This is a genomic window from Novosphingobium subterraneum (assembly GCF_000807925.1).
Classification (GTDB): domain Bacteria; phylum Pseudomonadota; class Alphaproteobacteria; order Sphingomonadales; family Sphingomonadaceae; genus Novosphingobium; species Novosphingobium subterraneum.
Genome location: NZ_JRVC01000002.1, coordinates 169,574 through 282,206, shown reverse-complemented (window position 1 = coordinate 282,206; position 112,633 = coordinate 169,574). Strand labels below are relative to the sequence as shown.

Genomic DNA, 112,633 nt, shown 5'->3' with positions numbered 1-112,633 from the left:
CCCTGGGGCGTAGCACCCACGTCTGGTCCATCCGGATCGTCGATGAACTGGACAAGCTCGCCTGTATATCCCGGTTGACACTCGCCGTCATTCCGCTGGAACGAAAATGATGCCCATGAATTTAATGCTTTTTTCCGGAACCAAGCAGTAGGAACTGCATTTTCGGTGGCAGGTAGCCACTGATATGAACCGTAACACTTCAGATAACATCCCTGAGTCCGGCCCGATCGATCAGGCCCACACCGTGTTTGATCCAGCCGTGGCGCGTTTTCGCGCGCAACACCCCGAAGATACGTTCGACGGAGCATCTGGCGTTCTGTTCGAGCAGGCGATGGCGCAGACGCGCATGGCGATCTGCCTGTGCGATCCGCATCAGGATGACATGCCCATCGTCTTTGCCAATCGGGCGTTCCGTCACCTCACCGGATATGAGGAAGACGAAATCGTCGGACGCAATTGCCGCTTCCTGCAGGGCCCGGAAAGCGATCGAGCCTCTCTGGTGCGGATCCGCAACGCGTTGGATCGCGAGGACGTGACGGTTGTCGAACTGCTGAACTACCGGAAGGACGGCAGCTCGTTCTGGAATGCCCTGCATCTGGGGCCGGTCTACGACGCCGAAGGAAAACTGGTCTATTTCTTCGGCAGCCAGTGGGATGTTTCCGACGTGCGCGCGGCGCGGGCCGACGAGTTGCACGCGCGCGAGCTGGCACGCGAACTGTCGCATCGCATGAAGAACATGTTTGCGGTGATCGGCGGCATCGTGAACTTCACCGGCAGGGTTCGCGGCATCGAGGCCGAAGCGCGGGAAATCAATGACAGAATCCAGGCGCTTGGCCGGGCTTACGAAACGACCCTCGATGATTCTCATCGCGGCACGGTCGAGGTTGGGCAGGCCATCCGTGCCGTCCTGGCGCCTTACGATCCGGATGGGACGCGCATCATTTTCGAGGGCAACGGGCTCAGGTCGGATTTTGCATCGGTCTCGGTGCTCGGACTGTCGCTTCACGAACTGGCGGTGAACGCCATCCGTTACGGCGCCCTCAGTCGGGATGACGGGCGGGTGACGGTCGGCTGGCAGCGCAATGGTTCCGCCGAGAGCCCGGCGATACGCATCGACTGGGTGGAACATGGGCGCGGAACCGACGCTTTGCTGCAAGAGGCGGCGGCAGGTTCGGTCGGGGTGGAGGGTATCGTGGATCGCATGCTTGGCATGGCCAGGGGAGGAATTGTGAGAGAACTGAACAGCGAAGGGCTTCACGCCCGGCTCAGCATCCCCTTGCGGGATGCCGGCGAATGAGCGGGATGCATCACGCTTCGTCGGAGCCGTGCCGCGTTCTCGTGCTTGATGATGAACCGCTCATCCTGCTCGATCTGGAATTTGCGGTCGAAGATGCCGGGTGCAAGCCATTGACGGCACTCGATCTGATGGAGGCGCTCTCCATCGTCCAGAACAACGCGATTTCCGCAGCCATTCTCGACGTTTCGCTGGGCCAAGGGCAAACCTGCGAGCAGGTGGCACGGACGCTTGCGGCAATGGGCGTTCCTTACGTCCTTCACACCGGCGACCTTGATCGCATGGATGAAGCCGTCCGGCGGCTGGGCGGAACCCTGGTGCCCAAGCCGACACCGGCCGCAGTAGTTGTGGCGCGCGCGCTCGAACCGCTGGCCGTGCGGCAATAAAGGGCCAAACCCGCTACGGGTCACGAGGCATTGCCACGACGTGAAACGTCAGACGGACCCGCTTGCACGCTTGGGCAAAGCTGCCATTGCTGAGCGCAGGCAAGGACGGTGAAATGAGCGAGCAGGAACAGGCCAGGGTGCTGGCGATGGCCGGAATCCACAATTTCCGGGACTATGGCAACTATGCCGCGCGCGGTGGTCGGTTGCGCAAGGGCGTCCTGTGGCGCTCGGGTCAGCATAGCGAGGCAACGGCTGAGGATCTCGAGAAAGTCCACGCCTTGCAGATCGCCACCGTCATCGACCTGCGCGGTGATAGCGAGCGCGCTGCCAATCGCTGCCTCAGGCACCCCGAGTTCGAGGGCAGCGTGCTTTTCCATCCTGGCGAAACTGCAAGTGCGGCTGGGCGCGCGGTGCACGAAGAGATGGCGCGCGATGTGCGCACTGCCGACGATGCGCGACAGGCCATGCTTGCTCTTTACGAAACGCTGCCATTCCGGCCTGTCCTGGTCGGGACCTACCGTCTGTACATGCACGCCTTGGCCGAACGCGAAACGCCGAGCCTGTTGCACTGTCTGGCCGGCAAGGACCGGACCGGCCTCGCCGCTGCGCTGGTCCACGATATGCTGGGCGTGCACCACGATGATATCGTGGCGGACTATCTGCTCACCAATACTGCGGGCAATGCCGAGGCGCGCATCGAAGCCGGGGCGCGGCATGTGCGCGAGGGTTTCGGCATATCGATGGATGATGCCGCGGTGCGCGTGCTGATGGGCGTCGAGGCGCAATTTCTCGAGCGCGCGTTCGCAGCGATCCGGGAACGCCACGGCAGCGTGGAGGCCTATGCGCGGGAGGTGCTCGGCGTGACACCGCAGGTGCTCGCCGCGATCGAAGCCAACCTCGTCGAATAAAGAAAATCTGTCGTATAGCTGCGGAAAAAGCGGGGGGCGCGGACTGGCTTTTGCGCCCTGCGCTGCTTATCTCGCTGGCGACTGGAGGACTTTTCCCATGGCGACCACGCACAAGACCCGCATGCTCATCATCGGTTCCGGCCCGGCCGGGCTTTCCGCCGCGATCTATGGCGCGCGCGCGGGTATGCAGCCGATCGTGGTGCAGGGGCTGCAGCCCGGCGGCCAGCTGACCATCACCACCGATGTCGAGAACTACCCGGGGTTTCGCGACGTGATCCAGGGCCCGTGGCTGATGCAGGAAATGCAGGCCCAGGCCGAACATGTTGGCACGCGGATGATGTGGGACACGATCCTTGAAGTCAGCCTGGATGGCAGCCCGTTCCGCGCCGTCGGCGACAGCGGCGACATCTATGAGGGCGACGTGCTTGTCATCGCCACGGGCGCGCAGGCCAAGTGGCTCGGCGTTCCGGGCGAGCAGGAATTTTCGGGCAAGGGCGTGTCAGCTTGCGCTACCTGCGACGGGTTCTTCTATCGCGGCAAGAAGGTCGTGGTGATCGGCGGTGGCAACACTGCCGTCGAGGAAGCGCTGTACCTTACCAACCATTCGCCCGACGTGACGTTGATCCACCGCCGCGATTCCCTGCGCGCCGAGAAGATCCTGCAGGACCGTCTGTTCGCTCACCCCAACGTCAAGGTGCTGTGGAACCAGAAGGTCGACAGCTTCATCGGCGAGGCGGGCAAGGGCCTGACCGGCGTGAAGGTGATCGACACCGTGACCGGCGCGGAAAGCGTCGTCGAGACCGACGGCGCTTTCGTGGCAATCGGCCATGCCCCGGCGACCGAACTGTTCAAGGGCAAGCTCGAACTCGATGAGAGCGGCTACATCGTGGTGGAACCCGGCACGCCGAAGACCGCGATCCCCGGCGTTTTCGCCTGCGGCGACGTCATGGACCACACCTATCGCCAGGCCGTGACGGCGGCCGGGACCGGCTGCATGGCCGCGCTCGATTCCGAACGCTTCCTTGCCGAGCTGGACTTCAAGGCCGCTCAGGCGGAAGTCGCAGCAGTTTAGGGCCCAAGCACCTCGATCAGCCGCGCGTGAAGCCATTCGCGCGCGGCTTCGTCTGAAAAGCTGTGGGACGCGCTGTCGATGCGCTGGATGCGCAAGTCGGCGCTGTCCCAGACTTCGCTGAACATTTGCGCCGTCCGGTCGCGGCTGGCGAGCAGGATCGTTGCGGCGCCGCTGAAAGCCGCAAGGCCTGTCCTCATCTCCTCGACAAGGCCCGCTGGAGCAGGCGTCGGCGATGCCGCGCTGCATAGCCCTCTGGCGAGCTTTGCGAGGTTCACCCCGCCGGTCAGCAGCCGCCAGACCTCGCGCGGGTTGGCGAGCTTGGCGAGATAACGGCTGCGGATTGCCGAGGCGGGCATGGCGTTTGGGGCTTCCTCGCCATCTATCGTCCAAGGGTTGGCGAGCACGAGAGCAGCGATCGGCAGCGCAGGCGCGTTCAGCATCAGCGCTGCGGCCGCATCGCAATTGCCGAACGCGACGATGCGGGCAACATGCGGTGCTGCGGCGCGAAATGCGGCCAGGGCTGCTGCAATATCCGGCCCGGAGTGGCGGAACGACTGATTCTCGCCCTCGCTGTCGCCGACGCCGCGTCGGTCGTAGCGGAACACTGGGTAGCCCTCTCTGGCGATGCGCGCGGCCAGTTGCGCCTGTCCGCTCCAGGCGCCCGAGCGCAGCTCATTGCCGCCGGAGACGATCAGCAGACCGGTCGAGTGACTCGCGGCCTCGCGGTCCAGCGTGCCGATAAGCGTCGCCCCCTCGCACGTGAAGGTGAGGTGGCGCCTGGTCATGCGTCGATCTCGGACAGGATCACGCGGACGAGGGCGGCGGACTGTTCGGGCGCCGCCGCTGGTTCTGCCCGCAGCCACAAGCCGCCACCGCCAAGCTGGCCCTGCGCAATGAGGTGGTGCCCCTCGATTTGTGGCAAGGCATTCTCCAGCCCGGCAATCAGCGACGCACCGCAGCGCCATCCGGCAAGTTCCAGCCCTTCGCTGCGGCCAAGTTCGAGCAGCGCCGCACTGTCCTCCTGCACACCGGCTTCGCGTGAGGCAATCACGCGGGCGCGGATCATCTGGCGCAGGATCGCCGCACCCTTTGCAGGTTCGAGCGCCCAGCCCGGCAGTGCGTTGGGAAACACCAGAGCGCCACCACGTACCGCCAGCACGTCGGTCGCCCGGAAGTGGCGTGACGCCAGCTGCATCGCGCTGCGCCAACCGTGGAGGCTCTGCGCCTCGAACTGCTGCAGGCTTTCGTGGCAACCTGGCAGGTCGGGCAGGAAGCTGTCGATTCCTGCGTCATCCAGCAGGCGCATGGCATCGACCAGCATCCGCCGCATGCGGTTGGCTTCGTCGAACAAAGGCGGGACGATCAGCAGGCGTTTTTCACGGCCGCGATCGAAGGCAAGCGCATACTCCTCGCTCTGGCCTTCGGGGCCGGGGCAAGGCCAGCGCGCGATCACGCCGTGACTTTGGCTTCCAGGAACGATCGCAGGTTGCCGAAGGTCTCCAGCAGTTCGCCATCGACCTCGTCGTCCTCGATCACGATGTCGAGCCGGTCCTCGATCTCGGTGAGCAGGCCGGCCACGGCCATCGAATCAAGCTCGGGCAGTTCCCCGAACAGGCCGGTCGAAGCATCGAAAGCGGCCACGCGCTCGGCCGAAAGACCAAGAACGTCCTTTAGGATCGCGCGCAGGGTGCTGTCGGTGTCGCTCATCAGTGTCCAGCTGCCGTTATCAGTTTCATCGGGCCCTTAACCATGGCGGTTCCTGGAGACAAGGGGGCGCAGTGTTCGTGCGGCAATCGCGCGGACCAGGGAAGGCCAGTGACGGATGGCGTTCTTGCGCCATGCCCGCACGCGCCAGCGGATCCGCACATCTTCCATCCAGTCGCGCTTGTAGGGATCATCGCCAGTGCCGAAATCGATAAGCGATGCTCTATCGCAGTCGATCACATGCTCGAACATTGCCGCGCTGAGCAGCGTTCCCGGCGATTGCTTGCGGAAGCGTTCATCATGCGCAAGCTTGTGAATGAAAGCGGTGCCGCCCTCGACAGTCCAGAACTGCGCGGCGACTGGTTGGCCATCCACCTCGGCAATGCCAAGGCGCAAGCGGCCGGCCTTGCCCTCCATTTCGGCCCATGCCCGAAGAAAATCAGGCGACCCTTCGCCGGGCTTCCAGCTCAGCTTGTAGACCGTCTCGTAAGCGTCCCAATCGGCTTGGGAAAACTGCGTTGCGAGCCGCAGCGTGACTTCGCCTTTCCGGCTCTTGCGCCGGAAGGTTTCGCGCAATGCCCCGGGGCGATCTACCCAGTATTGGGCAAAGCTCCGTCCGTTCACGGCAAGCACGTGGTTGCTGTCGCAGGGCTCGGCGAGCGCGATCCAGCCAGCCTTGCGGAATGCGGAAGCAAGGGCTGTGGCGTCGTCCTCCGGCAAAGGAGCAAACATCGCCCGGTTATGGGGAAGGCTTCGCACGATCTCTGAAAGATGTCTTCCATCACCCAGAAAACGCACGAAAAAACTGTACCAGTTGGCAAGCGTTGCAATCTGCCCATGGTCTTCCAGCCAGGGCATGGCGGTGCATCCCTGCTCGTCCGCGGCAATGGTGACCCGCGCTTTCGCCTCGTCGAGGCAATGCGCTGCGAGCAGGGCAAGCCAGTCGAGCCGCTCGAACGGCGAAGCGCCCTGAGCCGCGATAACGCGCGGGTCCCCTTGCGCTTCCTTAAGACTGGCGTGATAGACGTCCAACGCTCTTGCCATTCCCTATCGAGACCCGAGTGCCACAAACGCCCGATCCCACCGTGTATCCGCTCGACCACCTTGCCTTGCGCGGCGAGCGTGATGCCCCTGCACTGGTGCTCAAGGACCGCACGCTTAGCCATGAAGCGTTAAATGCACGTGTAGGAACCCTTGCGAAGTGGTTGAAATCGCGCGTCGGCGAACCCGGTGGCCGGGTGGCGACCTGGCTGCCCAAGACCGAGCTTGCCTGCCTGATGCCACTGGCTGCGGTACGGGCCGGGCTGGTCCACGTACCGATCAACCCGCTGCTCAAGCGCGCACAGGCGGCGCACATCCTGGCTGACAGCGGGGCCGCGCTGCTGATTTCGAACAAGGGCCGCCTCGATACGCTGGAGGAGGGCGACGCACCTTGCCGGGCGATTGAGGAGGCTGCTGTATGGGCCGAAGCGGAGGCCGAAGGTGGCGCACTTCCGCCGTCTGACGCAGAGCCGGACAGCCTTGCCGCCATTCTCTATACCAGTGGCTCTACCGGGCGTCCGAAGGGAGTGATGCTCAGCCAGGCCAATCTTTGGCTGGGGGCCGTCAGCGTTGCGTATTACCTGCGGATCGCGCCACAGGACCGCGTGCTTGCCGTACTCCCGCTCGCATTCGACTATGGTCAGAATCAGCTGCTGTCCACCTGGTACGCCGGGGGCAGCGTGGTACCGCTGGATTATCTCACGCCGCGCGATGTGGTAAAGGCAGTTGCCCGACATGGCATCACTACAATCGCTGCAGTGCCGCCGCTCTGGCTGCAACTGGTGGAACTGGAATGGCCGCAGGACGCCGCGCAATCGCTCAAGCGATTGACAAACAGCGGCGGCGCCTTGACGCCATCGCTGGTCCGCGCGCTGCGGACAAAATTCCCGGTGGCCGACCTCTATGCCATGTACGGGCTGACCGAGGCCTTCCGGTCGACCTACCTCGATCCCGCGCTGGTCGACGAGCATCCCACCTCGATCGGTAGTGCCATTCCCTTTGCAGAAGTTCTTGTCATCAATGACATGGGCGAAGAAGCTCAAGCCGAGGAAGAAGGTGAACTGGTCCACGCAGGGCCGCTGGCTGCGCAAGGATACTGGCAGGACGCAGTGCGCACGGCGGAGCGGTTCAGGCCTGCGCCGGCGTTCTCGAAGCTTGGCGGCATGGCCGTCTGGTCGGGGGACCGGGTGAAGCGCGATGCGCAAGGGTTGCTGCATTTCGTCGGCAGGCGTGACGCCATGATCAAGACCAGCGGCAATCGAGTCAGCCCGCAGGAAGTGGAAGAAGCGGCAGTTGCGACAGGCATCGTTGCCGAGGCGGTAGCGCTGGGATTGCCCGATCCGCAACTGGGGCAAGCGATCCATCTCGTGGCGCGAGCGATGCTCGGTGCCGACAAGGACGGCCTGGTTCCTGCCCTGACCCGCGCCTTGCCGAATTTCATGGTGCCGCGCCACGTCCATTGGCGGGAGATCATGCCCGTGAGTCCGAATGGCAAGCTTGACCGGGTTGCGCTGGCTGCAGAACTGGCCGAGGAGACGCAGGCATGAAGCCGCTCGGCCCTATTCCATCGGGTTACACCGCCATCGACGGTGTCCTGGCAATCGCCGGGCGCAAGGCGACCGAACTTGTTGCGGAAGCGGGCGTAACGCCCCTGTTCGTATATTCGCGCGATCTTCTGACGGCGCGGGTGGCGGCATTGCGCGCCGCGATGCCGGAACGGCTTTCCATCCATTATGCAGTCAAGGCAAACCCTTACGGGCCATTGCTCAAGCATATGCTCGGGCTGGTGGATGGTTTCGATATCGCCTCAGGCGGCGAACTATCCATCGTCCGCGCGGCGGGCGTTGACCCGGCCCGAGTCAGCTTCGCGGGCCCCGGCAAGCGCGACGCGGAGCTTGAAGCAGCGATTGCGGCGGGAGCAACCCTGAACCTCGAATCCGAGGGGGAAGCCAGCCGCGCTCTGGCCATTGCCGAACGAGTGGGCGTTCGTCCCCGGCTTGCCATTCGGGTCAATCCGGATTTCGACCTCAAAGGGTCGGGCATGAAGATGGGCGGCGGGGCCAAGCCCTTCGGCATCGATGCGGAACGCGTACCGGCGCTCGCGCGCAAGTTGCTTGCTGCAGGAGCGGACTGGCAGGGTTTCCATATCTTTGCCGGAAGCCAGGCGCTTTCAGCCGACGCGATCATCGAGACTCAGGGCCAGACCCTGGCACTGGCGGCGCGCCTTGCCGAGGAAACCGGGGTTCCTCTGCCGAAGTGCAATCTCGGCGGCGGGTTCGGCATTCCCTATTTCCCGGGGGATGAACCAGTCGACATCGGCGCGGTCGGCGAGGCCTTGGCCGAGCGCTTTGCCGATCTGCCCGAAGTTTTGCGCGACACGGCGTTCTGCATCGAGCTTGGCCGCTATCTCGTTGGCGAAGCAGGCGTTTATCTTGCGACCGTGGTGGATCGCAAGGAGAGCCATGGCGAGATCTACCTCGTCACCGATGGCGGCCTGCATCACCAGCTAGCCGCCTCGGGCAACTTCGGCACAGTGGTCAGGCGCAATTATCCCAGTGCCATCGCCACGCGCTTCGACGCGCCGGTAGAGGAGGAGGCGAGCATTGTCGGATGCCTGTGCACTCCGCTCGATCGGCTGGCCGACAAGGGTGGTTTCCCGTGGGCTGATGTCGGCGATATCGTCGCCATTTTCTGCGCCGGTGCCTATGGAGCGAGCGCCAGCCCGGCGATGTTCCTTGGCCAGGGGCCGGCCGCGGAAATGCTTGTCTGACAAGAGCATAGGTTCCGGCTGTTAACGGATGACTCCGCGCCAGTCCCGTTACGGGACGGCGGCGAATGGGCGCTTGGCGTCACGCCTTCAAGCAATCAAGGCTAACGCAATCTTCACCCTTTTTGGCGATAGCCAGCGGTGATTTGCGGACCTGCGCATGCGGCTGACGAGGCTTTTGCGCAGGAGCCACCGCAGCAAGAAGGACAGTTCATGCCGTTCAATTCCCGCCTGACCCCTATGCTTGCCGGCACGGCCATGCTGAGCCTTGCCCTGTCTGGCTGTGGCGGAGTTGGGGCAGGTCCGCAGTTGCCACCTGCCTCGTTCGTGGCGCTGCAGGAGGGCCCCGGCGAGGAATATGTGATCGGCCCGCTCGATGAACTGACCATCTTCGTCTGGCGCAATCCTGAACTCGGCGCGAGCGTGCAGGTCCGGCCGGACGGGCGCATCACCACGCCGTTGATCACCGATATGCCTGCGGTCGGAAAGACGCCCTCCATGCTGGCCGAGGACATCAAGCTTCAGCTCTCGCAGTACATCCAGGAGCCCATCGTCTCGGTCATCGTAAACAAGTTTGCCGGGACCTTCAGTCAGCAGGTGCGCATTGTCGGCGCCACCGAGAAACCGGCCTCGATCCCGTTCCGCGCCAACATGACGCTGCTGGACGCGATGATCGCGGTGGGCGGGCTTTCCGAATATGCTGCCGGCAACAAGGCGCGGCTGGTGCGGTTCGACAAGCAGTCGGGCGCGCAGAAGGAATACGCGGTGCGCATCGGCGATCTGCTGCGCAAGGGCGATACCAAGGCCAACGTGCTGCTGATGCCCGGCGACGTGATCATCATCCCCGAGAGCACGTTCTGAGCGCGCGCCGATGACCAGCATTTACGAGGAAGTGCGCATTGCGCTCCATGGCATCTGGCACCGGCGCTGGATTGCGCTGGGCATCACATGGGCCGTCTGCCTGCTCGGTTGGCTGGTGGTGGCGATGGTGCCCAACAGCTATGAATCAAAGGCGCGCATCTTCGTCCAGATCGATGACGTCCTGGCCGACCAGATCGGCATCGGCGGAGACCGCAAGCGCGATATCGAGCGTGTCCGCCAGACCCTGACGAGCGCGGTGAACCTTGAAAAGGTCGTCCGCGCAACCCGGCTGGGCGACAAGGTTACGACCGACAAGCAGATGCAGGCCGCGGTCGAGAGCCTCGGCAAGCAGGTGACGGTGGTCAGCCAGCAGGACAACCTGTTCGAGATTACCGGCACGGCTGGAGGCGGTGGCCGCAACGATGGCGAGAACGCCAAGCTTGCGCAGGACGTGGTCCAGAAGATGATCGACATCTTCCGCGAGGAGAACCTTGCAGGCGGCCGAGGCGAGATGACAGACACGCTGGCCTTTATGGACCAGCAGCTGGCCGACCGGAAGAAGGCCCTCGAAGAAGCAGAACTGAAGCGCACCGAGTTCGAATCGAAGAATGCTGGCTTCATCCCCGGCGCAGGTTCGTTGACCACCCGGCTCGAGGCCGCGCGCAACCAGATGCGCGATGTCGAATCCAACCTGCTCGCGGCACAGAGCGCGCTGGCCTCGATCAACGGCCAGCTTTCGGGCACCCCGCAGACCATTGCCATTCCCGGCGTTTCGGGCGGGGCCAAGGGCGCTCTGGCCCAGGCCATGTCGGATCTGGGATCGATGCGCGCGCGGGGGCTGACCGACAGCCATCCCGACGTGATCTCGGCCAAGGCGCAAATTGCCAACCTGCAGAAGGCTGCGGCAGGCGAGGGCGGTGGCGGCGGTGCGCCCAACCCTGCCTATAGCTCGCTCGTGTCGATCAAGGCCGACCGCGAGGCCAGCCTCGTTTCCTTGCAATCGCGCCGCGCGTCGCTTCAGGCAGAAATTTCGCAACTGACCGCGCAGCAGTACAGCGAGCCGACCGTGGCAGCCGAGGCTGCGCGCATCAATCGCGATTACGACGTGCTCAAGGAGCAATACGACAAGCTCCTGCGCGACCGTGAGCAGCTGCGCCTGCGCGGCCAGGTCGAGACCGAGCGCGATGCGGTGAAGTTCGAGGTGATCGATCCGCCGACGATGCCACGCGGTCCTGCTGCGCCAGACCGGCCGCTGTTGTTGTTCCTTGTGCTGATCGTCGGCATCGGCGCGGGCTGTGGCGGCGCCTTCGCGCTGGGCCAGCTCAAGTCCGCCTATTCCACCACCGGCCAGCTGGAGCGTGCCACCGGCCTGCCCGTGCTCGGCGCTATTTCCGAAGCGATCACGCGCGAAACCCGTGCCCAGCGCGCCAAGCGCCTGAAATATTGGGCGGGCGGCGTGGCGGGCCTGTTCGTCGTCCTCTTCGTCCTGCTCGGCGTCGAGATGCTCAAGCGCGGCATGGTGGCCTGAGGAGACATGCGATGACCGATCAGAGCAAGATTCCTCTCCCGGCAAGCGGTCCTTCGCTGATCGAGCGCGCTTCGGGCACCTTCGATTTCCGCACGTTGACGCGCCCGGTCGTGCCCGACCTTCCGCCCGCGCCGGTGCCGAAGGTCGCGCCAGTGCCAGCGCCCAGGTCTGTGGCCGAGCCCGTCACGCCTGAACCGATCGTCCGGTCCGAGCCGCCGGTGCGTCCGTTCACTGGCGAGCGCCACGCGATCGACCGCGCGCATTTGCGCGAACAGTGCCTGATCGAGCCCGAGGGCGGGGTGACCGGCCTGCTCGAGGAATTTCGCATCGTGAAGCGCCAACTGCTGCGCACGGCGGCAGACGAGCGGGTCGAGCATGGCGAGCGCATTCTTGTCGCTTCGGCCCACCCGGGTGAGGGCAAGACCTTCTGTGCGGTCAACCTCGCGCTGTCGATGGCGGCGGAGAAGGACACCGAAGTCCTGCTGGTCGATGCCGATTTCGCCAAGCCTTCGGTTCTCTCCACGCTCGGCCTGCCGGGCGGGAAGGGCTTGATGGACGCGCTGGCCGATCCGGACATTGCCGTGGAAGACTGCGTGATCGGCACCGACATCGCCGGGCTCTACGTCCTGCCAGCCGGCAATGCGACTGGGTCCGACACCGAATACCTCGCCTCCGCCCGTACCGAGGATGTGCTGGCCCGGCTGACGGCCCATGCTCCTAACCGCGTGGTCATATTCGATTCGCCGCCGGTACTGGCAGCTTCGCCTGCCAGCGTCCTGGCCAATCACGTCGGGCAGACCGTGATGGTGGTGCGCGCCGATATCACCGGCGAAGCCGCGCTGCGCGATGCCGTGAGCCTGCTCTCGGCCTGCGAGGACATCAAGCTCCTGCTCAACGGCACGCGATTCTCGACCACCGGTCGCCGCTTCGGCACTTACTATGGATACAAGGAATGACCCGGATGCGGCTTCCTTCGCGCCTTCCAGTGCGCCTGCTCGCGCTTGCCGGGGCAATGCTCGTGGCAGGTCCGCTTCACGCGCAATCGCTCGATTACGAGAGCGTCGATGGTGATGCGCCGTCGGGCAAGGCCGATGCTCCGCGCAAGGGCGGGGGCCTGACCTCGCGCGGTGCCAGTGGCGGCCCTCGCGCCACGATCACGCCCTACATCGAAGCAACGCAGAACGTGCTGTGGGAGCTTTCGCCCGGCGACGAAGTGCTGACCTACAGCACGATCGCGGCCGGTGTCGACATGACGCTCAACGGTCGTCGCACACAAGGCGCCGTCTCGGTCCGCTATGAGCGGCGGATATCGCAGACGGATCGCGTGCGTGACGGGGATACGCTTTCCGGCCTCGCGCGCGTCAAGCATGACCTGATCCCGCGCACTCTCTCGGTCGAAGCTGGTGCGCTTGCGGCCCGCACACGCGTCGAGGGCAGCGGCGCGTCGACGCTCAATCCGCTCGCCGCCGACGACGCGGTAAGCCAGGTCTATTCGCTCTACGCCGGACCTGCCGTTTCCACCCACGTGGGCGACGTTGCGCTGTCTGGCTCCTACATCCTCGGTTACACCAAGGTGCAGCAGAAGGATGCCCTCCAGCTTTCCCCGGGGCAGGCACTGACCGACATCTTCGACGATTCCGTATCGCAGTCGGCGCAAGTCTCTGCAGGCATTGCGCCTGATACGGTCCTTCCGGTGGGCATCACGGCCAGCGGATCGTACTACCAGGAAGACGTGAGCAACCTCGATCAGCGCGTGCGTGACATGCGCGCAGGCGTGCAGGTCACCTATCCCGTCACGATGGAACTCGCCCTCGTTGCCGCGGTCGGATACGAGGATGTGGAGGTATCTGCCCGTGATGCCGTGCGCGATGCCGCTGGCGTGCCGGTGATCGGCAGCAACGGCCGCTACGTCACCGACAAGTGGCAGGCCCGCAAGCTGGCTTACGATACCGAAGGCTTTACCTGGGACGCAGGCGTGATGTGGCGGCCGAGCCGACGCACTGCACTCTCTGCCTTTGTCGGCCGCCGCTATGACAGCACGACCTACTACGGCAGCTTCTCCTACAACCCGAACGTGCGCAGCTCGCTGACAGTCGCCGTCTACGACAACGTGTCGGGCTTTGGCGGGCAGGTGAACCGCGCGCTGCGGGATCTGCCGACCGATTTCCAGGTCAACCGCGATCCGTTCAACGGCCAGATCAGCGGTTGCGCCATCGGCTCCGAATCCGGCGGCTGCGTCAACAACGCGCTGTCCTCGGTCGCAAGTTCGGTGTTCCGCGCCCGCGGCGTCAACGCCACTTATGCCCACCGCCTCGGCCGCCTGCAGGCCGGGGTTGGCGCAGGCTACATCCGCCGCAAGTACATCGCTCGGGAGGATTCGGTTCTTGGCGCTGCGAATGGCTTGGTGGACGAAAGCTTCTATGTCGACGCCGGGCTCAACGGCCCGATCGACCGGCGGTCGAGCTTCGCCGTTTCGGCTTATGCCGCGTGGTTCGAGTCAGGTGCTTCGAGCCTCGGTGACGTGACCACGGTGGGTGCCAACGCGGCCTACTTCCGCAACCTGACGGACCGCCTCGTGGCGACCGCAGCGGTCGGTTTGGATAGTGTTAACCGTAAAGTGATTGAAGACGAAGTAATCGCATCGGGCCTTGTTGGCCTGCGCTATTCCTTCTGATGCCCGGAGACGGCTTCGATGTACGATGAATTTTATGGACTTACCGGCCGTCCGTTCCAGCTGACGCCCGATCCGCGCTTCTATTTCGAAAGCGGAACGCACCGTAAGGCCTTGTCTTACCTCGGTTATGGCCTTGCTCAGGGTGAGGGCTTCATCGTCATCACCGGCGAAGTCGGCGCGGGCAAGTCGACGCTCGCGGCGCACCTCATGGCGACGGTCGATCGCCAGCGACTCACCGCTGCCCAGATCGTCACCTCGGCGCTCGATGGCGAGGAACTGATTCACGTCGCCGCTCGCGCCTTCGGACTGGAAGTGGCGGGCCACGACAAGGCCACCGCACTCGCCCAGATTGAGGCGTTCCTGCATCATGAAGCGCGCGAAGGCCGCCGCTGCCTGCTGGTGGTCGATGAATCGCAGAACCTTTCGGTCGAAGCGCTCGAAGAGCTGCGCATGCTTTCCAACTTCCAGTTGGGCGCGCACCCGCTGCTGCAGATCCTGTTGCTCGGCCAGCCTGAGTTCCGCACGCTGATCCAGACGTCGCCCGAGCTGGAGCAATTGCGCCAGCGCGTCATCGCATCGCATCACCTTGATGCGATGGAGCCGGCTGAAGTCGGCAGCTATGTCGAGCATCGCCTTGCGCTGGTAGGCTGGCAGGGGCGTCCGCAGTTCGATGCGCGCGTCTATGCCGATCTCGCCAAGGCCAGCGGCGGCGTGCCCCGCCGGATCAACCAGATCGTCAACCGCCTGATGCTGATGGGCGCGGTGGAGCAGCGCGATCATATCGATGCGGCGATGCTGCAGGCCGTGCTGGCGGACCTTGCGGGCGACGGCGCTTTCGGCAAGCCGCAGGTCTCGGTCGCCCCCGCTCCCTTGGCCGATGTGCCCCAGGTTGACCTCCCGGCCGCTCAGGCGCCTGTTGCCGCGCCGGCCCTGGACGAGAGCGCATGGCGTGCCGCTCTGGCTGAACGCGACGAGCAGATTGCCGAACTCCAGCAGGCGATCATCGAACTGGCCGACATGCGCGCCGCGCCAGTCGCGCCGCTGCCGGACTTCGATCTTGCCGCGCAGCTTGAAGAAGCCAATCGCCGCATCGCCGCTCTCGAAGCACGTCCCGGCGATGACGGTGTGCTGGCTGCACTGGCAGAGGCCCAGCGTACGATTGCCGCGCTGGAATCACGGACCAGCGAGCAGGAACAGGCCATTCGCCACACCCTGACCATGCTGATCGAGTGGATCGAGGCCGAAGACTTCCATCGCGCCGCTGCGTGAGCGGCGTCATAAGGGGGGACAGATGTCGTCCGGGGTGCTGAACGGCCAAGTGCTGAATGGCCAGATGCTGAACGGACTCTCTGTCGACGTCGAGGACTGGTTCCAGGTCGGCGCGTTCGAAACCGTGATTGACCGCAAGGACTGGGACGGGCTCGATTGCCGGGTCGAGCGCAATTGCGAGCAGATCCTTTCTCTGTTCGAGGAAGCGGGCGTGAAGGGAACGTTCTTCACGCTTGGCTGGATTGCCGAGCGCTACCCGGCGATGATGCGCCGTATCGCTGGCGCAGGGCACGAGATCGCCAGCCATGGCTGGGATCACGCCCGCGTATTCATGCTGGGCCGCGAAGCCTTTGCTGCCGACATCGCACGCGCGCGCAAGGTGCTGGAAGACGTGACCGGGCAGCGCGTCACCGGTTATCGCGCGCCAAGCTTTTCCATCGATGCCCGCACTCCCTGGGCGCATGAAGTGCTGGCAGAGCAAGGCTACGTCTATTCCTCCTCGGTCGCGCCTGTCGTGCATGACCACTATGGCTGGCGCGAGGCACCGCGGTTTGCGTTCCGCCCCATCGAGGGCGCGGACCTGATCGAGATACCGGTCACGACGGCAGAGGTGGCAGGGAGACGGATGGCGGCAGGCGGTGGCGGCTTCTTCCGGCTGCTGCCCTATGCCGTCTCGCGCTGGGCGATCCGCCAAGTCAACGAACGCGATGACCGGCCGGCGGTGTTCTATTTCCATCCCTGGGAGATCGACCCCGACCAGCCGCGCCCCGCCGTCGCTCCGCTCAAGTCGCGCTTGCGGCACTACACCAATCTTGATGTCATGGCGGCAAAGCTGTCGCGTCTGGTGCGTGAGTTCCGCTGGGGCCGGATGGACGAGGTTGCCGCCACGGAATCTGCGCGAACGCCGTTGAGCCGCGCAGCATGAACGCGCCATTCTTTCTCGCCAGTTCCGTTGTACGCCTCGGCGGTCCCGATGACCGGGGGGCTGTGGCGCGCTTTTTGGCCGATCATCCCATTGCCAGTGCCTTTCACCGGCCAGAATGGCTTGACGCGGTAGAACGCTCGACTGGCCACCGCACGCACATCCTGATTTCGGAGCAGGACGGTGTGATCCGGGCGGTCTTGCCCTTGCACGAAGTCCATTCACCGCTGTTCGGCCGCGCGCTGGTCTCCACCGGCTTTGGCGTGGGCGGCGGCGTTGTCGGTGAGGGCAGCCCGGCGCTGTTCATTGCCGCGCAGGAACTGGCCGTGCGCCTGAACTGTCCGACGATCGAGCTTCGCGGCGGTCCTTTGCCGGAAGGCGAGGGCTGGCATGTGAAGACCGACAGCCACGCCGGGTTCGTCACGGCGCTGGCACCAGATGTTGAAGCGCAATTACTGGCCATCCCGCGCAAGCAGCGCGCCGAGGTGCGGCGTGGCCTGGGGTACGGCATGGAAGTGCGGACCGGCAGCAGCGCCGAGGATCGCGCGATGCACTATGCGGTCTATGCCGAATCCGTCCGCAATCTTGGCACGCCGGTGTTCCCGAAACGCCTGTTCGATGCAGTGCTGGACGGCTTCGGCGATGACGCTGACATCCTGACCGTGGTCAGTGACGGGCAGCCGCTCGCCTCGGTACTGAGCCTCTATCACCGCGGCGCAGTCATGCCCTACTGGGGCGGCGGCACCTTCGCGGCGCGGACGATGCGTGCCAACGATGTGATGTACTATGCGCTGATGAACCATGCGCGCGTGCGGGGCTGCGATCGGTTCGATTTTGGCAGGTCCAAGGTTGATACCGGCGCCTACCACTTCAAGCGCAACTGGGGCTTCACGCCAGAGCCACTGGCTTATGCGACGTGGACCGCCGATGGGCAGGCCCCGCGCGACGTCAATCCGCTCAGCCCGCAGTACAAGGCCAAGATCGCATTGTGGCAGAAGCTGCCGCTTGGCCTCGCCAACCGTGTCGGCCCGCTGATCGCGCAAGGCCTGGCATGAGCGAGGTCCTGTTCCTTGCCCATCGCATCCCGTTTCCGCCCGATCGCGGCGACAAGATCCGGTCGTGCCACGTCCTCCGGCACATTGCAGGCCTTGCACCGGTGCACGTGGCGTGCTTCGCCGACGACGAGGGCGATATGGCGCACGAGCCGGACCTTGCCGCCGTCGCCGCTTCCCATTGCCTTGTCCGGCGGTCGCGCTCGCTCAAGATCGCCGCGCTTGAGGCGCTGGCGTCGGGCAAGCCCGTGAGCCTGACGGCTTTCGCGGACAAGCGCATCTCGGCTTACGTGGCCAAGGTTCTCGCCACCCGTCCGATCTCGGCCATCTACGTTTTCTCCGGCCAGATGGCCCAATACGTGCCGACGGACTTCGCAGGTCGTGTCGTGATGGACTTTGTCGACGTCGATTCGGCAAAGTTCGAATCCTACGCAGGGCAGGCCCGCTTTCCTTTGGCTCATCTCTACGCGCGTGAAGCTCGGCTGCTGTCGCGTTTCGAAAGCGATGTTGCTCGCCGTGTCAATGCAAGCCTGCTGGTGACGCCGGAAGAAGCCGCCCTGTTTCGCCAGCGCCTTCTGCCGGGCGCTGACCCCGCCGTTCTGGCGCTGGGCAATGGCATCGACACCGGCTTCTTTGACCCTGAAGGAATGCCGCTTGCTCCCGAGCTTGAGGGGCAGGGGCCGCACATTACCTTCACGGGCCAGATGGACTATCCCCCGAACATCGCGGCAGTGGAGCTGTTTGCGCAGGCGGTCATGCCGCAGATCCGCGCGGTATTTCCGCAAGCCCGCTTCAACGTCGTGGGCCGGGCGCCGACGCTCGCCGTTCGCGCGCTCGAAGGCGTCCACGGCACTCGCGTGACCGGCGCGGTGATCGATGTCCGACCGTGGCTGGCTGGCGCGGATATGGTGGTTGCTCCGCTGACCATCGCGCGCGGCGTGCAGAACAAGGTGCTCGAAGCCATGGCGATGGCACGCCCGGTGCTGGCCACGCCCGAAGCCGCCACCGGTATCCCCGCGCGCGACGGGCAGGAACTCGTAGTCGCAAACGGCGCCGAAGCCTTGGCGAAAGCCGCGCTGAGCTTGCTTCACGACAAGGTCCGGGCGGGCACGATCGGTCAGTCTGCCCGCTCCTTCGTCGTAGAGAAGTGCGGCTGGGCAGGCGTACTTGCCCCGCTGGCCGGCTTGCTCGGCCTTGCAGGGCCCGAGGGTTCACGTGCCGCAGCCTGATCTGACCCTGAAAGCGCCGCTCCAGCAGCGCTGGGCCAATCTGCCCGCAGCGTGGCGGCGCGCGCTCGCTTGTCTTGCCATCGCCTGGGCCTGCAACGTCGCGCTTTTCGCTACCGACTGGCGCGAGATGTTCCTGCAATGGTGGGACAGCTCGACTTACAATCACGTCCTTCTGATTCCCTTCATCCTGGCTTGGCTGATCTCGCTACGCTGGCGCGAGGTGGTGAAACTCGAGCCGCAGGCCTGGTGGCCCGGCCTGGTGTTCTTTGGCGGGGCGGCGTTCCTTTGGCTTCTTGGAACATTTGCGGGTCTGTCGCTGGCCACGCAGCTTGGCGTTGTCCTGATGGCGCAGGCAAGTGCAGTGGTCCTCCTCGGCCCCAGGGTCTGCGCCGGTCTGCTCTTTCCGATTGCCTACATGCTGTTTCTGGTGCCGGCCGGAGACGAGCTGATCCCGTTCCTGCAGACGATTACCGCACACATGACGATGGCGCTGCTCGATGCGAGCCAGGTGCCGGCGCATATCGAAGGTGTCTTCATCACCACGCCGGGCGGCTATTTCGAAGTGGCCGAGGCCTGTTCTGGCGTCAAGTTCCTCATCGCGATGATCGCGTACGGCGCGTTGGTCGCCAACGTCTGCTTCGCCTCGTGGAGCCGTCGCATCGCGTTCATGGGTTTGAGCATCGCCATGCCGATCCTGGCGAATGGCGTGCGGGCCTGGGGCACCATCTTCATCGCCGAACACCGCGGCATCGAATTCGCCGCCGGGTTCGATCATATCTTCTACGGCTGGATCTTCTTCGCGCTGGTGATGGCACTGGTCATGGTCATGGCCTGGCGCTTTTTCGACCGCGCGATCGATGATCGCATGATCGATGCCGAAGCCATTCAAGCCAACCGTCTGCTGAGCGCACTTTCGCAATATCGGATCGGACCGCCGAGGGCGCTTGCGGCGCTCGCTGCTCTGGCGCTGATCTTCAGCGGGTGGAGCGCCTGGGCCGGTCGCCTCGAGGCACCGATGCCGGCACGGATAGACTTTGCCCCGATCCCTGGCTGGCAGCAGATCGACTTCACGCCTCAGGTGCCATGGAAGCCGCTGCATTCGGGCGCCTCGCACGTCCTTCTCGGCCGTTTCCGCGATGCTTCAGGCCATGTCGTGGACATATCGTTCGCGCTCTACGCGGCGCAGGCCGATGGCCGCGAGGCCGGCGGCTTCGGACAGGGCGCGATCCCGCTCGACAGCGGGTGGGCGTGGGAAAGGTCCGCTGCTCCGCTCGCCGGGGGCCATGCCGAGCGCATCCAGGCAGCAGGTCCGGTCCATCGTCTTGCCGAGAGCTACTATCGCTCCGGCCCGCTCATCACCGGTAGCAACACGCGCCTGAAGCTTGCCAACATCGTTGACCGTCTGCTGCTGCGGACCCGCAGCACGGCCGCGCTGATCCTGTCCGCGGAAGACGGGGTTCCCGGCCAGCCTCCCGCCGAGGCCTCCCTTCGCGCCGCCATTGCCGCGATCGGGCCGGTCGAAGCGTGGATGGACCGCACGGCTGCAGGGCGCTAGGTCACGTTCGCATGTGCGGAATTGCCGGAATCATCCATACCGAAGGTCTCAAGCCTGTCGATCCGGAACGGGTCCGGCGGATGTGCGATGCCATCGCCCATCGCGGGCCTGATGGCGAAGGCGTCTGGACGGCGCCGGGCGTCGGCCTCGGCCATCGCCGCCTGTCCATCATCGACCTCGCTGGATCGCCACAGCCGATGCTTGCGGCTGAAGGCGATGCGGCCATCGTCTTCAACGGCGAGATCTACAACTACAGGGAACTTCGCGGTGACCTGATTGCGCTCGGCGCAACCTTCCGCACCGATGGCGACACCGAGGTCATTCTCCAGGCCTGGCGGCATTGGGGCGTTGACTGCCTGCCGCGCCTTCACGGCATGTTCGCTTTCGCGCTGCACGACCTGCGCCAGCGCACCACCTTGCTGGCGCGAGATCGCTTTGGCGTAAAGCCGCTGTTCACCGCGCGCCTTGCCGACGGCGCCGTCATCTTTGGTTCGGAACTGAAGGCGCTGCTCGCGCACCCGTCGCTGCGGCGTGAAATCGATCCGCTGGCTGTCGAAGATTACCTTGCCTGGGGCTATGTCCCGGATCACCGCTCGATCCTCAAGGGCGTGCAGAAGCTTGCTGCCGGGCACTACCAGTTGCTTCGAGCCGATGCACCGCCATCGCCTCCGGTGCAGTGGTGGGACGTGTCCTTCGCCGATCGTGCCACCGGCAGTCGGCAGGATCTTGAGGCCCATCTGCTCCACCATATGCGCGAGGCTGTCACTTCGCGCATGCTCGCCGACGTGCCCTTGGGGGCGTTCCTTTCGGGCGGGGTTGACAGTTCAAGCGTCGTCGCGCTCATGGCCGAGGCAAGTACGGCACCGGTAAAGACCTGTTCGATCGGTTTCGATGTCGCAGCGCTCGACGAGACCGCTTATGCGGATCGGATCGCCGCGCAATATGGCACCCAGCACTGGAAGCGCACGGTTTCGCCGGAAGACTTCTCGCTGGTTGATCGGCTTGCTGCCATGTTCGACGAGCCTTTCGCCGATGCGTCGGCGCTCCCGACATTCCGGGTCTGCGAGCTGGCGCGCGAGCATGTCACGGTGGCCCTTTCCGGCGACGGGGCGGACGAGGCTTTTGCCGGTTACCGCAGGCAGACATTCCAGCACCGCGAGGAACAGGCGAGGGGCCTGTTGCCTTCTGCGCTGCGAAAGCCGGTGTTCGGGACCATGGGCCGTCTGTGGCCAAAGGCGGACTGGGCACCTCGTCCGCTTCGCGCAAGGACGACGCTGCTCAGCCTCGCCGGCAGCGGTGAGGAAGGATACGCGCGCGCCCTAGCCGTGACGTCGGCGGACTTGCGAGACACGCTCTATACGCCTGATTTCATGTCGCTGCGCGGTGAATACCGGGCCGAACAGCCGTTGATGGAGTTGATGCGCAAGGCTCCCGCCCGCTCTGGCCTGGACCGTGCCCAGTATGCGGACCTCAAGTTCTACATGCCCGGCGATATCCTGACCAAGGTCGACCGGACGAGCATGGCGGTCAGTCTGGAAGCGCGCGAACCGCTGCTTGATCATCGGCTTGTCGAATTCGGCGCGCGACTGCCCGAACGAATGCGTGTGCGAGGCAGTACGGGCAAGTGGCTCATGAAGCAGACAATGCGCCGTTATCTGCCGCAGGACGTGCTGTTTCGCCCGAAGATGGGATTCGTCACGCCGATTGCGCAGTGGCTGCGCGGTCCCTTGGCAGCGGAAGCGCGCGGTCTTGCTGCCAGCGGATCTCTAGCTGCCACCGGCTGGTTCAACAGCACACGCATCGACGCGCTTGCCGAGGCCCACATGACGGGCCGTGCCGACCACAGCCGATTGATCTGGCAGCTTCTCATGCTGCGGAAATCATTGGATCGCCTTGGTTGATTGCCTGTTAAGCGTCCCAAGCCGGTAAGGTGATCTTCACCATTGCGGACTAATCGGGTTCGGAAACAACGCCCGTGGGTCCATGCTGAAGAAACTGCGCACCCCCCTGTTCCTTGCGCTGCTGATCCCGGCGTTGCTGGCGCTTACCGATTTTCTGACACCGATTGATCACGTTTTTTGGAATGTTCGGCACAAGCTGAACCAACACCAAGCCAACGGCTCCACGGTCATCGTCGAACTTGAGAGTGACAGTGACCACCCCGATTCTGACACGGTTGCTGCACCCAGGCTTGCGCGGGTGCTGGAGCAACTGCGTCCCCAGATGCCCTATCGGGTCTATGTAGATGCGCCAGTGAAGTACGGCACAGATGCTGCGGGCGATCGATTGCTGGCTGAAACAATCAGATCCTTTGGATCAGGGGTTTCTCTCGTGGTGCGTGGCCAGACGGTGGGAAGTCTCGGCCATACGTTCACGCTGCGAGATTTCCGAATGCCGCCAAAGGCGCTGTCGGACGTGGCGCCCATTGTTGTCTCTGTGTGGAACGGCAACTTTATCGATTATGCCGTCTCGTCTCCTTATTCAGTGAACATCGCCGGACGCGATTACCCCACGTTTGCTGCGTCCCTTGCAGGGAAGTATTCCGGGCTTCAGGACACCTTTGAACCGGATTTTCTGGTCGAACCTGACACGATCCCCAAGGTCGGCGAGAGGATGCTGCTTAGCGGATCCTATACGCCGGGGTTGCTCACCGGTCGTACGATCGTGGTCACGCAATCCCAGAATGTCCCCACGATCGGATATTATGGCAAGGGACGCATACACCCTCTGGCCGTCGATATCGCGGGGGCATCTGGCCTGGCCAAGCCGATCTCGCTCTCTCTCGGGCAACTGCCGCTGCTGATCATATCGTGGTTGCTGATTCGAGCGGGATCGCGTGCAGACTCTCGAAAGTCGAAGTTCACACTGCACGCCCTTGCAGTGTTCGCTCCCTTCGTCTTTGCTCCAGCTCTTCAGCTTATTGGCGTCACCGTTGATACCGGTGCAGCGCTCCTGTCGCTTATGATCTACGGCGTTGCTCGCGCCTGGCAATTGCGGGTCAGGCGAGTCCAGCATACCAGCACGTCCGGTCTGCCCAACCTTCTGGCTCTCAGTGCGCAGCCTCTTGAAGTTGGTCGTGACGTCATCGTCGCGGTGATCGGTCGCTACGAGGAGATTCTGGCAACCTTGCCGCGCGATCTTCATGGAGAATGCGCTCGCCAGATTGCGAGGAGATTATCCGTCGGCTCGGGTATCGAGACAATCTTCAACGGTGAAGGTGGTCATTTTGCGTGGACCGAAGAAGCACGTCCGCTCGAAATGCAACTCAATCACCTTGAAGGTCTGCGTGCACTGTTTTCTGCGCCTTTGCAGATTGGCACCTATACTTTTGACACCAACATTCATTTCGGACTCGATCGAAATGAAGGGCTGGATGCCCAGACTCGCGTCAATTCGGCGCTCGCGAGTGCGAACGATGCGCTCAGTTCTGGCCGCTCTGTGGAACTGTTCGAAGCGGAGCGGCTTGCCGAAGCGAGTTGGGAGCTATCGCTTCATGCTCGCATAGATGAAGGATTGCGAAACGGCGAAATCTGGCTTGCGTACCAAAGCCAGTGGGACATGCGATTGGGTCACGCTTGCGGTGCTGAAGCTCTCATCAGATGGAATCACCCGACCCGGGGGCCAATCGCACCCGATGCGTTCATACTGCAAGCGGAGCGCGCTGGCCGAATTGATGCACTGACCTACTGGGTGGTAGATGAGGCGATCACCGCTGCCCTCGCTCTGAATGCGGCGGGTCAACGTTTTCAAATGAGCATCAATCTGTCAGCACAGATGGTGGACAAGCCATCTCTCGTCTCCAACTTTGCCGAGATTGTCCGTCGTCGAAACATCGATGCCAGGCTGTTGACGATTGAAATAACAGAAACGTCGAGCGTGCGAAATCGTCCGGCCGCAGTTCAGAATCTCTCCCAACTCCGGGCCATGGGATTCCGCCTTTCCATCGATGATTTCGGTACTGGTGAGGCGAGTCTGGCATACCTTGCTGACCTGCCTAGCGACGAACTCAAACTCGACCGGCGCTTTGTTTCACGCCTGTTAACGCACGATCGCGAGCGCAGCATCATAAGCGCAACCATTGGTCTCGCGCATGCTCTTGGCCAGACTGTCGTCGCGGAGGGAATCGAGGATGACGCGACCTATCGCGCTCTCGTCGAATTGGGCTGTGACGTCGGGCAGGGCTACTACCTCGGCCGGCCGCAAGCTTTTCCAGAGTTCTGTCAGGGGCTTCTCAAAATGGGACAGCGCCGATTTGGTTTCGTTTAGAAGTTGTTAACCATACAGGTCGGTGTTAACCATGTGTCTCCAATCGTGGATGGAGGCACGAATGTCCGCAGTAAACGCCGTTATCGAAATCCTGCGCTGGCTGTTCCAGTAAGGCTATTTCGGCCCTAGTTTTTCATTGAAAAACAGGGGTTTAAACGAAAAGGCGCTGCCCGCTCCATGAGCGGCAGCGCCTGTTTCATTGGATCACCGTGAGGTTTGACGCGATTCGTGGTTAGCCGCGTAGACGGAGTTGGTTAACGCTTCAGAATCTGTCAGTCTTCGCCGTGGCCTAGCGCCAAATAGTCCTGGCTCTGCATTTCGATCAGGCGGCTGACCGTGCGATCGAACATGAAGCGACCTTCGTCGTCGCCTTTTCCGCCCCAGTCGTAAAGTTCTGCCGGTTCGGCGTCAGCGGTGGCGATCAGCTTTACCTTGTGCTCGTAAAGCGCGTCGATGAACGTGATGAAGCGTGCTGTCTCGTTGCGCAATTCCGGGCCAAGACGCGGTATCGCGACGACGATCACGGTGTGGAAATTGCGGGCAATCGCCAGATAGTCCGCCGCTCCGCGAGCTTCGCTGCACAATTTCTTGAAACTGAACACGCCGACGCCCTTCAGGCTCTTCGGGACGTGCAGCTTGCGACCGCCGCCGACGTCAAGATCGCAAGAAGGGACGTGTTCGCTGTCTTCTGGCGGATAGTCCGTCAGCCGGAAGAAGGCATCGCGCACCTTTGCGGTCGATTGTGGTCCAACCGGCACGTGCCAGGTGCCCACGCCCCGCATGCGTTCCAGCCGGTAGTCGGTCGGCCCATTGAGGGTGAGCACGTCGAGCTTGCTTCCGATCAGTTCGATGAAGGGGAGGAAGTGTTCGCGGTTTAGACCGTTCTTGTAGAGATCCTGTGGCGCACGGTTGGAGGTGGTGACGACCGTTACGCCGCCCTCGACCATCAGCGCGGTGAACAGGCGGCTCATGATCATCGCGTCGGCGCTGTTGTTGACCACCATTTCGTCGAAGCACAGCACGCGCGTTTCCGCAGCGATGGCCGCCGCGACGGGGATGATCGGGTCGCCGCTTTCCTTCTTGCGCTCCTCGCGCAGGCGGGCGTGGACATCGAGCATGAACTCGTGGAAGTGCGCGCGGCGCTTGGCGGGTAGAGCGAGGTTGTCGTGGAACAAGTCCATCAGCATGGACTTGCCGCGCCCAACTCCTCCCCACATGTAGACCCCACGCGGCGGCGGCGCTGGCTTCGCGCCGAAGAGCTTGCCGAACAGGCCAGGTGAGGGCGGAGGCGTTTCGAGTTCCTGCTGCAGCGCGTCAAGCCGAGCAGCGGCGGCGGCCTGCTCAGGGTCGGGCCGCAGTTCACCCGCAGCAACCAGCTCGCGATAGCGGGAGAGGACAGATGTCATCGCCTGATCGGCTTTTTCGGACTCGGCTTGCGGATCGTGCCGTTGAATGCGGCGATCATGTCATCGCCCTGAACGACGAGACCGCGAAGGAACACCAGGCGGCCGGTTTCGCGGAGCACTTCCGTTACCGCATCGAGTGGCTCTCCGATGCGGCCTGCACCGATGAACTGGCTGGACAAGTCGAGGGTGACCGAGCCTGCAGCGTCGCCCGCAAGGAGAGTGCGCATCGCCGCGAAGAGCGCGATGTCGATGAGGGCGAGGGTGACGCCGCCGTGGACCGCATCGAGCAGGTTGGAGTGCCGACGCTCCGGGAACATGCGCAGGCGGGCGCGGCGGATGCCATCGGCGCCTTCCTCGATCCGCGTCAGCATCCGGCCCATGGTCTGGGCGTTGAAGCGGGTCTCGTCGGTCAGGTTCCAGGTGAACCAGCCGGGTTGGTCCTCGGCCGGTTCATAACGGAAGGCTTGCTCGCTCACCGGATCAGACGAGACGCTCTGCCTGCATCTTCTTGATTTCGGCGATGGCGCGCGCGGGCGAGAGGCCCTTCGGGCAGACGTTCGCGCAGTTCATGATCGTGTGGCAGCGATAGAGGCGGAAGGGATCTTCCAGCTCGTCCAGACGCTCACCGGTCATCTCGTCGCGGCTGTCGGCCAGCCAGCGATAGGCCTGGAGCAGGATGGCGGGGCCGAGGAACTTGTCGGAGTTCCACCAGTAGCTCGGGCACGAGGTGCTGCAGCAGGCGCACAGGATGCACTCGTAAAGACCGTCGAGCTTTTCACGCTGTTCGGGCGACTGCAGACGCTCCTTGCCCGAAGGCGTGGGGCTGACGGTTTGCAGCCAGGGGCGGATCGAGGCGTACTGCGCGTAGAAGTGGGTGAAATCGGGGACGAGGTCCTTGATCACCTCCATGTGCGGCAGCGGGGTGATGCGGATTTCGCCGGACAGGTCCTCGATCGCGGTGGTGCAGGCGAGGCCGTTGCGACCGTTCATGTTCATCGCGCACGAACCGCAGATCCCTTCGCGGCAGGAGCGGCGGAAGGTGAGGGTGGGGTCCTGTTCACCCTTCATCTTGATCAGCGCATCGAGCACCATCGGGCCGCACTGGTCGAGATCGATCTCGAACGTGTCATAGCGCGGGTTCTCGCCGCTGTCGGGATCGTAACGATAGACCTTGAACTTGCGGATCTTGCCGTTGGTGGCCGACGCATGGTGGCGGGCCTTGCCGGTGATCGTGGAGTTCTTCGGGAGCGAGAAGGTCGCCATCGTTCTGTCCTGTGTTGCGTGCTTTGCGGCTTGCTGAGTCGTCCTTAGCGATTGCAGCGCGGGGGGCAAGAGGCTCTGAACTGCCCGTTGGTAGAGGTGCGGCGCTTCATGGATGTGAAGAGGGGTTTACGGGGTTTACACGGTCCAGGGAAATTCGGGCTGGGCCAGTTCCGGGCGCTTCCGGGGGATTCCTGACGCAGTGTTCAGGTTTTGTTCGCATATGTGAAGTGGAGTTTGGGGCGGTGCCCCCCCCCCGTCAGTCGCCCGGGCGACTGCCACCGCCCCATTTGTCCTTCGGAAGAAAGGGGGGGATCCTTGCGAGAGGTTTCGGGCCGGAAGGCAGGCGAAGAGGGTTGGGCGCTCATATCGTCACCATGCCATTTCGCCGTCGTGTAGGACAGCAAAGAGTGGTCGGCTGTCTCCACTTGCAAAGGCGCCGACCTGTTGTTCGAGGAATGTCCTTGTAGGATTGCAAGGCTCTCCACTATGAAATAGAATTTGCATCCTAATTTCTGGGAGTGGGTCGTGGAATCGCGCAGAACGTTGATAAAGCTTGCCGCAGCAGGTGCCTTGGGATCAATTGCAGGCTTGCCCGGGTCTCGCGCCAGCGCTTCCGCCAAGTCCGCGGGGGCATGTTCCGTTGGCAAATCCAAGCCTGCAGCCACACCCGTATGGCGAACTGGTATCGAAGGCCAGCGCATCGCGGACCTTGGTGACGGGCGCTATCTGAACCCGATCCTTTCAGGTGACTATGCCGATCCGTCCGTGCTCAAGGACGGCGACGACTATTACATGACGCACTCCTCGTTCGATTCTGCGCCCGGGCTGCTGATCTGGCATTCGCGCGATGTGGTGAACTGGCGTCCGGTCGGCCCGGCTCTGGCCAAGCCACTGGGGACGGTGTTCGCGGTCGACATCGCGAAGCATGACGGGCGCTATTTCATCTACATCCCTTTCATGAAAGCGCCATGGTCGCCCGATCTCCCAAGTTTCGCAAACACTTACGTGATTCATGCGCCTTCGATGGCCGGCCCTTGGAGCGATCCGATCGACCTCAAGGTTGGCGGACTGATCGACCCGGGCCACGTCGTCGGCGAGGACGGCCACCGCTACCTATTCTTCAACGATGGCAAGCGCGTTCGCCTCACCGCCGATGGCCTTGCCACGGCCGGCCCGATCGAGACCGTCTACGAGGCCTGGCGATATCCCGATGACTGGATCACCGAGGCGTGGTCTCCTGAAGGCCCGAAGCTGTTCCGCAAGGGCGGCTATTTCTATCTGGTCAATGCGGTCGGCGGCACCAGCGGCCCGGCCACCGGTCACATGATCGTCGCGGCGCGGTCGCGTTCGATCAACGGACCGTGGGAGCATTGCCCGCACAATCCGATCCAGCGCACGCTTTCGAAGGATGAAATGTGGTGGTCACGCGGGCACGCCACGTGCGTCGAAGGGCCGGGCGGCAAGTGGTACATGATCTACCACGGCTATGAGAACGGCTATCACACGCTCGGCCGCCAGACCCTGCTCGAACCGATCGAATGGACTGCCGACGGATGGTTCCGCGCGACGGGCGGGGACCTTTCGAAGCCGCTGCCCAAGCCTGCGGCTGCGGCAGAAGTGCATGGGATGCCGCATTCCGACGCCTTCGAGAGCGACCGTTTCGGCACGCTGTGGAGCCTTTACGGTAGCACGCCTGCCGAGAAAGCCCGCATCGCCGTTGCCGATCGCACACTTTCGCTGAAGGCCAAGGGCACCGGTCCGTCGAACGGCGTGGTCGTCACCCAGCAGGTCGGTGACCGCGCCTACGAGGTGACCGTGGATGCCGAACTTCAAGGCCAGGTCACCGGCGGCCTTCTGCTGTTCTTTGACGACCGGCTTTACCTCGGCATGGGCATCGATGGCACGCGGATGACCAGCTATCGCGGTGGCAAGGCGTCCTATTGGCCGGAGCCTGCACCACCGGCCCGCCGCATGTTCATGCGCATCACCAACCGCGATCAGGTGGTGACATTCTACTATAGTCTCGATGGCAAGAACTGGACCCGCCACGGGGTACGCTCGGAAGTGACCGGTTATAACGCCAACACTGTCGACAACCTGCTGAGCCTGCGGCCTGCGCTTTTCGCTTCGGGCGATGGCCGAGTCCTGTTCCGCAATTTCCAATACCGCGCGTTGGAGTGACGGACGTGCCATCCTGTTGCGAGTTACGGGCTGGCGCGCCCTAGCTGTGCAGGAAATCTTCCGTCTAACAGACGTCGCATGATCCTGCGATAGGCGAAGGATTAGCGGGACGCGACGTGCGGGTGTGTGGTCTTGCGGGTGCCCCTCCACCACCTGCGGTGGTCCCCCTCCCCGGGGCGGGGAGGAATTGAAGCGGGGTTGCCCCTCTACCATCTTCGATGGTCCCTCTTCCTCCCGGCCTCCGCAGGGACAGGCGCACCGGGGAGGAATGGGGTCAGCGCAGTTTGGTGGCGGCGCCCCATTCCATCCACGCGGCCCACTTCGGCATGCCGGGCATGTACTGGTGGCCCGGGTGTTCGAGCTGGAAGCCGGCACCGAGGACCGGGGCGGTGACGGCGCGGGAAAGATGGCAGCCGCCCATCAGGGGTTTCCAGACAGGCTCGATCCGGCGCTGCCATTTCGCCACGTCGGCATCGGGGCTGAGGCCGTGTTCGAGGAACAGCAGGGTGCCGCCGGGCTTAAGGATGCGGCGCAGTTCGGACAGGACCTTGGCCGGATCATCGACCGAACAGAGCGTGTAAGTGCAGACGGCGGTGTCGAAGGTCTCGTCACAGAAGGGAATGTCCTCGCCCACGCCTTTGCGGATGTCGGCCTGCCAGCCCTTGCGGGCGGCGGCCTCGCGCGCATAGTCGAGCAGCTTGCCGGAAGGGTCAATGCCGGCGAACCCGGTGACGCGGGCGGGATCATAGAACTGCTGGTTTAGCCCACCACCGCAGCCGATCTCGAACACGCGGCCCTGCGCGCGGGGCACGACGCCGGCGCGAAGCTCCATGATGTTCGGCGACGCGCAGGCACATTTGATCATGCGCGGAACGACGTGTGCGTCCCAAACGGCTTTCAGTCCCATCCCGTTTCCCCGTCTGTTATCCGGGCAGACTGGCAAAGAGAGCGGCGCGGCGCAATTGGCCGCGCCGTGGGATTTCACTTCGCGGCGCAGCTTTCGGGGCTGAGGCCCATGGCCCAGAGGATGCCCTGATCGAGCAGTTGCAGGCTTTCGGGCTGGCTGTAGTTCTCGGGCCGGTGGCCGATGGCGGTGTAGAAGCTGCGGCCCTTGCCGAGGCAGCGGGTCCACGCGATCGGGTGATCGCCCATCGCCATCTTGCGACCGAAGCCTTCGCCGGGCTTGTAGGTGGTTTCATCGAGCGAAGCGAGGACGCGGGTGCGGGGCAGCGGGCGGACGCTGCGATCGAAGGAGTACCATTCTTCGGTCATGCGCCATTCGCCGGGCAGGCCATGGGTTGCCGGGTGGGCGCGGTCTTCCATCACGACGCGGGCTTCCTGGAACTGCGGGGCCATCGGGTGGCCGATGAAGCGCGCACCGATCAGGGTATCGGCGTACCAGTTCCAGAAGAACTGCGGATCGCCGCCCGAGCCGTGGATGCCGGCATAGCCGCCGCCGCTTTCGACATATTTGCGGAACGCGGCGCGCTGTGGGATCGTCAGCGCATCGCCGCTGACATTGTTCCACACCACAGCGTCGAACCGGGAAAGGTCCGCTGCGTTGAAGACGCCGCCCCTGTCAGTGAAGACGATGCCCCAGCCATGGCGGGCCGCGATGCCCTTGAGCGCGGTTTCGGCGGCATTGACCGAGGGGCTGTCGCGAAAGCCGGTGATCTTGCCGAAGACGAGGATGGCCGGGCGCGGAAGATCGGCGGGGATCGCGGGGCGGTCATTGTCGTAGGTGCGGCAGCGGATGGCGACGTCGGCATTGGTGAGGCGCACCTTGGCCAAGTCCTTGTCGAGCCGGGCGCTGGGGGCGGGGTCGGTCTTGCCGAGCATGGCGAGGACCGAGCGCGGGGTGACGATGCGATCGAAGCCGGGAGGCAGGGCGCCGCCGCCGAAGGGGTGCATCATGGCATCGGCAAGGCCGGGCGAGGCGGCTTCGACCACCGCCTTGCCGGCGGGAACAGAGAGCACGTCGGCCAGGGGGGATTGGGTGGAGAGCGGCTGGCGGCCGAGGGGGCAATCAAGCACCGGCGCGGCAGGGGCCGTCGCAGCATGGGCCATCGCGCCCAAGCCAAGTCCGAGGGCTGCCGCCGTGGTCAGGAATTCTTTGCGCATGTCCATCTCCCAGATGCTGTTTGCGTTACCATGGCGGGGCCGACAGCGCCGGTCAACCAGAGCAGCATGGGTGCTGAGCGGATAGCAAAAGGCCCCGCCATTGCTGGCGGGGCCTTTCTGTCTGGGGCCGGAGCCTGTGGTCAGGCGCCGAAGGTGCGCTGCCACCAGCCGCGACGGGGTGCAGACTGTTCGCCGGCTTCTGCTTCTGCCGCGACGTCTTCGGCGACCGGCGCTTCTGCGCTGACCGTTTCTGCCGGAGCAGCTTCGGAAGCCACGGCATCGGCCTTCTTGCGGCGCGTGCGCTTGGGCTTTTCCGCCGGGGCTTCAGCTTCGGCCGCAGGAGCTTCTACTGGCGCAGCTTCGACGGGCGCAGCTTCGGTTTCAGGTGCAGGCGCTTCAGGAGCGGCTTCCACCTTCTTCTTGCGGGTGCGCTTGGGCTTGGCCGGCGCAGGCGCAGCTTCCTCGACTGCAGGGGCAGAAACCGGAGCTTCCTCGGCTACAGGGGCAGCCTCGGCTTCACCTGCGACATCAGCCTTCTTCTTGCGCGTCCGCTTGGGCTTGGCCGGTGCTGCTTCTGCAAGAGGAGCGGCTTCGGCCTCGACCGGGGCAGGCGCTTCGGCTGCGACCGGTTCGGCGACGAGCGGTTCGGCGACGACGGGTTCGGTCGGGGCGGGCTCTGCCGAGGCTTCGGCAGGTTCACCCTGCTCGGCACCAACTTCGCCCTGATCGCCTTCAGCGTGTTCGCCAGCGCCTTCGCCGTTCTCACGGCCACCGCGCCGACGACGACCGCGACGGCGGCGCTTGCGCGGACCACGGTCGTTGCCGTCATCGCCTTCGTCGGTGTGAGCGCCTTCGGTGCCTTCGGCTTCGCTGCCTTCAGCTTCTTCGCCTTCGGCCTCGTCACCTTCTTCGGCCGAGCTTTCGGTCTCGCCGTTCTCATCGCGGCGATCACGGTTGCGGCCACGGCGGCGCTTGCGGCGCTTGCGGCGACTCTCGCGGTCACCCTCGTCACCGTCGCGCGAGCGCTGCTGACGGGGCTGCTCTTCGGTTTCTTCCTCGTCGTCGAAGTCCTCTTCGACCAGATCGTCCTCTTCGGGCTCGATGATCGGTTCGAAGCGGGGGACGAATTCAGGCTTGGGCCCGCGCGAGGCGACGCGCATCTTGGCGCCTTCGTTCTCACCTTCGGGGATCACTTCGACGGTGACGCCGTAGCGCTCCTCGATCTCGGCCAGATCGCCGCGCTTGGCGTTGAGGACGTAGATTGCGGCTTCCTGCGAGGCGTAGAGCGTGACGACGTTGCCCTTGCCCTTGGCGGCTTCGTCCTCGATCAGGCGCAGCGCGGACAGGCCGGCCGACGAAGCGGTGCGGACGAGGCCCGAGCCGTCGCAGTGCGGGCAGGCGCGGGTGGTGGCTTCGAGCACGCCGGTGCGCAGGCGCTGGCGGCTCATTTCCATCAGGCCGAAGCCGGAAATGCGACCGACCTGGATGCGGGCGCGATCGTTCTTGAGCGCGTCCTTCATCGCCTTTTCGACCTTACGGATGTTCGATCCATATTCCATGTCGATGAAGTCGATCACGACGAGGCCGGCCATGTCGCGCAGGCGGAGCTGGCGGGCAATTTCGCGCGCGGCTTCGAGGTTGGTGGCAACCGCGGTCTGCTCGATGCCGTGCTCCTTGGTGGAGCGGCCCGAGTTGATGTCGATCGAGACCAGGGCCTCGGTCGGGTTGATGACGAGGTAGCCGCCAGACTTGAGCTGCACGACCGGGTCGTACATCGCGGTGAGCTGGTCTTCGGCCCCATAGCGCTGGAACAGCGGCACCGGATCGGCATAGGCCTTCACGCGCTTGGCGTGGCTCGGCATCAGGAGCTTCATGAAGTCCTTGGCGGCGCGATAGCCATGCTCGCCCTCGACCACGACTTCCTCGATCTCGCGATTGTAGATGTCGCGGATGGCGCGCTTGATCAGGTCGGAATCCGAATGGATCAGGGCGGGCGCGACCGACTTCATCGTGCGTTCGCGGATCTCGTCCCACAGGCGGGCGAGGTAGTCGAAGTCGCGCTTGATTTCGGGCTTGGTGCGCTGGAGGCCGGCCGTGCGGACGATGCAGGACATCGAGCGCGGCAGTTCCATTTCGGAGATGATCGTCTTCAAGCGCTTGCGATCGGCCGAGGAGCTGATCTTGCGGCTGATGCCACCGCCATGGCTGCTGTTCGGCATGAGCACGCAGTAGCGGCCGGCGAGGCTGAGGTAGGTAGTGAGGGCGGCGCCCTTGTTGCCACGCTCTTCCTTGACGACCTGGACGAGCAGGACCTGGCGGCGCTGGATCACGTCCTGGATCTTGTAGCGACGGCGCAGCGCCATGCGCTTGGCGCGCAGTTCGTCGGCTTCCTTGCCCTGCGAACGACCGCCCTGACGGCGACGGCCCTGACGGCCGCGACGGCGGTTGCTGTCACCCTCTTCGCCTTCGTCCGAAGCTTGCGAGGTTTCCTCGCCTTCGTCGCCCTCTTCACCTTCGTGGTCGAAGCCGTTCTCGACGACGCCGCCTTCGATGGTGGCGACCTGGTCCTTTTCGGACGTGTCGACCTCGGTCACGCCTTCATCAGAATCGTAGCCTTCGCCATCGGCGTAGTCTTCGTCTTCCGCGTCTTCAGCGGCACGCAGGGCGGCTTCTTCCTCGGCGTGTGCGGCTTCTTCCGCCAGCAGGGCCTCGCGATCCTCCTTGGGGATCTGGTAGTAATCAGGGTGGATTTCGCTGAACGCCAGGAAACCGTGGCGATTGCCGCCGAAATCGACGAACGCCGCCTGAAGCGAGGGTTCTACACGGGTTACCTTGGCGAGGTAGATATTGCCCTTGATCTGCTTGTGATCAGCAGATTCAAAGTCGAATTCTTCAATCCGATTGCCCTTCAGCACCGCCACCCGGGTTTCTTCCTGGTGGCGCGCATCGATCAGCATGCGCGTGGTCATTACAAATACTCCAGCCGCGCTGCCGCTGGATTGCCTCTGGGGCTACCAATGCGTTTCTGGCGCGGTTCGTTTGGGATGCACGAACGGCAATTGCACGGATCACTCCGTTGCGAATGTCATTCGCGAATGCGGGTTTGCCGGATCGGAGCGTTGCGGCGCGCAGCGTATCGACTGCCTTGCCCTGTCGCTCGCCGCCCGGCGGCGGTTGGTTTGTGTCTGCTGTGAAGACAACTCGCGGCGAAGTGCGCGTGCCGGCAAGCGTCCAAGCCGCGACCGCCCCGGTGGGGCAGCTAGGCAGGAACGAAACGCGGCTCATCATCACGGCATCAACCTTGTGGCGTGGAGGAGGGCGCTTGCGCTTCTTTCTCTCCACGTTGGCGGGATCTTCACCAGCGGGCTTTCCCTCGCCCACCGCGGCGCAAGATGTGCGCTTTCCGGCGGTTTCGGCGTGGATGCGCCGGTGCTGGCTTGCCCCGGTAGATGGGTGCTAGCACCCCAATTGCAAACCGGCAATTAAAACAATGCCGGGAACGGCCCGTTAACCATGCCAACGTTTTGGGTCTGGACCGGCAGGGGTGGGGCGGGGCATAGACCGGTTCAGATGGAGAACAAGGGGGTCCTGATCGCGGTCTTTGCCGCGCCGGTTGCGGCGGCGGCACTGATGTGGGCGGCATTTTCATCGGGCCTTGCCGAAATCGAACCGCGATCCGTGCTGCGGCTGGAGATGCCGCCAAGCAGTGGGCGTGTCGGGCTTCCGCCGGTCGAAGGGCCGGCCGATGTCAGCCGGCCACTGGTGGTTATCGACGCCGGGCATGGCGGCCACGATCCCGGTGCGAGCGGTTCGGCGGGGGAGCGCGAAAAGGACCTGACCCTGTTGCTTGCGCAATCCCTGCGCGATGCGCTGCTGGCCGATGGCAAGGTGCGGGTGGCGATGACCCGGAACTCGGACCGGTTTCTGGTGCTGGAAGAGCGTGCCGACATTGCGCACCGCCTTGCCGCAGACTTGTTCATATCGGTCCATGCCGACGCTGCGCAGAATGACCTGGCGCAAGGTGCGACGGTCTACACGCTTTCCGACAAGGCGTCGGACGGTGTTGCCGAGGCGCTGGCGGCGCGGGAGAACAAGGCCGACACTGTCAATGGCGTGAACCTTGAAGGGCAGGGGGCGCAAGTGTCCTCGATCCTTGTCGATCTGGCCCGGCGAGAAATGCGGGAACGGTCGTTGCGGTTCGGGCAACTGGTCGTCCGGGAAGGGCAGGAGACGGTACGCTTTCACCAGACGCCGCAGCGCGAAGCGGCTTTTGTTGTCCTGAAGTCGCTCGATCTGCCTTCTGCGCTGATCGAAGCAGGCTATATCAGCAACGTGGACGATGCGCAGAAGATGCGCGATCCGGCGTGGCGGCGCGCGTTTTCCGGATCGGTGGCGCGGGCGATCGAGATTTTCCTTGCCGAGGGGCAGGTTGGCGCTTCGCCGAATAGTGCGATGCCCTGAGTGCATTGGCTGCAGGTTCGCTCTGGCTTGCCACGGCGCGGGCGTGCTAGAGGCCCTGCAACATGGCCGAAGAGACGTCCCAGCAATCCCGGTTCAAGCTCATCCGCGACGAAGGTCGTGCACGGTGGGGTAACCTTTCCCGGTGGTATCGCACAAAGTGGGGCGAGAGCCGCCGCTTCCGCTTCCTGAACTACGCCATTGGCGCGATTCTGGTAGGCTGGTTCGTGCTGTGGGTGGCGGTGATCCGCACGATGCCTTCGGCTGACACGCTGCTCACCTACCAGCCGCCCTTGCCGACGATGGTGCGGGGCAATGATGGCGAAATCGTTTCCAGCTATGCCCGCGAACGCCGCGTGCAGCTGCGTTTCGTCGATTTCCCCGAGCCGATGATCAATGCGTTCCTTTCGGCCGAGGACAAGACCTTCTGGAGCCATGGCGGGATCGACTACCTCGGCTTTGCCGGGGCGGTGGTCGACTATGTGACCAAGTACGGCTCGGGCGAACGTGCGCGCGGCGGATCGACGATCACCCAGCAGGTGGCCAAGAACATCCTGATCGGCGACGAGTATTCGATCACGCGCAAGCTCAAGGAAATGGTCCTCGCGCGCAGGATCGAGGGCGTGCTGAACAAGCAGCAGATCCTTGAGCTTTATCTCAACGAGATTCCGCTGGGACGGCAGAGCTTCGGCGTGCAGGCTGCAGCGCGCGCCTACTTTGACAAGGACGTGGGTGACCTGCAGCTGCATGAGGCCGCGTTCCTTGCGATCCTGCCCAAGGCCCCGGAACGCTATGGGCGCGCGCAGTATGAAAGCATGGCGATCGAGCGTCGCAACTGGGTGCTCGACCAGATGGTCAAGAACGGCTGGGCGACGCCGCAACAAGCCGCCGCCGCGCAGGCCATGCCGCTGGGCCTCAAGCCGCGTCGGGCGGAGAACTACACGGCCGATGCGGGCTACTTCCTGGAAGAAGTGCGCCGCCAGCTGATCGAGAAATTCGGCGAGAAGGCCGAGGACGGCCCGCACAGCGTCTATGCCGGGGGGCTGTGGGTGCGCACTTCGCTCGATACGCAGTTGCAGACCGCGGCGCAGAATTCGCTGCGGGCGGCGCTGCTGCGCTACTCCGGTGGCCGCGCCTGGCATGGGCCGATCGCACGGCTGGATGTGGATAACGATCGCTGGCAGACCGAGCTGATCACCAGCAACATCTCGATCAACTACCAGAACTGGCGGATCGGCGTGCTGCTTTCGCGCAGCGGCTCTTCGGGCAAGGTGGGTTTTTCGGATGGACAGACTGCCAGTCTGATCGGGCTGCCGGACAGCATCAAGCCGGGTGACGTGACGGCGGTGGCGCCGGTCAATGGCTCGACCTACGCCGTGCGCACGGTACCCGAGGTTTCGGGCGGCATGGTGGTCGAGGACCCGCAGAACGGCCGCGTGCTGGCGATGCAGGGCGGGTTCGACGCGCGGCTGGGCTCGTTCAACCGCGCGACGCAGGCCAACCGCCAGCCGGGCTCGACGATCAAGCCGTTCGTCTATGCCACGGCGCTGGACAACGGGATGACGCCGGCCTCGATGGTCGTCGACGGGACCTTCTGCGTCTATCAGGGCGCCGCACTGGGCGAGAAATGCTTCCGCAACTTCGGCAACGAAGGCGGATCGGGCAGTCACACCATGCGCTGGGGGCTCGAGCAATCGCGCAACCTGATGACGGTGCGGGTGGCCAACGACGTGGGCATGGACAAGGTGGTGCGCACGATCAAGAACGTCGGGATCGGCGAGTACGAGCCTTACCTTTCAATGGCGCTTGGCGCCGGGGACACTACGGTACTCAAGATGGTCAACGCCTATGCGGCGCTGGCCAACCAGGGGCGTCAGCACAACCCGAGCCTGATCGACTACGTGCAGGACCGCAACGGCAAGGTGATCTGGCGCGCCGACAACCGCCGCTGCGACAACTGCTCCATGGCGCAGTGGGACGGCAAGCCGATGCCGCGCTTCAAGCCGACCGGCAAGCAGGTCCTGGACGCGCGCACGGCCTATCAGGTGGTCCACATGCTTGAAGGCGTGGTGGTGCGCGGCACGGCGGTGACGTTGCGCGATCTCAACCTGCCGCTGTTCGGCAAGACCGGGACGACCTCCGGCCCGACCAACGTGTGGTTCGTGGGGGGCTCGCCGGACATCATCGCGGGCGTCTATATCGGTTACGACCAGCCGCGCAGCCTTGGCGGATACGCACAGGGCGGGCGCATCGCGGCGCCGGTCTTCAAGCAGCTGGTACAGGAGACCCGGGCGCGCTGGAAGGACATTCCCTTCGCAGTTCCCGAGGGCGTGCGAATGGTCAAGATCGACCGCGTTTCAGGCAAGCGCGTGTTCGGTGGGACGCCCGAGAACGACGTGGCGAAGGCGTCGGTCATCTGGGAAGCCTTCAAGCCGGACACCGAACCCCGCCGCACGGCCCGCGAAGGTGAAGTCAGTGCCAAGCAGGCGGTGATTGACGCATTGCGCAGAGCGCGTGCCGCGCGCGGCATTCCGGAAGGCGGCGCCGAGGAAGCGCCGGTGGAGCAGGACTTCCTGGAGGAGCAGGGCGGAATCTACTGATCAGCCGAAGAGCGGAGAGCTGCCCCGAAAGGCATTGGCGATGAGGGGTGAGGTCTGTTAGCGTCCCCGCATGACGATCCGCACCCTCTTTGCTGCCGCCGCAGCCTTCGCCGTTTCCGTTTCCGCTCCGGCCCTTGCCGAGCTGCCGACCGGTGCGAGAGCGCCGGATTTCGCAGCGCAAGGGGCGCTGGCTGGCAAGCCGTTCTCGTTCAAGCTGCATCAGGCGCTGAAGAAGGGACCGGTGGTGCTGTACTTCTACCCCAAGGCCTTCACGCAAGGGTGCACGCTGGAAGCGCACGCCTTTGCCGAAGCGACGACACAGTTCAAGGCGGCGGGCGCGACGGTCATCGGCATGTCGAACGACGACGTGGCGACGCTGCAGAAGTTCTCGACCGAGGCCTGCCGCGACAAGTTCGCTGTAGCCAGCGCCAGCCCCGCGCTGATCAAGGCCTATGATGTGGACCTGCGCAAGCCTGATGGTTCCTCGACCGGACTGACCAAGCGCACCAGCTATGTCATCGCCCGCAACGGCAAGATCGTGATGGTTCATTCCGACATGGACTATCGTGACCACGTTAAGATGACGCTTGCTGCGGTGCGCAAGCTCAAGGGCTGACAGCGCGCCCCATTACGCACTCGGCATTTCACGCTTGGGCTTTACATGCCTGCCCGCTTCGCTAAGCGGCGCAGTTCGTTTTGTTTCGAATTGACCGGAGTTCAGCCCCATGCGTGCCGAAGGGCAGGCCCATATCGACCGCATCAATGCCGCGCTGGCGCTGGTGCGCAAGTTCCTCGACTGGGATCGCGCCGTGCGCCGTCTCGACGAGTTGAACGCCCGCGTCGAGGACCCGAAGCTGTGGGATGATCCCAAGAAGGCCGAAGAGGTGATGCGCGAGCGCAGGCGGCTCGAGGCCTCGATCGGGACGGTGAACGAGATCGGTCAGGAAATGGCCGATGCAATAGAATTCATCGAGCTTGGCGAAATGGAAGGCGACGAGGCCACGGTGAACGAAGGCCTTGCCACGCTGGCCGCGCTGGCCGACCGTGCCGACAACGACAAGGTGCAGGCCCTGCTTGCCGGCGAGGCTGACGCCAACAACTGCTTCCTTGAAGTCCATGCCGGCGCCGGCGGGACAGAAAGCCAGGACTGGGCGGAAATGCTGCAGCGCATGTATACGCGCTGGGCGGAGCGCCATGGCTACAAGGTCGATCTGGTCGATTATCACGCGGGCGAAGCCGCAGGCATCAAGTCTGCCACCCTGCTGATCAAGGGCGAGAACGCCTACGGCTATGCCAAGACCGAAAGCGGCGTGCACCGTCTGGTTCGCATCAGCCCCTATGACAGTTCGGCGCGGCGACACACCTCGTTCAGTTCGGTCTGGGTCTATCCCGAGATCGACGACAACATCGAGGTCGAGATCAACCCGGCGGACCTGAAGATAGATACCTATCGCGCTTCGGGTGCGGGCGGGCAGCACGTCAACACCACCGATTCGGCGGTGCGCATCACGCACATTCCGACCGGGATCATCGTTGCCAGCCAGAACGACCGCAGCCAGCACAAGAACCGTGCAACCGCGATGGGCATGCTGAAGGCGCGCATCTACGAAGCAGAACTGGCCAAGCGCGAGGCTGCGGCGAGCGGCGAATATGCCGCCAAGACCGAGATCGGCTGGGGGCACCAGATCCGGTCCTACGTGCTGCAGCCTTATCAGCAGGTGAAGGACCTGCGGACCGGGGTGGTCTCCACCAACCCGACCGAAGTTCTCGATGGCGCGCTTGACCCGTTCATGGCTGCCGCACTTTCGCAGAAGGTGACGGGCGAGAAGGTGACCGTGGAGGATGACGACTGATGCGGCGGGCTTCGGCCCATCGTTCAGTCGCACTCGCCGTGTTGGCGTCGCTGGCCATTGCTGCGTGCAAGCCGCAGGTGGACGACAAGCGTCCTGAAACGTCGCGCGAGTTTCCTACCGCTGACCGCCCCGTTTCCGGCGTGGTCAGCAACGCTTTTTCCAACGAGCAGGAACGTGACCGCCTGGGCGAGGCGGACATGGTGATGAACCTGGCCGGGATACAGCCGGGCATGAGCGTTGCCGACATCGGGGCGGGCGAAGGTTACTACACCGTACGCCTTGCCGAGCGGGTCGGCAGCAAGGGGCGCGTGCTGGCGCAGGACATCGATGGCGACGCCTTGCGGCGGCTTGGGTCACGTGTCGAACATGACCGGCTGGACAACGTCTCGATCAAGCCAGGCGGCGTGGACGATCCGCGCTTGCCCGAACGCAGCTTCGACCGCGTGCTGATGATCCACATGTATCACGAAGTGACTGAGCCTTATGCGTTCCTGTGGCGAATGTGGCCTTCATTGAAGGCGGGGGGCAAGATCGTGGTGGTCGATCTCGATCGTTCGACCGACCGGCACGGCATTCCTCCGGCGTTGCTGATCTGCGAACTGGAAGCCGTGGGCTTTCGCTTGGATGAATTTCACCGTAAACCAGAGATTGCGGGGTATTATGCCCAGTTCGTCGCGGCGAAGAGCCGTCCCGAACCGGGCGAGATAAAGCCGTGCCGTCTGAAGACGGCCAAGGGTGCGAGCGCGACAAGCGCGTTGAAAGGAAATTGATGTCTGCGTTCAAGGGGTTGAAGCCGATTCTCTATGGCGGCCGCGAGGTTTGGCCGCTGGTCGAGGGCGGCAAGGGTGTTGCGGCGACCAATCACATGAGCTCGGGCGCGTGGGCCGCGGCCGGGGGTATCGGCACGGTGAGCGCGGTCAATGCCGACAGCTACGATGCCGAAGGCAAGATCATTCCACAGGTTTATAATGCCCTCACGCGCAAGGAACGCCACGAGGAACTGATCAAGTACGCCATCGATGGCGCGGTCGAGCAGGTCAGGCGTGCCTATGACATTGCCGGTGGCAAGGGCGCGATCAACATCAACGTGCTGTGGGAAATGGGCGGCGCGCAGGCCGTGCTCGAAGGCGTGCTGGAAAAGACCCGCGGGCTGGTGACGGGCGTGACCTGCGGGGCGGGCATGCCTTACAAGCTTTCCGAGATCGCGGCGCGGTTCAACGTGAACTATCTGCCGATCGTGTCCTCGGGCCGTGCATTTCGTGCACTGTGGAAGCGGGCCTATCACAAGGTCTCGCACCTGCTGGCGGCGGTGGTGTACGAAGATCCGTGGCTGGCGGGCGGGCACAACGGCCTTTCCAACGCGGAAGATCCCAGGAAGCCGGAAGATCCCTATCCCCGCGTCAAGGCACTGCGCGACGTGATGCGCGCCGAGGGTGTCTCGGATGACGTGCCGATCGTTATGGCAGGTGGCGTGTGGTTCCTGCGCGAGTGGAACGACTGGATCGACAATCCGGAACTGGGCGCGATTGCCTTCCAGTTTGGCACGCGCCCGTTGCTGACCGAGGAAAGTCCGATCCCGCAGGGGTGGAAGGATCACTTGCGCACGCTTGAGCCGGGCGACGTGCTGCTGCACCGCTTCTCGCCCACGGGCTTCTATTCCTCGGCCGTGCGCAATCCTTTCCTACGCGCCCTGGAAGCACGTTCCGAGCGGCAGATCCCGTACTCGCGCGTCGAGGCCGGTGAGCATACCGCGCAGCTGGACGTTGGTGTGCGGGGCAAGAACTTCTGGGTGACGCCGAACGATCTGGCCCGGGCGCGCGAATGGCATGGCGCGGGGTTTGTGCACGCGTTGCGCACGCCGGACGACACCATGGTGTTCGTGACGCCGGAAGAGCGTGACGAGATCCAGCAGGATCAGAAGGACTGCATGGGTTGCCTGTCGCACTGCGGGTTCTCTTCATGGAAAGACCATGACGATTACACCACCGGGCGCCTCGCGGACCCGCGCAGCTTCTGCATCCAGAAGACCTTGCAGGACATCGCGCACGGCGGCGACATCGACAAGAACCTGATGTTCGCAGGCCACGCGGCCTATCGCTTCAAGCAGGATCCGTTCTATTCGAACAACTTCACCCCGACGGTGAAGCAACTCGTCGACCGGATCCTGACCGGGGACTGACCTTTGCCGGCCAACGGAGCGTCCCGCGCTTTGCCGGCGCGACGCTCCGTTCAGGCCGGAATGCTGGATCTACGTTCGGCTGGCAGGTGACCCTTGTCTGGCTTGCGGAATTCGAGATCCAGAAAGCGTTCGAGCACGAACATCTTGACCGCAAAGCGGGCTTCCATCGGCGAAAGATCGGGCTTCTTTGCGGCAATGCGCGTGAAATGATGCCGCGCTTCGACTATCGGCATGCCTGCAGGCAGCGTAGCCTTGACCTCGGTGACGAGTTGGCGAGCAGCGGCGATCTTTTCCATGGCCTGTTCCTCGGTCAATTCTCCTGCGCGCGTCCTTTGTTGGACCCTGCAGAAGAATTTTGAACAGACCGATGGGCGCCATTGTTCATAGCGGGCGCAACAGGCGCCATCGAGATAACGGCAGGCAAATACGAAAGTGGGATGGCCTTGCGCGTTGCGCGATGTCGTCAAACCGATGCTTTCGACATCGCGGACTTCGTCTTCGCGGATCTTGGCATCTTCGTAGAGCGTGCCGTCACAACACAGGCCGCATGCCAGGCAAAGCCTGCTTTCCAGCGTGAGATCAGGTGCGGGTGCCGACATCCCGGCTATCATACATTTGACAGCGGCGTGCCGCCATTTGTCGGAAGGCAAGCATGGCGGGGAAATTAGTCACCAAGCCCGGATAACTTTAGGCAAGGCCGCGACCGAGGTTCGCTATGCTGCGCCGGTGTCTTGCCGGGAGGGTGCCGGTTGTGCCGCACTGCGCAGATGAGCACGCTTCGCTCCTCTGAACGCGCTATCGAGGAAGCGTTCCAGCACGAACATCTTGACGACGAAGGTGGCTTCATCGGGCGCGATATCCGGGCGCTTCGCTGCGAGATCCTTGAAGAGCCTGCGCGCCTGCGAGATTGGCACCCCCGGTGGCAGCAAGGCCTTGATTTCCTCAGTCATCTGCCGGGCGCGGGCAATGATGCTGAAAGCTTCATCCTCGGCCAGCTCTTGCTTGCCCACGCGCTTCTGGACCTCGCAGAAGTAATCGCCACAGACCGAGGGCCTCCAATCCCGGTATCGGGTGCAGGCCGCACCATCGAGATAGTGGCAGCCAAGCAGAAATGCCGGCTCGTCATTGGTCGTGCGTATGGTCTGCAGGCCGATCCCTGCCGTGTCCTCGACCTCTTCTTCCTCGATGTGGGCAAAGCCGAACACTGTACCATCGCAGCACAGGCCGCAGGCCAGGCAAAGCCTGCTTGCCGTGGAAAGGTCGTCAGCATCGGGCATGGACGCGATGATACTGACGGCAGCGCAGGCTCGCTACTTATCGAAGGTCATGGAATCACAGAAAATTCTACAGGGTGCCGATCATAACTAAAGGAAGGTGGTGTAGAGTGGCGGGTTACGCGGCCTCCTGTCCGGAAGGCTTATGACGGAACATCGCCTTGCGGGGATCGCGAAAATAGCGGTCCAGAAGGAGGTCGAACGCGGTCAGCTTGAGCACGAAAGCCGTTTCTGATGCGGTGCGCTCGGCGCTGGCGGCGATCTGTCCGCGGCGTTCACGTGCAGCGTTGAGCGTCTCGCCTGCGATCAGGAATGGCTGCAACTGTTCGCGCGCCCTCAACATTTCGTCCACGCGTCGGAACGCCTCGGCACTCTCGATCTCGTCGGCGCGCAAGGCTTTCAGCGTCTTGCAACGGAACTTCCGGCAGGTTTCGGGGCGGATCGTATAGATCTGGCAGCTCTGGCAGACCGAATGCGGACAAGGCTGGAAGAAGATTGCATCGGTTTCGCGCGATTGCATCGCGAAACGATCGCCAAGCGCCTGCTCCTCGTCGCGGCTGACTTCGACGTACGTGAAAATCGTGCCGTCGCAGCAGGCTGCGCAGCCTGTGCACAGATCCTGTTCAAGGAGGGACGGGGCTTCGGCCTCGGTTGCGGTCATGGCGACAGACTATGGCCGGGCTTTGGCCGCTGCAAGGCGCGACTTGGGCAAGCCACGCCTTGCCAGCGACCGATCAATCGAATTCCCAGGCGCGTTCGCCATGGCTGGTGATGTCGAGCCCCTCGCGCTCCTCGTCTTCGCTGACGCGCATGGGGATGACCATCGAAACCATGAGCGAACAGACGACGGTCGCTATGCCGCTCCATATCGCCACGATCCCGACGCCGGCAACCTGGGCGACGACCTGGCGGCCGAGTGTCATGCCCTCGGCAAAGCCGGTGCCGCCGAAGGAAGGCGAGATGAACACCGCCAGCAGCAGGGACCCGATCATTCCGCCAACGCCGTGCACGGCGAAGACATCGAGCGAATCGTCGATCTCGAGCCGCTGCTTGACCAGCTGGATCATGGGATAGCAGACAGCCGCAGCCACCACGCCGAACAGCATGGACGAACCGGGGGCAATGAACCCGGCGGCAGGCGTCACGGTGGCGAGGCCGGCGATGGCGCCGGTGGCAAAGCCGACAGAGGTGGCCTTGCCGACGCTGAGCTTTTCGATGCCGATCCAGACCAGCGCCGCGACGCAGGCTGCGAGATGCGTGTTGATGATGGCCGAGGCGGCATCGTCATTGGCGGCGAGGGCCGAGCCCCCGTTGAAGCCGAACCAGCCGACCCAGAGGAGGGCGGCCCCCGCCATGGTGAGGGCAGGGCTGTGCGGCAGCATCAGCGTCTTGGGGAACCCGGAGCGCTTGCCCAGCAGCATCGCGACGACCAGCGCCGAAACGCCGGCAGTGGTGTGGACCACGATCCCGCCCGCGAAATCGAGCGTGCCGAAGCGGCTTGCCAGCCAGCCGCCGCCCCAGACCCAGTGTGCGACCGGTGCATAGACCAGCAGGCTCCAGAGTGCGGAGAAGGCGACGACCCAGCCGAAGCGCGCGCGATCGACCCAGGCACCGACCATCAGCGCGGGCGTGATGAGTGCGAAGCACATCTGGAACAGGGCGAAGGCGCTTTCGGGAATGGCCGTATTGGCGCGGACGTTGCCGAGGTTCAGGAGCATCCAGGCGTTGCCAGCGCCGAGCCATCCGCCCGAGACGTCGCCGAAGGCCAGAGTATAGCCGACCATCACCCAAAGCACAGACGCGACGGCCGCGATTGCACCCACTTGCACGAGCACGGCAAGGAAGCCCTTGGCGCGGACTAGACCGCCGTAGAACAGCGTAAGCCCCGGCATCGCCATCATCAGCACGAAGGCGGAGGAAACCAGAATCCAGGCGGTGTCGCCGGTATCGGCAACGTCTTCGACGCTGACAGCGCCTTGGGCATGGGCCAATGCGGGCAGCAGGATTGCTCCTGCAGCGCAGGCCATCGCCAGTAGTTTACGCATGCGTGACTCTCCCCCTCGCGCAGCGGTGCTGCACCAGATCCTCTCCGCGCGGGGCTTTAGAGCAACATTGCGGCAGCGCACAAGCGCGCCAGCAACCGTTTGTTGTGCGAAACGCGACGAACGGTTCCAGTTTCGGACAATTGCAAGTCGTCAGACGAGACCCTCGAGCACCTGGTCTGGCGGGCGATGACCATCTGCCCAGAAGCGGATGTTGGCGATGACCTTGTCACCCGAAGCGATGCGGCCCTCGAATGTGGCGCTGCCCATGTGTGGCAGGATTGCGACGTTGTGGTGGGCCAGGAGACGCGCATCGACCTGCGGTTCGTGTTCGAACACGTCCAGGCCGGCACCACCGATGCGGCCATCGACCAACGCTGCGATGAGGGCCTCCTCCTCGATCAGCTGGCCCCTTGCCGTGTTCACGATGTAGGCGTGCGGCTTCATCAGGCTGATGCGTCGCGCGTCGATCATGTGATGCGTTTCGGGCGTTGCCGGGCAGTGCAGCGTCAGAATGTCCGCCTCGGCGACCAGTCTGTCGAGGTCGGGCTCGAAACTTGCGCCGAACATCGTCTCGAGCGCTTCGGGCAGACGGTGGCGGCTGTTGTAGAGGACATTGAGGCCGAAGGCCCGGGCGCGATGCGCCACGGCCTGGCCTATGCGCCCCATGCCGATGATGCCCAGCGTCTTTCCGGCGAGCCGGTGGCCAAGCATGGTGGAAGGAGCCCAGCCTTCCCACTTGCCGGCGCGCAGCGTGCGGCCACCATAGTTCAAGCGGCGGGCGACCGAGATGATCAGGGCGATCGTCATGTCCGCGGTGTCGTCGGTAAATACGCCGGGCGTGTTCGTGACGATGATCTTGCGCGCTCGGGCGGCGGCAAGGTCGATATGTTCGGTGCCCGCACCGAAGTTGGCGATCAGGCCGAGCTGCGGACCCGCTTCGGCGATCATTGCCGCGTCGATGCGATCCGTTACGGTGGGGACGAGGACATGGGCCGATTGCATCGCCGCGACAAGCTGGTGGCGCGACATGGCGCGGTCTTCGGCATTCAGGGATACGTCGAAAAGTTCGTTCATCCGCGCTTCCGTTTCCGGGAGCAGACGGCGGGTGACGGCGACGCACGGGGTGCCATCGACGCGGCGGGTCGGGCGATAGTCGGCGGAACTCGGCATGGATGCAAAGCTAGGCCCGGGGTGGGGCAGCGGTCAAGCATGGTGACGGCCCGCCATCGTGGACAGAGCACGCTGTGGTGTTGCTCTTGCCGGTCATTTTTGCGACGGCTGGTACATGATCAATCGCTACAGTCGTGCCCCTGCTGCCGTTATCGCATCAGTCGCCTGCGCCCTGCTTGCGCCGACGGCTCTTGCGCAGGACGCAGAAGACGGCGTGCCGTATTGGGTATCGACCCGCAAGGACACCGCGAACATGCGCGTGGGACCGGGTCGGGAATATCGGATCAACTGGACCTACACGCGCAAGGGCGTCCCCATGAAAGTGCTGCGCGTGATGGGGGGCTGGCGCCTGGTCGAAGATCCCGATGGCGCGCGCGGCTGGATGCTCGCGCAATTCCTGAGCAGGGACCAGACCGGAATCGTCAAGGGCGCCATCACCGGCCTGCGCGAGAACAAGGACGGATCCGGGCGTCTGCTCTGGCGCGTGGCCCCGGGGGTCATGGGCAAGATCGGCGACTGCAAGGCTGGCTGGTGCAGCTTCGACGTTGACGGTCGCAAAGGCTATATCAAGGCGACCGCCGTGTGGGGCGCGGGAAAGCCCTGACGCTGCCTTGTTCCTGATGCGAAAAGACCCCGGCCTTGCGGTCGGGGTCTTTCGTTGTTCTAGGCTGGACCAAAAACCGCCATTTCGGCGTCGGCTCGTCGCGCAATATTCCCGATATTGCGCTTCCTCGCCTCCTTGAACTGGCGGTTTTTGCCTCCAGCCGTGGCGCTGTGGAATTTGTCCACGCCGCCTAGGCTCTTGCCGATCAGACGAGTTCGATGGCCAGGGCCGTTGCCTCACCACCGCCGATGCAGAGGCTGGCGACACCCTTGGTCTTGCCATGCTTCCTGAGGGCGGCGATCAGCGTGGTGACGATGCGGGTGCCCGACGCACCGATGGGATGGCCGAGCGCCGTTGCGCCGCCATGGACGTTGATCTTTTCGTGCGGGATGCCGAGGTCGTGCATCGCGAACATGGCAACGCAGGCGAAGGCTTCGTTGACTTCGTACAGGTCGACATCGGCGATCGACCATCCGGCCTTGTCGAGAACCTTCTGGATCGCACCGACGGGGGCGGTGGTGAAGTCCTTGGGTTCCTGGGCGTGGGCGGCAAGCGCGACGACCTTTGCGACCGGGGCGAGGCCCGCTGCCTTGGCAGTGCTTTCACGGGCCAGCACGACAGCGGCGGCACCGTCTGAAATCGACGAGGACGTGGCTGCAGTGATCGTGCCGTCCTTGGCAAAGGCAGGCTTCAGCGACGGAATCTTGTCCGGGCGGCCCTTGCCGGGTGCCTCGTCGGTGTCGACAGTGACTTCGCCGGCGCGCGTCTTGACGGTGACGGGGGCGATCTCGTCCTTGAAGGTGCCATCGGCAACAGCAGTCTGGGCGCGGCGCAGCGATTCGACGGTGTAGGTGTCCTGCTGTTCGCGGGTCAGCTGATAGGCGTTGGCGGTGTCCTGCGCGAAAGTGCCCATGGCGCGGCCGGCTTCATAGGCATCTTCGAGGCCATCGAGGAACATGTGGTCGTAGGCGGTGTCATGGCCGATGCGCGCGCCCGAGCGGTGCTTCTTGAGCAGGTACGGCGCGTTGGTCATCGATTCCATCCCGCCGGCAACAACGACATCGACACTGCCCGAGGCGAGGGCTTCGGCGCCCATGATGATCGTCTGCATGCCCGAGCCGCAAACCTTGTTGACCGTGGTCGCCTGAACCGACTTGGGCAGGCCAGCCTTGATAGCCGCCTGGCGAGCAGGGGCCTGACCGAGGCCTGCAGGAAGCACGCAGCCCATGTAAATGCGGTCGATGCCATCGGGCGATACGCCTGCGCGCTCGACCGCGGCCTTGACTGCGGTGGCGCCGAGATCTGTGGCAGAAACATCTGCCAAGGCTCCCTGCATCGCGCCCATGGGGGTGCGGGCATAGGACAGGATGACGACGGGATCGGCTGACGAGAACTGTGCCATGTCTTGACTGACCTTTGCATTTGGCCCTTGTGTCTGGGCGCTGATGCGCGGGCTTGTGTGCTCCCGCGTTCATCCGCGTACATAGTGCTGCACTGCAGCGAACGCAAATGGGGCATTGGTCGAACAGATGCTGGGTCCTGCATTTTCGAGCCTGCCTGCAGGCGTTCCGCTGGTCGGTTCGGCCATTCTGGGCGCAATTGTCGGGAGTTTTCTAGGCGCTGCTCTGGAGCGTTTGCCCTCGGGACGTTCGGTCGTGACCGGTCGGTCCGCCTGCGACGGGTGCGGCAAGGCTCTGACGGTGGTCGAACTGGTGCCTGTTCTGTCGTGGATGATGCAAAGGGGGAAGTGCCGCTCCTGCGGTGCGCGCATCGGCGGATGGCAGCTTGCCTGCGAACTGGGCGGCGCCGCCATTGGCGTGGCATCGCTGTTGCTGGCGCGTGAAGGCCTGGCGCTCGCCGCCATGCTGCTGGGGTGGCAGTTGCTGCTGCTGGCGTTGCTCGATCTGCGACACTTGTGGTTGCCGCGGTTGCTTGTGGGCTGGCTGGCCGCAAGCGGGCTGCTTGTGTCAATCGCCCGCGCCAGAGTGATCGATGACGCAGGAGTGATCGGTATAGCCGTTGCCGGGGGCGTGGTGGGTTATGCTCTGCTGTGGCTGATCGCGAGGTTCTATCTCAAGGCTCGCGGGCGCGAGGGGATGGGCTCGGGCGATCCTCCGCTGCTCGGCGCGATCGGGCTCTGGCTGGGGCCGCTGGGTGTCGTCGAGACGATGCTTGGTGCAAGCATCATCGGCATTGCAGCGGCTATTGTCATGCTTGTCAGCAAGCGTAAGATCGACGCTGACACGGCACTGCCGCTGGGGACCTGTCTTGCCGCTACGGCATGGCTGCTCTTCCTTTTGCAGGGGCCGGGCTGAAAGCGATTCGGGGAGCGGGGCGACATGTTCAAGGAAACGGCGCGCGACGAAATGATGACTGCGCTCGGCAAGCAGCGCGAGGCCTTTATGGCAGCCCGGCCCGAGCCTCTGTCGACGCGCAACGACCGTCTGGAGCGCTGCGCCAGGATGCTGCTGGCGCATGGCGAGGATTTCGCCAGAGCGATGAGCGCCGACTTCGGCCACCGCAGCCACGAGCAGTCGATGCTGACCGATATCATGCCCTCGATCAGCCTGATCCGCTATTCGCAGAAGCGGATGAAGGCATGGAGCAAGCCCGAGAAGCGCCACGTCAACTTCCCGCTGAACCTGCTCGGGGCGCGGGCCGAGGTGCGGTACGAGCCCAAGGGCGTGATCGGCATCGTCGCGCCGTGGAACTTCCCGGTCGGGTTGACGATGGGGCCGCTGGCGCAGGCCTTTGCGGCAGGGAACCGGGCGATGCTGAAGCCCAGCGAGTTTACCGAGCGGACCTCGGAACTGATGGCCGAACTGTTCCCCAAGTTCTTCGGTGAAGAGGAGGTGGCCGTCATTCTGGGCGGGCCTCAGACGGGCCAGGACTTCTGCTCGCTGCCGTTCGATCACCTCCTGTTCACCGGGGCGACCTCGATCGGCAAGCACGTGCTTCACGCGGCAGCGGACAATCTGGTGCCGGTGACGCTGGAACTGGGCGGCAAGTCGCCCACCATTCTCGGACGCAGCGCCGACGTTGCCAAGGCGGCGGAGCGGATCGCGCTGGGCAAGATGATGAACGCAGGCCAGATCTGCCTGGCGCCGGATTACATGCTGGTGCCCGAGGAACTCGAGCACAAGGCCATCGGGGCGGTGCAGGCGAGCGTGGCGCAGATGTACCCGACGCTGCTGGCGAACGACGATTACACCTCCGTGATCAACCGGCGTCACCGTGATCGACTGGCGGGGCTGGTCGACGATGCCGTGGCAAAGGGCGCCGAGGCGATTGTCGTAAATCCGGGCAACGAGAACTTCGAAGGGTCGAACGGCAACAAGCTGCCCCTGACGATCCTGCGCAACGTCAGTGACGACATGAAGGTCATGCAGGACGAGATCTTCGGGCCGGTCCTGCCGGTGAAGACCTATTCGCGGATCGATGAAGCCATCGATTACGTCAATGCCCACGACCGGCCGCTGGGGCTCTATTACTTTGGCGAGGATCGGGCCGAGCGTGAGTCAGTGCTCAGCCGGACGATCTCGGGCGGGGTGACCGTCAATGATGTTATTTTTCATGTCTCGGCCGACGACTTGCCGTTCGGCGGAGTGGGGCCTTCCGGCATGGGGAGCTATCATGGCGTGGAAGGCTTCCGTTCGTTCAGCCATGCCCGCGCCGTCTTCAGCCAACCGAAGATCGACCTCGCCAGGATCGCGGGCCTCAAGCCGCCATATGGTGCCGCCACGGCGCGCACGCTGAAGATGCAGCTGAAGTAAGCAAGGCATACGAATGGCAGGGCGGCGGCCGTACGTCGCCCAATCACGCTGCACTGGGAAAAGGGCAGGCAATTCCGCCCTTAGTGCAATGCACCCCACTTGCGTACAGGCGCGGTCGGGACTAGGGCGCAGGCGAACCTGCAGCTTCGCGAGTCAGCCCTTTGGTCGATCTGTCTCAATACCTGCCGATCCTGATCTTTCTCGGGATCGCCTTGGCGCTTTCTTCCGCATTCGTGTTCCTGCCAATGGGCGTGTCGCGCCTGACCGGCGCACACAATCCCACCGCGGAAAAGCTCAGCGAGTATGAATGCGGCTTCCCCGCGTTCGAAGACCCGCGCAGCCAGTTCGACGTGCGGTTCTATCTCGTCGCGATCCTGTTCATCATCTTCGATCTCGAAGCCGCGTTCCTGTTTCCCTGGGCGGTCAGCCTGAAGGAAACCGGTTGGGCCGGGTGGACGACCATGATGGTCTTCCTCGGCGAACTGGTGATCGGCTTCATCTATGCCTGGAAGAAGGGCGCGCTGGACTGGGAATGAGCAACATGGCCACTAACCCGCTCGTTACTGCCAATGCCGGTGCCGTTACGGCGCCGGACCAGGCGTTTTTCGACAGCCTCAATGCCGAGGTGAACGACAAGGGCTTCCTCGTCACCAGCACCGAAGAATTGTTCCAGTGGGCCCGCACCGGCTCGCTGTGGTGGATGACCTTCGGCCTTGCCTGCTGCGCGGTCGAGATGATCCACGTCAACATGCCCCGCTATGACATGGAACGCTTTGGCGTTGCCCCGCGCGCCTCGCCGCGCCAGTCGGACGTGATGATCGTGGCCGGCACGCTGTGCAACAAGATGGCCCCGGCACTGCGCAAGGTCTACGACCAGATGTCGGACCCCAAGTACGTGATCTCGATGGGTTCGTGCGCCAATGGCGGTGGTTACTATCACTACAGCTATTCGGTGGTACGCGGCTGTGATCGCATCGTGCCCGTGGACATCTACGTACCCGGCTGCCCGCCGACTGCCGAGGCGCTGCTCTATGGCGTGATGCAGTTGCAGCGGAAGATCCGCCGCGCCGGCACGATCGAGCGCTGAGGAGCAAGGAACAATGACCGTTCTCCACTCCGCGCCGCGCTGGTCCTCGAACGAGGGCGTGAAGGATACGCTGGTGGCCGCGCTCGGCGCGATGCTGGTTTCGGCAGACGAGGAGCATGGCGAAATCCTGCTCACCGTCGCGCGTGACAGCGTCGAGGATGCCCTGCGCCGCTTGCGTGACGATCACGAATACCAGCAGCTGATGGACATCGCGGGCGTCGACTATCCGCAGCGGGCCGAGCGCTTCGACGTCTGCTACTGCCTGCTCTCGGTGACGAAGAACCATCGCGTGATCGTCAAGGTCTCGACCGACGAGGCGACGCCGGTGCCGACCGTGACGACGCTGTGGCCGAACGCCGGCTGGTACGAGCGCGAAGTCTACGACATGTTCGGCGTGCTGTTCTCAGGCAATTCGGACCTGCGCCGCATCCTGACAGACTATGGCTTCCAGGGGCACCCGTTCCGCAAGGACTTCCCGCTGACCGGCTACGTCGAGCTGCGCTATTCGGAAGAAGACAAGCGCGTGGTCTATGAGCCGGTGCAGCTGGCACAGGACCTGCGCCAGTTCGATTTCATGAGCCCGTGGGAAGGTGCCGACTACGTGCTGCCGGGCGATGAGAAGGCGGCAACGCCGCCGCCGGCGCCCGCTCCGGTGGCGACCAAGCCCGACACCAAGGGTGATCCCAAGGCCGACGTGCCCAAGACGACTGACAGCAAGGCCGATACCGGTGCTGGCGAGAAGGCCAATGCCGAAGCGGCCAAGCCGGTTTCTGATGCGAAGGCCACCGGCGGCACTGTCGCGGGTCAGGGCCAGGGCGAGCCGGTTGCGGTGAAGACTGAAATTGACGCTCCCGATGCGCCCGAGCCGACCGAGGCTCGCCCGGCGAAGAAGCCGCGCGCAACGAAGACTGCCGATACCGAGGGCGCGACCGAAGCGGCCGACAAGCCCAAGCGGACGCGCGCGAAGAAGACCGATGGAGAAGGCGCATGAGCCTGAGCCTCGAACAGTCGCCGACCACCGGCGACGAGGTCATTTCCAACTACACGATCAACTTCGGGCCCCAGCACCCGGCGGCGCACGGCGTGCTGCGCATGGTCATGGAGCTTGACGGCGAGATCATCGAACGCATCGACCCGCACGTCGGCCTGCTCCATCGCGGCACCGAGAAGCTGATCGAGCACAAGACCTACCTGCAGGCGCTGCCCTACTTCGACCGGCTCGACTACTGCTCGCCGCTGGCCATGGAGCACTCCTATGTGCTCGCGGTCGAAAAGCTGCTGAACATCGAGGTTCCGCTGCGCGCCCAGTACCTGCGCGTGCTGTTCGCGGAACTGACCCGAATCTGCAACCACATGCTTAACCTCGGCAGCCATGTCATGGACGTTGGCGCGATGACGCCGAACCTGTGGCTGTTCGAGATCCGCGAGGACTGCCTCAACTTCTTCGAGCGCGCTAGCGGAGCGCGCATGCACTCGGCATGGTTCCGCCCTGGCGGCGTGCACCAGGACGTGCCGCTCAAGCTGCTGACCGACATGGCGGACTGGATTGACGACCGCCTGTTCCCGCTGTTCGAGGACGCGATGAGCCTCGTGGTCGACAACCGCATCTTCAAGCAGCGCAACGTCGACATCGCCGTGGTTTCCAAGGAAGACGCGCTGCGCTGGGGCTTCTCCGGCCCGATGATCCGTGGTTCGGGCATTCCGTGGGACCTGCGCAAGAGCCAGCCCTACGACGTCTATGACCGCATGGAGTTCGACATTCCCGTCGGCACCAGCGGTGACTGCTATGACCGCTTCATGGTCCGCGTCGAGGAAGTGCGCCAGTCGGCCCGCATCATGCGCCAGTGCATCGCGCAGATGCCCGAAGGCCCGATTGCCAGCACCGACCGCAAGGTGGTGCCGCCCAAGCGCGCCGAGATGAAGCAGTCGATGGAAGCGCTGATCCATCACTTCAAGCTCTACACCGAAGGCTTCCACGTTCCGGCGGGCGAAGTCTATGTGGCGACCGAAAGCCCCAAGGGCGAATTCGGCGTCTATCTGGTCTCGGACGGTTCGAACAAGCCGTACCGCTGCAAGATCCGCCCGACGGCGTTCAGCCACCTCCAGGCGATGGACTTCATGTGCAAGGGCCACATGCTGCCCGACGCGACCGCCATCCTCGGCGCGATCGACGTGGTGTTCGGGGAGTGCGACCGGTGAGCAATCTCGAGACAGCCAAGGCGATGATCGCCGCCTACAACGCGCAGGACGTGGACAGCTACGTCTCGTACATGACCGACGACGCCTGCGAGGCGAACTATCGCGGGGATGTGGTGCGCGAGGGCAAGGAGGGCACGCGCTCCGGCCTTGCCGCCGCGTTTGCGCGCTGGCCGCAGAACCATGCCGAAATCGTCGAGGCCCAAGCCATCGGCAACTACGTGCTGATGCGCGAGCATGTGACGCGCGGGCCCGCCACCGATGGTTCGGCACTGGTCGAGCCGTTCGACGTGATCGCAGTCTATTCTTTCGAGGGCGACAAGTGCTCTCGGGTGGAGTTTATCCGGTGAAGTCCACGTTTGACCTCATGCGCCTGTGGGCCATGCTGACGGGCCTCGCGCTCGCCGCGTGGTACTTCGGCGAACTGTACCTCGGCGCGCAGGCGACCGAAACGCTGCCGATGCTGATCGCCGCGATCGGCGGCTTCGAGCTGTTCCACTATGCGCAGGACATCCTGATCAAGCGGAGGCAGAGCCGTGGCTGATCGCTTCATCGAACCCGACACTCCCGAACTCCGCGCCCGCTGGGGCGGCTTTGCATGGACGGCCGAGAACGCCGAGAAGGCCAAGCAGATCGTCGCGCGCTATCCGGCGGGGCGTCAGCGCTCGGCAGTGATGCCGCTGCTCGATCTGGCACAGCGCCAGGTGGGAGCGGAGCTGAACACGCAAGGCTGGCTGCCGATCCCGGTGATGGAATACGTGGCCAAGTATCTCGACATGCCGGTGATCCGCGTGGTCGAGGTGGCGACGTTCTACACCATGTACAACATCGCCCCGATCGGGCGTTTCCACGTGCAGGTCTGCGGCACCACGCCCTGCATGCTGCGCGGGTCGGACGACATTATGGCCGCCTGCAAGGGCAAGGGCCTGAAGAAGGGCCACACCACCTCAGACGGCATGTTCACGCTGACCGAAGTCGAGTGCATGGGCAACTGTGCGTCTGCTCCCATGGTCCAGATCAACGACGACAACTACGAAGACCTGACCGCCGCCGACATGGAGCGCATCCTTGACGAGCTGGCCGCAGGCAAGCAGCCGAAGACCGGCACGCAGCTGCCGGGCCGTCATACGGTGGAACCGGCAGGTGCCTTGAGCAACCTGACGGCGATGGTTGACGCCAACCACGATTACCGAGGGGAGTGGTAAGATGGCCCTTCAGGACAAGGACCGCATCTTCACCAACGTCTACGGTTTCCAGCCGTGGAACCTTGCCGCTGCGAGGGCGCGCGGGGACTGGGACAATACCAAGGCCCTGATGGAGCGCGGGCAGGACGCGATCATCGAGGAAATCAAGGCCTCGGGCCTGCGCGGTCGTGGCGGTGCGGGCTTCCCGACTGGGATGAAGTGGTCGTTCATGCCCAAAGAAAGCAAGGACGGCCGTCCGAGCTTCCTGGTCATCAACGCCGACGAGTCCGAGCCGGGTTCGTGCAAGGACCGCGAGATCATCCGCCACGATCCGCACAAACTGATCGAAGGCGCGCTGATCGCGGGCTATGCGATGCGTGCGCGCGCCGCCTACATCTACATTCGCGGCGAATATATCCGCGAGGCCGAGACGCTGTTTGCCGCCGTGCAGGAGGCTTATGACGCCGGCCTGATCGGCAAGAACGCCTCTGGGTCGGGCTACGATTTCGACGTCTTCGTCCATCGCGGCGCGGGTGCCTATATCTGCGGCGAAGAGACCGCGATGATCGAGAGCCTGGAAGGCAAGAAGGGGCAGCCGCGCCTCAAACCGCCGTTCCCGGCAGGCGCGGGCCTCTATGGCTGCCCGACAACGGTCAACAACGTGGAATCGATCGCGGTTGCGCCGACCATCCTGCGTCGCGGGGCTGCGTGGTTCTCCTCGTTCGGGCGCGAGAACAACAAGGGCACCAAGCTCTTCCAGATCAGTGGCCACGTGAACCGGCCCTGCGTGGTCGAGGAAGAGATGAGCATCCCGTTCAGCGAGCTGATCGAGAAGCACTGCGGCGGCATCCGTGGCGGCAAGGACAACCTCCTCGCCGTGATCCCCGGCGGCTCATCGGTTCCGCTGGTTCCGGCGGCCGAAATCTGGGACGCGCCGATGGACTTTGATGGTCTGCGCGCGCTGGGTTCGGGCCTTGGCACCGCCGCCGTCATTGTCATGGACAAGTCCACCGACATCGTCCGCGCGATCAGCCGCCTGTCGTACTTCTACAAGCACGAGAGCTGCGGCCAGTGCACGCCGTGCCGCGAAGGCACCGGCTGGATGTGGCGCGTGATGGAGCGCCTGCGCACGGGAGATGCAGACGTCGAGGAAATCGACATGCTGTTCAACGTGACCAAGCAGGTCGAAGGCCACACCATCTGCGCACTGGGTGACGCCGCCGCATGGCCGATCCAGGGCCTGATCAAGCACTTCCGCCCTGAGATCGAGCGCCGGATTGCCGAGAACGCTCGGCCAGAACTGTCAGAGGCAGCAGAATAATGCCTAAAGTCAAAGTCGACGGCGTAGAGCTCGAAGTCCCGGCAGGCGCTACTGTCCTGCAGGCGTGCGAGCTGGCCGGCAAGGAAATCCCGCGCTTCTGCTATCACGAGCGGCTGAGCATTGCCGGCAATTGCCGCATGTGCCTGGTCGAAGTGAAGCCCGGACCGCCAAAGCCGCAGGCGTCCTGCGCGCTGCCCGCCACGGAAGGCCAGGAAATCCGCACGGATTCCGAGATGGTCAAGAAGGCGCGGGAAGGGGTGATGGAATTTCTCCTGATCAACCACCCGCTCGATTGCCCGATCTGCGATCAGGGTGGCGAGTGCGATCTGCAGGACCAGTCGGTCGCCTATGGTCGTGGTGCCTCGCGCTATCACGAGAACAAGCGCGCGGTGACCGAGAAGTACATGGGCCCGCTCATCAAGACGACGATGACGCGCTGCATCCACTGCACCCGCTGCGTGCGCTTCAGTGAAGAAGTGGCGGGCGTGGACGAGATCGGCGCGCTCTATCGCGGCGAGACGATGCAGATTTCCACCTATCTGGAAAAGGCTGCGGCGCACGAGCTTTCCGCCAACGTGATCGACCTCTGTCCGGTCGGTGCTCTGACGAGCCGCCCCTATGCGTTCGAAGCGCGTCCCTGGGAGCTGAAGAAGACGCTGTCCATCGACGTTTCGGACGCGCTGGGCTCTAACATCCGGCTCGACAGCCGTGGCCGCGAAGTGCTGCGCATCCTGCCGCGCGTCAACGACGACGTGAATGAGGAATGGCTGTCCGACCGTGGCCGCTACATGGTCGACGGACTGACCCGCCGCCGTCTCGACAAGCCATGGCTGCGCCGTGATGGCAAGCTGGTCGCGGCGACCTGGGCAGAAGCGTTCGAGGCTGTTGCAAAGATCAATCCGGGCTCGTCGGTGGCGGTGATCGCGGGCGATCTGGTTGATTGCGAGACGATGTTTGCGGCCAAGAAGCTGGCAGGAGCCTTGGGTTCCACGCTGCTCGAGGGCCGTCAGACGGGTCTGGCCTATGACACGTCGAACCTTGCGGCGGTGAACTTCAACTCAGGCCTGGCTGGCATCGAGGATGCCGACGCGGTGCTGATCCTCGGCTCGATGATCCGCGACGAGGCGCCGCTGCTCAACACCCGCCTGCGCAAGGCGGTGAAGAAGGGCGCGAAGGTCTTCGTGGTCGGCCCGCAGTGGGACCCGACCTATCCGGCGACGTTCCTGGGTGATGATCTAGCGGTGCTGGGCAACCTGCCAGCCGAAGTCAGCGATGCCTTCGGTGCGGCGCAGAAGCCCGCGATCATCATTGGCGGCGCGGCTCTGGGCAAGGGCGCGCTTGCTGCTGGTCTGGCCTTTGCCGAACAGTTCAATCTGGTGCGTGAGGGCTGGAACGGCTTCAACGTCGTGCACATGGCAGCAAGCCGCATGGGTGGCTTGATGCTCGGCTACGCGCAGACGGGCGGCCTTGCCGATCTGGTTGCGGCCAAGCCGAAGATGGTCATCTCGCTGGGTGCGGATGAGGTGGACTTTACAAAGTTTGCCGACAGCATGATCGTGCATATCGGCCATCATGGTGACAAGGCGGCGCACGCTGCCGATGTGATCCTGCCTGCCGCCGCGTTCAGCGAGAAGGACGGCACTTACGTCAACACCGAAGGCCGCGTGCAGTATGCCGAAAAGGCCGTGTTCGCGCCGGGCGATGCCCGCGAGGACTGGACGATCCTGCGGGCCATGGCCGACGCGCTTGGCGTTTCGGTAGGCTTCGACAGCTTCGAGCAGCTTCGCGCCGCGATGGTGGCCGAAGTTCCGGCGCTGGGCTTGGAAGGTCTGGCCGATTACGGTGCTCTGCCCTCGGCTCCCGCTGGTGCCAGGGCTGAGGGTGTGATCGCGGGTTACCCGATCAAGGATCGCTACCTGACCAACGCCATCGCCCGTTCCAGCCCGACGCTGCAGCGCTGTTCGGCGGAACTGCTCCACGGGACAAGCTTCGCGGAGGCCGCGGAATGACCGAGTTCTTCATGGGTCTTGGCCTCTCGTACGAGTGGGCCTGGGGCATTGCCACCATCTGCGGGATCCTGCTTATCGCATTCCCGCTGATGCTCGGCGTTGCCATGATCATCTATGCCGACCGCAAGATCTGGGCGGCGATGGCGCTGCGCAAAGGGCCGAACGTGGTGGGGCCGCTGGGCCTGCTGCAGTCGTTCGCCGACGGCCTGAAGGTGTTCCTTCAGGAAACCATCATTCCTTCGGCGGCGAACAAGGGCCTGTTCCTGATTGCGCCGATCATCACCTTCACCGTTGCGCTGATGGCTTGGGCGGTGATCCCGTTCAATTCGGGCGCGGTGCTGGCCAACATCAATGTCGGCCTGCTCTACGTGCTCGCGATTTCGTCGCTGGGCGTTTACGGCGTGGTGATCGCGGGCTGGTCGTCGAACTCGAAGTACCCGTTCTTCTCGGCCATGCGCGCTTCGGCGCAGATGATCTCCTATGAAGTCTCGATCGGTTTCATCCTGATCTGCGTGGTGCTGTGGGCGGGGACGTTCAACCTCAACGACATCGTGAAGGCGCAGCAAAGCCACGTGTGGATCATCAACGGCTTCGTCGCGAACCCGCTGCTGTTCCCGATGTGGGTGATGTTCCTGATCTCGGGCATGGCCGAAACCGCACGCGCGCCATTCGACCTGACCGAGGCGGAATCGGAACTCGTCGCCGGTTACCAGACCGAATACTCGTCGATGGCCTTCGCGCTCTACTGGCTCGGCGAATATGCCAACGTGCTGCTGATGTGCGCGCTGAACGCCGTGCTGTTCTGGGGCGGATACCTGCCGCCGCTCGACATTCCGGTGCTCTACCTCGTGCCGGGCTTCGTTTGGCTGCTTCTCAAGATCCTGTTCTTCTTCTTCATCTTCAGCTGGGTGAAGGCGACCGTCCCGCGCTATCGCTATGACCAGCTGATGCGCCTGGGCTGGAAGATCTTCCTGCCCGTATCGCTGCTGTTCGTGTTCCTCGTCAGCGGCTACCTCATGGCTACCGGACACTTCGCATGACCGTCGGACAGCTCATCAAGAGCTTCACCCTTTGGGAGTTCGTGAAGGCGCACTGGCTGACCTTGAAGTATTTCTTCAAGCCCAAGGCGACGATCAACTACCCGTTCGAGAAGAACCCGCTTTCCCCGCGCTTCCGTGGTGAACATGCCCTGCGCCGTTATCCCAACGGCGAGGAGCGCTGCATCGCGTGCAAGCTGTGCGAGGCGGTGTGCCCGGCGCAGGCGATCACGATCGAAGCCGAACCGCGCGAGGACGGCAGCCGCCGCACCACGCGTTACGACATCGACATGACGAAGTGCATCTTCTGCGGCTTCTGCCAGGAAGCCTGCCCGGTCGATGCCATCGTCGAGGGGCCGAACTTCGAATACGCGACGGAAACGCGCGAGGAGCTGCTCTACGACAAGGCAAAGCTGCTCGCGAACGGGGACAAGTGGGAGCGGGCGATAGCCGCGAACCTTGAAGCCGATGCGCCGTATCGCTAGGGGGCCGCGCTGATGATCCAGGTATTCGCCTTCTATCTCTTCGCCACGCTCTGCATCTTCAGCGGTGCGGTGACGATTCTTGCGCGCAATCCGGTGCATTCGGTGCTCTGGCTGATCCTCGCGTTCTTCAATGCCGCCGGCCTGATGGTGCTGGTGGGCGCCGAGTTCATCGCGATGCTGCTGGTCATCGTCTATGTCGGTGCGGTTGCGGTGCTGTTCCTGTTTGTGGTGATGATGCTCGACATCGACTTTGCCGAACTGCGCGCCGGATTCATCAAGAACTTCCCGCTCGGGCTGGCGCTGGCCGTCGTGCTTTTCGTCGAGCTGTTCGTCGGCCTGATCGTGCGCGGTGCAGGGTCGGTTGCGCTGGGCAAGGCCGATGGCTCGGCCGCGCCGCTGGCCGAAGCCTCGAACATCGAGGCAATCGGTGCACTGCTCTACAGCCGCTACCTGTTCCTGTTCGAAGCGGCGGGCATTGTCCTGCTGGTTGCGATGATCGGCGCAATCGTGCTGACGCATCGCCAGCGCACCGACACGCGTGGCCAGAACGTCTCGAAGCAGAACGCGCGTCGTCCGGAAGAGGCGACCGTCAATCTCCAGCCGGAAGTGGGCAAGGGGGTCCAGATCTGATGATCGGCATCGAACACTACCTCGTCGTCAGCTCGATCCTGTTCGTGCTGGGCGTGCTTGGCATCTTCCTCAACCGGAAGAACGTCATCATCATCCTGATGGCGATCGAACTGATCCTGCTTTCGGTGAACCTCAACCTCGTCGCGTTCAGCGCGTTCCTGCACGACCTTGTCGGCCAGGTCTTCGCGATGTTCGTGCTGACGGTGGCTGCGGGCGAGGCAGCAATCGGGCTTGCCATTCTCGTCATCTACTTCCGTGGCCGCGGCACCATTGCCGTCGACGATGTCAACCGGATGAAGGGCTGAACCAATGTCTTCCATCCTGATCATTGTATTCCTGCCGCTTCTGGCAGCGATCGTCGCAGGCCTCGGCAACAAGAAGCTGGGCGCAGTTCCGGCCAAGGTGGTTACCACTGGCGCGCTGTTCATCTCGTGCGCGCTGTCCTGGCCGATCTTTATCTCTTTCCTGGGCGGAACGGCCGAGGCAAGCGTCACGCCGGTGCTGCACTGGGTCAAGTCGGGCGCGCTCGACTTCGCATGGGCGCTCCGGGTCGACACGCTTACGGCGGTCATGCTGGTGGTCATCACCAGCGTCTCGGCGCTCGTCCACCTGTACTCGTGGGGCTACATGAGCGAGGAGCCGGATCAGCCGCGCTTCTTCGCCTACCTGTCGCTGTTCACCTTCGCCATGCTCATGCTGGTGACGGCGGACAACCTCGTGCAGATGTTCTTCGGTTGGGAAGGCGTAGGCCTCGCCTCCTACCTTCTGATCGGCTTCTGGTTCCGCAAGCCTTCCGCCAACGCTGCCGCTATGAAGGCCTTCGTGGTCAACCGCGTCGGCGACCTCGGCTTCATGATGGGCATCTTCGGGACGTTCCTGGTGTTCGGCACAGTGTCGATCCCGGCGATCCTTGAAGCCGCGCCCGGCATGGCCGGCTCGACCATCGGTTTCCTTGGCTACCGCTTCGACACGATGACCGTGCTGTGCCTGCTGCTGTTCATCGGCGCGATGGGCAAGTCGGCGCAGCTTGGTCTGCACACGTGGTTGCCTGACGCTATGGAAGGCCCGACTCCGGTATCGGCGCTGATCCACGCTGCCACCATGGTGACAGCGGGCGTGTTCATGGTCTGCCGTCTGTCGCCAATGTTCGAAGTCAGCCCAACGGCGCTGTCGTTCGTGACCTTCATCGGCGCGATGACGTGCATCTTTGCGGCGACCGTGGGCACGACGCAGACCGACATCAAGCGCGTGATCGCCTATTCGACCTGCTCGCAGTTGGGCTACATGTTCTTTGCGGCAGGTGTCTCGGCCTATGGCGCGGCGATGTTCCACCTGTTCACCCACGCCTTCTTCAAGGCGTTGCTGTTCCTGGGTGCCGGTTCGGTGATCCACGCGATGCACCACGAGCAGGACATGCGGTACTATGGCGGCCTGCGTAAGAGCATTCCGCTTACCTACTGGGCGATGATGATGGGCACGCTGGCGATCACCGGCGTCGGCATTGTCGATGTGTTCGGTTTTGCAGGTTTTTACTCGAAGGACGCGATCCTTGAGGCGGCCTATGCCAAGGGCACCGAACTGGGGCACTTTGCCTTCTTCATCGGTATCTTTGCAGCGCTGCTGACCAGCTTCTATTCGTGGCGTCTGGTGTTCCTGACCTTCTTCGGCAAGCCGCGATGGGAGCAATCCGAGCATATCCAGCACGCGGTACACGATGCTCATGGGCATGACGATCATGCTCACGGGCACGATGACCACGCTCATGCGCATCATCATGACGAGCACAGTGACGGCACGGCAGGCTATCACCCGCATGAAAGCCCTCTGAACATGCTTGTGCCGCTCGGCGTCCTGTCGCTTGGCGCGGTGCTGGCAGGCTTTGTCTTCCATCACAGCTTCGTGAGCGAAGGCACCGGACATTTCTGGAAGGGCTCGCTCGTGTTCGCGGAACACACGATCCATGCAATGCACGCAGTGCCGACATGGGTTAAGTGGGCGCCGTTCGCGGTCATGGCCACCGGCCTATTGATCGCCTGGTATGCTTACATCAAGAACACGAAGTTCCCGGCCGCGTTCGTCGAACAGTTCGGGTTCCTCTACAAGTTCCTGCTCAACAAGTGGTACTTCGACGAGCTTTACCACTACGTTTTCGTCGTTCCTGCGATGTGGCTTGGCCGCGTGTTCTGGAAGGTTGTCGACCAGGGCGTGATCGATCGCTTCGGCCCGAACGGTGCCGCTTGGGTCGTCGCTCAAGGCAGCCGCGCCGCCGCCAAGCTCCAGTCGGGGTATCTCTATAGCTATGCGCTGGTCATGCTCGTCGGCCTTGTCGGCGCGATCAGCTGGGTGATCGCACAATGACCGGTTTTCCGATCCTCTCGCTGATGCTGCTGGTGCCGCTGGTTGCGGCAGTGGCCTGCCTTGTCGTTCCTCGTGAACAGGCGCGTTCCGTTGCGCTTGTCGCCACTTTGATCAACTTCGTTCTGGGGGTGATCCTCTGGGCGCAGTTCGACATCGGCGGCGCGCAGTGGCAATTCACGGAAAGCGCCGCGATCTTCTCGGGCTTCTCGTGGAAGCTCGGCATCGATGGCATCGCGCTGCTGCTGATCGCGCTGACCGTGTTCCTGATGCCGATCTGCATCGGCGCTAGCTGGACCTCGATCGACAAGCGCCAGGGCGAGTATTACGCGGCGTTCCTGCTCATGGAAACGCTGATGATCGGCGTGTTCGCGGCGCAGGACCTGTTTCTGTTCTACATCATGTTCGAGGCCGGCCTGATCCCGATGTACCTGATCATCGGCGTGTGGGGCGGGGCGGAGCGCATCTACGCCAGCTACAAATTCTTCCTCTACACGCTGCTCGGCTCGGTGCTGATGCTGATCGCGATGTTCTGGATGGTGAACGAAGCCGGCACGACCGACATCCCGACGCTGATGGCCTACAACTTCCCGGTGCAGGCGCAGACCTGGCTGTGGCTGGCCTTCTTCGCGAGCTTTGCCGTGAAGATGCCGATGTGGCCGGTCCACACCTGGCTGCCTGACGCGCACGTGCAGGCGCCCACCGGCGGTTCGGTGATTCTTGCGGGTGTCCTGCTGAAGATGGGTGGCTATGGCTTCATCCGCTTTTCGCTGCCGATGTTCCCCGAAGCCTCGGCGCAGTTCGCGCCGCTGATCTTCGGCATGTCGATGGCGGCCGTGGTCATCACCTCGCTGATCGCGTTGGTGCAGCACGACATGAAGAAGCTGATCGCCTATTCCTCGGTCGCGCACATGGCGATCGTGACGATTGGCCTGTTTGCCTTCAATCAACAGGGTCTCGAAGGTTCGATGCTGATCATGCTGAGCCACGGCCTGGTTGCAGGCGCGCTCTTCCTCAGCGTCGGCGTGATCTATGACCGTCTGCACACGCGCGAGATTGCTCGCTATGGCGGCTTGTCGATCAACATGCCGTATTACGCGGTGTTCCTGCTGCTGTTCACGATGGCTTCGATCGGGCTTCCGGGTACGAGCGGTTTCGTTGGCGAGTTCCTGTCGCTGATGGGCGTCTACCAGATCTCGAGCTGGGTTGCCCTGATTTGCACCACCGGGATCATCCTTGGTGCGGCATACATGCTCTACCTTTATCGTCGCATTGCCTATGGCGAACAGAAGAACGCCGATGCCGCCGCGATGCTCGATCTCGACAAGCGCGAGTGGGCGATGATGGTGCCGCTTGCTGCCGTGGTGCTGTGGATGGGCGTGTACCCTGAAAGCTTCATCGCGCCGATGCGCAAGGATATTGCCGCGCTCAATGCGCGCCTCGCGCAAGCCAAGCCCAAGGGCGATGCGCAAGTAACTGCTGGAAAGCCGATGGCTGCTGCCCATTCTGAACATGAAGCCGCGCACGGGGAGGCACACTGATGGACTTCGCCCGTTCGCTCGCGCTCACCACGCCCGAAATTCTGCTTTCGGTTTCGGGTCTGGTGCTGCTGCTGATCGCCGCCTGGGGCGGTGACAAGGCCTCGCGCCTGATCTCGATCCTTGCCGTTGCTGTCCTGACGGTTTGCGCCATTCTTACTGCGCCTGCACTGTGGGGGCAGGCGATGGGACCGGACGTGATCGCATTCGGTGGGCAGCATCGCGCCGATGCCTTCGCCGCGTTCGCCAAGTTGCTGATCTACGCCAGTGCTGGCGTGACGCTGATCGTTGCGCAATCGTTCTTCGACAAGGCTCGCGCAATGCGCGCAGAATTCCCGCTGCTCGTGCTGTTCGCCTCGCTCGGCATGGGCATGATGGTGTCTGCAGGTGATCTGCTGGCGCTTTACATCGGCCTCGAGCTGAACAGCCTTGCGTCCTATGTGTTGGCTTCGTTCCTGCGCACCGACGAGCGGTCGGCGGAATCTGGCCTCAAGTACTTTGTGCTTGGCTCGCTGGCTTCAGGTATACTGCTGTTCGGCATGAGCCTGACCTACGGCTTCACCGGCACGACCAGCTTTGGCGGGATCAATGCTGCGCTTGCGGGCGGCCTGTCGACCGGTGCGACGTTCGGCCTGATCTTCGTGCTGGCAGGTCTTGCCTTCAAGATCAGCGCGGCGCCGTTCCACATGTGGACGCCCGACGTTTACGAAGGCGCGCCGACGCCGGTAACGACGTTCTTCGCCACCGCGTCGAAGGTCTCGGCGCTAGGCCTGCTGGTGCGCGTCAGCTTCGAGGCTTTCGGTAGCCAGCCGCACGCCTGGCAGCAGGTCGTGATCTTTGCCTCGCTGCTGTCGATCGTGATCGGCGCGCTGGGTGCGATCGGCCAGAACAACATCAAGCGCCTGATGGCCTATTCGTCGATCAACAATGTCGGCTTCATCCTGATCGGGCTTGCGACGGCAACGCGCGCCGGCGCTTCGGCGATGCTTGTCTACATCGCGATCTATGTGGCGATGTCGATTGCCGGTTTCGTGGCGGTGCTGCTGCTGCGAGACGAGAACGGTGAACAGGTCGAAACGATCTCCGACCTGGCTGGCCTTTCGAAAACGCGCCCCTGGATTGCCTTTGCCATGGCGTCGGTGATGTTCAGCCTCGCCGGTATTCCGCCGCTGTTCGGCTTCTGGGGCAAGTTCGTGGTGTTCCAGGCCGCAGTGCAAGCCGACATGATCGTGCTCGCCGCGATCGGCATCGCTGCATCGGTGATCGGTGCGTTCTACTACCTCAAGGTTGTCAAGGTCATGTACTTCGACGAACCGGCGGATGTGGTGAAGGGCGCTGGCGAGACTTCGCATACCGTGCTGCTGGTGCTGTCGAGCCTTGCGATCTCGCCGCTCGGCTACCTTGGCACCAAGTGCCTCGATACACTCGCGGGATACGCTGCCGCAGCGCTGTTCCCGGTCGGCTGATCACTTGATCGAAACCGTCGCCGAAATTCCCTCGACCAATGGTGCGCTGCTCGTGCGCCTTGGCGGGGGAGAGGTCTTGGCTGAAGGTTACTGGCTGGTTGCTGACCGGCAAAGCGCTGGGCGCGGGCGCGCAGGGCGGGCATGGAGCGACGGCTTCGGGAACTTCATGGGTTCGACGGTCGTCAATCTTCGTGGTTCCGATCCGTTGCCCCAGACGCTGGCTCTGGTTGCCGGGCTGGCTGTACACGAGACGGTCAGTGCCATCGCTCCGACACTGGCTGATCTCTGGCTGAAGTGGCCGAACGACCTGCTTGTTGTTGATGCAAAGCTGGCGGGCATTTTGCTCGAACGCCAGCGTGATGCTGTGGTCATAGGAATTGGCGTAAACCTCGCGCAAGCACCCCAAGTACCTGACCGGTCGACGGCGTCGCTGAACGATCTTGGCATCGACATTTCCCGCGACCGGTTCTCCACCGATCTGGCTGCGCGGCTTGGCGATGCAGTTGACCGGTGGCACTACGGCGAATGGCCGCTGCTGCGCCAGCAGTGGATTTCCCGCGCCTTGCCCACAGGGACGCTTGTTTCGGTCAAGGATAGCGACCACGGCACCATCATGGGTGCGTTCGCCGGCATCGATGATGACGGCGTTGCCCTTCTTCGCTTGGCGGACGGGGCGGTCCGTGCCATCCACGCGGGCGACATAGATATGGTGGGAACTCATGCTTCTGGCGGTTGACGTCGGCAATACCAACATCGTCTTCGCACTGTTCGAAGGTCGCGAGATCAAGTCACGCTGGCGTGTTGCGACTGATCCACGCCGCACGGCTGACGAGTACGCAGTGTGGCTGTTGCAACTCATGCAATTGCAGGGTTTTGACCGAAAAGCCGTGAGCAAGATCATCATCTCGACAGTTGTGCCGCGCGCGCAGCACAACCTCGAGGTGCTCTCGCAAAAGTACTTCGGGCTCGATCCGCTGATCGCAGGGCAGGCTCCCGTGGAATGGGGCTTCGAGGCAGATGTCGACGAGCCGCGCTCACTTGGCGCAGACCGTGCCGTCAATACCGTGGCGGCCCACGCCAAGTATGCTGGTGACCTGATCGTCGTCGATTTCGGCACAGCCACGACATTCGACGTGGTAGACTTCAATGGTGCCTACAAGGGCGGGATCATCGCACCCGGGATCAACCTGTCGCTCGATGCGTTGGTGACGGCAGCCGCAAAGCTGCCGCGCATTGCAATCGCGCCGCCGCGAGGCAACGACCGCCGGGTCATTGGTCGCAACACCGAAGACCAGATGCAGATCGGCGTGTTCTGGGGCTATGTCGCAATGATGGAAGGCCTGATCGCGCGGCTGCGTTCAGAGATCGGTCGCCCGGCCAAGATCATTGCTACGGGCGGCCTGGCCGTGCTGTTTGACGAACATACCGAGATTTTCGATCACGTGGATACCGATCTTACCCTCGACGGCCTCGCGATCCTTGCTGAAAGAGTGTCTGATTCGTGAAGCCTGCCAAGGAACTCCTCTTCCTCGCCCTTGGTGGCTCGGGCGAGATCGGGATGAACGTCAACCTTTATGGGTGTGACGGCAAGTGGCTGATGGTCGACCTCGGCATGACCTTCGCCGACCCGTATTACCCCGGGATCGACCTGGTTTTTGCAGACCTCGATTTCATCGAGCAGCGTCTCGATGACCTTGTCGGTATCGTCCTGACGCACGCGCACGAAGACCATATCGGTGCCGTGCCGTACTTCGCGCAGGACCTTGGCGTGCCGCTATATGCGACGCCTTTCACGGCCAAGCTGGTGCATGAGAAGCTGGTCGAAGCGGGGATCGAGGAAGAGGTCGAGCTCAACGTCATCGACCACCTTGATCGCTTCGAACTGGGGCCGTTCGGCATTCGCTACGTGCCGCTGGCGCACTCGATTGCGGAAGGCAATGCGCTGCTCATCGACACCCCGCATGGTCGCATCTTCCATACCGGCGACTGGAAGCTGGACGATGAGCCGCGCATCGGCACCCCGGCGACCGAGGAGGAATTGACCGCAATCGGTGACGAGGGCGTGCTGGCGCTGGTCTGCGATTCCACGAACGTGTTCAATCCCAAGCCATCGGGTTCGGAAGGCGAAGTGCGGGCGGGGTTGCTCGAGGCGGTTGGAGCGCAGAAGGGGCGTCGCGTCGTCGTCACCACATTCGCTTCCAACGTGGCGCGCCTCCAGACGCTCGGTGAGGTGGCCGAGGCGACCAATCGGAAGTTGTGCGTTGCGGGCCGCTCGCTCGACCGTATCATCCGCGTTGCGCAATCGTGCGGCTATCTCAAGAACTTCCCTGATCTGGTCCATGTCGACGATGCAATGGACGTGCCGCGCGGAGAACTGCTCGTGCTGGCGACAGGCGGGCAGGGTGAGCCGCGTGCGGCACTGGCACGCATTGCTGGCGATCAGCACCCGGTGCGGCTTGAGAAGGGCGACGTGGTCCTGTTCTCCAGCCGCCAGATCCCCGGAAACGAACTTGCCATCGGGCGCATCCAGAATGTGCTGGTAGAGAAGGGCGTGCGGATCGTGACTGACAGGCAGTCAATGATCCATGTCTCCGGCCACCCCGGTCGCCCCGAACTGGTGGCGCTGTATGACTGGATCCGGCCGGAGATCCTCGTGCCCGTCCACGGCGAAATTCGTCACATGGCCGAGCAGGCGCAACTGGGCCTGGACGAAGGCATTCCCAAGGCGATCCTGCAGAAGAACGGCGATTTGATCCGGCTTGCACCCGATGGCCCGAAGAAGCTTTCGGAAGAACGCGCCGGACGACTGGTGCTCGACGGCGACATCATAGCCCCCGCCGACGGCGAGGGCGTCGTGGCGCGGCGCAAGCTTTCGCAGAACGGCCTGATCACGGCGGCGCTTGCGGTGCGGCACGATGGGCAACTGGTTTCTGACGTGGAGATCGCCTCGATCGGCATTCCGTTGGACGAAGACATGGAGGCCTTCGTGGCCGAGGCCAAGGTCGAGGCATCGCAGGCCGTGCGGAACCTGAAGGGTGATCGCAAACGGGATCGCGTGGCCGTGGCAGAAGCCGTCAGGCTGGCGGTCCGTCGCACCGGACAACGCTGGTCGGGCAAGAAGCCGGTCGTGCAAGTGCTGCTGCGGGAAAGCTGAACCCATGAAGATCACGTCGATCATTGCGATTTACGGGCTGTTCTGGGTGATGGCGGCGTTTATCGTCCTCCCGTTCGGTGTGCGCACGCATGACGAGCTCGGGCAGGAGAAGGTGCTCGGGCAGGCCGACAGTGCGCCTGGCAACTTCAATCCGCGCAAGATCGCGATCCGTGCGACGATCCTTTCGGCCGCGATGTTTGCGTTCTTCTATGCGAACTATTTCAATGGCTGGATCACCGTGGCCGACCTCGATTTGACGACCTACTTCCCGCACTGACTGTGGCTGGGGGGGCTGGAACGAGTGGGGAGACAAGACAGCGTCGGATAGACCCGGCGCTGGCATGGCTGCTGGTCCTCGCGCTTTTCTTCCGAATTCCGATCTCGCTGTTCACCGTCTATCACCACGCGGACGAGATATGGCAGTATATCGAGCCGGCCTACGGCTTGATAACTGGCGACTGGATCCGCACCTGGGATATCCGCCTCGGCATTCGCAGCTGGTTGATCCCGCTGGTCATGGTCGGGCCGGTCTGGCTTGGGCATGCGCTCGATCCCGCTGGCGAGTTGCACCTGGTCCTGCCGCGCCTGTGCATGGCGGTGGCATCGTTGGGGACGGTCTGGGCCGGGTGGTCGCTTGGCGCGCGGATCAGCCGGACACATGCGATAACGGCCGGGTTCGTTGCCGCGGTCTGGGTGGACTTTGCCTACTTCGCCTCGCGCACTTCGAGCGATACTTTCTCGGTCCTCGCCATTCTGCCGGGATTGGCGCTGCTGGTTCGGTTTCGGGACCAAGGCAATCGCCGCGACGCGCTGATCGGCGGGTTCCTCCTGGGTCTTGGCTTCATCATGCGGTTTCCGCTCGGCCCGGCCCTGGCAATCCCGTTTCTGTGGGCCGGACGGTTTGAACTGCGTCGCGCATGGCTGCCGCTGCTGGTCGGCGCAACCGGCGGTGTGCTGTGCGACGTGCTGGCCAACCTTGCCATGGGCGAGATGCCGCTGGTCTGGATCTACAACAATGTCTTTGCCAATGTCGTCGCCAACCGCAGCCATGCCTACGGGGTCGAGGCACCGGAATGGTATCTGCAGGTACTGATCTGGCAGTGGCAGTGGATCGCAGTAGCGCTGGTGCCTGCCCTTCTGTTCGGGGCGAGGCGCTATCCCATGCTGGTGGCAACGGCAGCGGCGGTGATCGCCATCCATTCGGCAATCGGCCACAAGGAGTATCGTTTCATACTGCTTGCAGTGCTGCTGCTGATACAGGTGGCCGCCATCGGTTCGGTCGATCTTGCGCAGCGCCTGGCCGCCTGGCGCAAGCGGGAGCTGGGGCGGATGGGCTTTGCTCTCGTCCTTGGCCTGTGGCTGGCGGCATCGGTGCAAGTGGCGGCGACAGAGCCTTTCGTGATCAACTGGGGTGTTGGCAAGGCGCCGCTACGTGCGATGCGGACTGTGCGCAGCCAGCCGAACTTCTGCGGGCTGGCAACCTATCGCATCCGTGACGTGCCGTTCGTCTCGCGCGCGGTGCTCAACCGCAAAGGGCAGACGCTGTTGATCGAGGGGCAGCAGGCTCCCCGTATCGCGGCGCTGGCGCAGGCGCGCTACAACGTTGCGGTGGCACCGGCCGAGCATATGAGAGAGTTGCCGCCAGCCTATCGCTTCGTCGGCTGCATGTCGCCGAAAAAGCCGCTGTTCGAGCAGCAGTACTGCGTATTCCGGCGGGAAGGGCCGTGCACCGAACCGGGTGGTGATCTCGATTACAACGCGGTGCTGGTCCGCATCGACAAGTAGCGGTCAAACGCCCTCCAGAGCATAGCCAGCCGAGCGTACTGTCCGTACGGGATCGGCCGCACCGGGGATGGCAATGGCCTGACGCAGGCGGCGGATGTGGACGTCGACCGTGCGCAGCTCGATGTCGCTGCCGCTTCCCCAAACCGCGTCGAGCAACTGTCCGCGCGAGAATACGCGACCGGGATGTTCCATGAAGTGCTTGAGCAGGCGAAACTCGGTCGGACCGACCTTCATCGGTGTGCCGCGACGCATGACGCGGTGTGCTGTCGGGTCGAGCGACAGATCGCCGACCGTGATCGTCTCACCAGCCAGGGCCGGGCGCACCCGGCGCAGGACTGCGCCCACGCGGGCGATCAGCTCGCGCGGGGAGAAGGGCTTGGTGACGTAATCGTCCGCGCCGATCTCAAGCCCGCGGATGCGATCGTCCTCGTCAGAGCGGGCAGTGAGCATGATGATCGGAACGTGCGCCGTCTCCTTGTTGCGACGCAGCCGGCGGCATACTTCAATACCGCTGGTGCCACCGATCATCCAGTCGAGCAGGACGAGGTCGGGGGCATCCTCGGCGGCGAGAAGCAGGGCCTCGTCACCGTCGTCGGTGGTGCGCACGTCGTAGCCTTCGCCGCGAAACCGGTATTCGACCAGTTCGGCCAGGGCGGTGTCATCTTCAACCAGCAGCAACTTCGGAGCAGGCACGCAAACCTCCTTGACGGTCAGTTTGCCAAGACACGACCAATGTTACCGCCTTGTGACGAAACCCCAAAAAGGGCCTCATGCTGGCGGCAGCACTTCCTCGCGATCCGGCAGGTTCATGCCCGTGGCGGCATAGTAGACCATTTCGGCGATGTTGGTGGCATGGTCGCCAATGCGCTCGATATTGCGTGCGACGAACAGGAGCTGGGCAGCGCTGCTGATCGTGGCGGGGTTTTCGACCATGAACGACACGAGGTTGCGGAAGATCGAATCGTAGAACGCATCGACCTTGGCATCGCGCTGGACGATCTCGGCCGCGGCAACAGGATCGCGCGCGGCGAACGCTGTCAGCACGTCGTGAACCATCTCTGCGGCGAGGTCGTTCATCGCCGGAATCAGGGTCAGCGGTTCGAAGCGCTTGCGCCCTTCGATGATGCCGACGCGCTTGGCGATGTTCTTGGCGTAATCGCCGATCCGCTCGATCACGCCAGCGATCTTTAGTGCGGCGATGACTTCGCGCAGGTCGTCAGCCATGGGCGCGCGCAGGGCAAGGACGCGGATGGCGAGCTTGTCGACTTCGGCTTCGAGCTGGTCGATCCGCTTGTCGCGCGCGATTACGCCGGCGGCGAGGTCATGGTCGCCACGCAGCAGCGCATCCATCGCCTCGGACACGGACAGTTCAGCAAGGCCGCCCATTTCCGCGACAAGGCCGCGCAGCCGGGTGATGTCCTCGTCGAAAGCCTTGACGGTATGTTCGGCCACCATGTCTTCCCCTTACCCGTAACGTCCGGTGATGTAGTCCTTCGTCCGTTCCTCGCGCGGATTGGTGAAGATATCGGAAGTCTTGCCGTATTCGACGATCTTGCCAAGGTGGAAGAACGCCGTCCGCTGCGATACGCGCGCAGCCTGCTGCATTGAATGGGTGACGATGACGATGGCATAGCGGCCACGCAACTCGTCGATCAGCTCCTCGATCCGCGCAGTGGCGATGGGGTCCAGTGCCGAGCAAGGCTCGTCCATGAGGATGACTTCGGGATCGACGGCGATGGCGCGGGCGATGCACAGGCGCTGCTGCTGCCCCCCGGAGAGCGCGGTGCCGCTGTCGTTCAGGCGATCCTTCACCTCGTCCCACAGGCCGGCCCGGCGCAGCGACTGCTCGACGATCTCGTCAAGCTCGGCCTTGCTGCCGGTGATGCCGTGGATCTTGGGGCCGTAGGCGATGTTTTCGTAGATCGACTTGGGGAAGGGGTTCGGCTTCTGGAATACCATGCCAACGCGGGCGCGTAGCTGCACCACGTCCATGCCGGACTTGTAGATGTCCTCGCCGTCGAGCAGGATATCGCCTTCGACCCGAGCGCTGGCGATCGTGTCGTTCATGCGGTTGAGCGTGCGCAGGAACGTGGACTTTCCGCAGCCCGACGGGCCGATGAACGCGGTGACATAGCGCTGCGGAATCTCGATGGACACGTCGTCAATCGCCCGCTTCTCGCCGTAGAACACCGAGACGTTCTTTGCGCTCATCTTCGACGGCGCATCGAAGTAGCGCTTGTCGTCCTGCTTCACTGCAGTCTGGATCGCTTCAGCGTTCATTTTACCACCGCTTTTCGAAACGGTTGCGCAGGTAGATCGCAAGACCGTTCATCAGGAGAAGGAAGACGAGCAGGACGACGATCGCCGCGCTGGTGCGCTCGACGAAGCCGCGGTCGATCTCGTCGGACCACAGGAAGATCTGTACCGGCAGCACCGAGGAAGGCGCGGTGAAGCCGGAAGGCGGGCTGGCCACGAAGGCGCGCATGCCAATCATCAGCAGTGGCGCGGTTTCGCCCAGCGCACGGGCCATGCCAATGATCGTGCCGGTGAGAATACCGGGCAGGGCGAGAGGCAGCACGTGGTTGAACACCACCTGCACCTTGCTGGCCCCGATGGCGAGCGCGGCATCCCGGATCGACGGCGGCACTGCCTTGATCGCATTGCGGCCGGAGATCACGATGACCGGCATGGTCATCAGCGCCAGCGTCATGCCGCCGATCAGCGGGGCCGAGCGGTAGTGCGGGAAGATGGCCAGGAACACGGCAAGGCCAAGCAGGCCGAAGATGATCGATGGCACTGCCGCCAGGTTGTTGATCGAAATCTCGATCCATTCGGTCCAGCGGTTCTTCGGCGCATATTCTTCGAGGTAAAGAGCCGACAGCACGCCCACCGGGAAGGCCAGGACGAGCGTGATGAACATCGTCAGGATCGAGCCCTTGAGGGCGCCCCAGATGCCTACTGACTGCGGACTGGTGGCATCCGACCGGCTCAGGAAGCCCTTGTCGAACACGCGGACCAGCTTGCCTTCGCTTGCCAGCTTCACGGCAAGCTGCTGCATTCCCGGTTCACCTTCGCCGCGCTGTGCAGAAGCAAGGTCGTCGCTCGCAGGGAGCGAGGCGCTGTAGGTGCTGCCCAACAGCGAGGGATCCGCGATAATGGCAGTTGCGACCTCGCGCCAGGCACCCTGGCCGACAAGGTCGTCGGCTTCGGGGCCGAGCGCGGTCTTCGCAGCATTGCCGACGACCTTCTCCAGCCCTGCAAGTTCCAGCCCGCCCATGGGATCGGGCTGGGCAAGGCGCTTGGCGTCGATCTGCATCGAGCCCGCCAGCGGAATGTCGAATCGCACTTCGCTGCGCTGGAAACCGGCAATGCCCGCCGAGCTCATGTTGATCAGCAGGAATGCCAGCATCAGCGCCGAAAAGGCGACAGCGACAAAACCGAGCCAGCGAAAGCGCCTGTCGGCGGCGCGGCGCTTCGCCAGCCCCTTGTCCATCAGCGCCCGCCTGCGCGCCTGCACGTCTGAAGTGGTCTCGGTCATCGCAGGCTCACTCATAAGCTTCGCGGTAGCGCTTCACCACGCGCAGGGCGATGAAGTTCAGCGTGAGGGTGACAAGGAACAGGACCATGCCGAGCGCAAACGCAGAAAGTGTTGCGGGATGGTCGAAGCTGCCTTCGCCGGTCAGCATGGCGACGATCTGGAACGTCACGGTGGTCATGCTTTCAAACGGGTTGGCGGTAAGGTTGGCTGAAGCGCCTGCAGCCATGACGACGATCATGGTTTCGCCGATGGCGCGGCTGACCGCGAGCATCACGCCGGCGACGATGCCGGGCAGGGCAGCGGGGATCAGCACCTTGCGGATCGTTTCCGAAGTGGTCGCACCCATCGCAAGACTGCCGTCGCGCATGGCCTGCGGCACGGCGGCGATGGAATCGTCGGCCATCGAGGAGACGAACGGGATGATCATCACGCCCATGACAAGGCCCGCAGCCACGGCGCTTTCGGTCGATGCGCTGGATATGCCGATGGCCTGCGCTGCGTCGCGCACCATCGGGGCAACGGTGAGAGCCGCGAAATAGCCGTAGACCACCGTGGGCACGCCGGCGAGGATTTCGAGCAGCGGCTTCAGCACCTTGCGCACGCCGCTGCTGGCATACTGCGTGAGGAAGATCGCGCTCATCAGGCCCAGCGGGATGGCGACGATCATGGCGATGATCGCGCCGATGTAGATCGTGCCCCAGAACAGCGGAATCGCGCCATAATCGGCTCCATCCGGCGTGCCTGAACTCATCGGGTCGGGCGACCAGTGCGTGCCGAACAGGAAGTCCAGCGGCGAGACCATGCCGAAGAAGCGCACGGTCTCGAACACCAGACTGACGATGATCCCGATCGTTGTCAGGATCGCCACCAGCGAGGCGATCAGCAGCAGCGCCATGACCGCGCGTTCGACGCGGGTACGGGCGGTAAAATCGGGCTTGAGGCGCAGGAATGCAAATGCGCCACCGGCAAAGGCGACGAGGATCGTCACGACAAGACCGATGGAGTTATAAAGCGTGATCGCCGCGCGGAACGGGGCGACAAGCCCCTGCGCTTCCTCGTTAAACACTCCGAAAGCGCGGCCTTCGGCAACGGCCCTGGCTTCTGCCAGCATCGTCTCGCGCTCGAACCCGAACCCGGGCAGCAACGAGGCGGCCGGGTCGGCCAGGACCTGCCCGGTGATCAGCGTCGGGCTGATCGCGTTCCACAGCACGGCAAAGAGCAGGGCTGGCACGCCGATCCACAGGGCGACGTACCAGCCGTGGAAGTTCGGCAGCGAGTGGAGGCGCATCCCGGGCGCCGCCTTGCGGAAAGCCCAGGCGCGCGAGCGTGCCGCCAGCCAACCGAACAGGCTCAACCCGAAGGCGAGCAAAAGCAGGATGGATGACGACATGGCCCCCGACTTACTCCAATTCTTACTTCAGCTGCGAACCATCAAGGACCGGCAGGTCGGCAACAGCCTTCGCGCTCCCCGCTAGCACATCGTCAGGTGCAACCACCATGCCGAGCTTGGCAAGCGCGCCATCCTTGCCCCACAGCTTTGACCATTCGGTGACAAAGCCCTGCAGGCCGGGAATTGCCTTGAGGTGCGCCTTCTTAACATAGATGTAGAGCGGGCGGGCACCGGGATAGGAAAAGTCCGAGATCGTCGCGTAGGTCGGCTCGACGCCCTTCATCGTCAGGCCCTTGATACGGCCCTTGTTCTCTTCGAGGTAGGAATAGCCGAAGATGCCGATGGCCTTCGGGTTAGCCTCGATCTTCTGGACGATCAGGTTGTCGTTTTCACCAGCGTCGACGTAGGCGCCATCATCGCGCACTTCGCTGCAGACTTTGTCGTGCTTGTCCTTGTCGCTGTCCTTGAGCACCTTCATCTCGGCGTTCTCGTCGCAGCCCTTGGTCAGGATCAGTTCCTTGAGGGCATCGCGCGTGCCCGAAGTCGACGGCGGGCCGTAGACGAGGATCGGCTCGTTCGGCAGCGAAGGATTGACGTCCTTCCAGGTCTTGGCGGTGTTGGGCTTGCCATAGGGGTTCTTGGCGAGGGCCTTGTAAACGTCTTCCGGGCTCAGCGCGATGCCGGGGCCGCCTTGCGCTTCGGCAAAGGCAACGCCGTCAAGACCAACCTGGATTTCGACAATGTCCTTCACGCCGTTCTTCTGGCAGTCCTCGAATTCGGACTTCTTCATGCGGCGCGACGCATTCTCGATATCGGGGTGCTGTGCGCCGACACCTGCGCAAAACAGCTTCATGCCGGCGCCTGTGCCCGTCGATTCGATGATCGGCGATTTCAGCGAAGGATCGGACTTGGCCAGCGATTCGGCAACGGCCTTCGCGAAGGGATAGACGGTGGAAGAGCCGACGGCGCGAACCTGATCGCGGGTAGCGGCTTGCTGGCCTCCGCAGCCGGCCAGGGCAAGCGCGCCAAGGGCAGCAGCGGAAAGCGAAATCGTGCGAATCTTCGACATGGGTCTTTGGCCTTCATCCGTGTTGGCAAGGGCCCAATGCGACGGTTCCATGACAGGTTTATGACAAGGCTGGAAATGCGCAGTCAATCTGCGGAAACATTCGCCGCCGGCGCCAGCGGGATTCGCACCGTGACGGTTGTGCCAACTCCCAAGGTCGAAGCGATATCCAGCTTGCCGCGATGGCGTTCCACGATGTGCTTGACGATGGCGAGACCAAGGCCCGTGCCGCCAGCGGCACGGCTGCGTCCGGGATCGGTGCGATAGAAACGGCGGGTCAGGTAGGGCAGGTGATCTGGGTGGATGCCTTCGCCCTTGTCGGTCACGACGAGTTCGGCCTCGCTCCCATGGACGGCAAGGGCGACACTGACTGGCTGTGTCGGGTCACCATATTTCAAGGCGTTGTCGATCAGGTTGCGGACAAGTTGATCCAGTTGCTGACGATCGCCAAGCACCACACCTTCGTCGGCGCGCACCACGACCCGGCCTTCGCCGACGGTCATGGCAGTTTCGCTGGCGATGCTGCCCACCATCTGGCCCAGATCGATGCGATCGCGCGGAAGCTCGTGCTTCTCTGCCTCGATCCGCGAGAGCGACATGAGATCTTCGACCAGGCTCTGCAGCCGACGAGCTTCGCGCAGCACTGTTGCGTGGAATTTGGCGGTCGTTGCCTCGTCGACCCTGGCATCGGGATCGGCAAGCGTTTCGATATAGCCGATGATCGAGGCGAGCGGCGTGCGCAGCTCATGACTGGCGTTGGCGACGAAATCGGTATGCGAGCGGCTGATGTCGGCTTCGGCGGTGCGGTTGACCATTTCGATCAGCGAGAACCGCTCGTCGATCGGCACGCGGCTTACCTGCCAGATGGAGCGTGCGCCCGTCAGCCCTCGTACGAGTGCGCGGCCCTGCGGCTTCTTGAGCAGGTTGATGGCTTCTGGATGGCGCAATGCCACGCGGGCATCCTGCCCGACGATATGCGCGCCCAGTTCCTCTCGCGCAGCGGCATTGGCCGCGGCGATGCGCTGGCCATCAAGCATGAGAACAGGAAGGCCGAACGGCTCGACCAGTTCGATCATCGCCTGACGCGACACGCTGCCATCGTCGCGATCGAGCGTCTCGACCACCGGTTCGGGGCGTGCCAGCCACAGTGTTGCCAGCCAGACGACAAGCACAGCGAGCGACATCCAGAATCCGGTGCCGCCCAAAAACATCACGACGGCTGCGCAGAGCGCAACGAATATGCTGGGGAGTGGCAGCGACAAACCCTTCATCGAATCATGCCGTGTGGATTGTTGTTGCCCGCGAATCGCCGATCCATGTGTCGGCTTCGTTGCAGCGCGGATAGGCGAGAGCAGGTGGGGCGCGCAAGCGCGCGGCGTGCAATGTCACATTTGGTCTTTGCGACGCGTGTGCCGATGAATTTGAAATTCCCACCACGAACGGTGGTGACCCCTACGGGAATCGAACCCGTGTTTCAGCCGTGAGAGGGCCGCGTCCTGACCGCTAGACGAAGGGGCCATTCCGCTGGAAGGCCTTGGCGTTGCGCTGCCGCTTCACCTCCCGAAGGAGGGAAGCAAGTGGTGACCCCTACGGGAATCGAACCCGTGTTTCAGCCGTGAAAGGGCCGCGTCCTGACCGCTAGACGAAGGGGCCACTGGGCTTGCGCCGCTGGGCAGGTCCGCGCCTCTAAGGGGAGGATGGCGGGGCGTCAAGCGGCGAATTGCAGAAAAATTTCAGTCGGCGAATGCAGCGTCCTCCACATGGAGTTCCGCGGCGGGGCGGCTGCCCCAGTCATCGATCTTTGCACGCCCCGCCAGCCAGAACTGTCGGCCTCGCGAACCGTGCAGCAGCGTCTGGCCCATTTCGCTTTGCGCCGCGCGGAAGGCGATCGCCTTGAAGGAGTTGCCGTCGGCGCCTGCGGCCACCATGCGCACGTGATCGGCGCCGACGAGATCGCATTTCACCAGTCTTACCGGACCAACTGCTACACGCGGGCCGGGCCAGCCTATTCCGAAGGGGCCGGCCGCCTCTAGGGTTTCGACCAGCGAGGGGCGCAGGCCGCCGGGCGCCAGCGACAGATCCAGCAGTAGCGATTGAGCGCCTCGTGCCCCGGTTACATCGCGCGCGAGTCGCTCGTCCAGCCAGTCTGCCAGAGCATTGAGCCGCGACGGATCGATCGTCAGGCCGCAAGCCATGGCATGCCCGCCCCCTGCCACGAGCAGTCCGGCCTCGCGCGCGGCTATGATTGCAGCGCCCAGGTCCACCCCGGCGATGGATCTGCCCGAGCCTTTGCCCATGCCTGCTTCGTCAGCATCAAGCGCGATCACCAGCGAGGGCTTGCCGGTCTTTTCCTTGATTCGCCCGGCCACGATGCCGATCACGCCGGGGTGCCAGCCGCGCCCGGCCAGAACCATGACCGCACGGTTATGCTGCGCGGCGATCTGTGCTTCGGCCGCTTCCTGCACTTCCTGCTCGATCGCGCGCCGTTCCTCATTGAGCCGAGACAGCTGCGCCGCAATTTCTCGAGCCTCATCCGGGTCCTGCGTTGTCAGCAGGCGCACTCCGAGCGTTGCTTCACCCACGCGGCCGCCTGCGTTGATTCGCGGGCCCAGTGCAAAGCCGAGGTCACTGCATGTGGGCGCGCGCGACAGGCGACTGGCGTCAATCAGCGCCGACAGGCCAATATTTTCGCGTCGCGCCATGATCTTCAGGCCCTGAGCTACCAGCGCGCGGTTGAGGCCCTTTAGCTGGGCCACGTCGGCTACGGTGCCGAGTGCAACGAGATCGAGCAGGCCCATGAGGTCTGGCGCCTTGCGGCCTTCGAAATATCCGCGCCCCCGCAGTTCGCGGACGATGGCAACGGCCAGGAGGAAGGCAACGCCCACTGCGGCAAGATGGCCATGCGCGGCGGCGTCGTCACATTCGTCGAGCCGGTTCGGATTAACCAGGGCGACTGTCCGGGGCAGTTCGGGCGGGCATTTGTGATGGTCGACAACGATCACGTCGACCCCGGCCTGCGCTGCCGCCTCAAGCGCCTCGTGCGCCATCGCTCCGCAATCGACGGTGACGATCAGGTCGCTACCTTGCTGGGCCAGACGGACGAGCGCTTCGCCTGAAGGGCCGTAGCCTTCGAGCAGGCGGTCGGGGATATAGTGGCCTGCGCTCACGCCGAGACCTCGCAGCAGCAGGATCAGCAGCGCTGCGCTGGTCGCGCCGTCGACGTCGTAGTCCCCGTAAATCGTGATCTGCTCGTTGCGCTGGATGGCATCGGCGATGCGGCGGGCTGCTTCGTCCATGTCCCGGAACAGCGAAGGATCGGGCAGGAAATCGCGCAAAGTCGGGCGGCGATGGCGTTCGAGATCATCGGGCGAGACGCCACGCGAAAGCAGCAATTGGGTAACAATGGCCTCCTCGCCGTCTCGGGCACTGCCGCTTTGCCCAAAGTCCATGTTGCCTCCGCGCCAGCGCCAGGCCTGGCCCGAAAGAGATCGTGTTATCGCAGTGACCGGAATCATGATCTTGCGCTATACCATGGGGCTCCCTGCGGAAAGGGGAAGGGAGTGTGCGGTGGCGCACCGGCCAGCAAGAGCCCCCGACGCATAAGGTCGCATCGAATCCGTCGCGGCGGTTGTCTGCCGCAAGTCCTTGAGGAGGATGCAGGAATGCGTGTGATGACCGGTTACGTGATTGCAAGCGGACTGACGCTTGGCGGTGTTGCTGCTGGAGTCGTGGCGCAACAGGCGACCGCTCCCGTTGCCAGATACGAGATGCGTGCCGAGACGATGTCGGGGTTTGGCGGCATGGGCGCTGGCAGTGGCGGTGCTGGCGCGGCCCTGGCGATGGCCATGGGAGGGACGCCAAAGGCCCAGCACATGCTGTGGCTCGATCTCGGAACGTCCCGTGCGGCAGCGGACGGCAAGCCGAAAGCCGAACACTTCATGCCGGCCGGCGCCAAGCTCGGGAAATCGGTGCTGCTCAAGACACCTGTCAGCAAGCCCGCCGAACCGGGAACGACGGAGTTCCAGCGACCCAAGGGCCGAATGCTGATCTTCTGGGGCTGCGGCGAACACGCGCCGAAGGGTCAGCCGGTAGTCATCGATTTCAGCAAGCTTGCCGCGGGGCAGATCCCCCCGGGCCTATGGACCACGGCCGTCCCGATCGACCGCTGGGTCTCGCCTTCGTCGGCGAGGACCTACGGCACATGGCCGAGCGATGACGGCAAGTCCGCCAAGCCGGATTCATCCCTCATCGGCGCTCACCGTGTCGTTTCGAACTACTCGCCGGAACTGGCGTTCAACCTGGCCAAGGACTTCATGGCCCCACTCAACGCCTCGAATAGCGCAATGGGCACTGGCGCCACCTTGCTGCGTTGGGGTGCAGTTCCCGACGCCACAGGCTACTATGCGATGATCATCGGCGGGAAGCAGGCGCCCAAGGGTCAGGACATGGTGGACATCGTATGGTGGTCGTCGAGCGCCACGCGTCAATTCGGCGGAGGATTGTCGGATTGGCTGGCACCGTCGACGGTTGCGAAACTGGTGGCCGAAAAGACGGTCATGTCTCCGCAGACCACAACGTGCAGTGTCCCTGCAGAAGTCAAGGCGGCGGCGCCTGACTACATGTTCGGAACGCTCCATGCCTATGGGCCGGAAGAATCCTTCGCCTATCCTCCTCGTCCGGCAGATCCGAAGGCCAAATGGGTGCCGGAATGGACGGCGCGTATCCGCCATCGGTCCAGCACAGGCTTCCTTGTCGGGGTAGAAGGCTTTGGAGGGGCCGCCGCGAGCCAGCAGGATGCGCCCAAGCCGCAATGCAAGCCCAAGAAGAAAGGGCTGGGCGGCTTGCTGGGGGGCGCGATCGGCGGCGCCATCGGTGTGCCCGGCACTGGCGGGGATGGCTGCTAAGCGATGACAGGTGGCCTCGCGATCATCTGGCACAGCCGCACTGGCACTGCGCGGGCGATGGCCGAGGCCGCCGCCAGCGGGGCTGAAACCGAAGGTGCCTATCGATTGATCGAGGCCGCTTCCGCCGTACCCGAGGACCTGTTCGGTGCGGCGGGCTATCTGTTCTGTTGCCCCGAGAACCTGGGTTCGATGACCGGGGAGATGAAGGCATTCTTCGATCGGTGCTATTACCCTTTGCTCGGCAGGATTGAGGGCCGGGCCTATGCGGCCATGATTGCAGCCGGCACGGACGGAAGCGGCGCGGAACGTCAGCTTGATCGTATTGTGACCGGGTGGCGGCTCAGGCGGGCGGCAGAACCTCTGATCGTTAAAACAGGCGCACAGACGCCCGAAGAGATCCTTGGCCCTAAGCGCGTGCCTGAGGCACTATTGCACGATTGCCGAAATCTTGGACGGGCTTTGGCGGCGGGTCTCGCATTGGGAGTTTTCTAAAGCTTTCGAGCTTATGGACCAAAACCAAGCTTTCCCGGATGCAGCGTGACTCGACGCATCCGGAGGACTGTGCAAATTTGGGCCGTGGCTGAAAGGTGGGCAAGTGGACGCGAGTGACCGGTCTGCAGTTTGCGCACCCATTGCAGCCCTTCTTTACAGGGCCGAAATGCTGCCAGCCCTCGCCGATATTCTGGCTGGCCCGGAGCGTGGCTTCGGATATTCGGCATCCCACGTGCCCGATGCCTCGGAAGGCTGGGTGGAACTGCTCGCCAGCGGACTGACCTTCGATCTGCACGGTTTGAAGGACGGGCCACCTGCAGCGGCACCACCCATCGCTACTGCCCTTGGTCTTGCCCAACCGGATCTTGGCGAGATGCGATGGCTGACGCTTGCACCTGGGCCACACCTCGCAGGTGCCGGCGGCCTCTTGCCGGTCATCCGAGTCGCGGCGATGCTTCTGACTGAGCTTGCGCAATTGAGCCAGGCGGAAGGGATTTCGTGGATTCCCGCCCATCTGGTTCTAAAACCGGGATTATTCAGGCAAGCCGTGTTGCCATGGCTGGAGGGCGGACCTTTCCCGGCTCCAGCCTTTGTCGCAATGTATCGCCTGGACGATGGCTCGATGGCGTCTCGCGGGCTTAATCTGTTGATGGGGCAGGAATTTATCCTGAAAGCAGGCAATTCTGCAGATCCGTCGCTGCTGGCTCGCACCGCTGTTCGGCTGGTTGATTGGCTGGTCGCCCATGGCCCCGTTCTGCAGCCGACACGGGCAATTCTTGCCGGAACGGGGGCAGTCAGTCTTGAGGCGGAGTCCGGCAGTCCTATCCTTGCCCGGTGCGACTGAAACGGAACCAATTTCAACCTGAAAGGGCCTCTCTGCCGTTCGGCAGCGTGAATATCCCTGGCCAGGCAGGATATTGCCCGGACCAGCAGCGCCATCACCTCGTTCCCCGTCAGGTTCTGAGTCTTCCGGCCTTCCGGAGAATGATCGATACGCTTGGCCACGAACGAATCGGGATTCACGACTTCCGCCGCAACGGCCAATTGTTGCCCGGGTCCGAACACGCGGCGCTGCGCGCAGGGTTGCCACTTCATCGCGGCCCGCACCGTGCCTATAACGAGCTGGTAATCGAGCGAATCGGTCAGATCGAAGCGGATTGGTCTCTTGCACGACGCAAGGGTTCGGCAACGGCCGATTTCACCGCCCTGATGCGCTTTGACTTGCTGCAGCGCGCGTTGCGCAGGCGCTTTCTTGATCCACGCAATTGGTCGCGCATGCCATTGAACACGCGCGACCCGTCGCTCGATTTCAGCCATCTCGACGACATGGCCCAGCTGTTCTGGACAGATACGGCAGTCGTGGCGCGAGCGAACTAGACCTGAATCAACGCAGGAACGCGGCAGAGTTCTCCGTCAGTCTTGCTGCTGCCTCGCGATATTCCTGCTCGAGCCGGTCCACGCGGCTTGCGACCGGTTCGACAGCGGTGACGGCACCGATGCCCTGGCCGGAACCCCAGATATCCTTCCAGGCCTTGGCGTCGGTATTGCCGCCCGATCCGAAATTCATCTTGCTCGGGTCACTCTCGGGTAGGTTATCGGGATCGAGCCCTGCGTTGACGATCGAGGAGCGCAGATAGTTGCCGTGAACGCCGGTGAAGAGGTTCGAGTAGACAATATCGTCGGCCCGGCTGTCCACGATGGCCTGCTTGTAGGCCGCATTGGCATTGGCTTCCACGGTCGCGATCCAGGCAGAGCCGATATAGGCAAAGTCAGCACCAAGCGCCTGTGCGGCAAGCACCGAACGCCCATGGGCAATCGCGCCCGAAAGTGCGACGAGTCCATCGAACCATTCGCGGATTTCCTGCATCAGTGCAAAAGGCGATTGCGCCCCCGCATGGCCACCAGCGCCTGCGGCAACCGGGATGAGGCCATCGGCACCTTTCTCGATTGCCTTGCGGGCGAAGCGATCATTGATGACGTCGTGCAGGACAATGCCGCCCCAGCCATGGGCTGCGTTGTAGACATCCTCGCGCGCGCCCAGCGAGGTGATGAGCATCGGCACCTGCCACTTTGCACAGAGCGCCATGTCTTCGTCGAGGCGGTTGTTGGTCTTGTGGACAATCTGGTTCACGGCAAACGGGGCAGCCGGGCGGTCAGGGTTGGCGCGGTTGTGGGCGGCAAGTTCCTCGGTAATCTGATGCAGCCATTCGTCGAGCTGGCTGATCGGGCGCGCGTTGAGCGACGGGAACGATCCGACAATGCCTGCCTTGCACTGGGCGATGACCAGTTCCGGGCAGGAGATGATGAACAGGGGCGACGCGATAACCGGCAGACGCAGGTTTGCGAACAGCGGGGGCAGGGGCATTCAGCGCGTGTCCTTCACAAGGTTCTTAATCGAGCAGTTAAAGTGCTAGGTGATGACACGTCGCCTGTCTAGGGGAGCATGTCCTCAATGCCGTAGAAGCGGGCGGCAGTGCCAGCAAAAAGCGCGCGTTTGTCACTCTCGGACGCGTCATGGGCCAGTCGCTTGAAGGCATTCCACAGCACGGTGTAGCTGGCGCCCCACTTGTCTACGGGGTAATTACTTTCGAACATCGCGCGCTCCGGCCCGAAGGCTTCGATGCAGGTTTCGATATAGGGGCGCCACATGGCTGCCAGTGTCTCCGAGGACAGCCCCGCCATCGGGCCTTGCTCGGGAAGTCCGCAGAACGACATGGCAAGACCGCCAAGCTTGATCGTGACATTAGGGCATTCGGCAATCTGCCGGATCATGCTCCGCCAGCCATCGAAGCGCTCGTGCAGCCTGCCGTGATAGCTTGCGGTGCCGAGCGGGGTGCCGCAGTGATCGAGGCAGATCGGCTGGTCCGGAAACGCGCGGGCAAGGCTGAGCACATCACCCAGTTGCGGCTCCAGCAGCCAGGCATCGAAAGTGAGGCCAAGCTCGCCGAGGTGGCGGAAGCCTTCGCGGAACTTATCCGATAGATAAAGCTCAGGCGGCGCATGGAACGGCGGCCCGAGTACGTCAGGATTGGCATCCCAGGCGCCCTGGTGGCGAATGCCGCGAAATCGCCCGTTACCTGCCTGCGCGAGCGCTTCGAGGACAGGACGTGCTGCATCGCCCAATTGCAAGTCGGCATGGCCGATGATCGCGGCACAAGGGCGGAAGTTTCCGTAAAGGCCGCTCGCACCTTGTGCGGCGATGCCGTTCACAAACTCGACTTCGCCCACCGGCTTCATCGCGGGTTCCGCATTGGCGCGGTAGAAGGCGCCGCATTCCATGTAGACCGTGGCTACCACGTTATGGCCACCACGCGCATCGGCCAGCAGCTGGTCGAACGTGTAATAGGCCGAGTGCGTCAGCGTCTCGATGAAAGGATGGCGGGGCTGCGGGAAAGCCGCGATCAGCGGGCGCAAGTCCCACAGATGGTGATGCGGATCAATGATCGGCAGGTCGGGTTCGAGAATCGCTTCGTCGGCCATAAAGTCCTGTCCCGTTGCGCGCCTCTTGCGGGCACGGGCAGACTATGGCGCAAGGATCTGCGCGGGCAAGCGGGTATTTAAGCGATCGGTTGAACGGGCGGCCGCGGAGGCCGCCCATTTAGCGCTCATGCAGCAGCGTTTGCTGCGCTGAGAACCGCGCGAACCGAAGCGGTCGCCACGTCCTCATCGATACCGACGCCCCAGATCGTGCGGCCATCGGCGGTCTTGCATTCGACGTAGGCTGCGGCGCGGGCATTGCTGCCGGCACCCATCGCATGCTCGGAATAGTCGGTGATGTCGATCTCGACTCCGAAGCCGTCCTTGAGCGTGGCGACGACCGAGGAGATCAGGCCGTTGCCGCGTCCGGATACCGACTGGACCTTGCCATCGACTTCGATCTTGCCGGCGAAGATGCGTGTGCCATCAGGGCCCCGCGCCTCCTCATAGTCGACCAGCTGGAAGTGCTGCGGCGCATCGAGTCGATAGGCCTTGCGGAACACGCCCCAGATGTCTGCCGCCTGCAGTTCGCGGCCCAGTTCGTCGGCCAGCTCCTGGACATGGCGCGAGAAGTGCGCCTGCATTTTCTTGGGCAGCTTGAGGCCTTGGTCCTGTTCGAGCACCCAGGCAAAGCCGCCCTTGCCGGACTGCGAATTCACGCGGATCACCGCTTCATAGCTGCGGCCGAGATCCGCCGGATCGATTGGCAGGTAGGGGATTGCCCAAAGCTCGTCGTTGCGCTGCTCCTGCGCTGCGAAGCCCTTCTTGATCGCGTCCTGGTGGCTGCCGGAAAACGCGGTGAAGACCAATTCGCCGCCATAGGGATGGCGGGGATGGACAGGCAGCTGGTTGCAGTATTCGACCGTCTGGATCACCTCGTCGATGTCCGAGAAGTCCAGTTCAGGGTCGATCCCCTGCGTGTACATGTTGAGGCCGACGGTGACGAGGCAGCAGTTGCCGGTGCGCTCGCCATTGCCGAAAAGACACCCCTCGACGCGATCGGCCCCAGCCATGAGGCCGAGCTCGGCCGCAGCGACACCAGTGCCCCGATCGTTGTGGGTGTGCAGGCTGATCACTGCACGATCGCGGTTCGGCAGGTTGCGACAGAAGTACTCGATCTGGTCGGCGTAGATGTTGGGCGTCGCCGCCTCGACCGTCGCCGGCAGGTTCAGGATGATCGGCTTGTCCGTCGTCGGCTGGAGAATCTCCATCACGGCCTCGCAGCACTCGATGCTGAAATCGAGTTCGGCGGTGGAGAAAGTCTCCGGGCTGTACTCGAAGTGCCAGTCGGTCTGCGGGAAACGAGCAGCCTGATCACGCAAGTGCTTGGCCCCGGCAATGGCGATCTCGCGCACGTCCTTTTGGTCCATGCCGAACACCACGTTCCGCCACAGCGGCGAAACCGCGTTGTAGACGTGGACGATCGCCTGCTTGGCTCCGGCCAGGCTTTCGAACGAGGTCTTGATCAGGTCTTCGCGCGACTGGGTGAGGACCTGCACGAAGACGTCATCGGGGATGCGGCCGGAATCGACCAGGCCCCGGATGAAATCATACTCGGTGGCCCCGGCCGACGGGAAGCCGACTTCGATTTCCTTCAGCCCAACCTTGAGCAGAAGGTCGAAGAACCGGCTCTTCTTTTCCGCGTCCATGGGATCGATCAGCGACTGGTTGCCGTCGCGCATGTCGGTTGAAAGCCAACGCGGCGCCTTGGTGATCGTACGGCCGGGCCATTGGCGGTTGGGCAGGTCGATCTGCGGGAACGGACGGTACTTGGCCGAAGGGTTCTTGAGCATGGTCATGAGAGTGCACTCGAATTTTCTGGATTTTGGCGGTTGAGCTTCTGATCCCCTGGGCGCCGTGCGCGCCGGGAGTCCCCGCGCGTCAGCTCACGCCCAAGGGCGGATAAGTCGCAGGGTAAGGTCCAGTCGAGCGGTCATGCCACAAGCCTATGGTGAATCGCAGGCCACTTGTCCAGAATGAATGCAAGCAGACCGGGAGAGAAGAGCCATGAATATTGCGCCATTCACCGTCGAGATACCGCAAGCCGCGATCGAAGACCTGAACCGGCGCATCGACATGACGCGGTGGCCGGAGAGGGAAACGGTTGACGATTGGTCGCAAGGCGTGCCGCTCGCCGCACTGCAGGATTTTGTCGCCTACTGGCGTCATGAATATGATTGGTACGCTTGCCAGCAGAAGCTCAACGACTGGGGCATGTTCGAAACCGAGATCGATGGCGTAATCATCCGGTTCCTGCACGTACGCTCGCCCCACGCAGGCGCGCGGCCTTTGCTCCTGACCCACGGCTGGCCTGGCTCGATCCTCGAGTTTCGCCGCTGCATCGCCCCGTTGACCCAGCCGGAGGAGCATGGCGGCGCGGCGCGGGATGCCTTTCATCTCGTGATCCCGTGCCTGCCAGGCTACGGGCTCTCTGGCAAACCCACGGTCAAGGGCTGGAGCGTTCAGAAGATCGCGCAAAGCTGGGGCGAATTGATGCGGCGGCTCGGCTATGACAGGTGGCTGGCGCAAGGTGGCGATTGGGGCTCGGCAGTGACGACCGCGCTCGGCGCGCTGAAGGTCGAAGGATGCGCCGGCATCCATCTCAACATGCCGATCGCAAGACCGCTGCCCGAGGATATGGCCGCGCCCGGCCCCGACGAGATGAAGGCGCTCGAGCGTTTGCAACATTATCAGGAGTGGGATTCAGGCTACTCCAAGCAGCAATCCACCCGCCCTCAGACGGTCGGCTACGGATTGGTGGATTCGCCTGTGGGCCTCGCGGGCTGGATTTACGAGAAGATGTGGGCCTGGACCGACAATGCCGGGCGTGCCGAGGATGCCCTGAGCCGCGACGACATTCTCGATAATCTCATGTTGTACTGGTTGACTGCTGCGGGCGCATCGTCGGCCCGTCTATATTGGGAGAGTTTCGGCAGTTTCAGCCCTGTGCAGATCGACATCCCTGTTGCCGTCAGCGCGTTCCCCAAGGAGATCATCCCGGCCCCGCGCAAGTGGTTCGAGAGGACATGCTCTAAGCTGGTTTATTGGGGCGAACAGGAGAAGGGTGGGCACTTCGCCGCGTGGGAGCAGCCCGAAGCTTTCGTGAAAGAGCTTCGGGCCGCGTTTTCGCTGATGCCTTGAACGCTTACTTCTTTTCAAAGGCGACAGTGATGTCGAGCTTCACTTCGTCGGATACGAAGGGAACGCCGTACTTCACGTTGAAGTCCGAACGCTTGAGCGTGGCCTTCCCGTGGAAGCCGAGCGTGGCAGCCTTGTTGAAGGGGTTGGTGCCGGCACCGGCAAAGGTCGCGTCAATGGTCACCGGCTTGGTCACGCCATTCAGGGTAAGGTCGCCAGTGATCTTCGCGCTCATGCCATCGGCGCCTGGCGCCACGCTGGTCGAAACGAACGTCGCGTCGGCCGGAGCCGCACCGAAAAAGTCGGCGGGCTTGCCGTCAGCTGCCGGCTTGAGCAGGTGGGCAGTGAGTCCGCTGCTGGCCGTCATGACCTTGCTGACCGGAATCTTGACCGAAACCTTGGCAGCGGCGGGATTGGCCGGGTCGATGTCAAGCGTGCCCGAGACATCGCCGAACAGGCCGAAGTAATCGTTGAAGCCGAAATGGTTCACGCGCCACCCCACCAGTGAGTGGCCGGTATCGGCAGTGTAGGAGCCCGCCACGACACGCGCCTTGTCGGCCTTGCCAGGGGCCTCCGGCATCTGCGCTACCATCGGCGCGGCCGCAGCGGCGAGAGCGAGGGGAAGGGCGAGCAAAAGGGGGCGTGGCATACGAGAGAGCTTCGGCATCGGGATCTCCTTGGGGAGGATAAGGAGCGCCTTGGTTGCCAAAGTGCTACGATCGACGCAAGTAAAAGTCCCGGCGTCGTAGCGTAAGCCTGCGCGGCTATCCGCAGCGCGCCGCCATCAGGCGTCCGGCATCATCAACGATCAGGTTGAGGCGATTTTCGCGGCGATCCTGCGTGATAATTGCTCCCGGCCGGATCACGCGGATGCGGTCGTGTCCGATGGTCTTGATCAGGGCTGCCTGTGACTGGGGCGAAAACATCGCGCCAACCAGCTTTTGCGCAGAACGCTGCCCGCAGGTGTCGACCAATCCGGCTTCGGTCCTGACAACGGGGGGTATCGGCCGCTGCGCCATATCCTTGGCCGCGGCAAGAACTGGCCCGGCATCAAGGCAAAACGCGGCGGCACAAAGCGTCAGCCGGGGTACAAGGCGGAATCGTGTGATCATTTTCTCCAGATCGGAGTGATATAGATCACATTTCTGTCGTCCACTGCATTCGTCGATGCCTGTCGTTCGCTAAAAGAAAGGGCGACCGAAGCCGCCCTTTCCAAAAGTTCCGAATTGATTGGGAAGATCAGTTCTTCGACTGATCGACCAGCTTGTTCGCTCCGATCCACGGCATCATCGCACGCAGCTTTGCACCGGTTTCCTCGATCTGGTGGCGCTTGGCGAGACCGCGGGCGGCCTTCAGCTCGGGCTGGCCGGCGCGGTTGTCGAGCACGAAGTCCTTCACGAAGCGGCCCGACTGAATGTCGGCGAGAACCCGCTTCATTTCCTTCTTGGTCTCTTCAGTGATGATGCGCGGACCGGTCTTGATGTCGCCGTATTCGGCGGTGTTCGAGATCGAGTAGCGCATGTTCGCGATGCCGCCTTCATAAAGCAGGTCGACGATCAGCTTCAGTTCGTGGAGGCATTCGAAGTAGGCCATTTCCGGTGCATAGCCGGCTTCGACCAGTGTTTCGAAACCGGCCTGGATCAGCGCGGTGGTGCCACCGCACAGGACGGCCTGCTCGCCGAAGAGGTCGGTCTCGCATTCTTCGCGGAAGTTGGTTTCGATGATGCCGCTGCGGCCACCGCCGACGCCCGAGGCATAGGCGAGTGCAACGTCATGGGCGTTGCCGGTCACGTTCTGATGCACCGCGATCAGGCAGGGCACGCCGCCGCCACGCTGGTATTCGCTGCGCACGGTGTGGCCAGGGCCCTTCGGCGCAATCATGATCACATCGATGTCGGCGCGCGCTTCGATCAGGCCGAAGTGGATGTTGAGGCCGTGCGCAAATGCCAGTGCCGCACCAGGCTTCATGTTGGCATGAAGGTCATCGGCATAGATCGCGGCCTGATGCTCGTCCGGTGCCAGGATCATCAGAATGTCGGCCCATGCAGCAGCATCGGCATTTGCCAGAACCTTGAAGCCGGCAGCTTCGGCCTTCTTGGCGCTGGCCGAACCCGGGCGCAGCGCGATCGCCACGTCCTTGACGCCCGAATCGCGCAGGTTCTGCGCGTGGGCATGGCCCTGCGAGCCATAGCCGAGGATCGCGATCTTCTTGTCGGTGATGAGGTTCAGATCGCAGTCTGCGTCGTAATAGACCTTCATGTCGTTCCCAATCTTTGATGAATTCGTGAAAGGATAAGCGGTGAAATTCAGGCGGCGGTGGCGCCGCGGATCATGCCGACGATGCCGGTGCGTCCAACTTCGACGAGGCCGAGTTCCTTCATCAGGCTGACGAAGCTGTCGATCTTGTCGGGCGCCCCGGTGAGTTCGAAAATGAAGCTCGAGGTCGTGGTATCGACCACCTTGGCGCGGAATACGTCAGCCAGGCGCAGCGCCTCGACGCGGTTCTCGCCCTTGCCGGACACCTTGACCAGCGCCAGTTCACGCTCGACGAAGGGGCCCACTTCGGTGAGGTCGGTGACCTTGTGCACCGGTACCAGTCGTTCAAGCTGCGCGCGGATCTGGTCGATGACCGGCGGGGGGCCGTGCGTCACGATGGTGATGCGGCTGACGTCGTGGCCATCGGTGATGTCGGCCACGGTCAGGCTGTCGATATTGTAGCCGCGCGCGGTGAACAGGCCGGCGATCTTGGCGAGAATGCCCGCTTCGTTGTCGACCGTGATGGTGAGGACGTGGCGCTCCTGCGCCTCCTGAGCGATGTGCATCATTGTTTCGGTGTCCCTCAGACCAGCGCCTTGGCTTCGTCGTCCATCGTGCCGGCGACTTCGTCCCCGTAGAGGATCATGTCGGTATGTGCAGCCCCCGACGGGATCATCGGGAAGCAATTGGCCTCCTTGGCGACGAGGCAATCGACAAAGACCGGACCGTCATGGTCGATCATCGCCTGGATGCCCGCGTCCAGCTCGCTTTCGTCGGTGATGCGGATGCCCTTCCAGCCATAGGCTTCGGCAAGGCGAACGAAGTCGGGCAGGCTGTCCGAATAGGAGTTGGAGTAACGGCTCTCGTAGGTCAGCTCCTGCCACTGGCGGACCATGCCCATCCATTCATTGTTGAGCACGAAGACCTTGACCGGAAGACGATACTGCGTGGCCGTGCCCAGCTCCTGAATGTTCATCTGGATCGAGGCGTCGCCGGCGATATCGATGACCAGCGTCTCGGGGAAGCCAGCCTGCGCGCCGATGGCCGCGGGAAGGCCATAGCCCATCGTGCCGAGACCGCCCGAGGTCAGCCACTTGTTGGGCTTCATGAAGTGGAAATATTGCGCCGCCCACATCTGGTGCTGGCCGACTTCGGTCGAGATGATCGGCTCGAGATGCTTGGTCAGCTCGTACAGACGTTCGACCGCGTACTGCGGCATGATCGCCTTGGACTTGCGCGGGTAGGCAAGGCTCTTCCTGCCACGCCAGCCATCGATGCGGGCATACCATCCCGTTAGGTCCTGCGCCTTGTAGCCACGCTTCAGCCACGCTTCGATCAGCTGCCCGAGAACCTTGCCGCAATCGCCGATCACCGGCAGGTCCACGGCGACGGTTTTGTTGATCGACGCGCGGTCAATATCGATGTGGATCTTCTTCGAATTGGGCGCGAAGGCATCGAGGCGGCCCGTGACGCGGTCATCGAAGCGGGCGCCGACGCAGACGATAAGGTCGGCCTGGTTCATCGTCAGGTTGGCTTCGTAGGTGCCGTGCATGCCGAGCATGCCGAGCCATGCCGGATGATCCGCCGGAAATGCGCCCAGACCCATCAGGGTCGACGTGACGGGCGCGCCGGTCAGCGCTTGCAGCTCGCGCAGCAGGCGCGCGGCTTCGGGACCGGAATTGATCACGCCGCCACCGGTGTAGAACACCGGTGCCTTGGCCTGGGCGATCATTTCGATCGCCTCGGCGATCTCGCTGGCGCCGCCTTCGGTCTGGGGCGAATAGCGGTTGCGCTGCTGCGGCGCCGCGCTGCTCCACGTCGCCGTCGCGATCTGCACATCCTTGGGAATGTCGATCACGACCGGGCCGGGACGACCTTCGGTGGCGATGCGGAAGGCCTCGTCGATGGTGGCGGCAAGCTGCGACGGGTCCTTCACCAGATAGTTGTGCTTGGTGCAGTGGCGCGTGATGCCGACCGTATCGGCTTCCTGGAATGCGTCGGACCCGATCAGGCCGGTGGGGACCTGCCCGGTGATCACGACCATCGGGATCGAATCCATGAAGGCGTCGGCAATGCCGGTGACGGCATTGGTCGCGCCAGGACCGGAGGTGACGAGCACGACACCGGGCTTGCCGGTAGCGCGCGCATAGCCTTCGGCGGCGTGGGCCGCGCCGGCTTCATGGCGGACGAGGATGTGGCGGATGCGTTCATCGCCGAACAGCGCATCGTAGATCGGCAGTACCGCGCCGCCGGGATAGCCGAACACGAATTCGACGCCCTTGGCGACAAGGCTTTCGACCAGGATCTCGGCGCCGCTGCGCTCGCTTGTCACGTTACTTCATCCTTCTTCGCGTGACCGGGCCGATAGACCCGATGCTTCGCTGAAAAAACAAAAAACCATCAAAAATTTCGGCCCGGCTGCAGCTTGGCTGCGCCGGGCCGTCTCTCCCTCTCGGGTGCTTGATCGGCATGCAAGATGGATCAGGCAATTGACGGCCTGCTACTTGACATAAAAGGTGGTGTCAAGCGGCTAACCGCGCAATAAACTTGCTGCATAGTCGAAGTCAATGGAATTTTCGTACGTCAAGCGTGGCCAACTGCCGGGATTCTGGTTCTTCAGCCAAGTATACTGCCGCTTGGCGTAGTTCCTCGTCGCCTGCTGCCCTGCGGAAACTGCCTGATCTTGAGACATTTTACCGCGCAGGAATGCGGCGATCTCCGGCACGCCGATTGCTCGCATGACCGGACACGATTCGGGCAGGCCCCGGGCCAGCAGCGCTTCGACCTCGTTGAGTGCACCGCCCTGCCACATCAGTTCAAAGCGCAGATCGCAGCGGCGATAAAGCCACTGCCGCTCGGGCAGGAGAATGATCGGCGCTAGGTCCACCCCGTTGCCGATCCCGCCGACACGCTGCTGCTGCCAATGTGCGAGGGAATACCCGGTCGAACGCACCACCTCAAGCGCGCGGGTCACGCGTTGCACATCGGCAGGACCAAGCAGTGCAGCGCGCGCCGGGTCTTCCTCGCGCAATGCGGCATATGCGACCTCAACCGGCAGAGCTCGCACCTGCGCACGAACAGCAGGGTCTATGTCCGGTACCGGTGCAATGCCGTGGAGCAGGGTGTTTAAGTACATGCCCGTCCCGCCGACGAGGATCGGCATCGCACCGCGTTCGTGGGCTGAAGCGATCTCAACCTTGGCGGCTGTTGCCCAGTCTGCCGCCGAGCAGGGCTGCGCACCATCCCACGCGCCGAACAGGACATGCGGCACGCCCTGCATGTCCTCCTCCGACGGCCTTGCACTCAACACGCGCAGATCTGCATAGACCTGCGCGCTGTCGGCATTGATAACCACCGCCTCCCGGCCTTGCTCTCGCAGCCTGAGGGCGAGCTTCACAGCGAGATCGCTCTTGCCGCTTGCCGTCGGCCCTGCGATTAGCGCCACGCGTGGCCCGTCAGCCGCGTCGTGCCCCGTGCTTTCAGAAAAGGATTCCCCGTTGATCATCGCGCGCCTGATAGCAGACCCTGAGACGCTTGGTGACAATCTCTCGCTTGCGATGGAAATGATCGAGGCGCGCGATTGGGAAGTGGCGGGTGCCGGGATGCTCGACTTCTGTGACGACGTGCTCGAACTCGAAGTCGTCGAAGGCAATCCCGCAGGCATCCGCAAGATCCTGGACCGGTGCTTCCCCGATAGCGACCTGCTGCTCTCCAACGGCCTGATCGAAGTGCCAAGCCTGTTCGTTTCCGACATGGATTCGACCATGATCGAGCAGGAATGCATCGACGAACTGGCGGATTTCGCCGGACTCAAGGACCGCATCGCGGCAATCACGGAACGCGCGATGCAGGGAGAGCTCGATTTCGAATCCGCCCTGCGCGAACGCGTCGGCTTGCTCAAGGACCTGCCTGAGACCGCAATCGCGCAGTGCCTCGAGGAGCGCATTCGCCCGATGCCGGGTGCTCGGACGCTCGTTTCGACGCTCAAGGCTCGTGGCTGCCATACCGTACTGGTCACGGGCGGCTTTCATTCCTTCGCCGATCCGGTGGCGGAACTGCTCGGGTTCGATCGCGTGGTCGGCAACCGCCTCGGCCTGCACGGAGGCATGCTGACTGGCGGGCTCGTTGGTGGAATCGTGGATAGTTCGGTGAAGAAGAAGGTCCTGCTCGAAGAGTCAGAGCGCCTTGGCAGCGAAGTGTTCAGCCTTGCGACCGGCGATGGCGCCAATGACATTCCGATGATCGAAGCTGCAAGCTACGGCATCGCCTATCGCGCCAAGCCCAAGGCCCGCTCTGCCGCCGACGGCTGGGTCGACCGCGGTGATCTGACCTCGATCCTGTCGCTCTTCGGCATTGCCCGTCAGGACTGGGTCTTCGACTGATCAGGCAAAGGCGGGCGTGCTGCGTCGTCTGTACGCCAGCACGCGAACCAGCAGCGCCATCAGGGCGAGCGTCGTCATCGTCAGGCCGATGGCGCGCGTCTCCGGCATTGGAATGCGCTTGGCGTAAGCCAGCGTGAAGATCAGCCAGATCACGTGGATGCCCGTTGTGTGCAGGCGTTTCCAGTTCCGGCCGAGTGCGCGCATCGCAGCGCTGCTTGAGGTCAACGCCATGGCGAGAATGAAGAGGTAGGCCAAGCTTCCCGGGACAAGCGATGCCAACGTGCGCGGTTCCGGATCGAGGCTGACTGCGACGACCAGCGCCACGAGGTGGACGGTGTGGCTTGCCGCAAAGCCAAGGCCCCACCACCTGCGATCACGAACCAGCGCACGGCTCCACGGGGCGGGGGAAAGGCGAAAGAGCGAGGAGGCGAGGTAGGTCAGGAGGAAAATCGGAAAGCCCACTCGTGCAGTCCAACGTGCGGCGAGGTGCCAACTCTCATGTTGCGTCGTGCCGGCGGCCAGACCCGCAGCCAAGGCCAGCAACGAAAGCGCCAGCCCCAGCGCCATTGGCCACTTCCGTGCCATGTTCCGTTCTCCCCCTACGTTTTTGCTAGTCTGCACTGCACCGTCGGCGCTGGCAAGCAGTGCTCCGGGCACGGCGATTGACGATCTATTTACAGTGCTGTTAGTATTCCGGCGGCAAGAAAACCGGGAGAATCGACGTGAACGCCATGACCGGCGCGTTGAGTGCTGACCTGCCAATCTACGATGAGCGTCGTCCGGAGATGCGGATGCAGCCGCTCAAGGCATGGCACCATTTCCAGAACCTCCTGAAAGACAAGGAAAATACCGAGGAGGTGTTCCACATTTTCGAGGCGCTGCCGTGGCGGAACCTGCGGGGGCGGGCCGAGGCTTTTCTGCGTAGCGAGCGCGGTCAGGCCCTTCGTTTGACCGAGCCCTATCTCCCAGCGATTCTCGATGATCACGCCGCGCTCCGGCAGACGCCTGAGGGTTCTCTGGCCCACGCTTATTGCGACTTCATGGAGAGCGAGGGTCTGACCGCGCAGGGATTGGTCGACGAGTTCGATCGCTTCGCCGCCAAGCGAGAACGCTTCGAGGACCAGTTCCTGTGGTACCTCAACCGCATGCGCGACGTGCACGACATGCTTCACGTGCTGACCGGTTACGGGCGCGATGCACTTGGCGAAGCCTGCGTCCTTGCGTTCACCTACAGCCAGCAGCCGAGCCCGGCACATCTGTTCATCGGCTACATGGCCGGCGTGAACATCAATCGCCAGACCAAGCGCAGCGCGCCGGTCCTGCGCGCAGTCCGCGAAGGCCAGCGACTTGGCAAGGCATGCCCGCGGCTGTGCGAACAATCAATCAAGGAACTGCTGCCGCTGCCCATCGAAGAGGTGCGTGCCCGCCTTAACATCACTCCTGCCATGCACTACAAGGAAGCGCACGGCATCTGGCGCGGCATGGGAATCGATCCCTATGACCTGCTCGGAAAAAATGCGGCTAAGAAGCTCGCCGCCTGACGGTCAGAGGGCTGCGATCAATGCCCGCGCTGCGGCCGGGTTGCGCTGCTTCGCGCCCGCGATGAACAGGATGTAGGCGTCCCTGCCGTTCTGTGCCCAGTCGCGGCCGCGCTTCGCCCACTTGCCGATCGCCGCGGGTTCGTAGCCGGTCTCGCAAGCTTCATTCGACTGCTGCAGCCGCGCGTACGAGAAATTCGCCGTCTGCTCGTCGATCTGCGGAAACTCGGCGTTGTCGGAGAATGCAACGGCAAAATTGCGATCGCGGCAGAGGTCAAGGAAAGCTGGATCGCAGAACGATACGTCGCGTACCTCGAGCACGTGTTGCAGCGCCACGCCGTCCTGGCGATCCGGGATCAGGTCAAGAAAGCGCGCAAAGTCCTCGCGTTCAAACCGCTTCCCTTCGCGGAACTGCCACAGGATCGGGCCCAGCCGGTCGCCGAGTGCAGTGAACCCTTGATCAAGGAACTTGCCGACGATCTCCTTGCTGTCCGCCAGCACCTTGCGCCGCATGGTATATTGCAGCGCCTTCAGGCTAAAACGGAAGCCTTCCGGAGTGGCCGCTGCCCAGCGCGCAAAGCTCTCGGGCTTTTGCCGCCGGTAGTAGGTCGCGTTTATCTCGATGCAGCTCAGCCTTGACGCGGCGTATTCAAGTTCTCGCCGGTGCGGGAGGCCCACCGGATAGAAAGCTCCCCCGCGCCAAGGTTCGTAGGTCCACCCGCCGATACCGACGCGGATGGACCCGTGCGTCACGCTTCCATCCAGTCCCGGAAAAAGGCTTCGTTGGCCTCGCGCAGCCTTGCCAGTTCGACGCCCGCTACCTGCGTTCCGCCGACCGTGCCAAGCCTGGTTGCACCTTGGAGAACTTCGCCAGCCTTGGTCGTGACGACATAACGTGACTGATCCTCGCCGAATGCCGAAGCCGTGGTCAGCGCCACGTCGAGCGAGCAGCCCTTGTCACCGGCCAGCGCCATTTCGGTCAGCGCTACGAGCAGGCCGCCGTCCGAGATGTCGTGGACAGCGGTGAGCTTGCCGGCCGCGATCCATTCGCGCACCTGTTCGCCGTTCTTGCGCTCGACAGCAAGGTCTACCGCAGGCGCATCGCCATCTTCGCGGCCATGCACTTCACGCAGGTAAAGCGACTGGCCGAGATGCGAGCCTTCATTGCCCACCAGCCAGATAACGTCGCCTTCGTTCTTGAACGCGACGGTGGTCATCACGTCGTGATCAAGCATCAGGCCGACGCCACCGATGGCAGGCGTGGGCAGAATGGCCGAACCACCGCCGGTGGCCTTCGATTCGTTGTAGAGCGAGACGTTGCCCGAGACGATCGGGTAATCCAGCGCGCGGCAAGCATCGCCCATGCCGTTCAGCGCCTGGACGATCTGCGCCATGATTTCGGGGCGCTGCGGATTGGCGAAGTTGAGGCAGTTGGTGATTGCCAGCGGACGCGCGCCAACCGCGCAGATGTTGCGCCACGTTTCGGCCACGGCCTGCTTGCCGCCTTCATAGGGATCGGCATAGCAATAGCGCGGCGTGCAGTCGGTGCTGATCGCCAGCGCCTTCTTCGAGCCGTGGATGCGCACCACGGCAGCATCGCCGCCCGACTTCTGCAACGTGTCGGCACCAACCTGCGAATCGTATTGCTCGAAGATCCAGCGGCGATTGGCGAGATCGGGGCAGCCGATCAGCTTGACCAGATCGGCGCCAAGGTCCGCGCTCTCCGGCACAGAACCGAGCGGCGCCACGTTAGCCCACGCCTTGTAGTCTGCCAGCGAAAGCGCAGGGCGGTCATAAAGCGGGGCGTCTTCGGCGAGCGGACCCAGCGGAATGTCGCAGACCGTCTCGCCCTTGAACTTCAGCACCATGTGGCCAGTGTCGGTCACTTCGCCGATCACGGCAAAGTCCAGCTCCCACTTGCGGAAGATCGCCTCGGCCATGGCTTCCTTGCCGGGCTTGAGTACCATGAGCATGCGCTCCTGGCTTTCCGAGAGCATCATTTCGTAAGGCGTCATGCCCTCTTCGCGGCAGGGCACCTTGTCCATGTCGAGAATGATGCCAGCCTTGCCGTTGGTCGCCATTTCGACAGAGGACGACGTCAGGCCCGCCGCGCCCATGTCCTGAATGGCGACGATCGCATCGGTCGCCATGAGTTCGAGGCAGGCTTCGATCAGCAGCTTCTCGGTAAAGGGATCGCCCACCTGTACGGTCGGGCGCTTCTCGTCGGACTTCTCGTCGAAGTCGGCAGACGCCATGGTCGCACCGTGGATGCCGTCACGGCCGGTCTTGGAGCCGACATAGACGATCGGATTGCCTAGGCCCGTGGCCGCCGAATAGAAGATCTTGTCGGTGTCGGCCACGCCCACGGTCATCGCGTTGACGAGGATGTTGCCGTCATAGGCCTTGTGGAAGTTGGTCTCGCCACCGACCGTGGGCACGCCAACGCAGTTGCCATAGCCGCCGATGCCTGCGACGACGCCCTGCACAAGGTGCTTCATCTTCGGGTGATCAGGACGGCCAAAGCGCAGCGCGTTCATGTTCGCCACCGGGCGCGCGCCCATGGTGAAGACGTCGCGCAGGATGCCGCCAACCCCAGTTGCCGCGCCCTGATAGGGTTCGATGTAGGAGGGGTGGTTGTGGCTCTCCATCTTGAAGATTGCGGCCTGCCCGTCACCGATGTCGATCACGCCCGCGTTCTCGCCGGGGCCGCAGATCACCCAGGGCGCTGACGTCGGCAGCTTCTTGAGGTGGATGCGGCTCGACTTGTAGGAGCAGTGCTCCGACCACATCACCGAGAAGATCCCGAGCTCGACAAGGTTCGGCTCGCGTCCGAGCGCGTTCAGGACGCGCTGGTACTCTTCCTCGGACAGCCCATGGGCGGCGACGACATCTGGCGTGATTTCGGACATGGCGCGCGCCTTAGCGATGTGGGCGCGTGTAGGCTAGTCCTGTCAGGCGAATTTGAGCGCGATCCATGTTGCTGCCGTAGCGGCCACTGTCGTCGCGAACGTCCCCCAGATCACGTCGATCACGGTCACGTGCACCGGCCAGCGCGCCAGCACGGCCTGGCTGGTCAGATCGTAGGTCATGTAGCACATTGCGCCGAAGATCGCAGCGTTCAGCGCCGTCGCTCCCAGGCCCTGCGACAGGCCTGGCCGGACGGCGAACCACATCATTCCGCCAAGGTAGAGCAGGTAGAACACGATCGCCGGCCCCGCGCGGAATTGCGGCGCCAGCAGATCGCCCAGCGCGGGGCGATAGAGCTTTGACCCGGCCCAGCCCAGCCACACGGCGTCCATTGCGCCAAACACCACGGCGGCAGCGACATAGGCGATCACGTATTGCATGGAGTGCAGGTCCCCGGCTTGTTGCGGATCGAAGCTTGACCGCGCCCCATGGCCCCGTCAATGCTGCCCCAATGGGAACCGCACCTGATATCGCACCAAGCATCGCTGGCCTCAGCTTTGAAGAGGCTCTGAAGGAACTCGAGACAGTCGTGCGGCGGCTGGAAAGCGGCGATGCCCCGCTTGATGAATCGATCGATCTCTATGCCCGCGGCGATGCACTGCGCGCGCACTGCCAGGCGCGGCTCGATGCGGCGCAGGCGCGGATCGAAGCGATCGTGGCCGATCGTGATGGCAAGCCGCAGGGCCTGCGCCCGTTTGACGAAACCCAGGGCTGATCGGAGCTTCCGTCATGGCCGAAACCGGTCTGCTCAAGCCTGCGCTCAAGGCTATCGCCGAAGACATCGACAAGAGCTTCGACCTGCTCCTGCCCGTGCCCGGCGATCCCCGCGACCGGCTTGTCGAAGCCATGCGCTATGCCACGATCGGTGGCGGCAAGCGCGTCCGTCCGCTGCTGGTCTGCGCCACCGCTGCACTGTTCGGCGTTTCTCGCGAAGCCGCGGTCCGGGTCGGCACCGCAATCGAGGCAATCCACGTCTATTCGCTGATCCATGACGATCTGCCGTGCATGGACAATGACGCCTTGCGGCACGGCAAGCCCACCGTGCATCTCGCTTTCGACGATGCTGCGGCGGTCCTTGCTGGCGACGCGCTTCACGATTTCGCGTTCGAAGTCCTGTCCGATCCTGCAACCAGTGGCGATCCGTTCACCCGCATCGAACTGATCCGCACGCTTGCCACGGCCAGCGGCATGAACGGCATGTGCGGCGGGCAGATGATGGACATCGTTGCCGAAACCTCGAGCTTCGACCTGCCTACCGTGACGCGGCTGCAGCAGCTCAAGACGGGTGCGCTGCTTTCCGCCTCGGTTGAGATGGGCGCAATTCTCGGCAAGCTTCCGCCTGAAGGCCGTACGCACTTGCGCGGCTATGCTCGCGACATCGGCCTTGCGTTCCAGATTGCCGACGATCTGCTCGACGCCGAAGGCGACGAAGCCGCGGCGGGCAAGGCCCTGCGCAAAGATGAAGCGCAGGGCAAGGAGACGTTCCTCTCGCTGCTGGGCGCAGAGAGGGCACGCGAACAGGCGCGCATTCTGGTAGAACAAGCGATCGAGTTTCTGGCGAGCTATGGCCCTGAAGCCGATCTCCTGCGCGAACTGGCGCGCTTCATTGTCGAGAGGAATCACTGATGGCGCAGCGCATCGGCGTCTATCCGGGCACGTTCGATCCGATCACGCTCGGCCACCTCGATATCATCCGGCGTGGAGCCAAGCTGGTCGACAAGCTGATCATCGGCGTCACCACCAATCCCTCGAAGAACCCGATGTTCACGCCGGAAGAACGCATGGCCATGGTCAGCCGTGAAGTGGCGGACCAGGGAATCGACAATGTCGAGGTCGTGGGCTTCAATGCGCTGCTGATGAAGTTCGCCCGCGCCCAAGGCGCTTCGGTGATCGTGCGCGGGCTGCGCGCCGTTGCGGACTTCGAGTACGAATACCAGATGGCCGGCATGAACCAGCAGCTCGACGCCGAGATTGAGACCGTGTTCCTCATGGCCGACGTCAGCCTTCAGCCCATCGCATCGAAGCTAGTGAAGGAAATTGCGCTTTTCGGGGGCGAGATAGCCGATTTCGTCACGCCAATGGTCCGTGATGAAGTGGTCGCCAGGGTCGAGAAGCTTGGTCGTCTGGGCGACTACTGAAACAGAACGGCAATCGTTCATTGCAGCGACAGCGCGAGAAGCCTATCGGCGCTGCAGGTTATCCGGAGTTCGACTGTTCCATGGTTTCGCGCTTTCTCACCGCACTTGCGCTTGGCGCTGCCCTGATTGCCTCGCCTGCCATGGCGAAGGACGAGGCTCCGGCACCAGCGCCCAAGCCGCTCACCTATACGGTCAATGCCGATCAGTCCGTGGATCGCGAGAATATCCTCTACCTCGATCTTTCGAACGGTGGCCGTGTGGCCATTCGCCTGATGCCGGAGTGGGCGCCCAACCACGTTGAGCGGATCAAGACTCTTGTCCGCCAGGGTTTCTACAACGGCATCATCTTTCACCGCGTGATCGACGGCTTCATGGCCCAGACTGGCGACCCAACGGGAACTGGGCAGGGCGGTTCGCCGCTGCCTGACCTCAAGGCCGAGTTCAACGCCATTCCGCACGTGCGCGGATCGGTTTCGATGGCGCGCACGAACGAACCTGACACGGCCAACAGCCAGTTCTTCATCGTCTTCTATCCGCGCTTTGCCCTCGATCACAAGTACACCAACTTCGGCCGTGTGATCGCCGGCATGGACTTTGTGGACGCGATCGTGCGCGGTGAACCGCCGCAGAACCCGACGAAGATCGTGCAGGCCTCGATTGCGGCTGACAACAAGGCGGCCCCGGCGCCGGTCGCGCCAGCGGCACCGGCTGCCATCACGGCGGACATGCTCAGCAATTCTACGTCAAACTAAGGGCTCTCGAATCCTTGCCCAATTGCGGCTAGGGCGCGCCCATGCGCGTAGATCTCTTCGACTTCGAATTGCCTCAGGAAAATATTGCCCTGCGTCCCGCCCGGCCGCGTGATTCGGCGCGCCTACTTGGCGTTGGCATGGACGGGCCGTTCCGTGACCTCACAGTGCTTGATCTGCCCTCGCTGTTGAATCCCGGCGATGTTTTGGTGTTCAACGACACGCGTGTCATTCCGGCCCAGCTTGAAGGCCAGCGTCCAAGCTTGAACGGTGAGGGGGCGCGCCTCGGCGCCACGCTCCACAAGCGGATCGACCTGCGCCGTTGGCAGGCCTTCGTTCGCAACGGCAAACGCCTGCGGGAGGGAGACGAGATCAGGTTCGGCGCTGGCGTGTCTGCCTTTGCAGAAAGCCGCTTTCCCGATGGCAGCTGGACGTTGTTCTTTCCCGGCGAAGAGCCCGTCGAGGTCCTGCTGGAACGGGCAGGGCAAATGCCGCTGCCGCCCTATATTGCCGGCAAGCGCCCCACCGACGAGCGAGACCGCGAAGACTACCAGACGATGTTTGCGGCCAAGGATGGCGCCGTCGCCGCCCCCACCGCCGCGCTGCACTTCACGCCGCGCCTCATGGAAGCGATTGCCGAGCGCGGCATCCGCACTGAAACGCTCACCCTGCATGTTGGCGCGGGCACGTTCCTGCCGGTCAAGGCCGACGACACCAAGGACCACCAGATGCACGCGGAGTGGGGCACGATCGACTCCGCCACTGCAGACCGTCTCAACGCCGCCCGCGCGGACGGCAACCGCGTTATCGCCGTCGGCACCACCTCGCTCCGCCTGCTTGAGAGCGCGGCGGGCGAAGACAGGGTCATTCGCCCGTTCGAAGGCGATACCGCGATCTTCATCACGCCGGGCTACAGCTTCCGCGCAATCGACGGGCTGATGACCAACTTCCACCTGCCCAAGTCCACATTGTTCATGCTCGTTTCGGCGCTGATGGGGCTCGACCGGATGCAGGCGGCCTATGCCCATGCCATTGCCAGCGGCTACCGCTTCTACTCCTACGGCGATTCCAGCCTGCTCCTGCCATAAAGCGCAGTTTCGGCCGACGGTGTGCCGACTAGCCTGCCCCCCAACAGATATGGGAGAAGGGCATGATACCGGCACACGTTCCGGCAGACCGGGTGGTGGATTTCGACATCTTCAATCCGCCAGGGGTGGAGAGCGATTACTTCGCCGCGTGGAAGACGCTGCTTGATGGCCCCGGTCTTGTGTGGACTACGGTCAATGGCGGTCATTGGATCGCAGCGCGCGGTGACGTTGTGCGCCAACTGTGGGGAGATGCAGAAAGGCTCTCCAATCAGTGCCTTGCCGTGACTCCGGGCCTTGGCGAAGTCATGCAGTTCATTCCGCTGCAGGAGGACGGAGCAGCGCACAAAGCGTATCGCACGCCCGTGATGAAGGGCCTTGCCTCCCGTTTTGTCGTCGCCTTGGAACCCAAGGTGCGTGAAGTCGCGCGCGAACTGATCGAGGGGCTGCGCCCGCGTGGCGAGTGCGATTTCGTCAGCGACTTCGCCGAAATCCTGCCGCTGAACATCTTCCTCACCCTGATCGACGTACCGCTCGAAGACCGTCCTCGACTTCGCCAGCTCGGTGTCCAACTCACGCGCCCTGACGGTTCGATGACGGTCGAACAACTCCGGCAGGCGGCTGACGATTACTTGTGGCCCTTTATTGAAAGGCGCATGGCGCAGCCCGGCGACGACCTCTTCAGCCGCATCCTGTCGGAACCGGTCGACGGCAGGCCGTGGACGGTGGACGAGGCGCGGCGGATGTGCCGCAATCTTCTGTTCGGTGGACTCGATACGGTTGCTGCGATGATCGGGATGGTCGCGCTCCACTTGGCGAGGCACCCCGAGCACCAGAAGTGGATGCGCCACAACCCGCGAGAGTTGCCCGCAGTTGCCGATGAGTTGATGCGTCGCTACCCGACAGTTGCCGTGAGTCGCAATGCAGTTGGAGATATCCAAATCGACGGCGTCACGATCCGTGCCGGTGACCTTGTCTACTTGCCCAGCGTACTCCATAACCTTGATCCGAGAAGCTTTTCTGCGCCGGAAGAGGTGCGTTTCGACCGCGGCCTGACCCCGATCCGGCACACCACGATGGGCGTGGGCGCCCACCGCTGCGTCGGCGCAGGCCTTGCCCGCATGGAAGTGATTGTTTTTCTTGAGGAATGGCTCGCTGGCATGCCCGAGGTTCGCCCTGATCCGGAGCGTCCCGTCACCATGAAGGGCGGCAACGTCGGTGCCTGCACTTCGCTGCCATTGGTCTGGAATCCCTAGGAAAACCAGCCCCATACCAGCCGCACGGTCAGCCCGATGCTCACCACCACGAGCAGCGGGCGGATCACCTTGGCGCCGAACTTAGTGGCATAGTGCGAGCCGATCCACGCGCCGGTCATGGCACCGACGCCCATGCAAGCCCCGAGAATCCACATCGCCTGGCCACCGATGCTGAACACGATCACACTGGCTATGTTGCTGGTGACGTTGAGAAATTTCGTCAGGCCAGTGGCACGGGTAAGCCCCATGCCCCGCAAGCCAACCAGCGTTGTCGCAAAGAACTGTCCGGCGCCCGGCCCGAAAAAGCCATCGTAAAACGCAACCCCGGCCCCCACCGGCATGTAGCCGCGCTCGGACAGGCGGCCCTTGCGGTCTTCGTCGGTCATGCCCGGCGACAGGACAGTGTAGAGCGCCACAGCAATCAGCAGCACTGGCACGACGAGTTTGAGGACGTCCGCGCTAAGGTGCTGAATTGCCAGCGATCCTGCCATTGCGCCGACAAAAACGATGGCGGCTGTCGCGGCGTTCTTGCGGAAACTGAACAGACCTGCCTTGTGATAGCGCCACGTGGCCATCGACGTGCCGCACATTGACTGGATCTTGTTGGTCCCCAGCACCACATGCGGGGGCAGGGGGGTGGACAGCAGCACCGGCATCATCACCAGCCCGCCGCCGCCGGCCACGGCGTCGATGAACCCCGAAAGCACGGCAACGCAGGTCAACGCCGGGTAGAACCAGAGATCGAGATGGGCGGGTTCTATCAGGAGCAGGTCTGGCATTTGCGCGCTTTGGCGATTGCGCCTAAGGGCCGCAACACTCTTTTTGCCGAGATCTCCGCACGATGACCCGTTTTGCCTTCGATATCCACGCCACCGACGGAAAGGCGCGCACCGGGACGATCCGGATGATGCGCGGTGACATCCGCACCCCGGCGTTCATGCCGGTAGGTACCGCCGCAACGGTAAAGGCGATGAAGATGGAAGACGTGCGCGCCAGCGGTGCGGACATCATCCTCGGCAACACGTATCACCTTATGCTCCGCCCCGGAGCAGAGCGTGTCGCGCGTCTGGGTGGCCTGCACAAGTTTGGCGGTTGGGACCGCCCGATCCTGACCGACAGCGGCGGCTACCAGGTGATGAGCCTTTCGGACTTGCGCAAGATCACCGAGGAAGGCGTGACCTTCGCCAGCCACCTCGACGGTTCGCGTCATTTGTTGAGCCCGGAGCGTTCGATGGAAATCCAGCGTCTGCTGGGGTCCGACATCGTCATGTGCTTCGACGAATGCCCGCGCGCCGACCAGCCGCGCGATGTGATCGCAAAATCGATGGAAATGTCGATGCGCTGGGCAAGGCGCAGTCGCGACGCTTTCAACGCCGGGGCCGAACATGCCGAACGCGCGGCGCTGTTCGGAATTCAGCAGGGCGCGCTTGACGAAGGCTTGCGCAAGGCCAGCGCCGACGCCCTGACCGACATCGGGTTCGACGGCTATGCCATTGGTGGCCTTGCCGTGGGGGAAGGGCAGGAGGCGATGTTCGCTACGCTCGACTTCGCGCCGCAGCAGTTGCCTGCGGATCGTCCGCGCTATCTGATGGGGGTCGGCAAGCCCGATGACCTTGTCGGTGCGGTCGAGCGCGGGGTCGACATGTTCGATTGCGTCCTGCCGACCCGGTCCGGGCGCAATGGGCAGGGCTTTACCTGGAACGGCCCGGTGAACATGCGCAACGCCCGGCATGCGGAAGATACCGGCCCTCTCGACGAACGCTGTCCATGCCCGACTTGCACCAAATACAGCCGCGCCTACCTGCACCACCTGCACAAGTCGGGCGAGATGCTTGGGGCCATGCTGCTGACCGAGCATAACCTGTGGTTTTACCAGCAACTCATGGCAGGCATGCGCGCGGCGATCGCAGAAGGGCGCTTTGCGGCCTTCGCAGCCGATTTCAGACGGGACTACTTCGCGCGTTAGGCGGCAATGCCCTCTGCACCGTCCTGCATCATCGGGTCCTGCGTCTCCAACCTCGTGTCCTTGTAGGCATAGAATTCGCCGGTACGCTCATCGAGAAAGCCGGCGCCGATGGCGAAAGCCTGGCGCTGCGCGGTGAGCAAGTCCGGATACCATTTGCCGATGCGATGCGGGGTGACGAAGCGATAGAGACACATGCCATCCCAATGGTCGCGCGCCCCGAGAGTTCCCCGAATTGCTGTAAATTTCACCTGCGAAACGACACGTAACAGCTTGTTTGCACATACGAAAAAGGCGGAGCTTGCGCCCCGCCTCTTCCATGTGTCGCAGTGGTTGGAATACCGATCAGCGCGAATAGAATTCGACGACCAGGTTCGGTTCCATCTTCACCGGATAGGGTACTTCGTCCAGCGTCGGAACGCGGGTGAAGGTGGCCTTGTCGCCTTCGGCGGCGACGTAGTCGGGAACTTCACGCTCGGGCAGCGACTGCGCTTCAGCGATGAGGGCCATTTCCTTGGCCTTCTTGCCGAGGCTGATAACGTCGCCGGGGCGAACGCGACGCGAGGCGATGTTGCACTTCACGCCGTTGACGTAGATGTGACCGTGAGAAACGACCTGGCGAGCCGAGAAGATGGTCGGCGCGAACTTGGCGCGGTACACGACCATGTCAAGGCGCTGTTCGAGCAGGCCGATCAGGTTCTGACCGGTGTCGCCCTTCATCTTCGACGCTTCCTGGTAGGTGCGCTTGAACTGCTTCTCGGTCACATCGCCGTAGTAGCCCTTGAGCTTCTGCTTGGCGCGGAGCTGGATGCCGAAGTCCGAGACCTTGCTCTTGCGGCGCTGGCCGTGCTGGCCCGGGCCATACGAGCGGCGGTTCACCGACGACTTGGGACGACCCCAGATGTTTTCGCCGAGACGGCGATCAATTTTGTACTTGGATGCCTTGCGCTTGGACATGCGCTGCCTTTCAATCTGCCTGCACCGGCAACGCGCCGATGCTTCAAGTCCCGGACACGCACCACTTTGCCAATTGCGAAGTGCGGCCACCGCTTCACCGGGAGTGCAGGGCCAATTGCGAAGCGCGGCCAAGAACAGACAATTAGCCCTTTGTCAAGGGCAGCGGCCATAGACAGGGTAGCGAAATTGGGGTGCTATCGAAAATGATGCACGAAGGGCCGCCTCGTTCTGACCAGTCGCAGCCGTTGGAATCCCTTTCCGGCGGGTTGGAGGCGATCGACCTTCAAATACTTTCGCTTTTGTCTCAACGATTTGGGTTGGCTGCGAGCACTACGGTTCAACGAGAGCTTTCTGACGACGAGCGCAAGGCCCAGATGGCGGTGATTCGTCGTCGCGCTTTCGAGCTCGGTATTCCCGTCGGGCTTGTAACCGATTTCTGGGATCGGCTGATGGACGCCGCAGATGCGGTACAAGCCCAGCGAAACCATCGCGTGATCAACGACTGAAGTTCAACTGCGCGGCTCGTCCCCCGGCTTCGAGCCTTCCTTGCGGCGCAGGGCGCTCAGCACCCCGCGCATGGTGCGCACTTCGAGATGGTTCCAGCCTGGTTTGGTCAGCATGGTGCGCAATGTGCGTCGCGTGGCGGCCGCGCGTGCCTCGGGCTCGAAGTAGCCGCGCGGTTCAAGCATCGTGCAAAGCTGTTCGAACATGCCTTCAAACTCTTCCTGCGGGGCAGGGGGCAGCATGTCCTCTACGGTAGGCTGAACCAGATCGACGTGCTTGGACCACTCGTACGCGCAAAGGATGACGGCCTGCGCGAGGTTGAGAGAACCGAATTCCGGGTTGATCGGTACGGTGATGATGGCGCGGGCCAGCGCCACGTCGTCGGTCTCAAGGCCTGACCGTTCCGGTCCGAAGATGATCGCGCTGCGGCCCTGCGCGGCGATGATATCCTTCGCTGCCTGTTCCGGCGTCAGCACGGGCTTGGTCACGCCACGCTTGCGGACAGTAGTGGCGAAGACATGCGAGCAATCGCTGACGGCATCAGCGAGGGTATCGAAGACCTGTGCTTTCTCCAGAACCCTGTCGGCGCCAGCTGCGGCGGGACCGGCGGACGGATTGGGCCAGCCATCGCGCGGAGATACAAGTCGCATCTCTGTCAGGCCGAAATTCAGCATGGCACGCGCGGCCTTGCCGATGTTCTCGCCAAGCTGGGGGCGGACCAGGACGATGACCGGCTGGCGCTTTTCTGGATCGGTCATGTTCAGGCGCGGCCGCTCATTTCCTGGACGCTCGAAGCGAATTCTTCAAAGTCACGCGCTTCGGTGAAATCGCGATAGACGCTGGCAAAGCGGATGTAGGCCACGCTATCAAGCTGGCGCAGACCTTCCATAACCATCTCTCCGATGACCTTGGACGGTACTTCTGAATCGCCCATGGTTTCGATCTGGCGCTGGATGCCCGAGACGAGCTGGTCGAGGCGCTCCTGAGCGACGGGGCGTTTGCGGCAGGCGAGCGAAACCGATTGTTCGATCTTGAACCGGTCGAACGGTTCACGTCGTTCCCCGCTCTTGACTACGACGACCTCACGCAACTGCACCCGCTCGAACGTCGTGAACCGCGCCCCGCAGCCTTCGCACTGACGGCGCCGGCGGATCGAGGTGTTGTCCTCGCTCGGCCGGCTGTCCTTCACCTGGCTGTTGTCATGGGCGCAGAACGGGCAACGCACGGCTTAGCGCTTGATCCTCTGCCAGAAGGCAATGCCAGCACCCACGGCAAGGCCAAGCGGGAGCGAGACGACAGGAAGGAGCACACCGGCCACCGCCCCGATGGCCGCGCCGGTCAGGACCGGCTTGGTCGATGGGTGGGCCATGCCCTCCTTGGCCATGCCGGAGATTTCCTGCTTGGCGCGAGCGGCGAGATCGTCGTGGTCGTTCATAAGCTTACAGCTCCGGATAGATCGGGAACTGCGCGCAAAGCTCCGCGACGCGATCGCGCACGCGCTGTTCGACCTGACCATCGCCCTCATCGCCATTGCGCGCAAGGCCATCGACCACTTCCACGATCAGCTTGCCGATGGTGCGGAACTCTTCCTCGCGGAAACCGCGGGTGGTGCCAGCCGGCGTGCCGAGGCGGATGCCCGAAGTGACGAAGGGGGAGCGCTTGTCGAACGGGACGCCGTTCTTGTTGCAGGTGAGCCAGGCGCGATCGAGACCCTTCTCGGCGGCCTTGCCGGTCACGTCCTTGGCAGTCAGATCAACCAGCATAAGATGGTTGTCGGTGCCGCCGGAAACGATGCCGAGGCCGGCGTCCTTGATGCTTTCGGCAAGCGCCTTGGCATTGGCGACGATCTGGTGGGCATAGGCCTTGAATTCGGGGCGCAGCGCTTCACCAAAGGCAACCGCCTTGCCCGCGATGACGTGGACCAGCGGACCGCCCTGAAGGCCGGGGAATACGGCGGTGTTGAACTTCTTGGCCAGATCCTCGTCATTGGTGAGGATCACGCCCGAACGCGGGCCGCGCAGGCTCTTGTGGGTCGTCGTGGTGACGACGTGGGCATGCGGGAACGGCGAGGGGTGGGCGCCGCCTGCAACGAGGCCCGAAATGTGCGACATGTCGACCAGCAGCCACGCGCCGATTTCATCGGCAATGGCGCGGAAGGCGGCCCAGTCCCAGGTGCGTGAATAGGCGGTGCCACCGGCGATGATCAGTTTGGGCTTGTGCTCTCGGGCAAGACGGGCAACCTCGTCCATGTCGATCATGTGATCGTCGGGGCGCACGCCGTAAGGGATCACGTTGAACCACTTGCCGCTCATGTTCACGGGGCTGCCGTGGGTGAGATGGCCACCCGAATTCAGGTCGAGGCCCATGAAGCTGTCACCCGGCTGCAGCAGCGCGAGAAACACGGCCTGGTTCATCTGGCTGCCCGAGTTGGGCTGAACGTTGGCGAAGTTGCATCCGAACAGCTGCTTGGCGCGCTCGATCGCCAGGTTCTCGACGATATCGGCGTATTCGCACCCACCGTAGTAGCGCTTGCCCGGGTAGCCTTCGGCGTATTTGTTGGTGAAAACCGATCCGGTGGCTTCAAGCACGGCGCGGCTGGTGATGTTTTCCGAAGCGATCAGCTCGATCTTGGTCTGCTGGCGGTGCAGCTCACCCTTGATGGCGGCGAACACTTCGGCATCGGCCGTTTCCAGATGCTCGGTGAAGAAGCCGGCTTTGCGGATTTCCGGCGCTGCTGTGGCGGTGGTCATCTCTGGGGGCTCCTTCAGATTGCGGGGTTGGAAAGCTTTTCGACGCGGCCGGCATGGCGGCCACCGCCGAATTCGGTGGAAAGAAATGCGTCAAGACAGGCCTTGGCCATGTCCTCGCCAGTCAGGCGTGCGCCCATCGCAATGACATTTGCATCGTTGTGTTCGCGCGCGAGTGCTGCGGAGAGCGGTTCCGAAACCAGTGCGCAGCGGCAGGCCGGTTCGCGGTTTACTGCGATCGAGATGCCGATACCTGATCCGCACAGGGCGACGCCCCGCTCGGCAATGCCTTCGGCTACCACCGAGGCCAGTTTGTAGCCATAGTCGGGATAGTCGACGCGATCGGCGGTCTCTGGCCCGAGGTCGGCAACTTCATGGCCAAGG

110 protein-coding genes and 2 tRNA genes (2 of these 112 cut by a window edge) are annotated in these 112,633 nt (G+C 63.4%); 65 read left to right on the top strand and 47 right to left on the bottom strand.

From position 1 onward, the window contains the following. The 5 genes from NJ75_RS03285 to trxB form a co-directional block, all read left to right on the top strand. Positions 1-110 carry the 3' portion of a hotdog fold thioesterase gene (locus NJ75_RS03285; RefSeq protein ID WP_052241897.1) on the top strand. The gene continues 262 nt to the left of window position 1, outside the view, so only the last 110 of its 372 coding nucleotides appear in the window; its start codon lies off the left edge, out of view; it ends in the stop codon at positions 108-110. 74 nt (positions 111-184) lie between these two features. Then, positions 185-1,297 carry a PAS domain-containing protein gene (locus NJ75_RS03280; RefSeq protein ID WP_039331424.1) on the top strand — a complete coding sequence of 371 codons (1,113 nt, stop codon included), beginning with the start codon at positions 185-187 and terminating at the stop codon, positions 1,295-1,297. Continuing rightward, positions 1,294-1,680, top strand: coding sequence for a response regulator (locus NJ75_RS03275; protein WP_118074107.1), 387 nt, complete (start codon positions 1,294-1,296; stop codon positions 1,678-1,680). Before NJ75_RS03280 ends, NJ75_RS03275 begins: the two co-directional genes overlap by 4 nt. Positions 1,681-1,793: 113 nt before the next feature. Next, positions 1,794-2,588 carry a tyrosine-protein phosphatase gene (locus NJ75_RS03270; RefSeq protein ID WP_039331506.1) on the top strand — a complete coding sequence of 265 codons (795 nt, stop codon included), beginning with the start codon at positions 1,794-1,796 and terminating at the stop codon, positions 2,586-2,588. A gap of 97 nt (positions 2,589-2,685) precedes the next feature. Beyond that, on the top strand, positions 2,686-3,660 hold the full coding sequence (gene trxB / locus NJ75_RS03265; RefSeq protein ID WP_039331423.1) for a thioredoxin-disulfide reductase: 975 nt from the start codon (positions 2,686-2,688) through the stop codon (positions 3,658-3,660). Here trxB and NJ75_RS03260 read toward each other — a convergent pair. Genes NJ75_RS03260 through NJ75_RS03245 form a run of 4 tightly spaced genes read right to left on the bottom strand, consistent with a single transcriptional unit; the run spans position 3,657 to position 6,408 of the window. Further along, positions 3,657-4,445, bottom strand: coding sequence for a hydrolase 1, exosortase A system-associated (locus tag NJ75_RS03260; protein WP_039331421.1), 789 nt, complete (start codon positions 4,443-4,445; stop codon positions 3,657-3,659). The genes trxB and NJ75_RS03260 overlap by 4 nt on opposite strands. Continuing rightward, positions 4,442-5,113, bottom strand: a complete 672-nt coding sequence (locus tag NJ75_RS03255; protein ID WP_039331419.1) for an alpha/beta hydrolase family protein — start codon at positions 5,111-5,113, stop codon at positions 4,442-4,444. The genes NJ75_RS03260 and NJ75_RS03255 overlap by 4 nt, the downstream gene beginning before the upstream one ends. Beyond that, a complete protein-coding gene (locus tag NJ75_RS03250) occupies positions 5,110-5,367 on the bottom strand; it encodes an acyl carrier protein (RefSeq protein ID WP_039331417.1) in 258 nt (85 codons plus the stop codon). The genes NJ75_RS03255 and NJ75_RS03250 overlap by 4 nt, the downstream gene beginning before the upstream one ends. Positions 5,368-5,403: 36 nt before the next feature. After that, a complete protein-coding gene (locus NJ75_RS03245) occupies positions 5,404-6,408 on the bottom strand; it encodes a GNAT family N-acetyltransferase (RefSeq protein ID WP_039331416.1) in 1,005 nt (334 codons plus the stop codon). A 17-nt stretch (positions 6,409-6,425) separates the two neighbouring features. On the opposite strand from NJ75_RS03245, the gene NJ75_RS03240 reads away from it, so the two are divergent. From NJ75_RS03240 to NJ75_RS24985, 13 genes are all read left to right on the top strand, one after another. Beyond that, the gene (locus NJ75_RS03240; RefSeq protein WP_039331414.1) at positions 6,426-7,952 is read left to right on the top strand and encodes an acyl-CoA ligase (AMP-forming), exosortase A system-associated; all 1,527 of its coding nucleotides are present in this window, start codon (positions 6,426-6,428) and stop codon (positions 7,950-7,952) included. Then, a complete protein-coding gene (locus NJ75_RS03235) occupies positions 7,949-9,175 on the top strand; it encodes a pyridoxal-dependent decarboxylase, exosortase A system-associated (protein WP_039331411.1) in 1,227 nt (408 codons plus the stop codon). The genes NJ75_RS03240 and NJ75_RS03235 overlap by 4 nt, the downstream gene beginning before the upstream one ends. Positions 9,176-9,385: 210 nt before the next feature. Further along, positions 9,386-10,033 (top strand): XrtA/PEP-CTERM system exopolysaccharide export protein, encoded by a 648-nt coding sequence (locus NJ75_RS03230; RefSeq protein ID WP_039331505.1) that lies wholly within the window; start codon positions 9,386-9,388, stop codon positions 10,031-10,033. Positions 10,034-10,043: 10 nt separating this feature from the next. Next, positions 10,044-11,561, top strand: a complete 1,518-nt coding sequence (locus NJ75_RS03225) for an XrtA system polysaccharide chain length determinant (protein WP_039331409.1) — start codon at positions 10,044-10,046, stop codon at positions 11,559-11,561. 11 nt (positions 11,562-11,572) lie between these two features. Beyond that, the gene (locus NJ75_RS03220; protein WP_039331407.1) at positions 11,573-12,517 is read left to right on the top strand and encodes an AAA family ATPase; all 945 of its coding nucleotides are present in this window, start codon (positions 11,573-11,575) and stop codon (positions 12,515-12,517) included. A 5-nt stretch (positions 12,518-12,522) separates the two neighbouring features. Further along, positions 12,523-14,235 (top strand): hypothetical protein, encoded by a 1,713-nt coding sequence (locus tag NJ75_RS03215; RefSeq protein ID WP_039331504.1) that lies wholly within the window; start codon positions 12,523-12,525, stop codon positions 14,233-14,235. Positions 14,236-14,253: 18 nt separating this feature from the next. After that, positions 14,254-15,504, top strand: coding sequence for an XrtA/PEP-CTERM system-associated ATPase (locus tag NJ75_RS03210; protein ID WP_039331405.1), 1,251 nt, complete (start codon positions 14,254-14,256; stop codon positions 15,502-15,504). 22 nt (positions 15,505-15,526) lie between these two features. Next, on the top strand, positions 15,527-16,429 hold the full coding sequence (locus NJ75_RS03205) for an XrtA system polysaccharide deacetylase (RefSeq protein ID WP_236727047.1): 903 nt from the start codon (positions 15,527-15,529) through the stop codon (positions 16,427-16,429). After that, positions 16,426-17,481 (top strand): FemAB family XrtA/PEP-CTERM system-associated protein, encoded by a 1,056-nt coding sequence (locus NJ75_RS03200; RefSeq protein ID WP_039331403.1) that lies wholly within the window; start codon positions 16,426-16,428, stop codon positions 17,479-17,481. The genes NJ75_RS03205 and NJ75_RS03200 overlap by 4 nt, the downstream gene beginning before the upstream one ends. Then, entirely contained in the window at positions 17,478-18,707 is a 1,230-nt protein-coding gene (locus NJ75_RS03195) for a TIGR03087 family PEP-CTERM/XrtA system glycosyltransferase (RefSeq protein ID WP_039331401.1), read from the top strand. Before NJ75_RS03200 ends, NJ75_RS03195 begins: the two co-directional genes overlap by 4 nt. Next, positions 18,694-20,262: an exosortase A gene (gene xrtA, locus NJ75_RS03190; protein ID WP_082013236.1), complete on the top strand. Its 1,569-nt coding sequence runs from the start codon at positions 18,694-18,696 to the stop codon at positions 20,260-20,262. Before NJ75_RS03195 ends, xrtA begins: the two co-directional genes overlap by 14 nt. An 11-nt stretch (positions 20,263-20,273) precedes the next feature. Then, positions 20,274-22,163 (top strand): XrtA/PEP-CTERM system amidotransferase, encoded by a 1,890-nt coding sequence (locus NJ75_RS03185; RefSeq protein WP_039331399.1) that lies wholly within the window; start codon positions 20,274-20,276, stop codon positions 22,161-22,163. An 82-nt stretch (positions 22,164-22,245) separates the two neighbouring features. Then, a complete protein-coding gene (locus NJ75_RS24985; RefSeq protein ID WP_236727046.1) occupies positions 22,246-24,528 on the top strand; it encodes an EAL domain-containing protein in 2,283 nt (760 codons plus the stop codon). 272 nt (positions 24,529-24,800) lie between these two features. Here the strand turns inward: NJ75_RS24985 and zapE are convergent, their stop codons facing one another. From zapE to NJ75_RS03165, 3 genes are read right to left on the bottom strand one after another with little or no spacing between them, the layout of a single operon-like run. After that, positions 24,801-25,934, bottom strand: coding sequence for a cell division protein ZapE (zapE, locus tag NJ75_RS03175; protein ID WP_039331398.1), 1,134 nt, complete (start codon positions 25,932-25,934; stop codon positions 24,801-24,803). Next, positions 25,931-26,410 (bottom strand): PaaI family thioesterase, encoded by a 480-nt coding sequence (locus NJ75_RS03170; protein WP_039331397.1) that lies wholly within the window; start codon positions 26,408-26,410, stop codon positions 25,931-25,933. Before NJ75_RS03170 ends, zapE begins: the two co-directional genes overlap by 4 nt. Before the next feature lie 4 nt (positions 26,411-26,414). Then, positions 26,415-27,197: a succinate dehydrogenase iron-sulfur subunit gene (locus tag NJ75_RS03165; protein ID WP_039331396.1), complete on the bottom strand. Its 783-nt coding sequence runs from the start codon at positions 27,195-27,197 to the stop codon at positions 26,415-26,417. A gap of 579 nt (positions 27,198-27,776) precedes the next feature. Here NJ75_RS03165 and NJ75_RS03160 point away from each other — a divergent pair. Next, positions 27,777-29,378, top strand: a complete 1,602-nt coding sequence (locus NJ75_RS03160) for a family 43 glycosylhydrolase (RefSeq protein ID WP_236727051.1) — start codon at positions 27,777-27,779, stop codon at positions 29,376-29,378. A 274-nt stretch (positions 29,379-29,652) separates the two neighbouring features. Here the strand turns inward: NJ75_RS03160 and NJ75_RS03155 are convergent, their stop codons facing one another. The 3 genes from NJ75_RS03155 to NJ75_RS03145 all read right to left on the bottom strand — a co-directional run bounded on the left by NJ75_RS03155 (position 29,653) and on the right by NJ75_RS03145 (position 34,468). Further along, on the bottom strand, positions 29,653-30,285 hold the full coding sequence (locus NJ75_RS03155; RefSeq protein WP_039331393.1) for a class I SAM-dependent methyltransferase: 633 nt from the start codon (positions 30,283-30,285) through the stop codon (positions 29,653-29,655). 74 nt (positions 30,286-30,359) lie between these two features. Beyond that, positions 30,360-31,499, bottom strand: coding sequence for a ThuA domain-containing protein (locus tag NJ75_RS03150; RefSeq protein WP_236727045.1), 1,140 nt, complete (start codon positions 31,497-31,499; stop codon positions 30,360-30,362). A 140-nt stretch (positions 31,500-31,639) separates the two neighbouring features. Further along, positions 31,640-34,468: an Rne/Rng family ribonuclease gene (locus NJ75_RS03145; protein ID WP_039331389.1), complete on the bottom strand. Its 2,829-nt coding sequence runs from the start codon at positions 34,466-34,468 to the stop codon at positions 31,640-31,642. On the opposite strand from NJ75_RS03145, the gene NJ75_RS24250 reads away from it, so the two are divergent. The 7 genes from NJ75_RS24250 (at position 34,455) to NJ75_RS03115 (ending at position 42,589) form a co-directional block, all read left to right on the top strand. Further along, positions 34,455-34,985, top strand: a complete 531-nt coding sequence (locus tag NJ75_RS24250; protein ID WP_156135688.1) for a hypothetical protein — start codon at positions 34,455-34,457, stop codon at positions 34,983-34,985. The genes NJ75_RS03145 and NJ75_RS24250 overlap by 14 nt on opposite strands. A gap of 27 nt (positions 34,986-35,012) precedes the next feature. Continuing rightward, positions 35,013-35,960 (top strand): N-acetylmuramoyl-L-alanine amidase family protein, encoded by a 948-nt coding sequence (locus NJ75_RS03140; RefSeq protein WP_039331387.1) that lies wholly within the window; start codon positions 35,013-35,015, stop codon positions 35,958-35,960. Positions 35,961-36,022: 62 nt separating this feature from the next. Then, positions 36,023-38,557 (top strand): penicillin-binding protein 1A, encoded by a 2,535-nt coding sequence (locus NJ75_RS03135; RefSeq protein WP_039331385.1) that lies wholly within the window; start codon positions 36,023-36,025, stop codon positions 38,555-38,557. 70 nt (positions 38,558-38,627) lie between these two features. Then, on the top strand, positions 38,628-39,173 hold the full coding sequence (locus tag NJ75_RS03130; RefSeq protein ID WP_039331383.1) for a peroxiredoxin: 546 nt from the start codon (positions 38,628-38,630) through the stop codon (positions 39,171-39,173). Between the two features lie 109 nt (positions 39,174-39,282). Then, positions 39,283-40,410 (top strand): peptide chain release factor 2, encoded by a 1,128-nt coding sequence (gene prfB / locus NJ75_RS03125; RefSeq protein WP_039331382.1) that lies wholly within the window; start codon positions 39,283-39,285, stop codon positions 40,408-40,410. Next, complete coding sequence (locus tag NJ75_RS03120; RefSeq protein ID WP_039331380.1) at positions 40,410-41,180, top strand: methyltransferase domain-containing protein; 771 nt, start codon at positions 40,410-40,412, stop codon at positions 41,178-41,180. The genes prfB and NJ75_RS03120 overlap by 1 nt, the downstream gene beginning before the upstream one ends. After that, a complete protein-coding gene (locus NJ75_RS03115) occupies positions 41,180-42,589 on the top strand; it encodes an NAD(P)H-dependent flavin oxidoreductase (protein WP_039331378.1) in 1,410 nt (469 codons plus the stop codon). The genes NJ75_RS03120 and NJ75_RS03115 overlap by 1 nt, the downstream gene beginning before the upstream one ends. A 50-nt stretch (positions 42,590-42,639) precedes the next feature. Here NJ75_RS03115 and NJ75_RS03110 read toward each other — a convergent pair whose 3' ends face one another. The 5 genes from NJ75_RS03110 to NJ75_RS03090 all read right to left on the bottom strand — a co-directional run bounded on the left by NJ75_RS03110 (position 42,640) and on the right by NJ75_RS03090 (position 47,078). Further along, the gene (locus NJ75_RS03110; protein ID WP_039331376.1) at positions 42,640-43,188 is read right to left on the bottom strand and encodes a YkgJ family cysteine cluster protein; all 549 of its coding nucleotides are present in this window, start codon (positions 43,186-43,188) and stop codon (positions 42,640-42,642) included. A 114-nt stretch (positions 43,189-43,302) separates the two neighbouring features. After that, positions 43,303-43,866, bottom strand: coding sequence for a YkgJ family cysteine cluster protein (locus tag NJ75_RS03105; RefSeq protein ID WP_039331374.1), 564 nt, complete (start codon positions 43,864-43,866; stop codon positions 43,303-43,305). 115 nt (positions 43,867-43,981) lie between these two features. Further along, positions 43,982-44,524: a YkgJ family cysteine cluster protein gene (locus NJ75_RS03100; RefSeq protein ID WP_039331373.1), complete on the bottom strand. Its 543-nt coding sequence runs from the start codon at positions 44,522-44,524 to the stop codon at positions 43,982-43,984. 73 nt (positions 44,525-44,597) lie between these two features. Then, positions 44,598-45,908: an ammonium transporter gene (locus tag NJ75_RS03095; RefSeq protein WP_039331372.1), complete on the bottom strand. Its 1,311-nt coding sequence runs from the start codon at positions 45,906-45,908 to the stop codon at positions 44,598-44,600. A 150-nt stretch (positions 45,909-46,058) separates the two neighbouring features. Next, positions 46,059-47,078: a 2-hydroxyacid dehydrogenase gene (locus tag NJ75_RS03090; RefSeq protein ID WP_052241894.1), complete on the bottom strand. Its 1,020-nt coding sequence runs from the start codon at positions 47,076-47,078 to the stop codon at positions 46,059-46,061. Between the two features lie 115 nt (positions 47,079-47,193). Between NJ75_RS03090 and NJ75_RS03085 the strand changes: the two genes are divergently transcribed. After that, positions 47,194-47,682, top strand: a complete 489-nt coding sequence (locus NJ75_RS03085; RefSeq protein WP_039331370.1) for an SH3 domain-containing protein — start codon at positions 47,194-47,196, stop codon at positions 47,680-47,682. Between the two features lie 205 nt (positions 47,683-47,887). Here the strand turns inward: NJ75_RS03085 and NJ75_RS03080 are convergent, their stop codons facing one another. Beyond that, entirely contained in the window at positions 47,888-49,084 is a 1,197-nt protein-coding gene (locus tag NJ75_RS03080; protein WP_039331369.1) for an acetyl-CoA C-acyltransferase, read from the bottom strand. A 127-nt stretch (positions 49,085-49,211) separates the two neighbouring features. Between NJ75_RS03080 and NJ75_RS03075 the strand changes: the two genes are divergently transcribed. The 23 genes from NJ75_RS03075 (at position 49,212) to NJ75_RS02965 (ending at position 71,702) form a co-directional block, all read left to right on the top strand. Continuing rightward, positions 49,212-49,997 (top strand): prepilin peptidase, encoded by a 786-nt coding sequence (locus NJ75_RS03075; RefSeq protein ID WP_052241892.1) that lies wholly within the window; start codon positions 49,212-49,214, stop codon positions 49,995-49,997. A 24-nt stretch (positions 49,998-50,021) separates the two neighbouring features. Further along, positions 50,022-51,455, top strand: coding sequence for a coniferyl aldehyde dehydrogenase (locus tag NJ75_RS03070; RefSeq protein ID WP_039331367.1), 1,434 nt, complete (start codon positions 50,022-50,024; stop codon positions 51,453-51,455). Between the two features lie 161 nt (positions 51,456-51,616). Next, positions 51,617-51,991: an NADH-quinone oxidoreductase subunit A gene (locus tag NJ75_RS03065; RefSeq protein WP_039331365.1), complete on the top strand. Its 375-nt coding sequence runs from the start codon at positions 51,617-51,619 to the stop codon at positions 51,989-51,991. Further along, complete coding sequence (locus tag NJ75_RS03060; protein WP_039331362.1) at positions 51,988-52,542, top strand: NuoB/complex I 20 kDa subunit family protein; 555 nt, start codon at positions 51,988-51,990, stop codon at positions 52,540-52,542. The genes NJ75_RS03065 and NJ75_RS03060 overlap by 4 nt, the downstream gene beginning before the upstream one ends. Before the next feature lie 13 nt (positions 52,543-52,555). Further along, positions 52,556-53,533: an NADH-quinone oxidoreductase subunit C gene (locus NJ75_RS03055; protein ID WP_039331361.1), complete on the top strand. Its 978-nt coding sequence runs from the start codon at positions 52,556-52,558 to the stop codon at positions 53,531-53,533. Next, on the top strand, positions 53,530-54,741 hold the full coding sequence (locus NJ75_RS03050; RefSeq protein ID WP_039331359.1) for an NADH-quinone oxidoreductase subunit D: 1,212 nt from the start codon (positions 53,530-53,532) through the stop codon (positions 54,739-54,741). The genes NJ75_RS03055 and NJ75_RS03050 overlap by 4 nt, the downstream gene beginning before the upstream one ends. Next, positions 54,738-55,088 carry a nuclear transport factor 2 family protein gene (locus tag NJ75_RS03045; RefSeq protein WP_039331357.1) on the top strand — a complete coding sequence of 117 codons (351 nt, stop codon included), beginning with the start codon at positions 54,738-54,740 and terminating at the stop codon, positions 55,086-55,088. Before NJ75_RS03050 ends, NJ75_RS03045 begins: the two co-directional genes overlap by 4 nt. Then, complete coding sequence (locus NJ75_RS03040; RefSeq protein ID WP_039331355.1) at positions 55,085-55,282, top strand: hypothetical protein; 198 nt, start codon at positions 55,085-55,087, stop codon at positions 55,280-55,282. The genes NJ75_RS03045 and NJ75_RS03040 overlap by 4 nt, the downstream gene beginning before the upstream one ends. After that, positions 55,275-55,943: a complex I 24 kDa subunit family protein gene (locus NJ75_RS03035; RefSeq protein WP_039331353.1), complete on the top strand. Its 669-nt coding sequence runs from the start codon at positions 55,275-55,277 to the stop codon at positions 55,941-55,943. Before NJ75_RS03040 ends, NJ75_RS03035 begins: the two co-directional genes overlap by 8 nt. A 1-nt stretch (position 55,944) precedes the next feature. Beyond that, the gene (gene nuoF / locus NJ75_RS03030; RefSeq protein WP_039331352.1) at positions 55,945-57,243 is read left to right on the top strand and encodes an NADH-quinone oxidoreductase subunit NuoF; all 1,299 of its coding nucleotides are present in this window, start codon (positions 55,945-55,947) and stop codon (positions 57,241-57,243) included. Further along, complete coding sequence (gene nuoG / locus NJ75_RS03025) at positions 57,243-59,252, top strand: NADH-quinone oxidoreductase subunit NuoG (protein ID WP_039331350.1); 2,010 nt, start codon at positions 57,243-57,245, stop codon at positions 59,250-59,252. Before nuoF ends, nuoG begins: the two co-directional genes overlap by 1 nt. Beyond that, the gene (gene nuoH, locus NJ75_RS03020) at positions 59,249-60,292 is read left to right on the top strand and encodes an NADH-quinone oxidoreductase subunit NuoH (protein WP_039331349.1); all 1,044 of its coding nucleotides are present in this window, start codon (positions 59,249-59,251) and stop codon (positions 60,290-60,292) included. Before nuoG ends, nuoH begins: the two co-directional genes overlap by 4 nt. After that, a complete protein-coding gene (gene nuoI, locus NJ75_RS03015) occupies positions 60,289-60,774 on the top strand; it encodes an NADH-quinone oxidoreductase subunit NuoI (RefSeq protein ID WP_039331348.1) in 486 nt (161 codons plus the stop codon). Before nuoH ends, nuoI begins: the two co-directional genes overlap by 4 nt. A gap of 12 nt (positions 60,775-60,786) precedes the next feature. Then, on the top strand, positions 60,787-61,404 hold the full coding sequence (locus NJ75_RS03010; protein ID WP_039331347.1) for an NADH-quinone oxidoreductase subunit J: 618 nt from the start codon (positions 60,787-60,789) through the stop codon (positions 61,402-61,404). Next, positions 61,404-61,709, top strand: a complete 306-nt coding sequence (nuoK, locus tag NJ75_RS03005; RefSeq protein WP_011445933.1) for an NADH-quinone oxidoreductase subunit NuoK — start codon at positions 61,404-61,406, stop codon at positions 61,707-61,709. Before NJ75_RS03010 ends, nuoK begins: the two co-directional genes overlap by 1 nt. A 4-nt stretch (positions 61,710-61,713) precedes the next feature. After that, on the top strand, positions 61,714-63,762 hold the full coding sequence (gene nuoL, locus NJ75_RS03000) for an NADH-quinone oxidoreductase subunit L (RefSeq protein ID WP_039331344.1): 2,049 nt from the start codon (positions 61,714-61,716) through the stop codon (positions 63,760-63,762). Beyond that, positions 63,759-65,300 carry an NADH-quinone oxidoreductase subunit M gene (locus NJ75_RS02995; protein ID WP_039331343.1) on the top strand — a complete coding sequence of 514 codons (1,542 nt, stop codon included), beginning with the start codon at positions 63,759-63,761 and terminating at the stop codon, positions 65,298-65,300. Before nuoL ends, NJ75_RS02995 begins: the two co-directional genes overlap by 4 nt. Next, complete coding sequence (gene nuoN / locus NJ75_RS02990) at positions 65,300-66,763, top strand: NADH-quinone oxidoreductase subunit NuoN (RefSeq protein WP_039331340.1); 1,464 nt, start codon at positions 65,300-65,302, stop codon at positions 66,761-66,763. Before NJ75_RS02995 ends, nuoN begins: the two co-directional genes overlap by 1 nt. A gap of 4 nt (positions 66,764-66,767) precedes the next feature. Then, positions 66,768-67,499, top strand: coding sequence for a biotin--[acetyl-CoA-carboxylase] ligase (locus tag NJ75_RS02985; RefSeq protein ID WP_039331339.1), 732 nt, complete (start codon positions 66,768-66,770; stop codon positions 67,497-67,499). After that, positions 67,483-68,268, top strand: a complete 786-nt coding sequence (locus NJ75_RS02980; RefSeq protein WP_039331337.1) for a type III pantothenate kinase — start codon at positions 67,483-67,485, stop codon at positions 68,266-68,268. The genes NJ75_RS02985 and NJ75_RS02980 overlap by 17 nt, the downstream gene beginning before the upstream one ends. Then, positions 68,265-69,917 carry a ribonuclease J gene (locus NJ75_RS02975; protein ID WP_039331334.1) on the top strand — a complete coding sequence of 551 codons (1,653 nt, stop codon included), beginning with the start codon at positions 68,265-68,267 and terminating at the stop codon, positions 69,915-69,917. Before NJ75_RS02980 ends, NJ75_RS02975 begins: the two co-directional genes overlap by 4 nt. Positions 69,918-69,921: 4 nt before the next feature. Further along, complete coding sequence (locus tag NJ75_RS02970) at positions 69,922-70,194, top strand: DUF1467 family protein (RefSeq protein WP_039331332.1); 273 nt, start codon at positions 69,922-69,924, stop codon at positions 70,192-70,194. Between the two features lie 2 nt (positions 70,195-70,196). Next, on the top strand, positions 70,197-71,702 hold the full coding sequence (locus NJ75_RS02965; protein ID WP_052241891.1) for a glycosyltransferase family protein: 1,506 nt from the start codon (positions 70,197-70,199) through the stop codon (positions 71,700-71,702). Between the two features lie 3 nt (positions 71,703-71,705). Here NJ75_RS02965 and phoB read toward each other — a convergent pair whose 3' ends face one another. The 10 genes from phoB to recJ all read right to left on the bottom strand — a co-directional run bounded on the left by phoB (position 71,706) and on the right by recJ (position 81,211). Continuing rightward, the gene (gene phoB / locus NJ75_RS02960; protein WP_039331331.1) at positions 71,706-72,395 is read right to left on the bottom strand and encodes a phosphate regulon transcriptional regulator PhoB; all 690 of its coding nucleotides are present in this window, start codon (positions 72,393-72,395) and stop codon (positions 71,706-71,708) included. 75 nt (positions 72,396-72,470) lie between these two features. Then, positions 72,471-73,157: a phosphate signaling complex protein PhoU gene (gene phoU / locus NJ75_RS02955; RefSeq protein WP_039331329.1), complete on the bottom strand. Its 687-nt coding sequence runs from the start codon at positions 73,155-73,157 to the stop codon at positions 72,471-72,473. Positions 73,158-73,166: 9 nt separating this feature from the next. Beyond that, positions 73,167-73,982, bottom strand: a complete 816-nt coding sequence (pstB, locus tag NJ75_RS02950) for a phosphate ABC transporter ATP-binding protein PstB (protein ID WP_039331327.1) — start codon at positions 73,980-73,982, stop codon at positions 73,167-73,169. 1 nt (position 73,983) lies between these two features. After that, the gene (gene pstA, locus NJ75_RS02945) at positions 73,984-75,255 is read right to left on the bottom strand and encodes a phosphate ABC transporter permease PstA (RefSeq protein WP_039331325.1); all 1,272 of its coding nucleotides are present in this window, start codon (positions 75,253-75,255) and stop codon (positions 73,984-73,986) included. Then, entirely contained in the window at positions 75,248-76,630 is a 1,383-nt protein-coding gene (gene pstC / locus NJ75_RS02940) for a phosphate ABC transporter permease subunit PstC (RefSeq protein WP_039331324.1), read from the bottom strand. The genes pstA and pstC overlap by 8 nt, the downstream gene beginning before the upstream one ends. A 22-nt stretch (positions 76,631-76,652) precedes the next feature. After that, the gene (locus tag NJ75_RS02935) at positions 76,653-77,699 is read right to left on the bottom strand and encodes a substrate-binding domain-containing protein (RefSeq protein WP_082013246.1); all 1,047 of its coding nucleotides are present in this window, start codon (positions 77,697-77,699) and stop codon (positions 76,653-76,655) included. A gap of 83 nt (positions 77,700-77,782) precedes the next feature. Then, entirely contained in the window at positions 77,783-78,880 is a 1,098-nt protein-coding gene (locus tag NJ75_RS02930; RefSeq protein ID WP_236727044.1) for a sensor histidine kinase, read from the bottom strand. Between the two features lie 259 nt (positions 78,881-79,139). Then, a tRNA-Glu gene (locus NJ75_RS02925) sits at positions 79,140-79,214 on the bottom strand. A 60-nt stretch (positions 79,215-79,274) separates the two neighbouring features. After that, positions 79,275-79,349, bottom strand: a tRNA-Glu gene (locus NJ75_RS02920). 80 nt (positions 79,350-79,429) lie between these two features. Continuing rightward, positions 79,430-81,211: a single-stranded-DNA-specific exonuclease RecJ gene (recJ, locus tag NJ75_RS02915; protein ID WP_039331318.1), complete on the bottom strand. Its 1,782-nt coding sequence runs from the start codon at positions 81,209-81,211 to the stop codon at positions 79,430-79,432. A 156-nt stretch (positions 81,212-81,367) separates the two neighbouring features. Between recJ and NJ75_RS02910 the strand changes: the two genes are divergently transcribed. From NJ75_RS02910 to NJ75_RS02895, 4 genes are all read left to right on the top strand, one after another. Continuing rightward, positions 81,368-82,600 (top strand): hypothetical protein, encoded by a 1,233-nt coding sequence (locus NJ75_RS02910; protein ID WP_052241889.1) that lies wholly within the window; start codon positions 81,368-81,370, stop codon positions 82,598-82,600. 57 nt (positions 82,601-82,657) lie between these two features. Then, positions 82,658-83,092, top strand: coding sequence for a flavodoxin family protein (locus tag NJ75_RS02905; protein WP_407668272.1), 435 nt, complete (start codon positions 82,658-82,660; stop codon positions 83,090-83,092). 166 nt (positions 83,093-83,258) lie between these two features. After that, a complete protein-coding gene (locus tag NJ75_RS02900; RefSeq protein ID WP_052241887.1) occupies positions 83,259-83,936 on the top strand; it encodes a hypothetical protein in 678 nt (225 codons plus the stop codon). After that, the gene (locus NJ75_RS02895) at positions 83,927-84,469 is read left to right on the top strand and encodes an AHH domain-containing protein (RefSeq protein WP_330217034.1); all 543 of its coding nucleotides are present in this window, start codon (positions 83,927-83,929) and stop codon (positions 84,467-84,469) included. The genes NJ75_RS02900 and NJ75_RS02895 overlap by 10 nt, the downstream gene beginning before the upstream one ends. Before the next feature lie 7 nt (positions 84,470-84,476). Here NJ75_RS02895 and NJ75_RS02890 read toward each other — a convergent pair whose 3' ends face one another. The 3 genes from NJ75_RS02890 to leuA form a co-directional block, all read right to left on the bottom strand. After that, positions 84,477-85,457, bottom strand: a complete 981-nt coding sequence (locus tag NJ75_RS02890; RefSeq protein ID WP_039331310.1) for an NAD(P)H-dependent flavin oxidoreductase — start codon at positions 85,455-85,457, stop codon at positions 84,477-84,479. A 68-nt stretch (positions 85,458-85,525) separates the two neighbouring features. Next, complete coding sequence (locus tag NJ75_RS02885) at positions 85,526-86,572, bottom strand: amidohydrolase family protein (protein WP_039331307.1); 1,047 nt, start codon at positions 86,570-86,572, stop codon at positions 85,526-85,528. Between the two features lie 125 nt (positions 86,573-86,697). Then, on the bottom strand, positions 86,698-88,368 hold the full coding sequence (gene leuA, locus NJ75_RS02880) for a 2-isopropylmalate synthase (RefSeq protein ID WP_039331306.1): 1,671 nt from the start codon (positions 88,366-88,368) through the stop codon (positions 86,698-86,700). Positions 88,369-88,576: 208 nt separating this feature from the next. Between leuA and NJ75_RS02875 the strand changes: the two genes are divergently transcribed. Beyond that, a complete protein-coding gene (locus NJ75_RS02875) occupies positions 88,577-89,710 on the top strand; it encodes an epoxide hydrolase family protein (protein ID WP_039331303.1) in 1,134 nt (377 codons plus the stop codon). 4 nt (positions 89,711-89,714) lie between these two features. Here the strand turns inward: NJ75_RS02875 and NJ75_RS02870 are convergent, their stop codons facing one another. The 6 genes from NJ75_RS02870 to miaA form a co-directional block, all read right to left on the bottom strand. Then, positions 89,715-90,374, bottom strand: a complete 660-nt coding sequence (locus tag NJ75_RS02870; RefSeq protein WP_039331496.1) for a YceI family protein — start codon at positions 90,372-90,374, stop codon at positions 89,715-89,717. Positions 90,375-90,471: 97 nt separating this feature from the next. Next, positions 90,472-90,819: an I78 family peptidase inhibitor gene (locus tag NJ75_RS02865; protein WP_039331301.1), complete on the bottom strand. Its 348-nt coding sequence runs from the start codon at positions 90,817-90,819 to the stop codon at positions 90,472-90,474. Between the two features lie 127 nt (positions 90,820-90,946). Continuing rightward, positions 90,947-91,966, bottom strand: coding sequence for a ketol-acid reductoisomerase (gene ilvC, locus NJ75_RS02860; RefSeq protein WP_039331297.1), 1,020 nt, complete (start codon positions 91,964-91,966; stop codon positions 90,947-90,949). Between the two features lie 47 nt (positions 91,967-92,013). Further along, on the bottom strand, positions 92,014-92,529 hold the full coding sequence (ilvN, locus tag NJ75_RS02855; RefSeq protein WP_039331295.1) for an acetolactate synthase small subunit: 516 nt from the start codon (positions 92,527-92,529) through the stop codon (positions 92,014-92,016). 17 nt (positions 92,530-92,546) lie between these two features. Further along, positions 92,547-94,295, bottom strand: coding sequence for a biosynthetic-type acetolactate synthase large subunit (ilvB, locus tag NJ75_RS02850; protein WP_039331293.1), 1,749 nt, complete (start codon positions 94,293-94,295; stop codon positions 92,547-92,549). A gap of 198 nt (positions 94,296-94,493) precedes the next feature. Next, positions 94,494-95,468, bottom strand: a complete 975-nt coding sequence (gene miaA, locus NJ75_RS02845) for a tRNA (adenosine(37)-N6)-dimethylallyltransferase MiaA (RefSeq protein WP_052241915.1) — start codon at positions 95,466-95,468, stop codon at positions 94,494-94,496. Between miaA and serB the strand changes: the two genes are divergently transcribed. Next, a complete protein-coding gene (serB, locus tag NJ75_RS02840; protein ID WP_039331291.1) occupies positions 95,461-96,345 on the top strand; it encodes a phosphoserine phosphatase SerB in 885 nt (294 codons plus the stop codon). The genes miaA and serB overlap by 8 nt on opposite strands. Here serB and NJ75_RS02835 read toward each other — a convergent pair whose 3' ends face one another. Next, positions 96,346-96,930 carry a cytochrome b family protein gene (locus tag NJ75_RS02835; protein WP_156135687.1) on the bottom strand — a complete coding sequence of 195 codons (585 nt, stop codon included), beginning with the start codon at positions 96,928-96,930 and terminating at the stop codon, positions 96,346-96,348. It abuts the gene before it with no gap. Positions 96,931-97,076: 146 nt separating this feature from the next. Between NJ75_RS02835 and NJ75_RS02830 the strand changes: the two genes are divergently transcribed. Next, on the top strand, positions 97,077-97,886 hold the full coding sequence (locus NJ75_RS02830; protein ID WP_039331289.1) for a Coq4 family protein: 810 nt from the start codon (positions 97,077-97,079) through the stop codon (positions 97,884-97,886). Positions 97,887-97,889: 3 nt separating this feature from the next. Here the strand turns inward: NJ75_RS02830 and NJ75_RS02825 are convergent, their stop codons facing one another. Genes NJ75_RS02825 through NJ75_RS02815 form a run of 3 tightly spaced genes read right to left on the bottom strand, consistent with a single transcriptional unit; the run spans position 97,890 to position 101,230 of the window. Then, the gene (locus tag NJ75_RS02825) at positions 97,890-98,636 is read right to left on the bottom strand and encodes a DUF72 domain-containing protein (protein ID WP_039331287.1); all 747 of its coding nucleotides are present in this window, start codon (positions 98,634-98,636) and stop codon (positions 97,890-97,892) included. Next, a complete protein-coding gene (gene purL / locus NJ75_RS02820; RefSeq protein WP_039331286.1) occupies positions 98,633-100,792 on the bottom strand; it encodes a phosphoribosylformylglycinamidine synthase subunit PurL in 2,160 nt (719 codons plus the stop codon). The genes NJ75_RS02825 and purL overlap by 4 nt, the downstream gene beginning before the upstream one ends. Positions 100,793-100,834: 42 nt before the next feature. Continuing rightward, positions 100,835-101,230, bottom strand: coding sequence for a DUF2177 family protein (locus tag NJ75_RS02815; RefSeq protein WP_039331284.1), 396 nt, complete (start codon positions 101,228-101,230; stop codon positions 100,835-100,837). Positions 101,231-101,301: 71 nt separating this feature from the next. On the opposite strand from NJ75_RS02815, the gene NJ75_RS02810 reads away from it, so the two are divergent. The 6 genes from NJ75_RS02810 to NJ75_RS02785 all read left to right on the top strand — a co-directional run bounded on the left by NJ75_RS02810 (position 101,302) and on the right by NJ75_RS02785 (position 106,078). Continuing rightward, positions 101,302-101,565, top strand: coding sequence for an exodeoxyribonuclease VII small subunit (locus tag NJ75_RS02810; protein WP_039331283.1), 264 nt, complete (start codon positions 101,302-101,304; stop codon positions 101,563-101,565). A 14-nt stretch (positions 101,566-101,579) separates the two neighbouring features. Then, positions 101,580-102,476 carry a polyprenyl synthetase family protein gene (locus NJ75_RS02805; protein WP_039331281.1) on the top strand — a complete coding sequence of 299 codons (897 nt, stop codon included), beginning with the start codon at positions 101,580-101,582 and terminating at the stop codon, positions 102,474-102,476. Further along, positions 102,476-102,988, top strand: coding sequence for a pantetheine-phosphate adenylyltransferase (coaD, locus tag NJ75_RS02800; protein WP_039331280.1), 513 nt, complete (start codon positions 102,476-102,478; stop codon positions 102,986-102,988). Before NJ75_RS02805 ends, coaD begins: the two co-directional genes overlap by 1 nt. Before the next feature lie 80 nt (positions 102,989-103,068). Further along, on the top strand, positions 103,069-103,740 hold the full coding sequence (locus NJ75_RS02795; RefSeq protein WP_039331493.1) for a peptidylprolyl isomerase: 672 nt from the start codon (positions 103,069-103,071) through the stop codon (positions 103,738-103,740). A gap of 41 nt (positions 103,741-103,781) precedes the next feature. Next, positions 103,782-104,825 carry a tRNA preQ1(34) S-adenosylmethionine ribosyltransferase-isomerase QueA gene (gene queA, locus NJ75_RS02790; RefSeq protein WP_039331278.1) on the top strand — a complete coding sequence of 348 codons (1,044 nt, stop codon included), beginning with the start codon at positions 103,782-103,784 and terminating at the stop codon, positions 104,823-104,825. 62 nt (positions 104,826-104,887) lie between these two features. Then, positions 104,888-106,078: a cytochrome P450 gene (locus NJ75_RS02785; RefSeq protein ID WP_039331276.1), complete on the top strand. Its 1,191-nt coding sequence runs from the start codon at positions 104,888-104,890 to the stop codon at positions 106,076-106,078. On the opposite strand, the gene NJ75_RS02780 is transcribed toward NJ75_RS02785, so the two are convergent. Next, positions 106,075-106,857, bottom strand: coding sequence for a TSUP family transporter (locus NJ75_RS02780; protein WP_039331275.1), 783 nt, complete (start codon positions 106,855-106,857; stop codon positions 106,075-106,077). The genes NJ75_RS02785 and NJ75_RS02780 overlap by 4 nt on opposite strands. 62 nt (positions 106,858-106,919) lie before the next feature. Here NJ75_RS02780 and tgt point away from each other — a divergent pair, with 62 nt between their 5' ends. After that, on the top strand, positions 106,920-108,044 hold the full coding sequence (tgt, locus tag NJ75_RS02775) for a tRNA guanosine(34) transglycosylase Tgt (protein ID WP_039331273.1): 1,125 nt from the start codon (positions 106,920-106,922) through the stop codon (positions 108,042-108,044). On the opposite strand, the gene NJ75_RS02770 is transcribed toward tgt, so the two are convergent. Together NJ75_RS02770 and rpsD are read right to left on the bottom strand one after the other, a co-directional pair. Continuing rightward, positions 108,041-108,292, bottom strand: coding sequence for a hypothetical protein (locus NJ75_RS02770; protein WP_236727043.1), 252 nt, complete (start codon positions 108,290-108,292; stop codon positions 108,041-108,043). The genes tgt and NJ75_RS02770 overlap by 4 nt on opposite strands. 94 nt (positions 108,293-108,386) lie before the next feature. Further along, positions 108,387-108,998, bottom strand: coding sequence for a 30S ribosomal protein S4 (gene rpsD, locus NJ75_RS02765; protein ID WP_039331270.1), 612 nt, complete (start codon positions 108,996-108,998; stop codon positions 108,387-108,389). Positions 108,999-109,201: 203 nt separating this feature from the next. Here rpsD and NJ75_RS02760 point away from each other — a divergent pair, with 203 nt between their 5' ends. Continuing rightward, entirely contained in the window at positions 109,202-109,504 is a 303-nt protein-coding gene (locus NJ75_RS02760) for a chorismate mutase (protein ID WP_052241883.1), read from the top strand. Between the two features lie 3 nt (positions 109,505-109,507). Here the strand turns inward: NJ75_RS02760 and NJ75_RS02755 are convergent, their stop codons facing one another. The 5 genes in view from NJ75_RS02755 to rpiB are tightly spaced (at most 14 nt apart) and all read right to left on the bottom strand, a layout consistent with a single transcriptional unit that may run on beyond the window. Continuing rightward, positions 109,508-110,260 carry an RNA methyltransferase gene (locus tag NJ75_RS02755; protein ID WP_039331268.1) on the bottom strand — a complete coding sequence of 251 codons (753 nt, stop codon included), beginning with the start codon at positions 110,258-110,260 and terminating at the stop codon, positions 109,508-109,510. Between the two features lie 2 nt (positions 110,261-110,262). Continuing rightward, the gene (gene nrdR / locus NJ75_RS02750) at positions 110,263-110,727 is read right to left on the bottom strand and encodes a transcriptional regulator NrdR (RefSeq protein WP_039331266.1); all 465 of its coding nucleotides are present in this window, start codon (positions 110,725-110,727) and stop codon (positions 110,263-110,265) included. A gap of 3 nt (positions 110,728-110,730) precedes the next feature. Beyond that, positions 110,731-110,937: a hypothetical protein gene (locus tag NJ75_RS02745; protein ID WP_039331264.1), complete on the bottom strand. Its 207-nt coding sequence runs from the start codon at positions 110,935-110,937 to the stop codon at positions 110,731-110,733. A gap of 4 nt (positions 110,938-110,941) precedes the next feature. Continuing rightward, positions 110,942-112,252 carry a serine hydroxymethyltransferase gene (glyA, locus tag NJ75_RS02740; RefSeq protein WP_039331262.1) on the bottom strand — a complete coding sequence of 437 codons (1,311 nt, stop codon included), beginning with the start codon at positions 112,250-112,252 and terminating at the stop codon, positions 110,942-110,944. A gap of 14 nt (positions 112,253-112,266) precedes the next feature. After that, on the bottom strand, positions 112,267-112,633 hold the 3' portion of the coding sequence (gene rpiB, locus NJ75_RS02735) for a ribose 5-phosphate isomerase B (protein WP_039331261.1). It continues 71 nt past the right edge of the window; 367 of the gene's 438 nt are visible here — the last part of the coding sequence; its start codon lies beyond the right edge, outside the window — the gene reads right to left on this strand; the stop codon is at positions 112,267-112,269.

Excerpts from the sequence above, each read along its gene's own strand:
- NJ75_RS02930 (WP_236727044.1), bottom strand. The coding sequence starts at position 78,880 with ATGTCGCTCGCTGTGCTTGTCGTCTGGCTGGCAACACTGTGGCTGGCA.
- NJ75_RS03050 (WP_039331359.1), top strand. The coding sequence starts at position 53,530 with ATGAGCCTGAGCCTCGAACAGTCGCCGACCACCGGCGACGAGGTCATT.
- leuA (WP_039331306.1), bottom strand. The coding sequence starts at position 88,368 with ATGACCATGCTCAAGAACCCTTCGGCCAAGTACCGTCCGTTCCCGCAG.
- NJ75_RS03195 (WP_039331401.1), top strand. The coding sequence starts at position 17,478 with ATGAGCGAGGTCCTGTTCCTTGCCCATCGCATCCCGTTTCCGCCCGAT.
- nuoI (WP_039331348.1), top strand. The coding sequence starts at position 60,289 with ATGACCGTCGGACAGCTCATCAAGAGCTTCACCCTTTGGGAGTTCGTG.
- zapE (WP_039331398.1), bottom strand. The coding sequence starts at position 25,934 with ATGACATCTGTCCTCTCCCGCTATCGCGAGCTGGTTGCTGCGGGTGAA.
- NJ75_RS02815 (WP_039331284.1), bottom strand. The coding sequence starts at position 101,230 with ATGCAATACGTGATCGCCTATGTCGCTGCCGCCGTGGTGTTTGGCGCA.
- glyA (WP_039331262.1), bottom strand. The coding sequence starts at position 112,252 with ATGACCACCGCCACAGCAGCGCCGGAAATCCGCAAAGCCGGCTTCTTC.
- NJ75_RS03080 (WP_039331369.1), bottom strand. The coding sequence starts at position 49,084 with ATGGCACAGTTCTCGTCAGCCGATCCCGTCGTCATCCTGTCCTATGCC.
- nuoF (WP_039331352.1), top strand. The coding sequence starts at position 55,945 with ATGGCCCTTCAGGACAAGGACCGCATCTTCACCAACGTCTACGGTTTC.
- NJ75_RS03205 (WP_236727047.1), top strand. The coding sequence starts at position 15,527 with ATGTCGTCCGGGGTGCTGAACGGCCAAGTGCTGAATGGCCAGATGCTG.
- NJ75_RS02980 (WP_039331337.1), top strand. The coding sequence starts at position 67,483 with ATGCTTCTGGCGGTTGACGTCGGCAATACCAACATCGTCTTCGCACTG.
- NJ75_RS03150 (WP_236727045.1), bottom strand. The coding sequence starts at position 31,499 with ATGCGCAAAGAATTCCTGACCACGGCGGCAGCCCTCGGACTTGGCTTG.
- NJ75_RS02755 (WP_039331268.1), bottom strand. The coding sequence starts at position 110,260 with ATGACCGATCCAGAAAAGCGCCAGCCGGTCATCGTCCTGGTCCGCCCC.
- nuoN (WP_039331340.1), top strand. The coding sequence starts at position 65,300 with ATGGACTTCGCCCGTTCGCTCGCGCTCACCACGCCCGAAATTCTGCTT.
- NJ75_RS02995 (WP_039331343.1), top strand. The coding sequence starts at position 63,759 with ATGACCGGTTTTCCGATCCTCTCGCTGATGCTGCTGGTGCCGCTGGTT.
- recJ (WP_039331318.1), bottom strand. The coding sequence starts at position 81,211 with ATGATTCCGGTCACTGCGATAACACGATCTCTTTCGGGCCAGGCCTGG.
- NJ75_RS03120 (WP_039331380.1), top strand. The coding sequence starts at position 40,410 with ATGCGGCGGGCTTCGGCCCATCGTTCAGTCGCACTCGCCGTGTTGGCG.
- NJ75_RS03055 (WP_039331361.1), top strand. The coding sequence starts at position 52,556 with ATGACCGTTCTCCACTCCGCGCCGCGCTGGTCCTCGAACGAGGGCGTG.
- NJ75_RS03105 (WP_039331374.1), bottom strand. The coding sequence starts at position 43,866 with ATGCCCGATGCTGACGACCTTTCCACGGCAAGCAGGCTTTGCCTGGCC.
- trxB (WP_039331423.1), top strand. The coding sequence starts at position 2,686 with ATGGCGACCACGCACAAGACCCGCATGCTCATCATCGGTTCCGGCCCG.
- pstC (WP_039331324.1), bottom strand. The coding sequence starts at position 76,630 with ATGTCGTCATCCATCCTGCTTTTGCTCGCCTTCGGGTTGAGCCTGTTC.
- NJ75_RS02785 (WP_039331276.1), top strand. The coding sequence starts at position 104,888 with ATGATACCGGCACACGTTCCGGCAGACCGGGTGGTGGATTTCGACATC.
- NJ75_RS03100 (WP_039331373.1), bottom strand. The coding sequence starts at position 44,524 with ATGACCGCAACCGAGGCCGAAGCCCCGTCCCTCCTTGAACAGGATCTG.
- pstB (WP_039331327.1), bottom strand. The coding sequence starts at position 73,982 with ATGAACGCTGAAGCGATCCAGACTGCAGTGAAGCAGGACGACAAGCGC.
- NJ75_RS03220 (WP_039331407.1), top strand. The coding sequence starts at position 11,573 with ATGACCGATCAGAGCAAGATTCCTCTCCCGGCAAGCGGTCCTTCGCTG.
- NJ75_RS02910 (WP_052241889.1), top strand. The coding sequence starts at position 81,368 with ATGACCGGTTACGTGATTGCAAGCGGACTGACGCTTGGCGGTGTTGCT.
- NJ75_RS02905 (WP_407668272.1), top strand. The coding sequence starts at position 82,658 with ATGGCCGAGGCCGCCGCCAGCGGGGCTGAAACCGAAGGTGCCTATCGA.
- NJ75_RS03225 (WP_039331409.1), top strand. The coding sequence starts at position 10,044 with ATGACCAGCATTTACGAGGAAGTGCGCATTGCGCTCCATGGCATCTGG.
- NJ75_RS03200 (WP_039331403.1), top strand. The coding sequence starts at position 16,426 with ATGAACGCGCCATTCTTTCTCGCCAGTTCCGTTGTACGCCTCGGCGGT.
- NJ75_RS02870 (WP_039331496.1), bottom strand. The coding sequence starts at position 90,374 with ATGCCGAAGCTCTCTCGTATGCCACGCCCCCTTTTGCTCGCCCTTCCC.
- nuoK (WP_011445933.1), top strand. The coding sequence starts at position 61,404 with ATGATCGGCATCGAACACTACCTCGTCGTCAGCTCGATCCTGTTCGTG.
- prfB (WP_039331382.1), top strand. The coding sequence starts at position 39,283 with ATGCGTGCCGAAGGGCAGGCCCATATCGACCGCATCAATGCCGCGCTG.
- NJ75_RS03230 (WP_039331505.1), top strand. The coding sequence starts at position 9,386 with ATGCCGTTCAATTCCCGCCTGACCCCTATGCTTGCCGGCACGGCCATG.
- tgt (WP_039331273.1), top strand. The coding sequence starts at position 106,920 with ATGACCCGTTTTGCCTTCGATATCCACGCCACCGACGGAAAGGCGCGC.
- NJ75_RS02970 (WP_039331332.1), top strand. The coding sequence starts at position 69,922 with ATGAAGATCACGTCGATCATTGCGATTTACGGGCTGTTCTGGGTGATG.
- NJ75_RS03145 (WP_039331389.1), bottom strand. The coding sequence starts at position 34,468 with ATGACCACGCGCATGCTGATCGATGCGCGCCACCAGGAAGAAACCCGG.
- NJ75_RS02780 (WP_039331275.1), bottom strand. The coding sequence starts at position 106,857 with ATGCCAGACCTGCTCCTGATAGAACCCGCCCATCTCGATCTCTGGTTC.
- NJ75_RS02865 (WP_039331301.1), bottom strand. The coding sequence starts at position 90,819 with ATGATCACACGATTCCGCCTTGTACCCCGGCTGACGCTTTGTGCCGCC.
- NJ75_RS03275 (WP_118074107.1), top strand. The coding sequence starts at position 1,294 with ATGAGCGGGATGCATCACGCTTCGTCGGAGCCGTGCCGCGTTCTCGTG.
- NJ75_RS02885 (WP_039331307.1), bottom strand. The coding sequence starts at position 86,572 with ATGGCCGACGAAGCGATTCTCGAACCCGACCTGCCGATCATTGATCCG.
- NJ75_RS03185 (WP_039331399.1), top strand. The coding sequence starts at position 20,274 with ATGTGCGGAATTGCCGGAATCATCCATACCGAAGGTCTCAAGCCTGTC.
- nuoH (WP_039331349.1), top strand. The coding sequence starts at position 59,249 with ATGACCGAGTTCTTCATGGGTCTTGGCCTCTCGTACGAGTGGGCCTGG.
- NJ75_RS02890 (WP_039331310.1), bottom strand. The coding sequence starts at position 85,457 with ATGCCCCTGCCCCCGCTGTTCGCAAACCTGCGTCTGCCGGTTATCGCG.
- NJ75_RS02795 (WP_039331493.1), top strand. The coding sequence starts at position 103,069 with ATGGTTTCGCGCTTTCTCACCGCACTTGCGCTTGGCGCTGCCCTGATT.
- pstA (WP_039331325.1), bottom strand. The coding sequence starts at position 75,255 with ATGAGTGAGCCTGCGATGACCGAGACCACTTCAGACGTGCAGGCGCGC.
- NJ75_RS03135 (WP_039331385.1), top strand. The coding sequence starts at position 36,023 with ATGGCCGAAGAGACGTCCCAGCAATCCCGGTTCAAGCTCATCCGCGAC.
- NJ75_RS02835 (WP_156135687.1), bottom strand. The coding sequence starts at position 96,930 with ATGGCACGGAAGTGGCCAATGGCGCTGGGGCTGGCGCTTTCGTTGCTG.
- NJ75_RS03070 (WP_039331367.1), top strand. The coding sequence starts at position 50,022 with ATGTTCAAGGAAACGGCGCGCGACGAAATGATGACTGCGCTCGGCAAG.
- NJ75_RS02760 (WP_052241883.1), top strand. The coding sequence starts at position 109,202 with ATGATGCACGAAGGGCCGCCTCGTTCTGACCAGTCGCAGCCGTTGGAA.
- NJ75_RS03245 (WP_039331416.1), bottom strand. The coding sequence starts at position 6,408 with ATGGCAAGAGCGTTGGACGTCTATCACGCCAGTCTTAAGGAAGCGCAA.
- rpsD (WP_039331270.1), bottom strand. The coding sequence starts at position 108,998 with ATGTCCAAGCGCAAGGCATCCAAGTACAAAATTGATCGCCGTCTCGGC.
- NJ75_RS02935 (WP_082013246.1), bottom strand. The coding sequence starts at position 77,699 with ATGTCGAAGATTCGCACGATTTCGCTTTCCGCTGCTGCCCTTGGCGCG.
- NJ75_RS03165 (WP_039331396.1), bottom strand. The coding sequence starts at position 27,197 with ATGGCGACCTTCTCGCTCCCGAAGAACTCCACGATCACCGGCAAGGCC.
- queA (WP_039331278.1), top strand. The coding sequence starts at position 103,782 with ATGCGCGTAGATCTCTTCGACTTCGAATTGCCTCAGGAAAATATTGCC.
- NJ75_RS03085 (WP_039331370.1), top strand. The coding sequence starts at position 47,194 with ATGATCAATCGCTACAGTCGTGCCCCTGCTGCCGTTATCGCATCAGTC.
- NJ75_RS03060 (WP_039331362.1), top strand. The coding sequence starts at position 51,988 with ATGAGCAACATGGCCACTAACCCGCTCGTTACTGCCAATGCCGGTGCC.
- NJ75_RS03215 (WP_039331504.1), top strand. The coding sequence starts at position 12,523 with ATGCGGCTTCCTTCGCGCCTTCCAGTGCGCCTGCTCGCGCTTGCCGGG.
- phoU (WP_039331329.1), bottom strand. The coding sequence starts at position 73,157 with ATGGTGGCCGAACATACCGTCAAGGCTTTCGACGAGGACATCACCCGG.
- NJ75_RS03115 (WP_039331378.1), top strand. The coding sequence starts at position 41,180 with ATGTCTGCGTTCAAGGGGTTGAAGCCGATTCTCTATGGCGGCCGCGAG.
- NJ75_RS02830 (WP_039331289.1), top strand. The coding sequence starts at position 97,077 with ATGACCGGCGCGTTGAGTGCTGACCTGCCAATCTACGATGAGCGTCGT.
- ilvN (WP_039331295.1), bottom strand. The coding sequence starts at position 92,529 with ATGCACATCGCTCAGGAGGCGCAGGAGCGCCACGTCCTCACCATCACG.
- NJ75_RS03110 (WP_039331376.1), bottom strand. The coding sequence starts at position 43,188 with ATGTCGGCACCCGCACCTGATCTCACGCTGGAAAGCAGGCTTTGCCTG.
- NJ75_RS03155 (WP_039331393.1), bottom strand. The coding sequence starts at position 30,285 with ATGGGACTGAAAGCCGTTTGGGACGCACACGTCGTTCCGCGCATGATC.
- NJ75_RS02875 (WP_039331303.1), top strand. The coding sequence starts at position 88,577 with ATGAATATTGCGCCATTCACCGTCGAGATACCGCAAGCCGCGATCGAA.
- NJ75_RS03130 (WP_039331383.1), top strand. The coding sequence starts at position 38,628 with ATGACGATCCGCACCCTCTTTGCTGCCGCCGCAGCCTTCGCCGTTTCC.
- NJ75_RS02900 (WP_052241887.1), top strand. The coding sequence starts at position 83,259 with ATGCTGCCAGCCCTCGCCGATATTCTGGCTGGCCCGGAGCGTGGCTTC.
- NJ75_RS03010 (WP_039331347.1), top strand. The coding sequence starts at position 60,787 with ATGATCCAGGTATTCGCCTTCTATCTCTTCGCCACGCTCTGCATCTTC.
- NJ75_RS03280 (WP_039331424.1), top strand. The coding sequence starts at position 185 with ATGAACCGTAACACTTCAGATAACATCCCTGAGTCCGGCCCGATCGAT.
- NJ75_RS03235 (WP_039331411.1), top strand. The coding sequence starts at position 7,949 with ATGAAGCCGCTCGGCCCTATTCCATCGGGTTACACCGCCATCGACGGT.
- nuoG (WP_039331350.1), top strand. The coding sequence starts at position 57,243 with ATGCCTAAAGTCAAAGTCGACGGCGTAGAGCTCGAAGTCCCGGCAGGC.
- NJ75_RS03140 (WP_039331387.1), top strand. The coding sequence starts at position 35,013 with ATGCCAACGTTTTGGGTCTGGACCGGCAGGGGTGGGGCGGGGCATAGA.
- purL (WP_039331286.1), bottom strand. The coding sequence starts at position 100,792 with ATGTCCGAAATCACGCCAGATGTCGTCGCCGCCCATGGGCTGTCCGAG.
- NJ75_RS03075 (WP_052241892.1), top strand. The coding sequence starts at position 49,212 with ATGCTGGGTCCTGCATTTTCGAGCCTGCCTGCAGGCGTTCCGCTGGTC.
- NJ75_RS02810 (WP_039331283.1), top strand. The coding sequence starts at position 101,302 with ATGGGAACCGCACCTGATATCGCACCAAGCATCGCTGGCCTCAGCTTT.
- NJ75_RS03250 (WP_039331417.1), bottom strand. The coding sequence starts at position 5,367 with ATGAGCGACACCGACAGCACCCTGCGCGCGATCCTAAAGGACGTTCTT.
- NJ75_RS03210 (WP_039331405.1), top strand. The coding sequence starts at position 14,254 with ATGTACGATGAATTTTATGGACTTACCGGCCGTCCGTTCCAGCTGACG.
- NJ75_RS02805 (WP_039331281.1), top strand. The coding sequence starts at position 101,580 with ATGGCCGAAACCGGTCTGCTCAAGCCTGCGCTCAAGGCTATCGCCGAA.
- NJ75_RS24250 (WP_156135688.1), top strand. The coding sequence starts at position 34,455 with ATGCGCGTGGTCATTACAAATACTCCAGCCGCGCTGCCGCTGGATTGC.
- coaD (WP_039331280.1), top strand. The coding sequence starts at position 102,476 with ATGGCGCAGCGCATCGGCGTCTATCCGGGCACGTTCGATCCGATCACG.
- miaA (WP_052241915.1), bottom strand. The coding sequence starts at position 95,468 with ATGATCAACGGGGAATCCTTTTCTGAAAGCACGGGGCACGACGCGGCT.
- NJ75_RS24985 (WP_236727046.1), top strand. The coding sequence starts at position 22,246 with ATGCTGAAGAAACTGCGCACCCCCCTGTTCCTTGCGCTGCTGATCCCG.
- NJ75_RS02745 (WP_039331264.1), bottom strand. The coding sequence starts at position 110,937 with ATGAACGACCACGACGATCTCGCCGCTCGCGCCAAGCAGGAAATCTCC.
- ilvC (WP_039331297.1), bottom strand. The coding sequence starts at position 91,966 with ATGAAGGTCTATTACGACGCAGACTGCGATCTGAACCTCATCACCGAC.
- nuoL (WP_039331344.1), top strand. The coding sequence starts at position 61,714 with ATGTCTTCCATCCTGATCATTGTATTCCTGCCGCTTCTGGCAGCGATC.
- NJ75_RS03090 (WP_052241894.1), bottom strand. The coding sequence starts at position 47,078 with ATGCCGAGTTCCGCCGACTATCGCCCGACCCGCCGCGTCGATGGCACC.
- NJ75_RS03270 (WP_039331506.1), top strand. The coding sequence starts at position 1,794 with ATGAGCGAGCAGGAACAGGCCAGGGTGCTGGCGATGGCCGGAATCCAC.
- NJ75_RS03095 (WP_039331372.1), bottom strand. The coding sequence starts at position 45,908 with ATGCGTAAACTACTGGCGATGGCCTGCGCTGCAGGAGCAATCCTGCTG.
- NJ75_RS03260 (WP_039331421.1), bottom strand. The coding sequence starts at position 4,445 with ATGACCAGGCGCCACCTCACCTTCACGTGCGAGGGGGCGACGCTTATC.